This window comes from Streptomyces sp. NRRL F-2664 (genome assembly GCF_000719345.1).
In the GTDB taxonomy this organism is placed as follows: Bacteria; Actinomycetota; Actinomycetes; order Streptomycetales; family Streptomycetaceae; genus Streptomyces.
Genome location: NZ_JOFX01000005.1, coordinates 226865 through 327574 on the forward strand (window position 1 = coordinate 226865; position 100710 = coordinate 327574).

Here is a 100710-nt window from a genome sequence, read left to right on the forward strand (position 1 = left end):
CGGCTACGTCGAGCTCGCCAACCGCGGCGGCATGCCGGTCGACCTGATCGCGGACGTCACCGGCTACTTCTCCAAGACCGCCTCCAGCGGTTACACGCCCGTCACCCCGTCCCGCTTCGTCGACACCCGCGAGGGCGTCGGCACGGTGAGGGGCCAGCTCGGCGGCCGCAAGACCTTCTCCACCCAGATCAGCGGCCTGCGCGGGGTGCCGCAGGGCATCAGCGCCGTCGCGCTGAACGTGACGGTCACCAACCCCCGGGAGGCCGGACACCTGTCGGTCTTCCCGGGCGGCGGCGCCACCCCGACCGCGTCGAACCTGAACTTCACCGCGGGCCAGACCATCGCCAACTCGGTGATCGTCCCCGTCGGCCAGGACGGAAAGATCAGCGTCTTCAACGGCGCCTGGGCGGGCACCGACGTCGTCGTCGACGTCGTCGGCTACTACAGCACCGCCAGCACGAGCGCCTTCCTGCCGCTCTCGCCGGAGCGCCTGGTCGACACCCGGGACCCGAAGGACCCGGTCTACGGCAAGCTGCCCGGCCGCAGCTACATCTACATGCCGATGTCCTTCGACGACCCGAGCATCACGGGCTTCGTGCTGAACTCCACGGTCACCAACCCCGAGGGCGACGGGTTCCTGACGGTCACCCCGGACCCGAACACGATGGACGACTACATCAACGAAGTCGCCCTGTGGCCGACGCCGCCGAACTCCTCCAACCTGAACTGGACCAAGGGCGCCACCGTCCCGAACCTCGTCCAGGCGAGCACCGGCAGCAACGGCATCATCGACCTCTGGAACCAGGGCTGGGACGACATCGACCTGATCGTCGACCTGTTCGGCCTGTACCAGCAGGGCTGAGCCACCGGCAGGTGAACCCCCACGGCGCCCCGGGCGCGGCCGCACGGCCGCCCCGGGGCGCCGTCGTCGTGGCGGGCGCGGTGCGCGCCCACTTCCTCGACCGCCCCGGCCACCTGCCCGCGCGGCCGGCCGGCTGCCGCGCTAGCCTCGGCCACCGACACCCACCCGGAGGAGCGCTCATGAACGCAGGGGTCCCGCAGGACCGACCGGAACGTGACTACGACGTCGTCCTCTTCGGCGCCACCGGGTTCGTGGGGGCGCTGACCGCCGCGTACCTCGCCGAGCACGCGCCCGCCGGCTGCCGGTGGGCCCTCGCCGGCCGGGACCCGGCGAAGCTGGAGCGGCTGCGCGAGCGGCTGGCCGCGATCGACCCCGCCTGCGCGACCCTGCCGCTGCTGCGGGCCGATGCCCAGGACCCCGCCGCCGTACGCGAACTGGCCGCCTCCACCCGGGTACTGGCGACGACCGTCGGACCGTACGTCTGGTACGGGGCGGAGCTCGTGGCGGCCTGCGCCGGGGCGGGCACGGACTACGTGGACCTCACCGGCGAACCCGAGTTCGTGGACCGGATGTACGTGGAGCACGACGCCCGGGCCCGCGAGAGCGGAGCCAGGATCGTGCACGCCTGCGGCTTCGACTCGATCCCGGCGGACCTCGGCGCGTACTTCACGGTCCGCCGCCTCCCGGAGGGCGTCCCCCTGCGGGTCGACGGGTTCATGCGGTCCAACGCGCTGTTCTCGGGCGGGACGCTGGCCTCCGCGCTCACCGCGCTGGGACGCGGCCCCCAGACCCTCGCGGCCGCGCGCGCCCGCCGGCTGCACGAGCCCCGCCTGCTCGGGCGCCGGGCGCACGGGCCGCTGGGCGCGCCGCGGTTCAGCCGCGAGACGGGCACGTGGGCGCTGCCGCTGCCCTCGCTGGACCCGCGGATCGTGACGCGGTCGGCGGCCGCCCTGGAGCGGTACGGCCCGGACTTCCGCTACCGGCACTACGCCTCCGTCAAGCACCTGCCCGTCGCGGTGGGCGGTGCGGCCGCGGTCGGCGCGGCGGCGGCCCTGGCCCAGGTGCCGCCGGCCCGCCGCTGGCTGATGGACCGGTGGGAGCCGGGCCGGGGTCCGGACGCGGAGCGCCGGGCGCGCAGCTGGTTCACGGTGCGCTTCGTGGGCGAGGGCGGCGGCCGGCGCGTGCTCGCCGAGGTGTCGGGCGGCGACCCCGGCTACGGCGAGACCGCGAAGATGCTGGCGGAGTCGGCGCTGTGCCTGGCCCACGACGCCCTGCCGGAGTCCGCCGGCCAGGTCACGACGGCCGTGGCGATGGGCGACGCCCTGACCCAGCGGCTGCAGAAGGCGGGGATCGCCTTCCGGGTGGCCGACGTCCGCTGACGGACCGGGCCGGCTCAGGAGGCCTCGCGCAGCGCCCGGCGGCACAGGGAGTCGGCGTGGCGGGTGGTCTCCGGGATCCGGAAGCGGGGGCTGAGGGCGAGGGCGTGCGCGCAGGCGTTGTCGAGTGAGACCCGGTGCCCGACGGAGACGTACACCGGCTTGATGCCGCTCTGCGTGCGCAGGGCCCGGCCGACCTCGGCCCCGTCGGCGGCGAGCAGCGCGGCGGACTCGCCCCGGCCGGTGCCCGGTTCCTCGTGGGTGAAGGTGAAGGGGTTCTTCGCCACGCCGACGGAGGGCAGGCCGGTGACCACCCCGAGGTGGCAGGCGAGCCCGAAGCCGCGGGGGTGGGCGAGGCCGTAGCCGTCGCAGACCACCAGGTCGGGCCGGGCGGTCAGGGCGTCGAGGGCGGCCAGGACGGTCGGCAGCTCGCGGAAGGCCAGCAGCCCCGGCACGTAGGGGAAGCTGACGTGCCCGACGGCCGTGGCCTGCTCGACGACCTCCAGCGTGGCGGCGTCGAGCACCACGGCCGCGGCGGCGACCAGGTCGCGGGTGTCGTCGTAGGCCACGTCCACTCCGGCGACCAGCCCGCGGCCGGGCGGGGGGCCGGGCTCGGTGAGCACGACGTGGTGGCGCAGTTCGTCCTGTATCGCGCGGGCCTCGGCCTCGTCCGCGGGGGTCTTCACACTCGTCATGGGCAGCGAGAGTAGCCTGGCGATCATGTTCGTCATGGAGCTCACCTACACCGCGCCCATCGAAGCCGTCGAAGACGTGATGGACGCCCACATCGCCTGGCTGGACGGCTACTACGCCTCCGGTGTCTTCCTCGCGTCGGGACGCAAGGTCCCGCGCGACGGGGGCCTCGTCCTGGCCGCAGGGGTCACCCGGGCCGAGATCGAGAGGATCGCGGCCGAGGACCCCTTCGCGGTGGCGGGGGTGTGCAGCTACCGCATCACCGAGTTCATGGCCACGAGGACGTCGGCGGACCTGGCCCCGCTCCGGGAGAACCCGGTCGCATAGGGGCGGTCCTGCGGGCCGTCCGGATCAGGGGCGTTCCAGCCGGGCCACCCGGCCCTTCTCCCCCGCCGCCCAGCATCCGGTGTCGGCGGCGCAGTCGACCGTGTCGAAGGAACCGGTCTCCAGCGGCCGCCAGCTGCGGCCCCCGTCGGTGGTCACGTCCGTGCCCGTGGGCCCGACCGCGAGGGCCGTCCCCCTGCTGTACGGGTACCAGGCCGCTCCGGACCGGTAGGCGGATGGCGGCGTGGTGGCCGGGTGCCAGCTCCGGCCTCCGTCCGAGGACACCGCGGCGGCCTGCGGGGAGGGCTCGCCGGTGCGGTAGTCGCCGCCGACCGCGAGGCCCCGCGTGCGGTCCCGGAAGGCGAGGGCGAAGACGCCGCGCGCCGGATCGCCCGCCGGAAGGGTGGATTCGGCCACCCGCCAGGTCCGGCCCCGGTCCGCCGAGTGCAGGACCCGTGCGCTCGCTCCACCGCCGGTGGCCAGCCAGACGTCCCGCGGGCCGGCGCTGACCAGGCACTGGCCGCTCGCCGCGAAACCCGCCTCGCCCGGCAGTGCCTCCGGCATGCCCTCGGCGGGCAGCACCCGCCAGTGGCGGCCGCCGTCGTCCGTGGACAGGATGCGGAACTTCCCGTCCACCGGATCGCTCATGGCCAGGCCGTGCCGGGCGTCGAAGAAGGTGAGGCAGTCGTAGAAGGCACGGGGGTCGGGGTTGCGGAAGGTCTCGGTCCAGGTGGCGCCGCCGTCCTCGGTGCGCAGCACCCTGGAGGCCTCGCCCTCGCCGATGGACAGGGCCACCGCGCGGCGCGCGTCGAAGGCCTCGATGTCGCGCAGTTCGAGCCCTTCCGCGACCGCGCCGGGCGGCGAGACGTCCTGCCAGGTGCGGCCGCCGTCGAGGGTGCGCAGGACGGTCCCCCGGGAACCGGCGACCCAGGCCGTGCTCCGGCTGACGGCGGACAGACCCCGGAAGCGGGCGGTCTTCCCGGTCTCCTTGAGGGCCCAGGCGGCTCCCCGTAAGTCCTGCCCTCCGTCCTGCTCCCGGGTCCGCTCCCGCTCCGGGGCGGCGTGTGCGGGGGCCACCAGCACCCCGGCCGCCAGGATTGCCGCGGACATGGCCATTGCACCCACCAGACGTCTCATGGCGCCGGAAGCTAACGCACCCCCGGATCCGCCGTCCAGAGGGCGTCCGCACCGGCGTTGCGCCGGTGGAGTGAGCGACAACCGGCCCTTCTCCGGGCACCCCGCCCCCGCCCCGCACGCCGGACCTCCTTCGGGCGTCTCCGCCCGCCGGTCACTCTGTGCGATCACACAGTCGGGTTCCGGCCAGTCGGTGACACAGCTCACTCCCACGCCCATGCACGGATGTGCCGATTCCCGCGTCTATCGGGTTGCCGGGCCCCACCCCGCAGTCCGGCAGCAGATCCGCCGCAAGGGAGTGAGCCTTGATCACTGTCATCGAGCAGGCCGCGCAGGCCCGTCTGGTCGCCACCGCGCCGAAGGTCGAGAGCGTTCCCGTCACCCTCTGCTACGACCGGGCGGATCCCTTCGCCGTGCGCATGGCCTTCCCCGCCCCCGCCACCCTGGAGGGCGTCGAGGTCTCGTGGACCTTCTCCCGCGAGCTGCTGGAGTCCGGTCTGGACCGCCCGTCCGGCTGCGGGGACGTGCGCGTGCGGCCGTACGACGGGGACCGGACCACGATCGAGTTCCATGCGGTGGAGGGGGTCGCGATCGTGCTGATGCTGACGGCCGAGCTGCAGCGGTTCCTGGAGCGGGCCGCGACCGTCGTCCCGCCCGGGCTGGAGCACCTCTACCTCGACATGGACCACAGCCTCGCCGAGCTGATGCGCGACTCCTGCTGACCCCGGGCCGTAATTCGTTTGCGGGCGGCCGGCGCCGCCCGTAGCTTCGTTGACGCCCCACTGCCGTCGAACGGAGCAGGACGTTGCTCTTCTGAGGTCCGAGACACCGACCGCCGCGAAGCCGCGACCACCGCGAAGCCGCGAGCGCGCCACCGCGATTTGAAGACCGGCGGGACCGACGAGGCCGCCGTGGTCCACGACACCACGGACCCGGCTCCCGTGCCCGTACCGGTCCCCCGTCACGGTCGAAGCGTCGGCTGTCTCCCCGCGTTGCACGCACCACTCACGCAACCTGGAGGCCTCCATGAGCCACACCCCTGTATGCATCACCTGCTCCGCCCTGTCCTTCGACTGGCCCGACGGCACCCCCGTCTTCGACGGGTTCGACCTGGCCGTCGGCCCCGGCCGCACCGGCCTGATCGGACTCAACGGAAGTGGCAAGTCCACCCTGTTGAAGCTGATCGCCGGTGAACTGACCCCCTCCGAGGGCCAGTCGTCCGTCGCCGGCTCCGTCGGCCACCTCCCCCAGACCGTCACCCTCGACACCGCGCTGCGCGTGGACGAGGCACTGGGCATCCGGACCGTCCGCACCGCCCTCCACGCCATCGAGGCCGGTGAGGCCACCGAGGCCAACTTCGCCGCGGTGGGCGACGACTGGGACGTGGAGGAGCGGGCCCTGGCCACCCTGGACCAGCTCGGGCTCGCCCGGATCGGGTTGGACCGCACCGTCGGCGAGCTGTCGGGCGGCGAGTCCGTCCTGCTGCGCCTGGCCGGGCTGCTGCTGGCCCGCCCCGACGTCCTGCTGCTGGACGAGCCGACCAACAACCTGGACCTGCGCGCCCGGGGCCGCCTCTACGCGGCCGTCGAGTCCTGGTCCGGGGTGATGCTCCTGGTCAGCCACGACCGGGAGCTGCTGGAGCGGGTCGACCAGATCGCGGACCTGCGCGACGGCGAAGTCCGCTGGTACGGCGGGAACTTCAGCGACTACGAGGCCATGCTCGCCGCCGAACAGGACGCGGCCGAGCGGATGGTCCGGGTCGCGGAGGCCGACGTGCAGCGGCAGAAGCGCGAACTGGCCGACGCGCAGGTCAAACTGGCCCGCCGGAAGCGGTACGGACAGAAGATGTACGAGAACAAGCGCGAGCCGAAGATCGTCATGGGCGCACGCAAGCGCGCGGCGCAGGAATCGGCCGGCAAGCACCGGATCATGCACACCGAGAAGCTGGCCCAGGCGAAGGAACGGCTGGACCAGGCGGTGGAGGCGGTCCGCGACGACGCCGAGATCCGCATCGAACTGCCCGCCACCCTGGTCCCGCCCGGGCGGCGCGTGCTGACCCTCAGCGACCTGCGCCTGCCGCACGGGGCCGCCGTGCCGGGCGAGTGGGAGCTGCGGGGGCCGGAGCGGGTCGCCCTCGTGGGCCGCAACGGCTCGGGCAAGACCACACTGCTTCGTACCATCGCCGGGCAGCTCACGCCAGGGTCCGGGACCGCGCAGACCCATGTGACCACGCGGTTCCTGCCGCAGCGGCTGGACGTCCTCGACGACGACCGCACGGTCGTGAAGAACGTCGCGCGGTTCGCCCCGCACGCCACGAACAACCAGATCCGGGCCCGCCTCGCGCACTTCCTCTTCCGGGGCGGGCGCGCGGACCGGGCGGCCGGCACGCTGTCGGGCGGCGAGCGGTTCCGGGCGGCGCTGGCGGCGCTGCTGCTGGCCGAGCCCGCCCCGCAGCTCCTCATGCTGGACGAGCCGACGAACAACCTCGACCTGTCGAGCGTGCGGCAGCTCACCGACGCGCTGGAGTCGTACCGGGGGGCGCTCGTGGTGGCCAGCCACGACGTGCCGTTCCTGGAATCGATCGGCGTCACGCGCTGGCTGCTCCTGGACGGCGAGCTCCGGCCGACCACGGCCGAGGAGGTCCGGGAGGTGCTCGGACGCGGGTGACCCGCCGCAGCGGCGTCAAGGCGGAAGGGCCGGACCACCTACTGGCGTGATTCTGCCCTTCCGTCGCCCCTCCGGAGGGCCCCCAAACAGCGTAGATAACTGGACGTAACCGGACACAGGCACCCCTGGGGCTTGGCTGGCCTTGATGTCACGCTTAACCTACGACTCCGTAGGCTACGGAACCGTAGGTAATTCGCTTTGCACCCAGGAGTACCCGTGACGATCACCTCTCCCCACCTCGGCAGCTCGGAGGCGTGGACCGACGCCAAACTGCTGTACGCGCTGGAAGAGGTGGTCGAGCAGGAGCTCAACCGCCACCTGAAGGTCACCAAGGACTGGATGCCCCACGAGTACGTCCCGTGGAGCGACGGCCGGAACTTCCCCGGCTTCTTCGAGGACGGAGAGGCCTGGGACCCGGAGCAGTCCAAGGTCACCGACATCGGCAAGATCGCACTGGTGGTGAACCTGCTCACGGAGGACAACCTCCCCAGCTACCACCACGAGATCGCCACGCTCTTCGGCCGCAACGGCGCCTGGGGCACCTGGGTGCACCGCTGGACGGCCGAGGAGGGCCGCCACGGGATCGTGATGCGCGACTACCTGCTGGCCTCGCGCGCCGTGGACCCGGACAAGCTGGAAGCCTTCCGCATGCAGCACATGTCGGAAGGCTTCGAGTCCGACAACCGCCACTCCATGCTGCACTCGGTGGCGTACGTGGCCTTCCAGGAGCTCGCCACCCGCATCTCGCACCGCAACACCGGCCACCAGTCCGGCGACCCGGTCTGCGACCGCATGCTGGCGCGCATCGCGCAGGACGAGAACCTGCACATGATCTTCTACCGCAACCTGCTGGGCGCGGCCTTCGAGCTCGCCCCCGACCTGACCATGCAGGCGGTACGGGACGTCGTCGTCAACTTCCGGATGCCCGGCCACGGCATGCCCGGTTTCGAGCGCATGGCAGCGCAAATGGCCATCGGCGGGGTCTACAACCTGCGGATCCACCACGACGACGTGCTGGCGCCGGTGCTGCGCTTCCTCAAGGTCATGGACATCGCCGACCTCGGGCCGGAGGGCCAGAAGGCCCAGGACGAGCTCGGCCTGTTCATGAACGGCCTGGACACGGAGGCGAAGAAGTTCGACGAGCGCCTGGCCGCCCGCGCGGCCCGCCTGGCGGCCCGCAAGGGCTGACCTGACCGGTTTCCGCCCGCTCGGGCGGGTGACGCCGATTGCCCCGGCGGAGCCGCGCTCTGCCAGGGTTTCGCGTCATGACGTCACTCCAGGTGGACATCGACCAGCTGACCCGCTTGACCCGGGCCCTGGACTCCTCGCTGAGCTCCCTGCGGGAGGCGCGGCGGGCGCTGGACCACGTACGGGCGGACCAGCTGGGCACGGCGGACCTCGATGCGGCGTGCGACGGCTTCCAGGAGCGCTGGGCGCACGGCACTCGGGAGCTGACCAAGCGCGTCAAGGCGGTACGGGAGGGCGTGGACCGCAGCGCCGCACAGTACGCGGAGTTGGAGGAAGCCGTCCGCGCGGCCTTCCTGCGGGCGGCGGCCGGCCATGGCTGACCACGCGGCCCTGGGCTTCGACCCGGCCCCCGGAAACCCCGCCGCGGTCCTGGCGCTGACCAAGAAGCTCGGCGCCTCGGCGAAGTCCCTCGGCGAGGCGTCCCGGGTGGTGACGGACCTCGTCTCGCACAGCTCGTCCTGGCAGGGCGAGGCGGCGACCGCCTTCCGCGCCTCCCTCTCGCGCGACCTCCCCCGCTACCTGGCCTCGGCCCACCTCTCCCTGGCAGAGGCCGCCCGCCGGCTCACGGGGTGGCACGACACGCTGGTCGCCCACCGCGAGCTGGCCGCCCGGTACGAGGCGCAGGCCGCGGCGGCGAAGACGGAGGAGTCCCTCGCGGACGTCCGCCGCCTGGCCCGCGAATGCGGACATGAGTCAGCGGCGGCGGGGCCGCAGGGCGAGGCGCTCCGCTTCCGAGAGGCCGCCCCAGACGCCGAAGCGCTCATCGTTGGCCAGGGCGTACTCCAGGCAGGCCACCCGCCCCTCGCACGCCCCGCACAGCCGCTTCGCCTCGCGCAAAGAGGAGCCCGGCTCCGGGAAGAAGAAGCCCGGGCCGGTCTGGGCGCACAGGGCGAGTTCGTACCAGGCGGCGGTGTCGGTGGCTGCGGTGGAGGTGTTGGTAGACATGCCGTTGATCCTGGGCACGGCGGATGGACGTCCGCTATACGCCTGATCAACACGGCGCACGCTCCCGCTCCCCGAGCATCCCATCCCGCACTGACAAGCTACTCCTCGCGTCGGGCCCGGCTGGGCTGGACGCGCTTCGGTTCGCCCGGCATCTTCGGGTAGTCCGGGGGGTACGGCATGTCGCCCACGCCCTGGTCCTGCTCCTGGCGGGCCGCGAGGTCCAGTACGGCGTCCAGGGTGAAGGCGTGGTCGTCCATGTCGGCGTGGACGTCGCCCAGTTCGGCGAAGCGGGCCGGCATCGTCAGGATGTCGAAGTCCTTCGGTTCGGCGTCGTCGACCTCGTCCCAGCGCAGGGGCGCGGAGACCGGGGCGTGCGGGCGGGGGCGGACGGAGTAGGCGGAGGCGATCGTGCGGTCCCTGGCCGTCTGGTTGTAATCGACGAAGATCCGTTCGCCGCGCTCCTCCTTCCACCAGGCCGTCGTGACCTTGCCCGGCATGCGCCGTTCCAGCTCCCGGCCGAGGGCGATGGCGCAGCGGCGGACCTCGGTGAAGGTCCAGCGCGGCTCGATCGGCACGAAGACGTGCAGTCCGCGGCCGCCGGAGGTCTTGGGCCAGCCGACCAGGCCCAGCTCGTCCAGCAGGGCGCGCAGCTGGTGGGCGGCGGCCACCGCGTGGTGGTAGTCGGTACCCGGCTGCGGGTCCAGGTCGATGCGCAGTTCGTCGGGCCGGTCGGTGTCCTCGCGGCGGACCGGCCAGGGGTGGAAGGTGAGGCAGCCCAGATTGGCCGCCCACAGGACGGCGGCCGGTTCGGTCGGGCAGATCTCGTCGGCCGTGCGGCCGCTCGGGAAGGCGATGTGGGCGGTCGGGATCCAGTCGGGGAGGTTCTTCGGAGCCCGCTTCTGGAAGAAGGACTCGCCCTCCACCCCGTCGGGGTACCGCTCCAGGGTCGTCGGCCGGTTCCGCAGGGCGCGGACGATGCCGTCCGCGACCGCCAGGTAGTACTCGGCGACGTGCCGCTTGGTGAGGCCCCGCTCCGGGAAGTAGACCTTGTCGGGATTGGACAGCCGGACCTTCCGCCCGGCGGCCTCCAGCTCGATCGCATTGCCAGCAGCACCCATGTGCGCCACCGTAGGCGGGCCCGCCCGCAGGCGCATACCGGGCGGGTCCGGACGTACCACCGCAGAATCGGAGGCATGGATCTGCCAGTGATGCCGCCGGTCAAACCGATGCTCGCCAAGTCCGTGGCGAAGATCCCGCCCGGCATGCAGTACGAGGCCAAGTGGGACGGCTTCCGGGCGATCGTGCACCGCGACGGTGACGAGGTCGAGATCGGCAGCCGCACCGGTAAGCCCCTGACCAGGTATTTTCCCGAGCTGGTGGAGGCACTGCGGGCGAATCTGCCCGGGCGTTGCGTCGTCGACGGCGAGATCGTCATCGTCCAGGGCGGACGTCTGGACTTCGACCGGCTCACCGAGCGGATCCACCCCGCGCAGTCCCGCGTCACCCTGCTGGCCGAGACCACCCCCGCCAGCTTCGTCGCCTTCGATCTGCTCGCCCTCGGCGACGAGGCCCTCCTCGACACACCGCTCACCGATCGCCGTACCGCCCTGGTCGCGTCCCTGTCCACCGCTCGTCCCCCCGTCCACCTCGCGCCCGCGACCACGGACCCCGCGCTCGCGCAGGAGTGGTTCGAGCGGTTCGAGGGCGCCGGGCTCGACGGGGTGATCGCGAAACCCCTCGCTCTCCCCTACCGGCCCGATGCCCGCCTCATGTACAAGATCAAGCACGAACGTACCGCCGATGTCGTCGTCGCCGGTTTCCGTTTCCACAAGAGCGGTCCGATTGTCGGATCGCTCCTGCTGGGCCTGCACGACGCGCACGGCACGCTCCAGCACGTGGGCGTCTGCGCCGCCTTCCCCATGAAGCGCCGTGCCGAGCTGGTGGAGGAGCTCGAACCGCTGCGGATGACGGACCCGACCGGCCACCCGTGGGCCGCCTGGGCCGAGGAGTCCGCCCACGAGAGCGCCCGGCTGCCGGGCGCGCAGAGCCGCTGGACCGGCAAGAAGGACCTCTCCTGGGTGCCGTTGCGCCCGGAGCGCGTCATCGAGGTGGCCTACGACCACATGGAGGGGGACCGGTTCCGGCACACTGCCCAGTTCCGCCGCTGGCGGCCCGACCGGGCGCCCGAGAGCTGCACCTACGCCCAGTTGGAGGAGGTCGTGGGCTACGACCTCGCCGAGGTCCTGGGCCCGCCGCCCGCCTGAGTCCGGCCCCCGCCGGATCCCGGCCCCGCCCGAGCCCTGCCCCTCACCCCGCCGTCAGCTTCTCCCACTCCTCCCGGTCGGGCCCCACGGCGTTCGGCGCGTACTCCGGCCGCGCCGCCAGCCACCGCGCCACCCGGGCCCTGATCTCCGGGTCCGCATACGCCTGCTCCGGCGGCTGCGCCAGGTGCCGGACCCGCGCCCTGGCCCGCATCACCTCGGGGTCCTCCAGCGCGCAGTCGAACAGCGCGGCCACCTCACGCGCCGTTCCCGTGCGCCCCGCCCGCGTCGCGAACCGCTCCCCGATGGCCGCATCGGCGACGACCTGGAAGTCGAACCACGGCTTCAGGGTCCGCACCGCCCACGTATGGTGCTCCACGGCGTACCGCTCCGACGCGGGGTCCCGGTGCGCGGTACGGGCCACCCTGCGCGCCGCCCACAGGGCGAGCGAGGTGCCCTGCCCCAGGGTCGGATTGGTGTGCGTGATCGAGTCGCCCACCGGCACCAGCCCGCTCACCACCGGCCCCCGCTCGTCCACGAGCGCGCTCCAGCGGTTGTCCAGGCTCGCCGTGGCCAGTACACCCGACAGCGGCTCGGCTCCGAGCGCCAGCCAGGCCTCGCCGGGCGGGAAGGAACGAGCCGCCCGCTCGAAGACCGCGGGGTCGCGCAACGCCGACCGCGTGGTGTCCGCGGTGTGCACGAACAGCGTCACGGCGAAGACCCGGTTGTCGGCCGGGAAGACCGCGCACCCGGCGAAGGCGCCGCCGGTCACCGCCCAGGGCCGCCGCGGGCCCTCGTCCGTGCCGGCGGGCAGCCGGTACCAGCGGCAGAAGTACGCGAGCCCCGTGCGGTGCCGTTCCACGACGGGCGGCCGGCAGCCCACCGCGCCGAGCCGGCGCTCGATACCGCCGCGGCGGCCGCCCGCGTCGACGACGAGGTCCCCCTCGTAGCGGCCCGCCCCGGTGGTCACTCCCGTCACCCGGATCCCGGCGACCGGATCGTCCCCGGCGGGATCGCCCTCTGCGGGGTCGACTGCGGCCGGTCCGCCGCCGGCCCGGGACGCCGTGGTGAGTCCCGTGACGGGCTCCCCGTGACGGACGACAGCTCCGGCCTCCGCGCGCAGCGCCGTGGCCAGCGCGCTCTCCAGCACGATGCGCCGCGCCTGCAGCATGACGAGGTCCTCGTCACCCGGCCGCGCGGGCGGACGCACCTCGAACCAGTCGAGTTCGTGCCGCTCGCGTGCGCCGAGCCGGAGCATCTCCTGATGGACGTCGGGCAGCTCGTCCCGCAGGAGGTTGCGGGCCGCCCCCAGCAGTGCGTGCGGCTGGGACGCCTGCGGTACGGTCGGCCGCCGCCAGCCGAAGAAGTCGCGGTCGAGGGCGGTGCCGGGGGCGCGCGTGTCGCGCTCGAACAGCTCCGCCGTGTGTCCTCGCCGCGTCGCGAGCAGAGCGGTGGCGAGTCCGCCGATACCGCCCCCGATGACCAGCAGATGTGCCATGTAGCGTCCCCCCGAACCCGTTGGGCCCCGCCAGAACCCTGTTGGACCGTACGACGATCACACCGCTCAGAAGCCTGCGCGTACGGGGCACGGCCGAAACCCGCACACGTGTCCGGCAGGCGGCGCCCCGGCCGCGGCCGTCGACCGCCGGCCGGCCGGTCCGCGGGACTGCCGGTCAGCCGGACCGCCGGTCAGCGGGGCTGCCCGTCACCCGCTCAGCCGCGGACCGTGTCCGCCGCCGCGCCCGCGCGGCGGGCCGCCACCGCCCGCCGGGTCTCCGCCCCGATCAGGTCGGCGTTGAGCGCGGCAGCGGCCCGGACGCCCTGGGCGGCCGCCCCCGCGACCTTCTCCAGCGGGGCCGTGACGTTGCCCGCCACCCATACCCCGGGCAGCGCGGTGGCCCCGGTCTCGGGGTCGGAGGCGACGCAACGCCCGATCACGTGGCCGTCCCGCACCATGTCCGTCATCGGCAGGCCCAGGCCGGTCAGGACCCCCGACCGGGCCGTGAACCGCGGGGCCACCACCAGCGCCCTGCACTCCACCACGGCTCCGCCGGCCATGCCGACCCCGGTCAGCCGGTCGTCCTCGACGACCAGACCGGTGACCTCCCCCTCGACCACCCGGATCCCGAGGGCCGCCGCCACCTCCCGGTCCTCCTCGGTGAGCGGCCAGGTGTGCGCGAGCAGCGTGGTCCGTGCACTCCAGTGCCGCCACATCTGCGCCTGGTGCACGGCGAGCGGCCCGTCGGCCAGCACCGCGACCGGCTGGTCCCCCACCTCCCAGCCGTGGCAGTACGGGCAGTGCAGCACGTCCCTGCCCCAGCGGGCCCCGAGCCCGGGGACCGGCGGCAGCTCGTCCACCAGACCGGTCGCGACCAGCAGCCGCCCCGCCCGCACGGTCGAACCGTCCCCGCAGCGGACGAGGAACCCGCCCCCGGGCAGCAGGTCCGCGGCGACGACCGTGCCGGACCGGATCCGCCCGCCGTAGCCCTCGACCTCAAGGCGGCCCCGGGCGAGCAGCGCGGCCGGGCTCTCGCCGTCGAGTCCGAGGTAGCCGTGCATGTGCGCGGCCGGGGCGTTGCGCGGGCTGCCGGAGTCGATCACCAGGACCGAACGGCGGGCCCTGACCAGGGTGAGGGCCCCGGCCAGTCCAGCAGCGCCGCCACCGACGACCACCACGTCGTACGAGTCTTCCCTTGCGTCGTCCATGTCTGCGAGGGTCTGCCCGCCGGGGAGATTTGACAAATGTTCTTGCCGAAGCGGCAAATGGAGGCATGGCCCCCGAGAAGCAGGACGAGGAACTCGCCGACGTGCTCACCGCCGTGGGCCCGCGGCTGCGCGCCCTGCGCCGCCGGCGCGGCACCACACTGGCCCAGCTCAGCGAAACCACGGGGATCTCGCTGTCCACGCTCTCCCGGCTGGAATCGGGGCAGCGCAGGCCGACGCTGGAGCTGCTGCTCCCGCTGGCCAAGGCGCACCGAGTGGCGCTCGACGAGCTGGTCGGAGCGCCGGAGACGGGGGATCCGCGGATCCGCCCGCGCCCCTTCGTCCGGCACGGTCACACCTACATCCCGCTCACCCGCAACTTCGGCGGCGTACACGCCTTCAAGCAGATCCTGCCGCCCGTCGAGGATCCACCGCCCGTACCGGAACTGAAGGTGCACGAGGGCTACGAGTGGCTGTACGTGCTGTCCGGGCGGGTCCGGCTGCTGCTCGGGGAGCACGACCTCGTCCTCGGCCCCGGGGAGGCCGCCGAGTTCGACACGCGGACGCCGCACGCGTTCTGCAACGCCGGTGCGCACCCGGCGGAGTTCCTCAGCCTCTTCGGGCCCCAGGGCGAACGGATCCACGTCCGTGCCCGGCCCACCACCTCTGCGGAAGGACGTCCATGACCACCTCAGGCGATCGCTCCGAGCACTCCGAGCAGGAGCGCCCCGAACGGGCCGTTCCGCAACCGCACGCCGTCGTGGGCGTCGGCCTCGTCGTCCTGGACGGGGACGGCCGGGTGCTGCTCGGCCAGTCGCACGACGGCCGGTGGGAGCTGCCGGGCGGCAAGGTCGACCCCGGAGAGGGCTTCGAGGAGGCCGCCGCGCGGGAACTCGCCGAGGAGACGGCCCTCCGGGTGACGCCCGAGGGAGTCCGCGTCCTGTCCGTGCAGATCGAGGCGCAGTCCGACCTGACCCGGCTGACGGCGGCCGCGGTCACCACCGGCGCGGAGGGCGTGCCCGTCGTCACCGAGCCGCACAAGATCGCCCGCTGGGAGTGGTTCGAACCCGCCGGGATTCCCTCGTCGCTGTACGCCCCGTCGGCGGCGGTGCTGCGCGCATGGCGCCCCGACCTGTCGGACCTGCCCGACGTCCCTTCGTACGACTACCCCACGACGGGCCGGGCCGCGAACGCCTGAGAGGGGCTCGTGCCGCACGCCGGCCCGGGCCGAAACCCGTGGCGGAGGTGCGCGGGGCGCCCGTAGGGTCGGGCTCCGAGGCGGCCGCCACCTGGGCAGCCCGCCGCCCATCCGCCGCGACGAGAGAGCGAACCCATGCCCGCCCCGCGTACGACGACGACCCTCTGGCGCCCCACCGGCCCGGCGGAGCTCGACCTGGTCCGCGGGCTGGACTGGCGTGCCTGGCCGCCCCGCCTGCCGGAGCAGCCGATCTTCTACCCGGTCCTCAACGAGGAGTACGCGGTGCGGATCGCCCGGGACTGGAACGTGAAGCACGACGGCGCCGGTTTCGTCACCCGCTTCGAGGTGGACTCGGAGTTCCTCGGCCGCTATCCGGTGCGGCAGGCGGGAGGGCGGACGATCCTGGAGCTGTGGGTACCGGCCGAGGACCTCGCCGCGTTCAACTCCCACAGCGTCGGCCGGATCCAGGTGACCCAGGAGTTCCACCGAACGTCCCCGACCGCCTGACCGACCGGGCTGATGATCCGGCCTCCAGCGTCGAGCACGAAAGCTGTGGCGCCGGCACCCGCCGACCGCACCCGGAGCCGGAGCGACGCCCGTCAGGACACCGCGGCCGCCGTGGCCACCGTCGCCGTCACCACGGCCGCATGCATGTCGCGGATGGCCCTGCGGACGCCCTCGGCCGCCCACTGGCCGTCGGCTATCTCCGCCATCCTGGGGCGCACCGTGCGGGGGCGGTGGTCGGGGAAGGCCAGGCGGTGCAGTTTCGCGGCGTGGAGCAGGGCGATGACCCCGGCCGTGCGCTCGTCCGGCTCGGCCCCCTGCAGGACGGCCGCCGCGAGCCGCTCCCGCAGGGCACGCTCGGCCCTGCCGTCGGCCTCCGGATAGCGACGCAGCGGGAACATCCCCAGCACCTTGCGCTCCTGCGGCAGGACCAGTCCGCGCTCGCCGAGGCGTGCCAGCACGGCGGGGACCGCCTTCGCGGCGTCCTTCGTCAGCCACTGCGAGACGGGGCGCCGCGCACGGCCGCGCAACCAGGCCTCGATCAGCCGGTAGCGGTCGTCGAGGAGGGGCTCCCCCATGGGTTCGGCGCTGACGAGCTGCAGCCGCTTGTCCGCGACGACCACCCGCTCCGCCATGACCAGTTCGAGCAGGATCGCCCCCGCCACGGCCGGGCCGACCGCCTGGCGCTGCCGCACCGCCCCGGACCCGTCGTCCAGGGAGAGCAGCGTGATCTCCTCGGCCAGCGTGATCGTGGTCCCCATCTGCCTTGCCCCCAGTCATGGTTCGTCCCCTCGAAGGGGAAGACGCCCGGACGCCCCCGGGAGTTCCCGCCCGGCGCGCCCCGTCGGGCGTGCCGGGCTCGACGCCCGGCACACCTAGTGCCGTACGACCACCTTCGGGGCGAAGTTGCCCTCGCCCAGGTCCTCGGCCAGCAGTCGTTTCGCGATGGCGTCCGCGGCGACCCGCAGTTCGGCGCTGCGCGGCCGGCCGCGGTCCTTCTCCAGCTGGTCGCCGAGCCACCGGGCCCAGGCGGCAGAGATCACGTCCGCCTCGCGCTGACCGGCCGGTGTGAGGCTGAAGAAGGAGTCCTCGCGGGTGAGGAAGCCCTCCTCGACCATCCGGTCGAACACCGGGAGCAGCACTTCGGGCGGGAGTGAACGCCGGCCGGCGACCAGGCCGATGGTGGAGTAGCCGATGGTCCTGGTCATCAGCTCGACCTGCATCACCGTCCACGCGCCCGCGATGTCCAGCCGGGTGTCGGACTCCTCGACGATCCCCCGTGCCGTGTCCGCCCCCATGTTCCGTACGAGCTTGCCGACCGCCAGTTCCAGCAGCTTGGCCGAGTCGCCCGAGGCCGTGGCCGGGGAGCCGAAGCCGTCGCCCATGTCGGTGGACCCGGCCCGGGCGCTGTCGCGCAGCCGGACCTGCTTGAGGAACAGCGCCACGACGAAGCCGAACACCGCCACCGGCACGGTCCACAGGAAGACCGTCTGCAGGGCGTCCGCGTACGCCTCGACGATCGGTGCCGCGGCGGCCGGATCGAGCCGGTGCACGCCCTCCGGGGTCGAGGCGGCTTCGGCGAGGCGCGCCGGATCCTCCCCGGTGGCCCGGGCCGCTTCGCCGACCGCCGCCTCCAGCGACGGTCCCAGGTGGTTCGCGTAGATCGTCCCGAAGACCGCGGTCCCGAAGGCGCTGCCGAGCGTACGGAAGAAGGTGACCCCGGACGTGGCGGTGCCGAGGTCCGCGTAGTCGACGGTGTTCTGCACGGCGATCGTCAGCACCTGCATGGACAGGCCGATGCCGACGCCCAGCACGAACATGGAGAGGGACTCCCGCAGGCTGCTGGCCCCCGGGTGCATCCGCGACAGCAGGTACAGGCCGACGCCCATGACCGCGTTGCCGACGATCGGGAAGATCCGGTACTGGCCGGTCCTGCTGACGACGTTGCCGCTGAAGACGGAGGCGAGCAGCAGTCCGAAGACCATGGGCAGGGTCCGGACGCCCGAGATCGTCGCCGAGTCCCCGTCGACGTACTGGAGGTAGGTCGGCAGGAACGTCATGGCGCCGAGCATGGCGAAGCCGACGACGAAGCTCAGCACCGAGCACACGGCGAAGACCGGGTTGCGGAAGAGCCGCATCGGGATCGTGGGCTCCACCGCGCGCGTCTCGGCCAGGCAGAACAGCGCCAGCGCCACCGCACCGCCCGCGAACAGGCCGATGATCACCGGGGAGGTCCACGCGTACTCGTTGCCGCCCCAACTGGTGGCCAGGATCAGGGCGCTGGAGCCGATGGCCACCAGCGTGATGCCCAGATAGTCGATGACCGGCTTGCCCGAGGCGCGCACCGCCGGGATCGTCCTGGCGGCCGCGACGACGACCATGACGGCGATCGGGACGTTGACGTAGAAGCACCACCGCCAGGTCAGCTGGTCGGTGAAGAAGCCGCCGAGCAGCGGGCCGATCACGGTGGCGATGCCGAAGACGGCACCGATCATGCCCTGGTACTTGCCGCGCTCGCGCAGGGGCACGACGTCGGCGATCAGTGCCATGGCGGTGACCATCAGGCCGCCGGCCCCGATGCCCTGGACGCCGCGCCAGACGATGAGCAGCGTCATGTTGCCGGCCAGGCCGCAGAAGAAGGAGCCGCTGATGAAGACGACGGCGGAGATCTGAAAGATCAGTTTCCGGCCGAAGAGGTCTCCGAACTTGCCGACCAGGACCGTCGCCACGGTCTCCGCGAGCAGGTAGGAGGTCACCACCCACGACATGTGGTCCCCGCCGCCGAGGTCCCCCACGATCGTGGGGAGGGCCGTGCCGACGATCGTCTGGTCGAGGGCCGCCAGCAGCACGCCCAGCATGATCGTGCCGAAGACGACGTTGCGCCGCCGCCGGTCGAGCACGGGCGGCGCCGCGACTGCGGCGGGGGCAGTGGTCACATCTGGCACTCTCACAGGCCGCCCGCCCCGCCGCATGCGGCGGTGGTCCGTCGGAGGGACCCCTGCGCGCGGCCCGGCCCTCCCCCGCCCGCGGGTCAGCGCAAGTGGGCCAGGCCCGGATGGGCCTGCGCGTAGCCGTCGAGGAGCCGCCGGGCCACCGCCACCGAGTCCACCAGCGGGTGGAGGGCGAAGGCCTTCACGGCGTCGGCCCGCGCACCGCTCGCGGAGGCCGCCAGGACCTCGCGTTCCACCGCCTTCACGGCCGTCACCAGGCCCACCGCGTGCAGCGGCAGCTGCTCGACGCCCAGGGGGTGTGCACCGTTGCCGTCCACCAGGCACGGCACTTCGATGACCGCCGCCGCGTCCAGGACGGAGAGCGTCGAGCCGTTGCGGACGTTCAGGATCAGCGTGGCCCGCTCGTCCCGGGCGATGGCCCGCATCAGCGCCAGCGCCACCTTCTCGTAGCCGCCGGACTCCAGGTCGCTCTCGTCGCGCCCACCCACCCCGGCCGCCTCGCGGTTCTCGGCCATGTACGTGGCCTCGCGCTCGGCCCGGGTCCGGTCCCAGGCGGCCAGGGCCGCCCCGGCGGGCAGCCCGGGCCGGCCGGCCTCGGCGTAGAAGCCGCGCTGCTGGTCGCGCAGGAAGGCCCCGCGGGTCCGCTCCGCCTCCTGGTAGGCCCGTACGGTCTCCCGGTTGAAGTAGTAGTAGTGCAGGTACTCGTTGGGGATCGCGCCGAGCGAGCGCAGCCACGCGGCGCCGAAGAGGCGGCCTTCCTCGAAGGACTCCAGTGCCTGCGTGTCGGCCAGCAGCCGCGGCAGTTCGTCGCGGCCGGCGATGCGCAGCCCGCGCACCCAGCCCAGGTGGTTGAGGCCGACGTAGTCGATCCAGGCCTCCTGCGGCCGGGCCCCGAGCAGCCGGGCGATGCGCCGGCCGAGGCCCACGGGCGAGTCGCAGATGCCGATCACCCGGTCGCCCAGTTCCTCGGCCATCGCCTCGGTGACCAGGCCCGCCGGGTTGGTGAAGTTGATGACCCAGGCCTCGGGGGCCACGCGGGCGATCCTGCGGGCGATCGCCCGCACCACCGGGACGGTCCGCAGTCCGTACGCCACCCCGCCGGCGCCCACCGTCTCCTGGCCCAGCACACCCTCCGCGAGGGCGACGCGCTCGTCCGCGGCGCGCCCTTCGAGGCCGCCGACCCGGATGGCGGAGAAGACGAAGTCGGCGCCGCGCAGGGCCTCGTCGAGGTCCCGGGTAGCGGTGACGGCCGGGGCGTCGGGCACTGCGGCGGCCGCGGCCAGGTCCGCGAGGACGCGGGTCATGGCGGCGAGCCGCGCCGGATCCTCGTCGTAGAGCGTCACATGGGACACCCGCCCCTCGGCGTGGTCCCCGAGCAGGGCCCCGTAGACGAGCGGCACCCGGAAGCCGCCTCCGCCGAGGATCGTCAGCCGCACGCCCCTACCGCCTTTCGCCAGATGCCGGTGCGCAGGCCCGCACCGGTGCCGGACGCCGCACCGGCGCCGGTGGCCGCGACGCCACCGGTACCCGGTTCCCTGCCGGCCCGGTGCCACGATCGGCGACACGCTTCGTGCCGCCGCCGGTGGCGCGGAGAGCCGGCGGGCTTGCGCCCCGCACCAGTCTGCCCCGGCCGGTCAGTCCCCCAGCGACGGCACGGCGCGCAGCCGGGCACCCTGCTGCGGGTGGGTGACGGCCGCGCCGCCCCGCACGGGGCCCGTCGGCACGCCCTGCGGCCCGGACAGGATCAGCGTGATCCTGGTCAGTCCCATCTCGTCCAGCATCCGGCTGGTTTCGGCCACCATCCGGCAGCGGACCAGGCCCCACCGCGGGTCGGGGTGGCGCACCGTGCGCACCGCCCCGTCCTGCTCGGCGGCTTCGGGTCCGCGCTTGCTCAGCCAGTGGGGGACGCCGTAGCGGTAGGCCGCCTCCATGAACGGGTCACGGGCCACCTCCTGGCGGATGCTGCACAGCCCCTCGTCCTCCGGGGCTTCGGCGAGCGCCGCCGCGAACTGCGCGAGCAGGGGTACGCACCAGGCCGGTTCGTGGTCCTCCAGCACGGCCGCGGCGTCCGGGTGGAACAGCACGAAGCGCAGGAAGTTGTCGTCCGGCAGGGCCGTCGGGTGCGGCCGTACGGACTGGAAGAGCAGGTCGAAGGCGGAGTTGGTGAGGGCGACGTCCCAGCGGTGGTCCACCAGGAAGCTCGGGTAGGGCAGGGCTTCCATGAGCGCCGCGTAGTCGCACAGGTAGTCGCGCTGCGCCGGGTCCTCGGGGAGGCGGTTCTCGTCGGAGGCACGCCACGTGGGCGGCGGGTCGCGGTCGACCATGACGCGGAAGAGCCAGAAGCACTGCCGCTCGCTCATCTCCAGGGCCTCTGCCAGGGCGAGGAGCTTGCGGTCCGTCCACTCCTTGACCAGGCCGCGTTCCCAGTTTCCGTACGCGCGCACACTGATCCGCAGGCGGGCGGCGAGGTCCTCCTGGCTCAGGCCCAGCTCTTCGCGGCGCTGGCGCAAAATCTCCTTGCGTCGCTCCGACCGCACGGCGCCACGCGCGGACTCCTCGCCCGCCAGGCGTTCCCCACCGGCTCGGGCGAGGCCATCGGACGGGCCCACCGCTGCGAGATGTGGCACTGAGAGCTCCCCCTCCTCCGGTCTGGATCTTCATTTCCGTGTGGCGATCCTGCTACCGACTTCATTCGAGTGTCAACTATTGTGGCAATTCCAGCCTCTTGACAGCTCATTCCCGCCACAGCTGTGGCACGTTCTAGCCCTTACGGGCCGGAGCGGCTAGATTCCAGAAGCCGACCATGTGCCGTACCGACTTCGCGCGATCTAGGAGAACCACTGGTGACAGACGGCTTCCCGGCTCCCGTCGCGGTGGCCGACGCACCCCTGGCCGCGACCATCGCCCGCGTCGCCGAACTCGCGGGCAAGATGGGCCGCGACCTGAACCAGGTCTTCGACCTGCGGCGCCTCTCGGAGGCCTCGGGCGTGCCCACGGATGTGGTGAAGACCCTGCTGGAAGGCAGGCCGGCCGGTGAACCCGACCTCCAGGCCCGCTTCCTGCAGCGGCTCGACCTGCTCCGGCGCACCCGCGTCAAGGCGAACGGGCGCCGCTACACGCAGCAGGAGATCGCCGACGGCGCCGGCATGTCGAGGCAGCAGGCGGGAGCGCTGATCAACGGCGATCGCCGCCCCACCATGGAGCACTGCGACGCCATCCAGCGCTTCTTCGGGGTGCACGCCGGCTTCCTCACGGCCCACGACGCCGACGCCCTGACGGACGCACTCCAGCGGACCGAGCAACAGCTGCTCCAGGACTACGCGGGGCGGGCGCGGGAAACCGTACCGGCCGCGGCCGCATCGTCGGGCGATCCGCTGGCAAGACTCCTGCAGAACCACGGCGTGCGGGGCATCGCCTGGCGCGCCGCCCAACTGCCCAGCGACAAGCACCGGGACAAGGTGACCGAATGGCTGGACATGCTCCTCGAAAGCGTCAAACCGAATGAATCCTGACCCAGTCGAAAGTCTGGGTCTGATCCTTGAGTCCTGATCCGGATCCGCGCCGACGGGGAGAACGGTGAGCATAGGCAGAGAGCAGCGGCGGTTGTGCGGGGAGCTGGTGGCCGGCATCCGGCTGACCGCCCCCGTGGAGCCCGTGGAACTCTACGCTGCCCTCTGTGAGGGCATGAGCAGACACCGCGGCCGCCGGGTCGACTTCCGCATGGCTTCGTTCCCGCCCCGCACGGCCAGCGGTCTGTGGCTCGACATGGCGGACCGGGACCTCGTCGTCATCGAGGAGCGCACCGCCCCCGACCACCAACTGGTCATCCTGGGCCACGAGCTGTGGCACATGAAGGCGGGCCACTGCAGCCACCACGTCGACGGCGCCGCCGTCGCCGCGCGGCTGCTGTCCGACGAGGCCGACATCGGCGAGACGGTGCGCCGCGTCGCCGCACGCACGCGCGCCGACGTCCAGGAGGAGACCGAGGCCGAGACCTTCGGCTTACTGCTGAGCAGCCGCTGCCGGAACTGGCTGGCCGGGTCGGCGGGCCACCGGGCCCCCGTCCAGCGCAATGACCTGGCGGGGCGGATCGAGGCCTCCCTCGGCTACCGGGGACTGAGGAACGACCGTTGACCGGTGAGGACTACTACATACCGGCAGCGGCGATGGCGATCTCACTCGCCTTCAAGCTGCCGGCGCTGCGGCACAACTGGCGGGACCCGCTCCTGCGCTCGGTCGTGGCCCTGCTGGCGCTGGCCGGGGCGGTGTTCGCCTTCGCCGCCCCGCCCACCATCGCGGCCGTCAACCGCTGGACCGGGGTCGCCAACTTCTCGGCCCCGCTGGTGTACTGCCTGATCACCGCGTTCAGCGCCTCCTGCCTGGTTCTGATGGTCAACTGGCGGGGCGGGCCGCCCGAACAGACCCGGCGCGTCTCCCGCCGCTGGATCCTCGGCTACAGCATCGTGATCGTGGCCCTGGTCGCGCTCTTCGCCCTCGGGGAGACCCCGGAGGAGCGCCTGCGGGACTTCGACACCTTCTACGCGAACACGCCCTACGTCGGCCAGATGATCGCCCTCTACCTGCTGGCGCACCACGTGGCGGCGGTGGTGATGGTGGTCCTGTGCTGGCGCTGGTCCCTCCAGGTACGCGGCTGGCTCCGGATCGGCCTGATGATCATCGTCGCCGGCTACCTCTTCAACCTCGGCTACGACGCCACGAAGATGACCGCCGTCGTCGCCCGCTGGCTCGGTCACGACCTCGACGGCCTGAGCACCTACGTGGCGCCGCCGCTCGCCTCCCTCGGGGCGCTGATCAGCGCCATGGGCTTCGTGGTGCCGCTCGTCTGCCAGCGGCTCTCGGACCAGTGGCAGACCTGGGCGACGTACCGCCGGCTCGGCGCGCTGTGGCAGGAGGTGCAGATCTCCGCCCCCGTCGGCACGCCCTCCGTGCAGATGGCCTGGTGGACGGCCGGCGAACTGCGGGTCATCCAGCGGGAGTCCGACATCCACGACGGGTTCCTGCACCTCGGCCCCTACTTCGACAAGGGCCTGCGCGACGATGCCCACGCCACCGCCGTCGCCCAGGGCGCCGACGAGGAGACGGCCCGCGCCGTCGCCGACGCCGCCATGGTCGCGGCCGCCGTACGGGCCCGGTCCGCGGACCCCGAGGGCGGGATCGTCGGCGAGGACGAGGAGACCCTGATGGACGCCTGCGACGGGCCCCGGGACCTCCTGCGGATCTCGGACGCCCTGCGGCGTTCGCCGGTGGTGCAGGCCGTCCGGCGGCAGGCGACGACGGTCTAGGGGGTGTTGCGAAAGTCCCGCACGGCGCCCACGGCGCCCGGCACGCACTCTCGCCGCACCGGCCGAAGCCCCGAGTACGCCCAGTACGAGGGCCTAGACGATCAGCGCGCTGAAGAGCCCCGCCAGGAGCAGCTCCCGCCCCGACCGCCGGATCTGCAGCGTGAAGATCAGCCCGACGGTGACCACCCCGCCGACGAGCAGCCCGAACCACACCACGCTCGGCAGCGTCGACTCGGAGCTCTGGGTCCGCGAGTGGCGGGCCTCGTCGGCGGCGGCGATGTGGTCCAGCAGCGGCTGGTAGGCCTGCGCCTGGAGTTCGGTCGTGGGGCTCTGGTGGGTGACGGAGGTGCGGAGCTTGCCGAGCAGCTCGCCGCCCTCGGCCGAGGCGCTCTCGCCGGAGGTCAGCAGCGGCCAGTCCACGGCGACGGTGTGCGAGACGTACGCGTCCACCTCGCCCCGGATCCGGTCGCGGACGGCAGCCGGGTAGACGTCGGCGCGCTGGGTGACCTCGTACAGCGCCTGGGCCTCCCGGCGCACGCTGTCCTCGGCGGCACCGCGCGCCTCCCATACGCCCGCGATGGCCAGGCCCAGCACGATCGCGTAGACCACGCCCACCATCATCGTCATGTACTCGATGACGTCGGGGGTTTCGCTCGTGTCCTCGTCGGCGGCGGCCCGGCGGTGCCGGATCGCCGCGAGGGCGAGGACGAGGGCGCAGACGAGCGCCATGGCAATGGCCAGGACCAGCCATTCGGACACGTGGATTCTCCCGGTGGTGTGGATCGGTGGGCGGACGGCGGTACGGACGGGCAGGGTCAGCGCCGGCTCGTGCCACGCGGGCGCAGCGCGGCGGCGGCGAGCACGGCGGGCGTGGTGACGACGACCATGAGCATGACGGTGGACATCCCGCCCGGGTCGCGCCGCTGCAGGGCGACAGAGCGGTACGGACGCACGTGGAAGGCGCTCATGGGCGCGGCGGCGGCCCTGGGCCGGGGCGGGGCGGACGCTACGGCAGGAGCCGCTGCGGAAGCCGCCTGCGGCTCCGGCGCGGGCGTCGGCGGCTCCGCCGGCGCGGCCACCGCCTTCGCGGAGGGCCCGGCCGGCGCCACGGCGGCGGACGGCTGCTCCGGCCCGGGCGTGCCCGGCACCGCGGGGCGCGCCCCGGCGGCGGGCCCGGGGCTCCGCCCGGGATGGCGCACCGTCGGCCCGCCTGTTCCGGGCACGGTGACGCGGACCGGGGGCCCGCCCACCGGCGGCACGTGCGGGCGCTGCGGGCGGCCGGCCGGGACGCACAGGTCGACGCGGGCCCCCCGGCCGTGGCCGTCGCCCGCGACCGCCACGTGGCCGTGGAGCGGACAGAGCGCCGCCACCAGCCCCGCCCCGGCGAAGTACTGCCATGCGGCCACCGCGCGTCCTCCCGATCTCCGCAAGCGACAAGGGTTACGCCTGAAGAAACGATCAAGGCCCGGCTTCGACACGCGGCGGGCCCGGGGAATCCGTGCACCTGCCGCGCCGGCCGCGAGCGGCAGGGCGCCCGAGAACGCCGAAGGGGCGCGGCCATCGGCCGCGCCCCTTCGGTCCGGACGGGTGTCAGCCGGCCTCGGAACCACCGAAACGCTCGCGGTAGGACTCCAGGTCCTCCTCGGTGACGCGGGCGAAGAGCACCGGCGGGACGGTGAACGGGGTACCGGCCGGGACCGCGTCCAGGGCCTTGGCCTGCTCGGGGGCGACCCACGACGCCGTGTCGTCGGCGAGCGCGAACGCCGAGCGCATGGCGCGTGCCGAGGCCGGGATGAACGGCTCGGAGACCACCGAGTAGAGGTGGATGAGGTTCATCGCGGTGCGCAGGGTGAGCGCGGCGCCGTCGAGGTCGGTCTTGACCTCCAGCCAGGGGGCCTTCTCGTCCAGGTAGGCGTTGCCGGCGGACCACAGGGCGCGCAGCGCGGCCGCGGCCTTGCGGTACTGGAGGGTGTCCATGTGGCCCTCGTACTCGGCGAGCAGCTCGGCGATCTGCTCGCCGAGCTTGGCCTCGGCCTCGCCGGCGGGGCTGCCGGCCGGGACCTCGTCGCCGAACTTCTTGCGGGAGAAGGTCAGGACGCGGTTCACGAAGTTGCCGAGGGTGCCGCCGAGGTCCTTGTTGACCGTGGCGGCGAAGTGCTCCCACGTGAAGGACGAGTCGTCGGACTCGGGGGCGTTGGCGATCAGGAAGTAGCGCCAGAAGTCGGCGGGAAGGATCTCCAGCGCCTGGTCGGTGAAGACGCCGCGCTTCTGCGAGGTGGAGAACTTGCCGCCGTAGTACGTCAGCCAGTTGAAGGCCTTGACGTAGTCGACCTTCTTCCACGGCTCGCGGGTGCCCAGCTCGGTGGCGGGGAACATCACCGTGTGGAACGGGACGTTGTCCTTGGCCATGAACTGGGTGTAGCGGACGTCCTCGGCCTCGTACCACCAGGCCTTGTAGTCGCGGTTCGCCGGATCGGCGTCCGCCCACTCCTTGGTGGAGGCGATGTACTCGATCGGGGCGTCGAACCAGACGTAGAAGACCTTGCCCTCGGCGGCCAGGTCGGGCCAGGTGTCGGCCGGCACCGGGACGCCCCAGTCGAGGTCACGGGTGATGGCGCGGTCGTGCAGGCCCTCGGTCAGCCACTTGCGGGCGATCGAGGAGGCCAGCTGCGGCCACTCCTCCTCGTGCTCGGCGACCCAGGCCTCGACCTCGTGCTGGAGCTTGGACTGCAGGAGGAAGAGGTGCTTGGTCTCCCGGACTTCCAGCTCCGTGGAGCCGGAGATGGCCGAGCGCGGCTCGATCAGGTCCGTGGGGTCCAGGACGCGGGTGCAGTTCTCGCACTGGTCGCCGCGGGCCTTGTCGTAGCCGCAGTGCGGGCAGGTGCCCTCGACGTAGCGGTCCGGCAGGAAGCGGCCGTCGGCCGGCGAGTAGACCTGCCGGATCGCCCGCTCCTCGATGAAGCCGTTCTCCTGGAGCCGGCGGGCGAAGTGCTGGGTGATCTCGACGTTCTGCGGCGAGGAGCTGCGGCCGAAGTAGTCGAAGGACAGCTCGAAGCCGTCGTAGACCGCCTTCTGGGCGTCGTGGGCCTGCGCGCAGAAGTCGGCGACCGAGATCCCGGCCTCCTTGGCGGCGAGTTCGGCGGGGGTGCCGTGCTCGTCGGTGGCGCAGATGTAGAGGACGTCGTGGCCGCGCTGGCGGAGGTACCGGGAGTACACATCCGCCGGAAGCATCGACCCGACCATGTTGCCCAGGTGCTTGATCCCGTTGATGTAGGGAAGCGCGCTGGTGATCAGGTGTCGAGCCATCCTCGGATGCTCCATTTCCTCTGTGCGGTGCGTCGTGACGTCACGGACTGTGAGTGCGGTTCATCGTATCGAACCGCCGAACGGCCACGCGCCGCAATTGTTCTCCGGTGGACACAAAGCAAAAGCGAGGGCAGTGACCTCTCCGTCACGGCCCTCGCGATCGCGCCCATGGTACAGCGGGACCGCGCAGCGCCCGACCGGCGGGACGGCGGCACCGGTCGCGGGCATATGCATACGTGCTGGCTGGAGACCTGTGCGATCGAGAACGATCACGGTTCGATCATCGGCGACGCATTGCTTCCCAGGTTTCTTCTCTGCGCCCCCCAAGTGCGCCCGCGCTGCTTTTCTGTCCTGCACACCAGGGGATGAGGTGGAGCGGTGAGCGATGGCGGACCGGAGGAGTCCGGTGGGGCCGTGGGACTGCCGAGCCGGCGTCGGCGGCCGACTCCCATGAGCCAGTGGGACCCGGCGGCACGCCTGTCGTACTGGGCCTTCCATGCCAACCGGCGCCCCGTGTACATGCGCTTCGCGTATCTGCAGCTGGGGTCGGACACGGATGCCGAGGAGGCCGTGGACGCCACCTTCGACTCCATCATGGGCGACTGGCTGCGCATGCTCCACATGGACCGCCTGGACGCGTACGCGTGGACCGTCCTCAAGCACTGCCTGGTCGACCGCCGGCAGCGGCGCCACCCCTGGCAGCAGGAACCGGAGCCCATGGACATCAGCGCCTTCGAGGCGGCGCTCAAGGAAGCGCACGCCGACCAGTACGAGGTGCTGACCGACACGATCCGCTTCTACTCGGCCGTGTCCCGGCTCGCAGAGCGCCAGCGCGACACCGTGCTCCTGCGGTACGGGCTGCAGTGCACACCCGGCGAGGCGGCCTCCGTGATGGGCGTCGACGAACCCACCGTCCGCTCCTACCTGGGCCAGGCCCACCGACGCCTCGCCCGGCTGCTCGACACGTGCGCCGATCCGGCGGACGCGTCGGAGCCGGCCGAACCAGCCGGATCATGAGGCGCCGTGATCGGCTGGAGCGGGCGGACGGCGACCCGGCGCCCCGCTCGCTGGCCGAGTTCCTCGCCCGGGTAGGCGTCCGCGACCGCTACCGCCACTACGACCTCGGCGCCGCCGAGGCCCGGTTGCTGCGCGCCACACCGCACCCGCACGTCCCGCACCGGGCCCGGCGCCCGGCCGCCCACGGCTGGAGCGACCCGGTCCACGACCGCCCGCTCGACGCCGAGCGGGCCCGGCGCGACCTCAAGGCGGTCTGCCTGGCCCTGGTGTGCGAACCCGATGCGCCCGCCCACCTGAACTCCTTCACCGCGCTGCGCACCGACCTGTCCGGCGCCGTCGTCTTCGGCTGCCTCCTCCACCTCGCCGGGATGCGCGAAGGCGCCCGCTTCTGGTGGCAGTTCGCCGCCGCGTCCGGGAGCGCGAAGGCCGCCGCGGCCGCCTACTGCCTCTTCCTCGACCACTCCCGGCGCGGCGAGCACCACGACGCCCGGCACTGGGCGCGCGAGCTGGGCCGCCGCGGCTTCCGGCCGACGGGCCGGCGCGACCTGCGGGAGATCCGGCTGTGCGCGCAGGCTGCAGTGCTGCGCTACGTGGACCAGTGCGACGACCCCGACCTCGGCCCGGTGCCGCTGCCGCGGCCGGGGCTGTCGGGCGCGCTGAGCGCGTTCCAGCCGCCTCCCGTCACGGTCGTCGCGCCGGTGGCGGCGGCCCGGCCGGCCACCGGGCCGCTGCGCCACCCGGCGCTGACGGCCGCGGCGCGCCGGACCGTCGTACAGGGCGGCACGGGCGAGGCCCTGGCCGAGGCCCGCCGGGCCCTGGCGGTCGTACGCGTCCTGGAGCAGCACCCGCTCGGCGTCCGGGCCGCCCAGCTCGCACGTGAGTCGGGGCTCGCGGAGGCGGAGCTGCGGCCGCTGCTGGCGATGCTGTGCGAGGAGGAGTACGCGGACCGGCCGGGGGCCGGCGTGTACGGGCGTGGCCCGGCCCTGGACCGGCTCGCGGCCGCCGGCGGCCAGGGGCTGGCCGGCCAGCTGCACCGCACGCTCTCCCTGGCCCGGGACAGCGCGGGCGCCGCCGTGTACCTCAGCCGGTATGCGGGGGGCGAGGTCCACATCACGCAGATGGCGGCCGGGCCGGCGACCCCGCCGGTCCAGGAGTGGGTCGACTTCCGGGACGCCGCGCACGCCAGCGCGGTGGGCAAGTGCCTGCTGACCCAGCTCGACCACGACCGCCGCGCCGACCACGTGGCCCGGCACCGGCCCGCCCGGCTCACGCCGCAGACCATCACCGACAGCCGGGCCCTGTTCACGGCACTGGACGCGGTCGCTCCGGGGGCGCCCGTCTTCGACCTGCTCGAATACTCCCCCGGGGTCGTCTGCTCGGCGGTTCCCCTGGCCACGGGGGGCGTCGCGGGCAGCCTCGCGCTGTCGCTGCCGGCGACCCACGCGCACCGACTGCGCTCGGCCACCGAGACCCTGCGGCGCAAGGCCGTACCGGTCCTGCTGGCCCTGCTGCTGACCGGCGCGATCCCGCCTGACGCCCCGCCCGCGCCCGCCGCCGGACCGGACTGCGCATCGGAGCGGCGCGGAACCCGCCCCGCCGACCGGCCGGAGCCGCTGCGGGCTCCGGTGACGCCGGAGACCCTGCGCCACCTCCGGCGGCTCTTCCGCACCCCGCTCGCCGAGGCCGCGGCCGCGGCCGCGGCGCAGGGTCCGCACCTGGTCAGCGACACCACGGCCGGGGCGGCGTACCTCTTCGACGCGGCCCCTGCGGGGGACGACGCCCCCCGACTGTCCCTGCCCCATACCTTCACGTCGGTGACCCCGGGCAGCCTGATCCGCCCCACGGGCCTGGTGGTCCTGGGCACGTGAGGGAAGGGAGCAGTGTCGCAGCAACACGAAGAGGAGCCCCACACTGTGCGTGGGGCTCCTGCTGGTTGTGTCCGACCGACGGTTTCCGCCGGCCTGCAGCTTTGCGGCGCCCCGCATCCCAAGTTCCCGCGTCATGCAAGATCGCTTCGAACGTTGCTGTCAGGCCAGGCGGTGGCCTCGGACGTCCCGGCGGCGGCTCGGTTTCGCGCATGCGGACAGCGGTCATTACCGCTCGGTAGCACGCATACCATTACATGAACGGTGTCCAGACCAGGCTTTCACACCGCCCACCAACGGAGATGCCGCCAGGTCGTCTGGTTCCGCGAGGACGCGGAGCCGTCGGGTGCTGGGGAGGTACCGAGAAACGGGGGGTGCGGCATGCATCGGCGGGTCCTACTGGGGCGCGAGACGGAGCGTCGCACGCTGACCGCTCTGGTAGAGCAGGGGGCCGCCGGTTCGGGCGGCGCTACGGTGATCACCGGGGCGCCGGGGATCGGCAAGTCGGCACTGGTCGCGGAGGCCGCGGGCGCGGCAGCACGCGGCGGGACCCGTGTGATCACCGCTGTGGGGGTCCAGTCGGAGGAAGACCTGCCCTGTGCAGGCCTGCACCAGTTGGTTCACCAACTGAGAGACGGAATCGACGACTTGCCGGGACGTCAGCGCACCGCGCTGCTCGCGGCCGTCGGGCTCGTCGACGAGGCCGTACCCGATCTGTACCTCGTCGGCTTGGCCGCGCTGACCCTGCTGACGGACGCGGCGTCGAAGGCGCCGCTGCTGGTGGTCGTCGAGGACGCCCACTGGATGGACCGTGCCAGCATCGATGTGCTCGGGTTCGTGGCGCGGCGGATCGAATCCGACCCCCTCGTTCTGATCGCCGTCACCCGGCGCCTCGACGACCGCCTCAGCAGTGCCGGCCTGCCTGTGCTGCACCTGGGCCCGCTGACGGACGAGGTGTCCGGGGAGGTACTGGACGCAGTGGCCCCCGGACTGGGACAGCAGGTCAGACGGCGGCTGTTGGAGGAGGCCGCCGGGAACCCCCTGGCGCTGACCGAGTTGCCGGTCGCGCTGCAGTCGGTCGGCGGGGCGTACGCGCTCCATCCGGGCCCGCTGCCGCTGACCGCGCGGCTGGAGCGGACGTTCACGGCACGGGTCTCCCGCCTGCCGGCCGACACCCGCGCGGTCCTGCTTCTCTCGGCCCTCAATGGTGACGGGACGATGGAGGAATGCCTCGACGCGGCGGCCCGGATGCTCGGGACGGCGGTCGACGTCGGTGTTTTCGAGGCGGCGATCGCTGCGGGCCTGGTGGAGGCCCAGGGGCTGGCCTTCAGACACCCCCTCGTCCGCTCGGCGATGCACCACGCCGCCACCGCCGTGGAGCGCCAGGCCGCGCACGCCGCGCTGGCCGCCGCGCTCCAGGGGCAGCCCGATCGGCAGGCATGGCACCATGCCGCCGCCACCGCCGGTCTCGACGAGAGAGTGGCACGGGATCTGGACTCCACTGCCGGCAGAGCCCTGCGGCGAGGCGGTGTCGCCGCAGCTCTCGCCGCGCTGAGGCGGGCGGCGGAGCTGACGAAGGACCCCTCCGCACGGGCGGACCGGCTGCTCCGGGCGGCGGAGCTCGCACTGGAGTCGGGCCAAGGAGATGTCGCGACGCATCTGCTGTCCCAGGCGCGCTCCCTGGACCTTTCGGCCCGGGACCACGGCCGCGCGGCCTGGGTCAGCATCGCTCTGGCCGAGGGGACGCGGGGCGAGGGCGCCGCGACCGCCGAGCTGGCCGAGCTGGCGGTCGAGATCGCCGCCGACGGCGAGCCGGCACTGGGGCTGCGCATGCTGTGGAGCGCGGTCCTGCAGTGCTTCTGGGGAGAGCCGGGCCCGGCCGCCCGCGAGCGGGTCGCCGCCGCTGCCGACCGGATGCCTGTGCCTGCCGACAACGCCGACCTGGTCGCTCTGCGGGCGTACTCGGCGCCGGTCGAGCGTGGGGAAGGGGCTGTGGAGGGCCTGGCGAGTCAGCTGGAGCGCTCATCGGAGAACGCGGAGGGGGACCAGCTCCTGGGCGCCGCCGCCGTGACCGTGGGCGCTCCCGCCCTGGCGAGCCGGTTGACGGCGAGGTCGCTGGACGCCCTGCGAGCGCAAGGCAGGCTGTCGATGCTGGCCCGCGCCCTCTGCGTCCAGGCAGGGAGCGCCGCACGGCTGGGTGACGTGCGCGCTGCTTCCCTCGCCGCGGAGGAGGCCGCGTCGCTCGCCCGCGAGACCGGTCAGCCTCTTGTGCACGCGATGGTGAATGCCATCCGCGCGCAGCTGGCCGCCATCAGCGGCGACCCCGCGGCAGAGGAATGGGCGGCGGAAGCCGAACGCGAGGCCCTTCCCAGCGGAGGGCGCCCGGTGCTGGCCATCATGCAGATGGCGCGCGGGCAGGCGGCCCTCTGCCAGGGCCGCTACGGCGACGCGTTCGGCCACCTGCACCGCGTCTTCGACCCGGCCGACCCCGCCTTCCACTCCTGGCTGCGCTTCTACGCGGTCGCGGAGCTGGTCGAGGCGGCGGTGCGCAGCGAATCCGCGGAGGTGGCACGCGACATCATGCGGGAGCTGACCCCGCTCGGGGAATCGACGTCTTCGCCCGCCCTCCTCTGCGGGTTGCGACTGGGCCGGGCCCTGTTGAGCCCGCAGGATGCCGCCGAGCCGCTGTACAGGGCGGCCCTCGACGCCGTCCCCACGGACTGGCCGTTCGAGGGGGCGCGGGCACGCCTTGCCCTGGGCGAGTGGCTGCGGCGTCACCGGCGGCCCGCGGAGTCCCGCGTCGCCCTGCAGGCCGCACGCGAGATCTTCGACGCCCTCGGCGCGTCGGCATGGGCGGAGCGGGCACGGCAGGAGCTGCGCGCCGCGGGCGCCTCGTCCCCGCGCCAGGATCCGGCCGCGGTCGATCGGCTGACCTCGACCGAGCTGCATGTCGCCCAGCTCGCCGCGCAGGGTCTGACGAACCGGGAGATCGGCGAGCGGTTGTACGTCTCGCCCCGGACGGTGAGCACCCATCTCCAGCGGATGTTCCCCAAACTGGGGGTCACGTCCCGCGGCGAACTCGCCGCGGTGCTCGGCGGCACGACGACGTACCCCGAAAGCGCAGCGTCATGACGTACGCGCAAGACGCAGCACCCTGACGTACGTCGAAGCCGTAGTCCGACGGACGCGGCCCGACCCGCTCGATTCCTAGGTTGGTGCCATGCCCGATACGCACACGGCGGACGGGCGGGAAGGCACACCATGGGAACCATCACCGTCGGCACCGAGGGCTCGACCGGCATCGACCTCTACTACGAGGACCACGGGTCGGGGCAGCCGGTCGTCCTGATCCACGGTTACCCGCTGGACGGGCAGTCGTGGGAGAAGCAGACCGATGCGCTGGTCAAGGCCGGCTACCGCGTCATCACCTACGACCGCCGCGGCTTCGGCCGGTCGAGCAAGACCATGACGGGCTACGACTACGACACCTTCGCCGCCGACCTGGACACCGTACTGACGCAGCTGGACCTGCATGACGTGGTTCTCGTCGGATTCTCGATGGGCTCGGGCGAGGTCGCCCGCTACCTCGGCGTCCACGGCTCGGAGCGAGTAGCGAAGGCGGCGTTCCTCGGTTCGCTCCAGCCGTTCCTGTTGCAGACGCCGGACAACCCCACCGGTGTGCCGCAGAGCGTCTTCGACGGCATCGCGGAGCAGGCGGAGGCCGACCGCTACGCCTGGTACGAGAGCTTCTTCGTCGACTTCTTCAACACCGACGAGACGCTCGGGTCGCGGCTCAGCGAGGCCGCGCTGCGGGCGAACTGGGCCACCGCCATCGATTCGGCGCCCATGGCGGCCTACGCATGCGTCCCGGCGTGGCTGACGGACTTCCGGGCCGACGTGGAGCGCATCGACGTGCCGTCGCTGATCCTGCACGGGACCGCCGACCGCATCCTGCCGATCGACGCCACGGCCCGTGAGTTCCGCCGCCGCCTGCCCGAAGCGCGGTACGTCGAGATCGACGGCGCTCCGCACGGGCTGCTGCTCACCCACGCGGCCGAGGTCAACGCCGCCCTGCTCGACTTCCTCGCCGCCTGAGAGCCGGCGCCTGTCACGAAAGGACCGCACTCCTGTGCCGGTTGTGAACAACCCTCTGTCGCAGCGCGACCGCGAGACCGCGGGAGCGGTGCTGCAGGCGACCCTGGCCGACCTGCTCGGCCTGTCCCTGGTGGCCAAGCAGGCCCACTGGAATGTGTACGGCCCGCGCTTCCGCTCGGTCCACCTCCAGCTCGACGAGGCCGCCACCGTCGCCCGGAACCACGCCGACACGGTGGCCGAGCGCGCGGCCGCCCTGGGCGTCAGCCCGGACGGACGGGCCGGGACCATCGCGAAGGCCAGTGGCGTGCCCGCCTTTCCGCCGGGCTGGACCAAGGACGGCGACGCCGTCGATGCCTTGGTGCACGCGCTCTCCGCCGTGACCGAAAGGCTGCGTGAGCGCATCGTCGTGATGGGCCCGGTGGATGTCGTCACCGAGGACCTCCTCGTTGGGCTGACGGCTGATCTCGAGAAGCAGAGCTGGATGTTCCAGGCGGAGAACCGGGTCTGATGGGGGAGAAGAGCATGGGTGTCGAGGGCACGAGCACCGACCGGTTCGAGCCGGTACGGGCGGCGCTGGTGGCACACCTCGAAGCCGGCGAGGAGTTGGGGGCGTCGATCGCCGTCGATGTGGACGGGGTCATGGAAGTCGATCTCTGGGGTGGCCACGCGGACGCGGCGCGGACCGTTCCGTGGCACCGGGACACGTTGGTGAGCATGTGGTCGACCACGAAGACCCTCACCAATCTCGCGGCTCTCGTCCTCGTCGACCGGGGCGCGCTGGATCTGCACCGCCCGGTCGCGCACTACTGGCCCGAGTTCGCCGCCCAGGGAAAGGAGCACATCGAGGTGCGGCACGTTCTGGCCCACACCTCGGGACTCTCCGGCTGGGAGCAGCCCTTCTCCATGGAGGATCTCTATGACCGGCCCACTGCGAGTGCCCGGCTGGCCGCGCAGGCACCCTGGTGGGAGCCGGGCTCCGCATCCGGCTACCACGTCCAGACCCAGGGGCAGTTGGTGGGAGAGCTCGTCCGGCGGGTCAGCGGCCGCAGCCTGACAGAGTTCGTCGCCACCGAGATCGCCGAGCCGGCGCAGGCTGATGTCCAGATCGGCGCGCGACGGGCCGACTGGCCGCGTATCGCCGATCTGGTGGCCCCCTCGCAGCCAGGCGGTATACCCACGGGTCTTGATCCCGAGGGGATCTTCACCAGGACGCTGCTCGGAAGCCCCGCGCGCGACGAGCACGTCGACACCCCGCAGTGGCGCTCCGCCGAACTCGGAGCCGTCAACGGACACGGCAACGCACGTGGCCTGGCCCGAGCGCTCTCCGTCGTCTCGCGGCGCGGCCAGGTCAACGGCCACCGGCTTCTCTCCGAGAAGACGGTGGACAAGGTGTTCGACGTCCAAGCCGACGGAGTCGACCTGTTCCTGGGCGTCCCCGTCCGCTGGGGCATCGGCTACGCGCTCGCCGATCCGAGGACGATGCCGCACATGCCCACCGGGAGAATCTGCTTCTGGGTCGGCAGGGGCGGGTCGATCGTCATGATGGACCTCGACCGGCGCGTCACGTTCTCGTACACGATGAACCGGGTGGGCGACGGGCTCCTCGGTTCGGAGCGCACGCACAACTACCTCAGGCATGTCTACGAAGTCCTGGAGGGTACCGGCTGAGGTGTGGCCGTAGGCTCCCCGCGGGGGAGCCTCCGCCACACCGCCGAACGCGCCGGCAACCGCCTCAAGGCAGGAACGCGCGTGTGCGGCCGTCATCCGCCTGGAGGGGAGCTCGCTCCCTCATCCGGCTCACGCGGCGTAGTCGGACGCCCGTCAATCACGTACCGGCGAAACGACCCGGGCCCCGTTCCCCGACGCACCCAGCTGCCTCGCCTTTCGGGCCGTCGAGCACCATTCATCGAACAAGAGGGATTTCACCCATGCGCAAGACCCACCTCGTTCGTCCGGGCAGCAGATCCGTACTGCTCGGTGTCACCGCGGCCGTCGGACTGTCCGTCGCCGCCGTCACCCTGCCCGCTGCGGCAGACGCCACGCCCCACCGCCCCGAACGTCCGACGATCGTGCTGGAACACGGAGCGTTCGCCGATGCCGCGAGCTGGGACGGTGTCGTCGCCCGGCTGCAGCGCGCGGGCTACCCGGTGGTGTCCGCCGCCAACCCGCTGCGTGGTCCGGCGAGCGATGCCGCTTACCTGCGCAGCGTCCTCGACCACATCGACGGGCCCGTGGTCCTGGTCGGCCACTCCTACGGCGGCACCGTCATCAGCCAGGCCGCTGCGGGCCTCGAAGGCAAGGTGAAGGCACTGGTCTACATCGCGGCGTTCCTGCCGGACGAGGGCGAGAGCTCGATCGGACTGACGGACAAGTTCCCCGGCAGCACCCTCGGCCAAGCCGTCGAGTCCGTCCCCTACGTCCTGCCTGGCGGTGATCAGGGCGCGGACGTGTTCATCAAGCCGGAGAAGTTCCGCAGCCAGTTCGCCGCAGACGTGCCGAAGGACAAGGCCGGGCTCATGGCTGCGGGGCAACGTCCGATCGCTGCCGCCGCTCTGGAGGAGAAGTCCACCCAGGCCGCCTGGAAGACGATCCCCTCCTGGTCACTGGTGACCACGGAGGACCGCAACATCCCAGTGGCTGCCCAGCGCTTCATGTCGGCCCGCGCCCATGCCCGCACGACGACCATCGACGCGTCACACGCGGTATCCGTATCCCGCCCCGAGGCCGTCACCCGCATCGTCGAGCAGGCGGCCCGCACGGTCCGATGACCGAGGGCCCCGCCCTGTCGCTCATCGCACGTCCCCGCAGAGCGGGTCTGTGCGGGTTCGGGTGACGGGCTGGCCTGCCCCGCCTCCGCGGTTCCGGTTCTGGTGACCGAACCTCTTCCATCCTGTGCCGGAGGGCGAAAGGGGCTGGCCCCCCCCGGGGGGTACCTCCCCGACCCCACACCCGGCACTTGGCCCCTCCCACCTCTGCACCTCGCCTGAGCAGCGCAAACGAATCCGGCCCCCCGCCAACGGCGGGGGGCCGGATTACGTTCGCCATAAACAACAGAGCCGGTCAAAGCGACATCGTGTCGCTTTGACCGGCTCCATTTGGTCGGTTGACCCTGGTGTCCGAGGGGGGACTTGAACCCCCACGCCCGATAAAGGGCACTAGCACCTCAAGCTAGCGCGTCTGCCATTCCGCCACCCGGACCGGTGGTCGGCCCCGGTTTCCCGCGGCGACATGGACAACCATAGCAAAGGATCGGCGGGGCTCCGACCAATTGAACGGGCGACGGCAGTCCGCCACGCCGTGCTGACCTGCGGGCATACCCGAACGAGGTCGACGGGACGGTGCGTCTCGTCGAGGGCCGGGCGCTTTCGGTCCCACGGATGTCGGGATCCGGGTGGACAGCGGGGTGCCCGGAGCGGTCGGATGGCTGCGCACACGTCCGGGGGGAGCCGCGCATGGAAACCGAGCACCGCGTCAGCACGCTGGAGCTGTTCTTCGACCTCGTCTTCGTCTTCACCATCACGCAGTTGACGGTGCTGCTGGCGGACGACCTGACCCTGCGGGGCGCGGGGCAGGTCGTGCTCATCTTCACCGTGCTGTTCTGGATGTACGGGGGCTATGCGCACCTGACGAACCAGGTGCCGCCGGACCGGCCCGTCCGGCGCGTGCTGCTCATGCTGGCCATGGGCGCGTTCATGGTGTGCGCCCTGGCCGTGCCCACCGCGTTCGGGGCGGGCGGGGTCGCCTTCGGCCTGGGGTACCTGCTGGTCGTCCTGGTGCACGGCACGCTGTTCACGCAGGCGCACGGCCGCGGGGTGCTGTGGTTCGCACTGCCCAACGTGCTGTGCGCACTGGCGGTGACGGCCGCCGGTTTCTTCGACGGGCTGCCCGCCTGGGGTCTGTGGCTGCTGGCGCTGCTGCTGCAGTTCGTGACGCCGGTGGTCGTGCAGCGGGTCGCGGCGAGCGGGGCGCCGGCGGAGCCGGAGCGTGCGGAGCAGACCGTCGGCGACCAGCTCGGCGGGATGAACGCGGCCCACCTGGTCGAACGGCACGGCCTGCTGCTGATCATCGTCTTCGGCGAGTCCGTGATCGCGATCGGCATCGGGGTCGGTTCGCTGCCGCTGTCCGCCGGTATCGCGGGCGGTGCCTTCCTGGCGCTCGCGATCGCGTCCGCGATGTGGTGGATGTACTTCGTGCGCGACGAGGGCCGGGCCGAGGAGGTCTTCGCGCGGACGCCGCCGGACCGGCGTTTCAAGCTGGCGATGGCGGCGTACTACTACGCGTTCCTGCCCGTGCTGCTGGGCATCGCCGTCTTCGCGGCCGGCGTGAAGAAGACCATCGGGCATCTCGGGGAGCACCTGCACACCGGCCCGGCGGTCGCGCTGGCCGGCGGCGTCGCCCTCTACCTCGCCGGGAACCTGGTCTTCCGCGCGGTCCTGGGCCTCGGGGCGGCCCCCTACCGCGCGGCGGCCCTGGTGCTGGCGCTCGCCACCGTGCCCGTGGGGACCGGCTGGACGGGGGCCGGACAGTTGGTGGCCCTGGCCGTCGTCCTGGTCGGTGCGGTGGCGGCCGAGGGCGGCCGCTCTCCCGCCGCGGCGCGGGTGACGGCCGCGGAGGGCGTCACGGGCAGCTGATGACCTGGCCGGCGTAGGAGAGGTTCCCGCCGAAGCCGAAGAGGAGGACCGGGGCGCCGGAGGGGACCTCGCCCCGCTCGACCAGCTTCGACAGGGCCATGGGGATGCTCGCCGCGGAGGTGTTGCCGGAGTCGACGACGTCACGGGCGACGACGGCGTTGACCGCGCCGATCCTGGCGGCGAGCGGCTCGATGATGCGCAGGTTCGCCTGGTGCAGGACGACCGCGGCCAGCTCCTCCGGGGCGACGCCGGCCTTCTCGCACACCTTGCGGGCGAGCGGCGGCAGCCGGCTGGTCGTCCAGCGGTAGACGGACTGGCCCTCCTGGGCGAAGACGGGCGGCGAGCCCTCGATGCGGACCGCGTTGCCCATCTCCGGGACGGAGCCCCACAGCACGGGGCCGATGCCGGGCTCCTCGCAGGCCTCGACGACGGCCGCGCCCGCGCCGTCGCCGGTGAGCACGCAGGTGGTGCGGTCGGCCCAGTCGGTGATCTCGGTCATCTTGTCGGCCCCGATGACCAGTGCGCGGGTGGCGGAGCCGGCGCGGATGGCGTGGTCGGCCGTGGCCAGGGCGTGGGTGAAGCCCGAACAGACGACGTTGATGTCCATGACGGCGGGGCTGCCGCCCATGCCCAGCTTGGCGGCGACGCGCGCGGCCATGTTGGGCGAACGGTCGATCGCCGTGGAGGTGGCCACCAGGACGAGGTCGATGTCGTGCGGGGTCAGGCCGGCTCCGGCCAGCGCCTTTCCGGCCGCGTGGAAGGCCAGCTCGTCCACGGGCTCGTCCGGGCCGGCGACGTGGCGGGTGCGGATGCCGACGCGGGAGCGGATCCACTCGTCGGTGGTGTCGACCATGGCCGCGAGGTCCTCGTTGGTGAGCACTTTCGCGGGCTGGTAGTGCCCTAGCGCCACCACGCGTGAACCGGTCATGGGCGGGGTCCCCCCTCGTAGGCAAGTCAGGATCACCCAGCTTTGCCTGCTACTGGTGGGTACGTGTGCGTGTGACCCGACAGGATTGAGGGCCCTGATTTTGGAGCTTCCCGAGGAGCTCCCTGCCGGGGACCTGGTCGGATGCGGAACCGCGAGAATGAGTACGTCGGACGTGGGCGAGAAACAGAAGGGGTGGGCTGATCACCATGGGACGGGTCACCGAGCGCCGTCGCGTCGTCCGGATCCGGAACGGCGGGGCGGCGGTCCGCCCGGACACCCTGGTGGCCGAGGAGCCGCTGGAGATCCGGCTGAACGGCCGGCCGCTGGCCATCACCATGCGTACGCCGGGTGACGACTTCGCCCTGGCGGTGGGCTTCCTGGTGAGCGAGGGGGTACTCGGCTCGGCGTCGGAGGTCCGGGCCGTCACCTACTGCGAGGGGGCGACGGAGGACGGCACGAACACCTACAACGTCGTCAACGTGCAGCTGGCGGCCGGGGTGCCCGTGCCGGACATCACGCTGGAGCGGAACGTCTACACCACCTCGTCCTGCGGCCTGTGCGGGAAGGCCAGCCTGGACGCGGTCCGTACGGCGTCCCGCTTCCCCGGGGTCTCCGCCGACCCGGTACGGGTGCCCGCGGAGGTCCTGACCGGTCTGCCGGACCGGTTGCGGGCGGCCCAGAAGGTCTTCGACCGTACGGGCGGCCTGCACGCGGCGGGGCTGTTCACGGCCGACGGCGAACTGCTGGACCTGCGGGAGGACGTGGGCCGGCACAACGCGGTGGACAAGATCGTCGGCCGGGCGCTGCAGGCGGGACGGCTCCCGCTCAGGGGCGCGGTGCTGCTGGTGTCGGGCCGGGCGTCCTTCGAACTCGCCCAGAAGGCGGTGATGGCGGGCATACCGGTGCTGGCGGCGGTCTCCGCACCGTCCTCCCTGGCGGTGGACCTGGCGGTGGAGTCGGGCATGACCCTGATCGGTTTCCTGCGGGGCCCCGACATGAACATCTACGCGGGCGAGGAGCGGATCACCCTGTAGGGGCGCGCCGGAAGCGCTCCGCGCCGGCCGTGCGGCTGAGGAACGTGGCCCACACGTCGCTGCCGTCCTCTGCACTGTCCCCGCCGGTGCCGTGGAGCGAGAACCAGTCGGTGCACGTCTCGGGCGTCCCGGCCGGGCTGAATGAGACCCGGATCCCCGGGTCCTCGTCGGGAAGCCCGCCAAGGGTCCAGCCGCCGTCGCCGGTGAAAGCGCCGAGCTCCCCGCCCCGGACGCACACCCAGTCCCTGGCCCCCGAGAGGTGCACCCGGCCGTCGGCCATGACCTCCAGCCGGGCTCCGCGGTCGCCGTGCCAGGTACCGATGACGTCCTCCTCCGTCAGCAGAGGGGAGGACGCGCCGCCCAACCGGTGTAGGGCCAGGGCGGCGAGCAGGAGCACACCGAAGAGGACGCTGAGGGTGATGGTCACCGTGCGGGCGAGGTTGTACACGTCAGCGGGCCCGGCGGCCGCGGCGGCGGGGGTCGGCGGGCGGTTCGGGGGCCGGCGGGTCGATGCGGTGGAGGTCCAGGGTGGCCGGGAGGGGGGTCGCGCCGGGGCCGCCGGATTCGGCCCACGCGATGATCTCGTCGGTGGCGGTGTCGTCGAGGGCCCAGCCGAACCACACCGCGCGGGCGCCCCGGCGGCGGGCCTCGGTGGTGGGTTGGACCACGATGACGTTGGCCTGGGCGCACGGGCCGAGGCAGTCGCTCGTACGGACGGCCAGGCGGCCCCCGGACGCGGCCGCGGCCTCGCGCAGCCGGGCGAGCTGGCCGGCGTGGTCGGTGCCGGGGTTCTTGCGCGGGTCTCCGCAGCAGCAGCCGCGGCAGACCACCAGGGTGCAGGGGCGTTCGGCGCGGGCGCCGAGCGGGCGTATCCAGGTCACCACCGCACGTTACCGGGCGGGGGGATCTTGTCGGTCAGGCCGTGCGGGAGACCTCCGCCACACGGTCGGCGGGGAGTGGGGGCAGCGGGTCGGCGGCGCGGCGCCGGGCGATGACCGCGCAGACCATCAGCTGCATCTGGTGGAAGAGCATCAGCGGGAGCACCGCGAGGCCGGCCTGGGCCCCGAACAGGACGCTGGCCATGGGCAGCCCGGCGGCCAGGCTCTTCTTCGAGCCGGCGAACTGGACGGCGATGCGGTCCTCGCGGCCGAAGCCGAGGCGTGCCGCGCCGTACCAGGTGAGGAGCAGCATGGCCGCGAGGAGGACAGCCTCCATGAGCAGTAGCGCGCCCAGGCGCAGGGGGCTGACCTGCCGCCAGATGCCGGCGACCATGCCGGCGCTGAAGGCGGTGTAGACGACGAGCAGGATCGACCCGCGGTCGACGCGTCCCTGGACCCTCTTGTGTCGGGTGAGGAACCCGCCGACCCAGCGGCGCAGCGCCTGGCCCAGGAGGAAGGGCAGCAGGAGCTGGAGGGCGATCCGCAGGAGGGAGTCGGCGGAGAGGCCGCCGGTGCGGCCGCCGAGCAGGACGGCCGCGAGCAGGGGGGTGAGGACGATGCCGGCCAGGCTGGAGAAGGAGCCGGCACAGATCGCGGCGGGGACGTTGCCGCGGGCGATCGAGGTGAAGGCGATGGAGGACTGGACGGTGGAGGGGACCAGGCAGAGGAAGACCAGGCCGCTGTGGAGCGCGGGCGGCAGGAGCCCGGGGGCGAGGGCGCGCAGGGTCAGCCCGAGGCTCGGGAAGAGCACGAAGGTGCAGGTGAGCACGGTGAGGTGGAGCCGCCAGTGGCGCAGGCCGTCGAGGGCCTCGCGGGTGGAGAGCCGGGCACCGTAGAGGAAGAAGAGCAGGGCGACGGCCGCGGTGGAGGCGGCGCCGGCGGCCGTGGCGGCGGCGCCGCGGGCGGGGACGAGGGCGGCGAGGCCCACCGTGGCGAGCAGGGCGAGGACGTACGGGTCCAGGGGGAGCCGGGCGGGGAGGTGCGGGCGGCGCATGTCCAGGGTGCTCACTTGCTGTCGGTACGGGCGGGCCCGGGGCCCGAGCGGGCCGGAGGCTCTTCGTCCCTTCATGGTCGGTGGCCGCCGGTGATCGGGAAAGCCGTACACGAAACTCACTGTCATCACGCATCGTGATGGCCGCGCGTAGGGTGGGGGGATGTACGACCCGGTTCAGTTGCGGACGTTCCTCACCGTGGCCCAGACGCTGAGCTTCACGCAGGCCGCGGGGCGTCTCGGCGTACGGCAGTCCACGGTCAGCCAGCACGTGCGGCGGCTGGAGGAGGCGACGGGGCGGCCGCTGTTCCTGCGGGACACCCACAGCGTGGAGCTGACGGAGGACGGCGAGGCCATGCTCGGCTTCGCGCGGACGATCCTGGAGGCGCACGAGCGGGCGGCTGCCTTCTTCACGGGGACGCGGCTGCGGGGGCGGCTGCGGTTCGGGGCCTCGGAGGACTTCGTGCTGTCGCGGCTCCCGGAGATCCTGGAGGGCTTCCGGCACGAGCACCCGGAGGTGGACCTGGAGCTGTCGGTGGAACTGTCCGGCACGCTGCACGAGCGGCTGGACGCGGGGCGGCTGGACCTGGTGCTGGCGAAGCGGCGCGGCCCCGGGGACGAGCGGGGCCGCCTGGTGTGGCGGGACCGGATGGTGTGGATCGGAGCCGAGGGGCTGCGGGTGGATCCCGAGCGGCCGGTTCCGCTGATCGTCTTCCCGCCGCCGGGCATCACCCGGGCCCGGGCCCTGGAGGTGCTCGAACGGGACGGCCGGGCGTGGCGGATCGTGTGCACGAGCGGCAGCCTGAGCGGTCTGGTCGCGGCGGCCCGGGCCGGGCTGGGCGTGATGGCGCACACCCGGGGACTGGTCCCGCCGGGGCTGGTGCGGGTCGGCGGGCTGCCCGACCTGGGGCCGGTGGAGTTCGCCCTGGTGCGCGGGCCGCGCGCGTCGCCGGCGGCGGAGGCCCTCGCGGCGGCGGTCCTCTCGGGCGCGGACCGGCTCACCCGTACCGGCTGACCGGCACGTACCGGTACGCGGGGACGCCGCCGGCACCGGTGCGAGGGGGGCGGGGCCCGCGGATGGGCGTACCACCGGCGCACGGAGGTGGCACCGGGGCGCACGACGGGCGGTCCGCGCCGTCCGACCCGCACGTCAGCGGCGTGAACGGCGTGATCACTGGGGAGGTCTTGTGGAGGTGTCCGAACGCCGATCAACACCCCTTGACGCTGAGGTACGTTCACCGCGGCGCGCGGAGAGGAGCGGGGCCTTGCGCGAGATCACCGTCCCACCGATCGTCACGGGGCCGCCCGTCGGCGGACTGGCGGACATCGTCTTCCAGCACGCCCGGGAGGACCCGGAGCGCGTGGTCCTGGGCCGGAAGGCCGACGGCGTGTGGCGGGACGTGACGTCGGGCGAGCTGGCGGCGGAGGTGCTGGCGCTCGCCAAGGGGCTGCTCGCCCAGGGGGTGGGCTTCGGGGACCGGGTGGCCGTCATGTCGCGCACCCGGTACGAGTTCACGCTCTTCGACTTCGCGCTGTGGGCCATCGGCGCCCAGCCCGTCCCCGTCTACCCGACGTCCTCCACCGAGCAGGTGCACTGGATCCTCCACGACACGGAGTGCACGGCCTGCGTCGTGGAGAACGAGGACCAGGCCATGACGGTGGGCTCGGTCATCGACCGGCTCCCCCACCTGCGACGGCTGTGGCAGCTGGACGCGGGGGCCGTGGAGGGGCTGGTCGAGGACGGGCGCTCGGTCGCCGAGGACGTCGTGCACCGCCACCGCGGCGCCGTGACGCCCGACGCGACGGCCACGGTGATCTACACGTCGGGGACCACCGGCCGCCCCAAGGGGTGCGTGCTGACGCACGCCAACTTCATGTACGAGGCCGACACCCTGGTGGCCCGCTGGGAGTCGGTGTTCCAGGGCAGGCAGGGCGACCGGCCGTCGACCCTGCTGTTCCTGCCGCTGGCCCATGTGTTCGGGCGGATGGTGGAGGTGGCGGCCGTGCGGGCGCGGGTCAAGCTGGGGCACCAGCCGGCCCTGGCTGCGGCCGAGTTGATGCCGGACCTCGCGGCGTTCCGGCCGACCTTCGTGCTGGGCGTCCCGTACGTCTTCGAGAAGGTCTTCGCCGCCGCCCGCCGCAAGGCCGAGTCCGAGGGGCGCACCGCCGCCTTCGACCGGGCCGTGGAGACGGCCGTGCGGTATGCGGAGGCACGCGAACGGAAGGCCTTCGGCACCGGGCCGGGCCCTTCGGCGGCGCTGCGGATGGAGCACCAGCTCTTCGAGAAGCTGGTCTACGGGAAGGTCCGCGAGGCGATGGGCGGCCGGGTCCGGTACGCCATGTCGGGCGGGTCGGCGCTGTCGCGCCGCCTCGGGCTGTTCTTCGACGGCGCCGGGGTCACGGTGTTCGAGGGGTACGGGCTGACGGAGTCCTGCGCGGCGGCCACGGCGAACCCCCCGGAGGCCACGAAGTACGGCACGGTGGGCCGGCCGATCCCGGGCAGCACGGTGCACATCGCCGACGACGGGGAGGTCTGGCTGCACGGCGGCCACATCTTCTCCGGTTACCTGGGCGATCCGCGGTCCACCGACGCGGTGCTGCGGGGCGGCTGGCTGGCGACCGGGGACCTCGGGCGGCTGGACGAGGACGGGTACCTGGTCATCACCGGGCGCAAGAAGGACATCCTGGTGACGTCCAACGGCAAGAGCGTCGCCCCGGCGGCGCTGGAGGAGCGGGTCCGTTCGCATCCGCTGGTGGCGCAGTGCGTGCTGGTGGGCAACGACCGGCCGTACATCGCGGCGCTGCTCACCCTGGACATGGAGGGGATGGCGCACTGGCTGTCGATGCGCGGCAGGCCCCAGATGCCGGCCGCGGACCTGGTGAGCGACCCGGAGCTGACGGCGGAGGTGCGCCGGGCGGTGGTGGCGGCGAACACCCTGGTGTCCCAGGCGGAGGCGATCCGCACGTTCCGGGTGCTGGCCGAGCAGTTCACGGAGGAGCGGGGGCTGCTGACCCCCTCGCTGAAGCTGAAGCGCCGGGTGATCGAGAAGGTGTACGCGAAGGAGGTCGCTGCGCTCTACCGGACGTGAGGGGCGTGTCCGGAAGCGGCGACCACTACACCTGACGGTTCGTCACTTCAACCGGTCGCCGATATTGACGATCCGTCAGGTCGCCCACACAATGCGGAGATTCCGACCGGAGGGGATCCCCGACATGGTGCGACCGATCCGCGCCCTGGCCGCCGCAGCAGCGGCCGTGGCGCTCGTCTCCGCCTGCAACTCCGCCTCCACCGGCGGTACCCCGCCGGGCGGGCCCGGCGACGCGCGCGGGACCACGCGCGGTGTCACCGGTGATGCGATCAGGGTCGGCGGCATCGTGTCGATGACCACCTCCAGCGGCTACAGCAAGAAGGACACCGACCTCGGCGCCAGGGCCCGCTATCTCAGGGCCAACGCCGAAGGCGGAGTCCACGGCCGCACGATCGAGTACCTGGGTGCGCAGGACGACGGCCAGGACCCCGCGAAGAACATGGCGGCGGCCCGCAAGCTCGTCCAGCAGGACAAGGTCTTCGCGGTGGCCCCCATGAGCTCCGTGACGTTCTCCGGCGCCGACTTCCTCGTGCAGGAGAAGGTGCCCACCTTCGGCTGGGGCACCCTGCCCTCCTTCTGCGGACCGGCCTACATCTACGGCTTCAACGGCTGCCTGGTGCCCGCCCCCGGCGGCACCCTGAACCAGACCTGGCCCGAGGGCATCTGCCGGATCCTCGGCGGCGCCCGGGGCAGGTCGGTCGCGATCATCGCCAACGACAGCGACGCCGGGAAGTTCGGCATCCGGACCTTCCAGCAGGGTTTCGCCGGCGCCGGCTTCGAGGTGTCCTACGCCAAGGCCTCCGTACCCGGCACGGCCGTCCCCAGCGACTGGTCCGCGTACGTGAAGGAGATCCTCTCCAGCAACGGCGGCAAGGCCCCCGACGCCGTGGTCTCCGTGATGCAGACCCCCCACAACATCGGGCTCTTCACCGCACTCAAGCGGGGCGGGTACCAGGGGCTGCTGACCGACCCCACCGACTACGACCCCGCCCTGCTCGCCCAGGACGCCACGCGGCAGGCCCTCGACGGGGTCCACGTGCTCCTGCAGTTCCAGCCGTTCGAGTCGGACGATCCGAAGATGACGCAGTTCAAGGCCGACATCAAGGCGGCCGCCGGCGGCAGGGACGTACCGCTCAACATGCACATGCTGACCGGGTACATGTCGGCCGACCTGTTCGTCTCCATCGCGCAGAAGGCGGGCAGGGACCTGACCGTCGAGTCGTTCCAGGCGGCCGCGCAGGGCTTCTCCGACACCGGCACGCTGGTCGGCGACCGTGCGCTGCCCAAGGGGCAGAAGGACAGCTTCGGCTGCGGAGCCCTCGTACAGCTGAAGAACGGCGCGTACGAGGTCTCCGTCCCGTTCAAGTGCCACGAGCCCATCCCCTTCACGTAGGGCCGCGGCATGGGGGATCTGCTCGTCCTCGTCCTGAGCGGTCTGGTCTCCGGCGCCCTGTACGCGCTGCTCGCCACCGGGCTGGTGCTCTCGTACTCGGCGTCCGGGCTGTTCAACTTCGCGCACGGCGCCACCGCCTACCTGTGCGCGCTCACCTTCTACGAACTGCACTCCGGGCTGGGCTGGCCGGCGGTCCCGGCCGCGCTCCTGGTGGTGTGCGTCCTCGCCCCCGGTCTGGGCTGGGGGCTGGACCGGCTGATGTTCCGGCGGCTCGCGCAGGTCGGCGAGACGGCGCAGGTCGTGGCGACCATCGGCCTGCTGGTGGCGCTGCCCGCCGCCGGCCTGTGGGCCGTCGAACTGCTGGCGGACGCCGGTGCGCCCGTGAAGCCGGCGGAGAACCGGTTCGGACTGCCCGGCGTGGGGCCGAGCCCGGCAAAGTCCTGGCAGCTGACCGACCGCGTCGGCATCGACTCCGACCAGCTGATCACCTGGGTGGTGACCGCACTCGTGGCGGGGGCCCTGTGGGGGCTGCTGCGGCACACCCGGATCGGGCTGCACCTGCGGGCGGCCGTCGACAACCGGTCGCTGACCGAGCTGCGCGGGATCAGCGCCGACCGGCTGTCGTCGGTGGCCTGGATGATCGCTTCGGGGCTGGCCGGGCTGGCCGGTGTGCTGGCGACGCCGCTGCTGGGGCTGTCCGCCCACGACTTCACGCTGTTCCTGTTCGTGTCGGCCACGGCTGCGGTCATCGGACGCTTCGCGTCCGTGCCGCTCGCCTTCGCGGGCGGGCTGGGGCTGGGGGTCCTGCAGAACCTGGTGGCGGGGTACGCGTCCTTCGCCGAGTCCGTCACCGGCTTCCGGACGGCGGTACCCTTCCTGATCCTGTTCGGCGGCCTGCTCGTCCTGACCCGGCGGGCACGGGCCGCGGGGGTCGCGGCCGTGGACGCCCCGCCGCCGGACCACCTGGCCGGGGCCTCCTGGGGGAGGCGGTGGGGGGTGTGGGCGGTGGGCGGCGCGCTGCTGTGCGCTGCGTTCTACACCGTCACGACCCCCTTCTGGAGCGGGCTGCTGGCACAAGGGCTGGCCGTGTCCCTGGTGTTCATGTCCTTCACCGTGGTGACCGGACTCGGGGCCATGGTGTCCCTGGCCCAGGGCACCTTCGTGACGGGGGCCGCCCTCGTGGCCGGGCTGCTGATGAGCCGGGGCTGGCCGTTCGCGGCGGCGCTGGCGGTGGGCACGTGCGCGGCGGCGCTGCTGGGGGCGGTCGTGGCGCTGCCGGCGCTCCGGCTCGGGGGCAGGTCGCTGGCGCTGGCCACACTGGCCCTGGCGTTCCTCGCCGACCAGGTGCTGTTCCAGCTCCGGTGGCTGCGCAACGGCGACACGGGCTGGTCCGTTCCGCGGCCGGTGGTCGGGCCGCTGGACCTCTCCGACGACCGGGCCCTCGGGGTGGCCCTGGTGGTGCTGGTCGCTCTGGTCGCCGCCGCGCTCACGGCGCTGCGCGACTCCCCTTCGGGCCGGGCGATGCTCGCGGTCCGGTCGGCCCCGGCGGCGGCCGCCGCCTCGGGGGTGTCCGTCCTCGGCACGAAGCTGCTGCTGTTCACGTTGTCGGCCGGACTCGCCGGCTTCGGGGGCGTGCTGTACGCCTCGTACAACACCCGGATCACGGCGACGGACTTCACGGCGATGACGGGGCTCGTGTGGCTGGCGGTCGTGGTGGCGGCGGGCGTGCGGCGGCCGCAGTACGCCGTGGTCGCGGGCCTGGTGTACGCGGTGGCCCCCCGGCTGCTGTCGGACTGCGTGACGGAGTCCGCGCACCTGCCGGTGATCCTGTTCGGCCTGGCCGGGCTGGCCCTCGCCAACGACCCCGACGGCTACTGCGCGGCCGTCCCGGTCCGGCGGGCCCGGCGGCGCGCCGCCGCCCGGGTGCCTGCCGGGCCTCCCCCCGCCCCGCCCCGTGCCGAACCGGTGCCGCGCCCCGTACCCGGCTCCTCGGACGCCCCCGGGACGCGGGGGCCCGCGCTCGAACTGCGGGGCGTGACGGCCGGATACGACGGGGGGCTGGTCCTGCACGGGGTCGACCTCGTCGTGCGGCGCGGGGAGATCCTCGCCGTGCTCGGGCCCAACGGGGCCGGGAAGAGCACCGCGTGCCGGGTGGCGGCAGGGCTGCTGCCGGCCTGCGCCGGCGCGGTGTACGTGGCCGGCCGGGACGTCACGCGCGAGGGAGCCGTGCGCCGTGCGCGGGCCGGGGTGCTGCTCGCCCCGGAAGGACGGGGCATCTTCCCGTCGCTGAGCATCGAGGAGAACCTGGCCCTGTACCTCGACGAACCCGATGCCCGCGCCGCCGTCTACGACCGCTTCCCCCGGCTCGCCGAGCGCCGCGCGGTGAGCGCCGGATCCCTTTCCGGCGGGGAGCAGCAGATGCTGGCACTGGCCCCGCTGCTGCAGCGGCCGCCTGCGGTGCTGATCGCCGACGAGCCCTCGCTCGGGCTGGCCCCGAGGGTGGCGCAGGAGGTGTACGCACTGCTCACGGAGCTCCGCGACGCGGGCAGCGCGCTGCTGCTGGTGGAGGAGAAGGCCGTCGGGATCCTGGGCGTCGCCGACACCGTGGCCTACCTCTCGCAGGGCCGGGTCTCCTGGTGCGGCCCCCGGGACGCGGTGGAGGCCGACCGGCTCACCGAGGCCTATCTGGGGACGGGGAGGAGGGGGACGTGAGCGGTTACGTACTCCACGCGGTCGGTGTCGGCGTCCGCTTCGGCGGTGTCCGGGCGCTCACGGGCGTGGACCTCGGGGTTCGGGCGGGCGAGGTGTGCGGGCTGATCGGCCCCAACGGAGCCGGCAAGACCACGCTGTTCGACGTCCTGTCGGGGATCCGCCGGCCCGACCGGGGCCGGATCCTGCTGGACGGGGCGGACATCACCCGCCGCTCCCCCGTCTGGCGGGCCCGGCACGGGGTGCGCCGGACCTTCCAGCGGCAGCAGCTGTTCGGCCGGCTCAGCGTGGCCGACAACGTGCTGGTGGCGCAGGAGTGGCGGGGCGGCGGGGGCGGACCTGCGGCCGACCTGCTGGCCCTCCCGGCCCGGCGCGCCCGGGAGCGGGCCCGCCGGGTGCGCACAGAACAGGTCCTGGCCGACTGCGGGATCGCCGCGCTGGGGACCTCGTACGCGGGCGGGCTGCCGGTCGGGCAGGCCCGGATGGTCGAGGTGGCGCGCGCGGTGGCCGATCCGCCGCGGGTGCTGCTGCTGGACGAGCCGGCGTCCGGGATGTCGGCACCGGAGCGCGAGCAGCTCGCGGCGGTGGTGCGGCGGCTGGCGGCACAGGACGGCTGTGCGGTGCTGCTGGTCGAGCACGACGTGGCCTTCGTGATGGACCTGTGCACGCGCGTCGTCGTCCTGGACCTCGGGAGCGTGCTGGCGGAGGGGGACCCGGCCGGGGTGCGCGCGGACCCGCTGGTACGGGAGGCGTACCTGGGCAGCGCGTGACGGACCCGCGGTGGCGGGAATACGTCGCGGGAGGGGCCGGTTGTGGCCCCTCGTACGACGCTGTCCACCGCGCAGCAACGCGCCGACGTGAGGGAACGACCCGACGTGAACCAGGTCCCGGCCATCAAGCTCAACAACGGCACGCTCATGCCCCAGCTCGGATTCGGTGTCTGGCAGGTGCCGGACGCGGAGGCGGAGCGCGCGGTGGGGACCGCCCTGGAGGCGGGCTACCGCAGCATCGACACGGCCGCGATCTACGGCAACGAGCGGGGCACGGGCAAGGCCGTCGCCGCCTCGGGGCTGCCGCGCGAGGAACTGTTCGTCACCACCAAGCTGTGGAACGGCCCGAAGCAGGCGTGGCACCGCGACGCGGTGCTGCGCGCCTTCGACGACTCCCTCGCCAAGCTGGGTCTCGACCACGTCGATCTCTACCTGATCCACTGGCCGCGCCCGATGCGCGACGACTTCGTGGCCATCTGGAAGACCTTCGAGGAGATCGCCGCGAGCGGCCGCGCCAAGGCGGTCGGCGTGTCGAACTTCCGCCCCGCGGACCTGGACCGGATCGCCGCCGGGAGCAGCCTGGTGCCGGCCGTCAACCAGGTCGAGCTGCACCCGCTGCACCCCCAGCCCGAACTGCGCGCAGAGCACGCCGCGCGCGGGATCGTGACCGAGGCGTGGTCGCCGCTGGGCCAGGGCAAGGAGCTGCTCACGCTGCCGGCCGTCACCGCGGTCGCCGCCGCGCACGGCCGCAGCGCCGCGCAGGTGGTGCTGCGCTGGCACCTCCAGCACGGCAACGTCGTCATCCCGAAGTCCGTGACGCCCGCCCGCATCCGGGAGAACCTGGACGTCTTCGGTTTCGAGCTGGACGCCGCCGAGATGGCCGCGCTGGACGCCCTCGGCGCGAACGGAGCGGGCCGCCGGATCGGCCCGGACCCGGCCGAGTTCGACGTCTGAGGGCGAGCGGGTGAAGCATGCCGAAGGGCGTTACCGGATCCGCAACGTGGACAGCGGCCTGGTGCTCCAGCTGGAAGGCGCCTCCCGGGTGCGGGTCGGTCCGGACGGGCCGCCCGCACCGGTGGCCGCCCGCCGGTGGCTGATCGCGCCCGTCCACAGCGGCGGCGGGGTCTACCACGTGGTGAGCGAGGACAACGAGCGGCGTCTGGACGTGGCGAACGCATCGACGGACAGCGGCGCCCGGGTGCAGGTGTGGCGGGCCAACGCCTTCGGCGCACAGGAGTGGATCGTCGAGGAGCACCTCGACGCCCCCGGGGTGGTGTCCCTGATCGCCTGCATCAGCGGCCTGCCGCTGGAGGCCGACGCGGAGGGCCGGGTCCGGCAGGGTGAGGACACCGACTCCCCGTCGCAGTGGTGGCGGCTGGAACCGGCATAGGAGGCGGCCCGGGGGTTCGGGGGCCGGCGGCACGGCCGGCTGACCCCGGGGCCGTCACATCCGTACGAAGCTGCGCAGGCGGTACGTCGGCTCCGCGCGCGGGGTGTCCTGGTCGGGCAGCAGCTCCAGCCGGTCCGCCAGTTCGCGCAGGGTGATGCCGCGCGGGACGATGCGGGAGGCGTACCGCCCCGCGAGCAGCGCCTCGGCGGAGCACCGGGGGGTGCGGCCCTGGCCGTGGCCGGTGAAGCGGGCCTCCCCGCCGGGCCGCAGGCCCGCCCGTGACGCGTGGGCCTCGACCTCCCCGGAGGCGTCCGAGGGGGTCGGGGTGAGGTGCGCGGCGAACACGGCGTCGATGTCACTGCCGACGTCGTGCGAGGAGTCCTTGTCCACGGTGGTGACGAAGACCCCGCCGGGCCTCAGCACCCTGGCCACCTCGGTGATCACCGCGGGCACCAGACCGGGCTCCCGCAGCAGGTGCAGGAGCCACACCGCGCTCACGGCGTCCAGCGAGCCCGGGCGCACGGGCAGCCGGGCGGCGTCGGCGAGGGCCACGGGAACGCCGCGGCGCAGTGCCGCGGCGGCCATGCCGTGGGAGGCGTCGGCGCCCAGGACGCGCAGTCCGGGGCGCTCCAGCCGGGCGGTGACGATGCCGGTGCCGCAGCCGAGATCGAGAAGGGTGCCCGCGTCGGCCGGCACCAGGCGGAGGACGGCCGCCGCGGCGGCCTCGGCGCGCGGGGCGCCGCCGCGGGAGGCGTCGTAGACCTCGGCCTCGGCGTCGTAGTCGAGAACGGGTTTCGCGGTCGTCGGCAGGGGCAGGGCCATCAGCTCGCGCCGTGCGCGGGGGCGAGGGACTCCACGCGCTCGGCGAGGGCGAAGTCGGTCTCCGTCACCACGCCTCCGGCGTCGTGGCTGTGCACGGCGAGCCGCACGGTGTTGTAACCGAGCGTCAGGTCCGAGTGGTGGTTCAACTCCTCCTGCACGGAGGCGATGTGGGCGACCAGGGCACTCGCCGCGACATGTGTGCCCAGGCGGTAGGTACGGACGATCCGGTCGTTCTCGAAGGCCCAGCCGGGGAGTTCCCGCAACCGGTCCTCGATCTCCTTCTGCGACAGCGGTTCACTCGGCATGCACCGGCTCCTTTTCCCCGTGACGTGTGGTCAAGGTTCCCACAGTGCGCGCCGGAGCGAACCTTTCGCGCCATAGTGCGCTCGGGTACTCCTGCACCTTCCGCCCCCGGCGGCCGCCCCCTAGGCTCCTGCGCCGGACGGACTGTTACCAGCGGTAACGAGGGGGCATGCGGCATGGCCGGCACCGGGAGTTCCAGGCGTACGTTCATCGCGGGCACGGGCGCCGCGGCCCTGTCGGCCCAGGCGCTGACGGGCCTCACCGCGCAGCCGGCGGCCGCTGCGCCCGCCGCCGCGCCGGCCGCGCCGAACGGCCGGCGCGTCGCCGTCCTCGGCGGCGGGGTGGCGGGTCTGACCGCCGCGCACGAACTCGCCGAGCGGGGCTACGCCGTCACCGTGTACGAGCGGCGGGCCCTCGGCGGCAAGGCCCGCAGTATGGACGTGCCCGGCAGCGCCCGCGGCGGCCGCAGGCCGCTGCCGGCGGAACACGGCTTCCGCTTCATCCCCGGCATCTACCACAACCTGCCCGACACCATGCGGCGCATCCCCTTCGCCGGGAACGCGAACGGCGTGTGGGACAACCTGGTGGCGCCGCCCGAGATGATGTTCGCCCGCGCCGGGGGGCGCGAGGACCTGCGCGGCCCCATCCCCTGGCCCGGCCACTCCTCCGCCGATCTGACGCCCGACGAGGTGCGGCGGGCCCTCTCGGGTTTCCTCCAGACCCTCCTGCGCCTGCCCCCGCACGAGACGGCGTACTTCGTGAACCGCGTGCTGGTCTTCCTCACCAGCTGCGACGAGCGGCGGACCGAGGTGTGGGAGCACACGCCCTGGTGGGAGTTCACCCGGGCCGCGCGGATGTCGTACGAGTACCAGCGCATCCTGGCGGTCGGCGTGACCCGCAACATCGTGGCGACCAAGGCGGAGGAAGCCTCCACCCGCACCGTCGGCACCCTCGGCGAGGCCTTCGTCTTCAACCTGCTCGGCCGCGGGGCGGACGGACCGCCGGACCGGATCCTCGACCTGCCGACCAACGAGGCGTGGATCGACCCCTGGGAGGCCCACCTGCGCTCCCTGGGCGTGGAGTTCAGGATCGGCTGGACGGTGCGGGAGGTGCGGTACGGCGGCGGCAGGGTCAGCGGCGTCGCAGTGGAGGACCCCGGCGGTGTGCGGCAGACCGTGACCGCCGACCACTACGTCAGCGCCCTGCCCGTCGAGCACGCCCGCCGCACCTGGAGCGCCCCACTGCGGGCGGCCGACCCGATGCTCGGACGCTGCGACCGGCTCCGGACCGACTGGATGACCGGAATCCAGTTCTATCTGACCGAGCGGGCCCCGCTGGTCCACGGCCACCTCAACTGCGTCGACTCGCCGTGGTCGCTGACCGCGATCCAGCAGGCGGAGCACTGGCCGGCGCGGGACTTCCCCGCCGACTACGGCGACGGGACGGCCGTCGACTGCCTCTCGGTGGACATCTCCGAGTGGGACAGGCCGGGGGTCCTGTACGGGAAAACGGCCAAGCAGTGCACCCGCGACGAGGTGGCGCGCGAAGTGTGGGCCCAGCTGAAGGCCTCCCTCAACGACACCGGGCGGACCCTGCTGTCGGACGCCAAGCTGCACTCCTGGTTCCTCGATCCGGGCGTGGACGGGCTCGGCACTCCGAACCCCACCAACCAGGACGAACTGCTGATCCATCCGGTGGGCACCCTCGCCAACCGGCCGAGCGCCGACACGCGCATCCCGAACTTCTTCCTCAGCGGGGACTACGTCGCCGTCGACATCGACCTCGCGACGATGGAGGGGGCCAACGCCTCCGCCCGCGCGGCGGTCAACAGCCTCTTGGACCGCGACGGTTCGGCCGCCCCCCGCTGCACCGTGCGGACGCTGTACCGGGCGCCGGAGCTGGAGTCGGCCAAGCGGCACGACCTGTGGCGCCACCGGCTCGGCCTGCGCAACGTCTTCGATGTCGGCTGAACACGGCCGGCGGCGCGGGTGCTGCGGGCTCGGCTACCGTCACGGCCATGACCACCTCGACACCCACCGTCGGCGCCCTGCTGCGCACCTGGCGGCAGCGGCGCGGGATCAGCCAGCTGGAGCTGGCGGGCCGCGCCGACTCCTCCTCCCGGCACATCAGCTTCATCGAGACCGGGCGGTCCCGGCCGAGCGAAGAGATGGTGCTGAGGCTCGCCGACCGCCTCGACGTCCCCGTGCGCGAGCGCAACGCCCTGCTGCTGGCGGCCGGTTACGCCCCGCACTACGCGCAGACCGCACTGGACGACCCGTCGATGGAGACCCTGCGCGAGGGCATCCAGCGCCTGCTGGCCGGGTACGAGCCCTACCCCGCGCTGGTGGTGGACGCCACCTACGACGTCGTCGCCGCCAACCGGGGCATCCTGATGCTGTTGGACGGCCTGCCGGAGCACCTGCTGACGCCGCCGCTGAACGCCATGCGGATCACCCTGCACCCGGAGGGCCTGGCCCCGCGGATCCGCAACCTGCGGGAGTGGCGCGGGCACCTGTTGGCCCAGATGGAGCGCCAGATCGCACTGGCCCGCTCCGAGCCGCTGCGCGCCCTGTACGAGGAGGTCTCCTGCTATCCGGTGGCGCAACGCCCCGGCGACGGCGCACCGCGGGAGCCCGTGCCTCACCTCGCGCTCCCGCTGGTCATCGAGCACGACGGCCACCTGCTGTCCTTCGTGTCGTCCATCGCGACCTTCAACACGCCGATGGACGTGACCGTCGCCGAGCTGGCCATCGAGACGATGCTCCCGGCCGACCCGGCGACGGTGAAGTACCTTCGCTCACTCGGCGACTGAACGCAGCGCGAGCTGCTGGAGCACGGCGAACCCGGCGACCGTGAGGGCCTGCACCGGGATCCACACGGCCCCCGTCGCGGTCGGCGACAACCACACGAGGAGGGCCAGCAGACTCAGGCCCGCCCAGGCGTAGTTGGTCTCCACCACGGCCTTCACGGCGAGCACCGGGGGCCGGTGGCGCGCGGCCAGCAGGCCGACGGCGGCCCCGTACAGGACCAGCAGCACGCCGAGGGCCAGGAGCAGCTCCTGCCCGACGCCGAGCAGCCGGCCCAGCGGCGCGGAGAGGGCGGCGTAGGCGAGGCCGTTGCCGGTGGTGACGACGGCGTCGAGGGCGAGGAATCGGCGCAGTGCGAGCAGCGGGACGGGGGTGCGGGCGAAACCGGCGAGCAGGGTCGCGGACATGGGGAGATCAGCCTCCGTCGAGGTCGAACGGCCAGGTGGGGACCGGGTTGCGGAGCCGAGTGCGCGGCTTTCGCAACCCGGTGCCGCCACTGTGCCGGGCACCCGAGGCGGGGGTCGATTACCTCCGGGGTCATGCCAACGGTTTTTGAGGTGGGCAGCAGGAAACATTGGGGTTCCCGTGGTTCGGCCGGGGGCGGCGGGCTAGGCTTCACGCAGCCCGTTCCACTCGAACGCCCTGTCGACAAATGGAGAATCAGCCGGTGCCAGCCGCCGCCCGACCCGATCTCGCCGCGATCTGGCGGCGCGTCGGGGCACTCGCGGAGCGGTGCGGCCAGGACCCGGCCGACGTGCTCGCGGTCGAGCGGCTGAGCCACCTGTCCGGCGTCGAACCCCTGCGCATCCCCCGGGTGGTGGCGGGCACGGCCGCCGAGGTACCGCTGGAGCGGCGGGTGCACGAGCGGTTCCGGCTGCTGCGCGCCACCCGCCGCGACAAACACGGCCGGGAATGGCCGCTCGCCGCCATCGCGCACGACTTCGACGCCCCCGGTGCCTCCCTCGGCCCGCTCAACGCGGGCACCGGGCTCCCCCGGCTCGGCCACGCGGCCGGTGTGCAGCGGTTCTTCGGCGTCTACGCCGGCTTCCTGCTGGCCGATTGCAAGAGCGCGGTGGAACGCGCCCTCGCCCTGTCCGTCACCACCGTCTCGGACGGGCGGGACGACCTGGAACACCTCTCCTACCTGACGGGCATCACGCCCCGAGCCATCCGGCAGACCCTCGACGGCAGGCCGCCCCGGCTCCCGCTGAAGGAGCAGGTGCGCCAGCGGTTCGAACACCTGCGGCGCACCCGGCCGCGGGCGGACGGCCAGGCCCACTCTCTGACGGCCATCGCCAGGTCCTTCGACGCGTCGGGGCAGTCCCTGACCCGTCTCGCCCAGGGCGAAGGCATGCCGAACCTGGCCGCGGCCGCCGGCATCCAACGCTTCTACGGCGTCGACGGCGGCTTCCTGCTCGCCGAGGACGCCGAGGCGCTCGCCACGGCCCTGGCACTCATCGAGGGCGAACTGGAGTGCGTGCAACGGGACCGGGAGAACCCGATGCTGGCCGTGCTGCGCGCCCATGACGTACGGAGCATCGTCACGCGGGCCGGCCGGCTGTCGCCCCAGGGCTGGAAGTCCCTGGCCGACCACTTGGACGACCTCCTCGCACGGGAGGGGCAGCTCGGACCTCCGGGCACGAAGGGCGGGGAGCCGACCGAGGGCGCCGCCGCCGAGGGGGAGACACCATGAGGACCACACGGGCCCTGCGCGAGCCGGCCTCCGAACCGCCGGCGCGCGCCCGCCCGAGGCCGCCGTCCGATGCCGGACGCGGGACCGGGGCCGCGCCCCGGCCGGCTCCCGCGCCCCTGCCCTCCTGCGCCCCGGGAGCAGCAGTTCCCCGGGGCGACCGCACGTACCACCTCCTCACTCGGCTGGGGAAGCCCGGTGCCACGCCGTGACCCGTACGAGCCGGTCGCCGCATCCTCACGCCGATGCCCCCAGCACGGCCCCGACAGAGAGCACGCCACGATGAACCAGTCCTCCCCGCCCCGCCACGCCGTCGTCATAGGCGGCAGTCTGGCCGGTCTCCTGGCGGCCGCTGTCCTCGCCGAGCACGCCACGGTCACCGTCATCGACGCCGACCCCCTGTCCGAGGGGCCGGCCCCGCGCCGCGGCCTCCCGCAGGCCCGGCACACCCACCTGCTGTGGTCGGGCGGCGCCCGGGCCATCGAGCGGATCCTGCCCGGCATCACCGAGGACTGGACCAAGGCCGGCGCCATCCGCCGCAGCCTGCCCACCGACCTGGTCACCAAGACCGCACAGGGCTGGATCCCGCGCTGCGGGGAGAAGCAGTTCAACATCTCCTGCAGCCGCGACCTGCTGGACTCGGTCGTCCGCGCCCGCGTCACCGCCCTCCCCGGGGTCTCGACCCTCCGGCGCAGCCGCGTCCGCGGCCTGGAGGGCACGGCGGGCCGGGTCACCGGCGTCCGGGTCGACACCCCCGAGGAGCAGGACCGGCTGGTCACGGCCGATCTCGTGGTCGACGCCAGCGGCCGCGGATCGCGCGCCCGGACGTGGCTGCAGGCGCTCGGCGTGAACGGCATCCGGCAGGCCCAGGTCGACTCCGGCCTGGTCTACGCCACCCGGATCTTCGAGGCGCCGGCCGGCGCGCACGAGATGGGCTTCCCCATCGTCAACGTGCAGTCCGACCCCCGGGTGCCGGTGCCCGGGCAGACGGCCACGATCGTGCCCATCGAGAACGGCCAGTGGCAGGCGACCCTGTCCGGCACCCGCGGCGGCCAGCCGACCGGAGACCCGGAGGCGTTCATCCCGTTCGCCAAGTCCGTCCGGGACCCGATCGTGGGCGAGCTCCTGGAGCACCGCAAGCCCCTCACCGACGTCGCCGTCACCCAGGGCACCGCCAACCGCCGGGTCTACTTCGAGAAGGCCGAGCTGCCCGACGGCTTCTTCGCCGTCGGCGACTCGGTCGCCACCTTCAACCCGCTGTACGGGCAGGGCATGACCGTGGCCGCCCAGGGCCTGCTGGCCGTGCGCGACCTGCTGCGGGCCAAGGGCCTCGCCCATCCGGGGATCGGCCGCGAGGCGCAGCGCGCCATAGCGCCCCAGGTCGCCACCGCCTGGGAGCTCGCCACCTCGCAGGACATCCTGTACCCGGGCGCCACCGGGATGAAGCCGCGCGCCGGCACCGGCCTGCTCAACGGCTACGTGAACCGGCTGATGACGGGGGCCACCACCGACGAGGCGCTCACCGCGGCCCTGTTCAACGTCCTCACCATGAGCATCGAGCCCACCCACTGGCTGCGCCCGTCGGTGGTCTGGCACGTGGCGCGCGCCTCCGACCGGGGCGCGCTGAAGGCCCCGCCGCTCACGGCCGCGGAGCGGGCCGTCGCCGGACTCGACCCGGCGCCGGGGACGAGAACCGGCGCAGGCACCGGCACCCCCGCCGGCCCGGCCGGCGGTGCACCCGGCGGTGAGGCCCGCGGTCCGGTCGGCCCGGCCGACCCCGTCGGGCAGGCCCGGTGAGCCGCGCGGCACCGCGGCCGGGGGACCGTCCGCGGCTGTCCGCGGGTCCCGCCGGCTGACCGCGGCCGTCCTCGGCCCGGCGGCCGCCGCGGCGGTCCGTGGCCGTCGACCCGCGGGGGAAGGCCTCGGGGAGGTCGGCACACGCGAACGCCCCGGCCCGGGTCCGGGGCGTCGCGCCGTGGTGGCGCGCCGGTCGGCGAGCGGGGCGGGTCAGAGGTCCGCGAGGTCCAGCCCGGCCTGCGCGGCCGCCGCCTGCACCGTCTGCTCCAGCAGGACGGCGATCGTCATGGGGCCGACCCCGCCCGGAACCGGCGTGATGAGGGAGGCCCGGGCCGCCGCCGACTCGAAGTGGACGTCGCCGACATTGCCCTCGTTGTATCCGGCGTCCAGGACCACCGCGCCGGGCTTGATGTCCTCGCCCCGGATGAATTCGGCCTTGCCGACGGCGGCGACCAGCACGTCCGCCTGGCGCACGATCGAGGAGAGGTCCCGGGTGCGGGAGTGGCAGTAGGTGACGGTGGCGTTCTGCTCCAGCAGCAGCATTCCGGCCGGCTTGCCCAGGATGGCGCTGCGGCCGACGACCACGGCGTGCTTGCCGGTCAGGTCCACATCGTACTCGGCGAGCAGGCGCATGATGCCGCCCGGCGTGCAGGAGACGAAGCCCGGCAGGCCGAAGCCCATGGCCGCGAAGGAGTGCATGGTGACGCCGTCGACGTCCTTGCCGGGGGCGATGGCCTCGAAGGCGGCGCGCTCGTCGATGTGGTGCGGTACGGGGTGCTGGAGCAGGATGCCGCTGATCCCGGGGTCCTCGGAGAGCGCCGTGATCGTCGCGACCAGTTCCTCGGTGGTGGTCGAGGCCGGCAGCTCCACGTGCCGGGAGGTGATCCCGGCCTTCGCGCAGCGGTTCTGCTTCATGCGGACGTAGGTGACGGAGGCGGGGTCCTCGCCGACCAGCACGGTCGCCAGACAGGGCGCGGTACCGGTGCGCTCGGTGATCCTCGCCGCGCGGGCGGCGGTCTGCTCCGAGATGCGGCGGGCGAGGGCGGTGCCGTCCATCAGGCGGGCGGTACCGGCGGCGGGAGCAGTCTGGGCAGTCGTCACGGGGTCTCCTGAACGTCGCTGCGGATCGCGGTCGCGGTTCGCGGTTCGCCCAGGCGCGCGGCAGTCGGCGTGCGGGAGGTCCCGGCACGCCGGGCCGCTCCCCGGTGGTCATCCACCCGAACGCCAGTCACGGCCCGCCGACCACTGTAGTCGACCAAACCGGTGGTCGCCCGGCGCCCGACCTGCGACGATCAGTACATGACGCGTACTTTCGACCATCTTGTCGCCGAGGCCGAGTCGGTCTCCGTGGACGGCTGGGACTTCTCCTGGCTCGACGGCCGCGCCACCGAGCAGCGTCCCTCCTGGGGCTACCAGCGCCTGATGGCCGAGCGCCTGGCGCAAGTCGGGTCGGCCCTGGACATCCAGACCGGCGGCGGGGAGGTCCTCGCCGGATCCGGCCCCCTCCCCCGCCTGATGGCGGCCACGGAATCCTGGCCGCCCAACATCGAGCGGGCGACCAGACTGCTGCACCCGCTGGGCGCGGTGGTGGTCGCGGATGCCGACGAACCGCCCCTGCCCTTCGGCGACGAGGCCTTCGAGCTCGTGACCAGCCGGCACCCGGTGACCATCTGGTGGGACGAGATCGCCCGCGTGCTCGCCCCGGGCGGCACGTACCTCTCGCAGCAGGTCGGCCCGGCGAGCGTCTTCGAACTCGTCGAGTACTTCCTCGGGCCGCAGCCCGAGGACGTCCGGCGCAGCCGGCACCCCGACGACGCGGTCGCGGACGCCACGCAAGCGGGTCTGGAGGTGGTCGACCTGCGCTCCGAGCGGCTGCGCACCGAGTTCCACGACATCGGAGCCGTGATCTACTTCCTGCGGAAGGTGATCTGGATGGTGCCCGGCTTCACGGTCGGGCAGTACCGGGACCGCCTGCGCGAGCTGCACGAACGGATCGAGCGCGAGGGCCCGTTCGTCGCGCACACCGCCCGCTTCCTGATCGAAGCCCGCAAGAAGGCCTGACGCGCGGGGGCGGACGGATCCACGCCGGATCCGGTTGCCCGGTCGCAGCGTGGCGCAGGTCACTCAATTCAGCGCGTAACGAATCTACTCGGGCATGCGATGAACCGACAGGTGTCCTCGCGCGGCCCGGAATACAGACCCTCCTCGGGTCTGTTTCCCGAGTTCGCGCGATGATGTCCCGCCGACCCCCTATCTGCTCGCAACGAGAGGCTCCTTGTGTCGCTCAGCCCGTCCCGTACGTTCCCTCCGGAGATCGCCGAATCCGAGGCCCTCGTCGCGCTCGTCGAGCGCGGCCGCGAGCAGGGTCACATCAACGGTGACGACGTGCGCCAGGCCTTCGAGGCCGGCCGCATCCCGGTGGACCAGTGGAAGCGGGTCCTGCGCAGCCTGAACCAGGTCCTCGACGAGGAGGGTGTCGCCCTTCACGTCAGCGCGGCCCCCGCCACCAAGGCCGCCGCCAAGAAGCCCCGCAAGGCTGCCGCCGCCCCCGCCCGTACCGTGGCCAAGAAGGCCGCCGCCGCGCCCCGCCCCATCGGTGCCCGCAAGACCGCCGCCCCGGCCGCGGCCACCGCGGTCACGTCCACGGCCTCGGCGATATCCGCTCCGTCGGCCGCCGCGGCTGCGGAGGCGGCGGTGCCGGCCGAGACCGCCGCCGAGCCGAAGAAGCGCACGGTCAAGAAGACCGCAGCCAAGAAGACCGCCGTGAAGAAGACCGCGGCGGCGAAGAAGACCAGCGCCAAGGACGCCGACGAGGGCGAGACCCCGGCCGTCGAGGGCGAGGACTGGGCGGCCGAGGACCTCGTCGACGAGGCCGAGGAGGAGGCCCCCAAGGCCGGCGCGCAGGGCTTCGTGCTCTCCGACGAGGACGAGGACGACGCCCCGGCGCAGACGGTCATGGTGGCCGGTGCCACTGCGGACCCGGTCAAGGACTACCTCAAGCTCATCGGCAAGGTGCCTCTCCTCAACGCCGAGCAGGAGGTCGAGCTCGCCAAGCGCATCGAGGCCGGCCTCTTCTCCGAGTACAAGCTCGAAGAGGAGGAGGACCACAAGCCCGCCTTCAAGCGTGAGCTGGAGATCCTCGTCGAGGACGGCCGCCGCGCCAAGAACCACCTGCTGGAGGCCAACCTCCGCCTCGTGGTCTCCCTCGCCAAGCGCTACACCGGCCGCGGCATGCTCTTCCTGCCACGTGGTGGATCCGGCAGGCGATCACGCGCGCCATGGCCGACCAGTCGCGCACCATCCGCATCCCCGTCCACATGGTCGAGATCATCAACAAGCTCGCCCGTGTGCAGCGCCAGATGCTCCAGGACCTGGGCCGCGAGCCCACGCCGGAGGAGCTGGGCAAGGAACTCGACATGACCCCCGAGAAGGTCATCGAGGTCCAGAAGTACGGCCGCGAGCCGATCTCGCTGCACACTCCGCTGGGTGAGGAGGGCGACAGCGAGTTCGGTGACCTCATCGAGGACTCCGAGGCGGTCGTCCCGGCCGACGCCGTCAGCTTCACCTTCCTCCAGGAGCAGCTCCAGTCCATCCTGGGCACCCTCTCGGAGCGCGAGGCGGGCGTGGTCTCCATGCGCTACGGCCTCAACGACGGCCAGCCCAAGACCCTCGACGAGATCGGCCGCGTGTACGGGGTGACCCGCGAGCGCATCCGCCAGATCGAGTCGAAGACCATGTCGAAGCTGCGCCACCCGTCACGTTCGCAGGTCCTGCGCGACTACCTCGACTGAGCCGACCCCGTCCGCAACGCCCCCGCCCCGCGATCCCGCGGGCCGGGGGCGTCGTGCGTGGTTCTTCCTCGCCCTGCAGCGGCTGCCGGCGGGCGTGATGGCGGTCAGGTGAGGCGGAAGACCGGGCCTCTCGGGGTGAAGGGGAGGGAGGCGCCCTGGGGGATCAGGTAGGCGTGTTCGCGGCGGATGCGCAGGGTGTCGCACCAGCCGTCCGTGATCACCAGCAGGGGTGCCGCGGGCGGGAAGTCCTCGGCCCGCTGCAACAGGTCGACGCCCGGCTGGAGCATCGTGCCGCCGCGGCCGCGGACCCGGACCCGGCCCGCGATCTCGGTCGGCGGGACGTAGCCGGCGTCGTACGGGGCCGCGTCGCAGAACACCACGCGCGCCGCCGGGACGTCGCGGGCCTCGGCGTACGAGGCGATCGCGCCGAGCGCCTTGCCGAGCAGGGCGGCGTTCATCGATCCGGAGGTGTCGAGCACCACGCCGAAGGTGCAGCGGGCGACCTCCTCGGGCGGGAAGTGGCGGCCCGCCCGCGGGATGTCCGGGGTGGAGGCCTGGCGGCGCGCCGGGCGGGCGTAGGACCGTACGGCCTGCGGCCTCGGCACGTACTCGTCGAACCAGCGGGCGAGCCGGGCGTCCCACGGCACCGGGGGGTGGGCCAGGGCCCGGATCTCCTGGACCAGCCCGGCGGGCAGCAGGCCGCGCCCGCCGCGGACGTGCAGGTCGAAGCCCTGCACGAGGCCGCGGCGGTAGAACTCGTCGAGGTCGGTGTACGGGCGCCCCGCGCCGTGCGCGAGCGGCTCGCCCAGGATGTCCCCGGCCCCCTTGCCGCGCAGGGTGGCCAGGCGGCGCATCCGGCGCAGGTCGGTGGCGATCCGGTCGTACACCTCCTCGACGGACAGGCCGCGCAGCGCCGGGTCGTGCAGCAACCCCTCGGGCATGCTGCCGATCCGCATCTCCAGCAGCCAGTCGTTGACCACGTAGTCGGCGGCGACGTTGTGCAGGTACGGGTCGCGGGGGCCGCGGCGCTCGCCGTGGCGGAGCGCGGCGTGCAGCATCTCGTGGGCCAGGATGAACCGCCACTCCTCGTCCTCGAAGGTGCGCAGCGGGTTGATGTAGATCTCCCCGGCGGTGGCGCTGACGGCGGCGATGGAGATGCCCTGGGCGCGGGCCAGCTCGGCGTCGGCGACGACGGTCAGGCCGGCGGCGAGCCCGCCGAGCAGCGGGTACGAGGACACGAACCAGTTCAGGGCCCGGTCCCAGGGGCGCTGGGCGATGCGCTCCCCGGTGGTCCGGTCGCGCCGGCCGCCGGCCACGTCCATGGCGGCGGAGACGCTGCGCGTGAGGGCGGCGGCGAAGACGGCCTGCCAGTCGGGTACGGCGGAGTTCCAGGTCCGCCAGGGGACGAGGACCTGGTCGGGGTGGTCGCCGGCGGTGCCGCAGTGCTCGTAGGCGGCCGGGATGCCGTCGCGGCGCCAGCGGGCGGCGAGCTCGTCCTCGTCGCCGCCGGGGTACTGGGCGGGCAGGTGGTCCGGGGCACGGCCGACGGGGAAGGTCAGCAGGAAGCGGTTGACGACCGCGCAGCGGGCGGCGAGGTCGAAGCGGTCCGGCTGGTCCCGGTCCTCCTCCTCGGCCGCCGGCACATGGCCGAAGCCCAGGTGGAGCAGGGCGTGGGCGAGCGCCCACGCCCACTCGCGCGGGTCGGCGCGCCGGGTGGGGTGGGCGTGGACGACGCCGTTGGACGTGACGGCCGCCAGTCCGCCGGCCGGGGACTGCCGGCATCCGTTCTCCCGGCAGACCGTGGCGTCCAGGGCCCCGAGGGCCGGGTTCTGCCTGACCTTGGCCAGTCCTTCGGCGAAGGCCCGGGTGGCGGGGTCCGGGTCGGCGGCGGCCTTCGTCCGGGCCTTGCCGCTGCGGCTCACCGGCGGGCCTCGACCAGGCGGGGCATGTCGCGGGCGGCCTCGATGAGGAACCAGCCCGGCAGTACGGGCCGGCCGTCGGGGTCGTCGGCGATGACGGTCTGGGCGACCTCGACGGAGATCTCGGCGAGCTGGACGAGGAGCGACTTGAAGCGGTGGGTGTGCTGGCGCAGGGCGGGCGAGACGTGCTCCTTGCGTGCCGGGAGCTCCTTCAGCAGACGGCCCCGGAAGGCCTCCGCGAGGTAGTAGAGCAGGTCGCGGTCCTGGAGCCGGGCGGGCCAGGAGGCGTCGCCCTTCAGGATGGCCTCGATGCCGAAGGTGTGCCGGACGATCTTGGCGTAGCCGCAGAAGGAGACGGCGTGCGCGGGGGTGAGGGTGCCGTGCGCGACCACCTTGAGGGTCTGCTCGTCCAGGTCCGCGCCGAAGGAGTGCAGGGCGTCGGAGAGCATGTGCCAGGAGCGGGGGGTGGAGAAGGGCTCCTCGGTCTTCGGCGGCTGCGACCAGAGGTGGTCGGGGCGGTCGGTGAGGTAGTCGGTCACCCACGGGTGGATGCCGTGCTCTCCCGCCCACACCAGCCAGTCCTGTGCGGACGCCTGGAGGTGGACGTGGGTGAGGCGGTTGACCAGGGCGGAGGCGATGGGACGGGCCAGCGCGTTGTCCGTGGCGCGGTTGCCCGCGCCGATGACGATGGAGCCGGGGGGCAGCTCGTAGGAGCCGATCCTGCGGTCGAGGATCAGCGAGTAGAAGGCCTTCTGGACGTCCGGGCCCGCGGCGTTGAGTTCGTCGAGGAAGAGACAGTACGGCTCGTCACGGGCGATGGCCTCGGGCGGGCAGAAGACGGAACGGCCGTCGCGGATCTGCGGTACGCCGATCAGGTCCTCGGGGGCGAGCTGCGTGCCGAGGAGGCTGACGCACTCCAGGCCGAGGGAGTCGGCGAACTTCCGTACGAGCGACGACTTTCCGATGCCGGGCGCCCCCCAGAGGAACACGGGCCGGACAGTGGCGAGGCCGAGCAGCAGTTCGGGGAGCCGGGCGGGGGTGACGGTGACGGCGGCCTGCACGGGTGCGGAAGTCCTTCGGGGTGGGACGGTGGCGGGTGGTGCGGTCAGTCTGGCCGCACCACCCGCCGTCCGGCATCCGGTTTTCTCCCCGGTCGGGCGGCGTCCGCCTGTCACCCGGCCGGGCGGGCGCCCCTTCTCCGGTCAGGCGGGCGTCCGCTGCCTGCGCGCGGCCATGACGGCGTAGACGGCGACGCCCCCGAAGAGGAACAGCACGCCCTGGTAGACGGCCGCGTAGCCGGAGCCGGCCACCAGCCACATCGAGAAGCCGAACGCCAGGGCGGCGAGGGCGCCGTCGCGGGCCAGGCGTCCGCGGTGGACCCGCTCTCCCCGGCCGGAGAGCAGGAAGTAGAGCTGCGCGGCGGTCGACAGGAGGTAGGGGACGGTCGCGGTGAAAGTGGTGACGAGGACCAGGATCTCGAAGACTCCGTCGGAGCCGGCCGTGTAGTTGTAGACGGTCAGGGCGGAGGCCAGGGAGGTCGTGACGACGACGCCGACCACGGGGACGCCGCGCCGCTTGGTCTCGAAGGCACGCGGGAAGAGCCCGTCCTTGGCGGCGGCGTACGGGGTCTGGGCGCTGAGCAGGGTCCAGCCGTTGAGGGCGCCCGCCATGGAGATGACGGCGGCGCAGGCGACGAGGGTGCCGCCCCAGGTGCCGCCGAACATGGCGTTCACGGCGTCGGTGAACGGGGCTTCGGAGGTGACGAGCTTCTCGTGCGCGACGAGTCCGAAGACGGACAGGGTGCCGAGCAGGTAGACGACGGCCGCGCCGGCGGTGCCGAGGATGGTGGCCCGGCCGACGTTGCGGGCGGGGTCGCGGACCTCCCCGGCGCTGACGGCGGCCGACTCCACGCCGAGGTAGCTGAAGAGGAGGATCGCCGCGGAGGCGGAGAGGGCGCCGGCCGGGCTCTGGCCGGTGGCCTGGAAGGGGCCGAGGTTGGCGGGGTCGAAGAAGAACAGGCCGCCGACGGCGACGAGCATCAGCGGGGCGAACTTCAGGACGGTGGCGATGAGTTGGACGGCGCCGACGTAGCGGGTGCCGGCGAGGTTGGCGAGCGCGGGCAGCCACTGCATGGCCAGGGCGGCCAGGCACATGGACCACTTGTGCGCGCCGATGGCCGGGAAGAGGACGCAGAGGTAGCCGACGGACGCCACGGCGAGGGCCGCGTTCGACACCCAGGAGGTGATCCAGTAGCTCCAGGCGGCGAGGAAGCCGGCGAAGTCGCCGAAGGCGGCGCGGGCGTAGACGTACGGGCCGCCGGTCTGCGGGTGCCGGTGGGCGAGGCGGCCGAAGACGAGCGCGAGGGCGATGGCGCCGAGGGTGAGCACGGCGAAGGCGAGAAGGCTGATGGTGCCGAAGGGGGCGACCGAGGCCGGGAGGAGGAAGATTCCGCCGCCGATGATGTTGCCCATGACCAGACAGGTCGCAATGGGGAGGCCAAAGCGCCGCGCGTGCGGGTCGCGGCCCCGCTCGGGGGGTGCGGTGGCCTCGGCGGGCAGGGCTGCGGTGCTGGTCATCGGTGGTGCGCCTCGGGTCGTCTCACATGGTGGGCGGGGTCGACACATGGTCGGCCACCGTGCGGGGTGCACCAAATCAGCGGGTTTCGTCCCGTGCGGGCAGGCTTTCGGAAGGAAGGATTCCGCTGATGCGGCCGTCCGGCGGGGAATTCTCCGGCACCCCCGGCGCGGGCGCCTCGCCGGCAACCGCCCCGGCCCGGACCGCCTCCGCCGGGCCGGCCGCCACCTCCGACGGGCCGCCGGCCGCCACCTCCGCGAGGCCCCGGTCCGCCACCTCCGCGAGCCTGCCCGTCGCCGCGGCCACCGGTACCTGCGGGCCGTCCGCCTCCCGCAGCCAGCGCCGCAGCACGCGGTGCACCGCCTCCGCGCCGACCAGTTCGCCCCCCGGGTCCGACAGCTCCGCGGGCCACATCAGGAACGGCCGCCCCTGCTCCCCTCCGAGGCCTCCGTGCGAGCCGATCTGCTCCTCGAAGGCGTGCACCGCGCCCGTCTCCGGGTCGTACGCCGAGTTCACCATGATGTCGGCCACGTGCGGGAAGGCGTCGGTCCGCCGCACGGCCGCGGCCGCGCCGGGACCGAAGGCTGCGAGCAGCTCCTCCGCCTCGCCGGGCGCGTCCAGCCGGGCCTGCGCCCCGCCGGGGCCCAGCACCACCCCGTCCACCAGCAGGAAGCCGACGCCGGGATGGTTCGCCAAGGTCGCCAGGAGCGCCGGGTGCATGCGCTCGATGCGGTCCCGGGAGGCCCGGCCGGGGACGTCGGGGAAGGAGATCAGGGCGAGGTTGCCCGACGCCAGCACCACCGGGTCGGAGCCCGGCCCCGGCCGCGCCTCCTCGTCCTCCTCCACCGGCCGGTGCAGGGCGGCCAGCACCGCGGCGCGGGCCTCGGCCCCGCTGCGGGTACGACCGGCCCGACGGGAGACGGGCAGTCCGCAGCCCGCCCGCACCAGGTCCTTCAGAGTCAGTCCGTACCGTGCCAGGAAGGTCTCCCCCGGGCTCTGGCCGTGGTCGGACAGCAGCACGATCCGGTAGGGGCGCGGTGCGTGCTCGGCGACCCGGGCGAGCAGCGCGAGGCTGCGGTCGAGGCGTTCCAGGACCTGGTCGGCGTCCCGGCCGCGCGGGCCCGAGTGGTGCGCGACCTCGTCGTAGGCGACGAGGTCGGCGTAGACCGCGGAGCGCCCGGCGAGCATGTCGCCGATCACGGCCGCGACCACCACGTCCCGTTCGACCACGGTCGCGAAGGCCCGGATGAGCGGGTAGAGGCCGCCGCGCGACACCCGGGGCCGGTCCCCTCGGATCCGCGACCGCAGGGACTGGCAGATCTCCCGTGCCGCGTCGGCGACGAAGGACAGCGCGGTGCGGACGGCGTTGGCCGGATCGGAGAAGTACGCGAAGTAGCCGGCGCGGGAGCGGTTGGCCCGGCCCCGCCGCGCCGAGACCGACAGGACGAGCGCCAGCTGGTCCGCCCCGCCGCTGAAGAGGTTGCCGCGGCTGGCACCGTCGAGGGTGAGCAGTCCGCCGTCCCCGGTGCGTTCGACGGCCCGTCGCTGGAGTTCCGCGGCGCTGGTGGGCCGGTTGCAGACCATCACCTCGCGGGTGTCCTTCTCGTACCAGCGGAAGGCCGGCACGTCGAAGGTCGAGCCGTGCAGGATGCCGAGCTGGCTGGCGCCGGTCTGGCTGGACCAGTCCGTGGACCAGGGCGTGACGCGGTGGCCGCGCTCCAGCCAGCCCGCGACGGTGGGCATCAGTGCACGGTTGCACGCCTCGCGCAGCACGTCGTGGCCGACTCCGTCGAGCTGGAGGACCAGCAGTCCGGGGGCGGGCGGCCCGGTCCGGGGCGCGGCGCCGGAGTTCTGCCGCCGGCGCCGCCGGTCGGCGAGCCGGTAGAGCCGGCGCCGGTAGGCCCCGTCGTCGCGCACGGCGAGCGCGGTGGACGTCGCCGAGGCCACCGCGGACATCACGGCCGCCACGACGACCGCGGTCTCGGGGGCGGCCTCGCCCCGCCCCTCGGGGATCAGTCGGAGGGCGAGCAGCAGGAACGAGCCGTTCAGGAAGAAGACGAGCAGCCCGAGCACGAGGGCCGGCACGAGCAGCAGGGCCCGCACGAGCACGGGCCACACCAGGGCGCTCAGCAGGCCGAAGGCGCCTGCGCCCCAGGCTGCGGTGAGGCCGATGCGCGTGATGCTGTCGCCGTTGCCGGACTGGAGCCGGAAGTCCGGCAGGATCCCGGCCAGGGCCAGCATCGTGAGGGTGGACACCGCCCAGACGAGGAGCACCCGGACCAGGGCACGGCCCGTGGTCCGCCACCGTCGTCGCCGCACCGTGCCACCCCCTGGGTCGTCTCCGGCCTCCAGGCTCGCACAGCGGCGCTCGCCCGGCCGGGTGACCGGGAGGGGATCGCGGCCGGGATCGGGGGTCGGGAAGGGATCGGGGCGGTGCGGGTCAGGTGCCGTCGTAGCCTGCGGTCGGCATGGACAGCCGCCGGTGCACCTCGGCCTTCATCCCGGAGGTGTACCGGGGCTCTTCGTGGCCGGCGGTCTCCAGGCGGATGCCGCGCCGCTCGCACTCGGCGGTGAACTCCTCCACGCAGCGCAGCGCCCGGGCCAGGACCCGCTGGTTGGCGGCGACGAAGAGGTCGACCCGCGCGGCGTCGATGTCGGACCAGAACCCGCAGTGGTCCGCACGCAGTCCGTACACGAGCAGTTGCTTGATCACGACGTGGCCCCGCTCGGCCGCCCAGCGGGCGCACACCGCGTACTGGCCGCGGGTGTCCACGGCGAAGGGGTCGGCATCCAGGTCTTCGAGCGGGGCCAGGCTCGCGATCGCGGCCACGCGCAACTCTTCCATGCCGCCGGACCCTACTCCGATCCGCCGCCCGAGAGGAGGGGGTGCCGGGTTCCCGTTCCGAAGCGGTGGCGACGGCGTCCGGCCCGGCATGATGGGGAGGGGGTCCGGCGGGCGACGAGGGAGGGCGGGGCGGTGGCGGTGGAGATCACCTGGTGGGGTCATGCGACGTGCACCGTCGAGGATTCCGGGGTGCGGCTGCTGACGGACCCGCTGTTCGCGCGGCGGCTCGCGCACCTGCGGCGGCGGCGCGGGGCGCTCCCGCCGCCCGGGGCGGCGGTGGCGGACGTGGTGCTGGTGTCGCACCTGCACGCCGATCACCTGCACCTGCCGTCGCTGGGACGGCTGGCGCCGGGAACTCGGTTGCTGGTGCCGCGCGGTGCGCGGCGGGCGGTCCCGGCACTGGCACGGCTCGCCGCGCTGCGCGGGCTGGTGGTGACGGAGACGGCGCCGGGCGAGGAGGTCCGCGTCGGGGACGGGGTACGGGTCCGGGCCGTCAGTGCCCGGCACGACGGACGGCGGCTGCCGTTCGGCCCGCATCGCGCGCCGGCCCTCGGGTATGTCGTGCAGGGCGCGGCACGGACGTACTTCGCCGGGGACACCGGGCCGTTCGACACGATGGCCGAGGAGGTGGGCCCGGTGGACGTGGCCCTGCTGCCGGTGGGCGGCTGGGGTCCGTACCTGGGGTCCGGGCACCTGGACGCCGGGCGGGCGGCGCGTGCGCTGGCGCAGCTGGCACCGGCGGCCGCGGTGCCGGTGCACTACGGGACGTACTGGCCCGTCGGGATGGACGCGGTGCGGCCGCACGAGTTCCACGCGCCGGGCGGGGAGTTCGAGCGGCTGGCCCGGCAGTTCGCGCCGAAGGTGGCCGTGCGGGTGCCGGACCACGGGGAGCGGGTGCGGCTGCCGTGACGCTGCGCGACCTCACGGCGGTGGCGGCGGCGGGAGCCGGACAGGTGCCGCCGGAGACCACCCAGCAGGCGGTGGGCTACCCGGCGCTGTTCGTGCTGGTGGCGCTGGGAGCGCTGGTGCCGGTCATCCCGACCGGGGCACTGGTGAGTTCGGCGGCGGTGGTGGCCTTCCACCACCAGTCGCCGTACGGGGTGTTGCTCGTCTTCGCGGTGTCGGCTCTGGCGGCCTTCACCGGCGACCTCTCGCTGTACTGGCTCGGGCAGCGCGGAGTGCGCTCACGGGGCGGCTCCCGGTGGCTGGAGGCGTTGCGCGGCCGCGCCGCACCCGAACGCCTGGAGCAGGCGCAGACCGGGCTCGACGAGCACGGGGTCACGGTGCTGGTGCTCTCCCGGCTGGTGCCGGCGGGCCGGATCCCGGTGATGCTGGCCTGCCTGCTGGCGGAGCTGCCGCTGCGCCGGTTCGCCCGCGGGGACGGCCCCGCGTGCCTGGCCTGGGCGGCCACGTACGGGCTGATCGGGATCCTGGGCGGCTCGCTGTTCTCCGAGCCGTGGAAGGGCGTCGCCCTGGCGGTCGGCCTGGCCGTGCTGATCAGCGCGGGCCCCGCGGCCTGGCGCCGCCTGCGTCCGGGGCCGGCTGACACACCCTGAGGGCCTTTCACGAAGCGTGTCCGGCCGGCCGGAGCATCACCGGTTCCACCGGCGCACCTGCACGGCTCAGGCCGGTACGGGCGTGCGGGTCAGGGCCGGAGGAGGCGCCGGCCACTCCCGTGCCCGCAGCCGGGCCGCGGCGGGGGCCGGACCGCACGGACGGGCGGGTTCCCGAGGGTGTCGCGCAGGTCAGGCCGGACCGGGTCCGGTGGGCGGCTCCGGGGCCGCGGCGGCCTCCGCGTCCGGGGCGGGACCGGGGTCGGGCTCCGGGTCCGGGAGGGTGCGTGAGGCGCCGACCGGGAGGTCCCACAGATCCTCGCGGGGCAGTCCGGCGCGCGACCAGGCGGCCCGGGTGCGGTGCAGGGGTTCCATGACCGGTTCGGCGGAGAGCACGAAGGCCGCCCAGTGCATGGGGGCCATCCGCCGGGCCCCGAGGTCGAGACAGGCCTGGACGGCTTCTTCCGGGTCGGCGTGCACGTCGCCGAGCCACCAGCGGGGCGCGTAGGCACCGACGGGCAGCAGCGCGAGGTCGATGCCGGGGTGGCGGCGGCCGATCTCGCGGAACCACCGGCCGTAGCCGGTGTCGCCCGCGAAGTAGACCTTCCTCGGGGCCGGGCTGCGGGTGTCGGTGAGGATCCACCCGCCCCACAGGGACCGGCAGGTGTCGGTCAGGGACCGCTTCGACCAGTGGTGGGCGGGCACGAACTCGAAACGCACGCCGTCCAGTTCGGCCGCCTCCCACCAGTCGAGGTCGGTGACCCGGGTGAAGCCGCGGCGGCGGAACCAGCCCGCGAGGCCCGCCGGGACGAAGACGGCCGTGTCCCGGGGCAGCCGCCTGAGCGTGGGCGCATCGAGGTGGTCGTAGTGGTTGTGGCTGATCACGACCGCGTCCACGGCCGGGAGGTCCTCCCACGGGACCCCTACGGGCGTCATCCGGGCCGGGGTGCCGAGGATGCGCCGGGACCAGACCGGGTCGGTCAGCACGGTCAGCCCGCCGGTCCGTACGACCCAGCTGGCGTGTCCGACCCAGGTGACGGACACCTGGCCGGGGGCCGTGGGGGGCAGCGGGCCCGGCGCGTACGGCAGGTCCGGGATGCCGCGCAGGCCCTCCGGGCCGGGGCGGAAGGCGCCCTCGCGGGCGAGCCGGGCGAAAGCGCGGACGCCGGGGAGCGGGGTGGTCAGCCGGTCCGCGAACGAGCGGGGCCAGCGGCGGTGCGCACCGAGCGGGCGCGGTGCGGACGGCGGCGGGGCCGATCGGGCGCCTGCGGCCGGACGCCCGGGCCCCGGGGCGGATGCGGCCGCGGACGGCGTGGCCGGGGCGGGTGCGGGGGCGGCGTCCGTCCGGTCCCTCATCGAGCGTCTCCGTTCACCTGGGTCGCGGGGTCGGGTGGGGGGCGGGGGCGGCCCGCCGGGGTCAGGCCAGCCCCGTGAGGACCGAGCCGAGGTGGTCCAGACAATCGCGTACGTGGGGCAGTTCCAGGGGATCGCGGGCGGTGAGCGCGGCCAGCCGCTCCTCGGGAGTGCTGCCCAGCAGCGGCCCCGTGGACAGCCTCACGCGCAGTGCGGCCAGGTCGTCCGCGAACCGCTGTCCGCCGGGGGTGGCCGCGCCGAGCCGGCCGCCGAGCCAGTCCTCCAGCTCCATGGCATCGCCGACCCCGTGCCGGGCGAGTCCGGCGCGCAGCGGGGTGAGGTCGGCGTAGAGGTGGCGACCGGCCTGCGGCGGCAGGGCCAGTGCGCCCGCCGCACGGACCTCGCGGTGCGCGGCGGTGGCGACCAGGCCGTGCAGGCGGGCGGCGGCGGACGCGCGTACGGCGACGGCACCGGGTTCGTCGAGGGCGTGGGCGGCGGCGTAGGCGACGGGCCCTGCGACCGTCGCGCCGGTGGCGGTGAGGACGTCCAGGGTGTGGGCGCGCAGCCGGGCACCGTGCGCGTTGGCGGGAAAGCGGGCCACGGCGGCGGGCCAGCCTGCGGGCAGGAGGGCGCCGGCGAGGTCGACGAGGACGGCGGTCCCCTCGGGCAGCATCTCGGCGGGACTGAGGACGAGGTCGTCGTGGGGGCGGTGGACGGTGTCGCGCCAGCTCTCGTCGCTGACGACGAACAGTCCGGCGGACTCGGCGGCCTCGCAGGCCTCCCGCACCAGCTCGGGCGGCGGCACGGTCGCCGTGGGGTCGTCGGCGACGGACAGCAGCAGCACCCGTGGGTCGCCGCCCTCGGCGCGCACCCGCCGTACGGTCTCCAGCAGGGCGTAGGGGTCCGGTACGCCACCGCACTCGGCGGGGGTCGGCACGTGGTAGGCCCGCCTCCCGAGCAGGCGGACCTGCGGGGTCCACCACGCGGGGCAGGGCCGCGGCAGCATCACGTCGCCCCCGCAGGCCCCGAGGAGGGCCAGGAGCAGCGCCGGAGCGCCGGGTCCCGCCGCCACGTCTCCCGGGGAGGTGGCCAGCCCCCGCCGGCCCCAGTGGCGGCACGCCGCCTCGCGCAGCGACGCACCGCCGCCCGGGGGCTGGGGCGCGGAGCGTCCGGCGGCCGCGCCGAGGACGGTCACCAGCTCGGGGAGCACGGGCAGGCCGGGCGGCGGCGCGGGCGGACCGTAGCGGACGGGGCCGCGGCCCTCCGCCGTCGTGCGCTGCATCCCCTCCACCGCTGTCCGCCTTCCGCGTTGACCGCGCCGCACTCCGCCGACCCTGACCTTTATACGATTATTTGGGGGCTTGTGCCTGTTGCCGGACACTTCCCTCCGGGTCCGACCCGCACACCCCCGGGGGACGGTGTCCCCGGCGGGACGACCACCTGCGTCCCGCCCCGCCCCGGGCCCGGCCTGACCTCCTGGCACACAGGCCTCCTGTCCATATACCAATACGCTCATCTCATATGACGAGTTGATCGCCTACGGTGGTGCCGACGCTTCGACGAAGAGGGGTTCGGCCATGGACACCAAGCACGCCGCCGCCACCGGCGCCGCCCGGGAGACCGCCGTCTACACACACGGCCACCACGAGTCGGTCCTGCGCTCGCACCGCTGGCGCACCGCGGAGAACTCCGCTGCGTACCTGCTCGGCGAGCTGCGCCCCGGGGCGGCGGTCCTGGACGTGGGCTGCGGCCCGGGCACCATCACGGCGGACCTGGCGGAGCGGGTCGCACCGGGCGGCAGGGTCACCGGGGTCGACGCGGCCGAGGACGTCCTGGCCCAGGCCCGGGCCCATGCGCAGCAGCGCGGCCTGGGCGGGGCCGTGTCGTTCGCCGTCGCGGACGTGCACGCCCTGGACTTTCCGTACGACTCCTTCGACGTGGTCCACGCGCACCAGGTGCTGCAGCACGTCGGGGACCCGGTACGGGCGCTGCGCGAGATGCGGCGGGTGTGCCGGCCGGGCGGGGTCGTCGCCGCGCGCGACGCCGACTACGCGGCGATGACCTGGTACCCGGCGACGCCCGGCCTGGACACGTGGCTGGACCTGTACCGGCGGGTCGCCCGCGCCAACGGCGGCGAGCCCGACGCGGGCCGCCACCTGCGGGCGTGGGCCCGGCAGGCCGGTTTCACGGACGTGACCTCCTCGGCCACCGCCTGGTGCTTCGCCGCCCCGGAGGAGACGGCCTGGTGGTCGTCCCTGTGGGCCGACCGGACGCAGTCCTCGTCGTACGCGGACACCGCCGTGCGCGGCGGCCACGCGACGCCCGCCGACCTGGCGGCCGCCGCCGAGGCCTGGCACACCTGGGGCACCGCGCCGGACGCCTGGTTCGCGGTCCTGAACGCCGAGATCCTCTGCCGCGCCTGACCCGCGAGCGGCCCGGGTGCTGACACCCGCCCGGGCGCGTGATCAGACCGACGGCCGCATGCGGAAGTCGTAGGGGGACGGAAGGGGGCAGTCGGTGAGGGTGGACCAGAGCTCGGGCAGGGATTCCTCGCCCTCCCGCAGGTCGGGCAGTTCCAGACCGTCCTCGAAGATCCGGCGGGCCGCCCGGACGTGTCCCTCCGCGGCCAGCAGCCGGGCCGCCAGAAGCCGGAAGCGGCCCTGCTCGCGCAGGGCCGGCCGCAGCCGGTCCCAGACCGACCGGGCCTGCGCCGGACGCCCGGCCGCCAGGAGCGCGGCCATCGCCTCCCGGCCGAGCGCCGACTCCGCCGCCGTCCACGGCTCGCCCCCGCGGCTCTCCGCGGCCAGGTCCTCGAAGGCCGCCGCGAACCCGTCCGCGGCCCGCTGCACATCGCCCGCCAGCGCGTCCGCCACCGCCAGACACCGCAGCAGGGGCCACTGCGAGGGGGCGAGCGCCAGCCCGCGCTGCCAGCTGCGCACCGCCTGGGCAGTGTCCCCCGCATGCCACTGGGCCACGCCCAGGTGGTACTCCGTCAGCGGGTCCGCGGGGGCCGTCTCCAGCATGTCCCGCCAGTGCGGTGCGACGAGACTCGGACCCGGCGGGACCACCCGGCGCCGGGCCGGCAGGACGCCTGTGCGCCACAGCTCCAGCCACGGCTCCTGCTCCTCACCCAGCGTCGACTCCTCGAAGGGCGTTCCCGGCAGCCGGTGGCCCGCGCACAGCACCTCCAGTGCTCCCCAGCCCGAGCCCGTCGCCAGCCGCTCCCCCGGCTCGGTGTCGGCCCGGCCGCGCCACGCCTCGTACGCCGCGTCCACCGCTTCCCGCGGCAGTGCGGCCTCCAGTGCGTCCGCGGCCGCGCCGCGGGCCGCCGCCCAATCCGCGCCGTGCACCGCCGCCGGATCCGCCGACAGCGGCCCGTACGCCTCCAGCCAGCCGAACTCCGCCCCGCCCTCCAGCCGTACGTGCTCCAGCTGGGTCCGGGCCAGCCCGGCCTGGATCTCCGCGTAGCCGCCCGTGCCGGGCTCGGTCAGCCATTCCTGCCAGCGCCGGCCGCCACCGCCCGCGCCCCACACGAACAGCTTGCGCCCCCGCAGCCGCCGCGTGGAGGTCTGCACGAGGCCGTGCCCAGCGGCGTCGAGGGAGGCGATCCAGGGCCGGGCGCCGTCCGGGACCTCGTAGAAGAAGTCCGCCGGGTACTCGCTGCGCAGCGGGTACGTGCGGTCCGCCCCCTCCCACTCCGGCACGGGGATCCGGCGCAGCGAGCGCTCGTGGCCGAAGTGCCAGGCCTCGTCGGCGGGGGCCAGGACACGGGTGCCCGGGTCCTCGGGGACGGCGGTGTTGGACCACCAGTACACGGGAGCGGGCCGCTCGTGCGGGTTGCGGACCCGGACGCCGACGTACAGGAACGGCGAGTCCTGCGGCAGCCACAGGTCCACCTGGAACGGCAGGTCGCGCAACCGCTCCCACTCCCACAGCCGCACCATGGCCCCGCCGTCCGGGGCGGGGACCACCGCGGCGTGCAGGGGTGCGCAGGAGAGGGTGGTGTGGCCGGTCGCGCCGGTGTTCCACTCGATGCCCCCGGAGAACCAGGCGCCGTTCAGCGCGAAGTTGGCAGGCTGGAACACCGGGTTGCGGTAGAGCAGTTCACGGCCGGTGGGCAGGTGCACGAGTGAGTGGACGCGCCCGCCCAGACCCGGGAGGACGGTGGCCCGCAGGTGCTCGTTCTCGATGACGACGGCCTCGAACTCCTGCTCCGCGCGCTCCCGCCGGTACCCGTCACGGATCTGTACGGGCAGCAGCGAGCGCAGCGGTTCGTACCCGATCTGCCGGGCCATGTCGCGCGGCAGACCCTCGCGGGACCGCTCGTCCAGCTCGTGCACGCCGTCGGGCGCGCGCAGGGCGGGCAGCGGGTTGTCGAAGCCCAACGGGGCTGCGGGGAGGGTCAGTACGGCGCGTCGGACGGTGGTGGCCATAGGGAAAGGGAACACTCCCCGGCGGCCCCTGCACAGGGGTTCCGCGGATCACCACCGGTCAGGATGACGCAAAGGCCCCCGCCACCAGATCCGCGAGCAGCGCGCCGGCGCGGCCGTCCGGGTCCAGGTCGGGGTCGTAGACCGTGACGTTCAGCCCCACGCACCGCGGTGACCCCACCAGCACGGCCAGCAGCTCGGCGACCTCCTGCGGCGACAGGCCGCCGGGGTCGGGGCTGTCCACGGCGGGCATCACCTCCGGGTCGAGCACATCGGCGTCCAGGTGGACCCAGAACCCGTCGGTGACGGGCGGGTGCAGGCCCTCCAGGGCCGACCGCGCCACGGCCGCGGCGCCCCGCCGGCGGATCTCCGCGACGGTGGTCGCGAAGATCCCGGCCTCGGCCAGCTCCACGAGGTCCGCATCGCCGTCGCGCAGCCCGAAAAGTCGTACGTCCTCGTCCCGCAGGTACGGCGCGAGCCCTTCCAGGTCGCTCAGCCCGGCCTGCCCGCGGCCGGTGGCCAGGGCCAGTTCCTCGCCGGCCGCGGCGCCGACCGGCCCGTTGACGGCGGTGTTGCCCGGGTGGCGGAAGTCGGCGGAGCCGTCGATGGCGGCGAGACCGTAGCGGCCGGTCCGGCGCATGGCGAGCGAGGCACCGAGCTGGATGGAGCAGTCCCCGCCCAGGACGACCGGGAACTCGCCCGCCCGCAGGTGCCGTTCGATCCGGTCGGCGAGCGTGACGGTGTACGCGGCGAGCGCGTCGGCGTTGAAGACGCCGTCGCCCTCCTTCCAGTCGCCGCGGTCGTAGCGGGGCGGCACCACGACGCCGCCCTCCCGGGCCCCCAGCCTGCCCAGCAGGCCCTGCTCGCGCAGGGCTCCCGCGAGCTTGTAGACGCCGGGGACGGTCCCGGGCGCGGGCGGCCGCAGACCCAGGTTGGACGGGGCGTCGAGCAGTACGAGTGTGCGCATCCCCCCATCCTGCGCGATCCGGCACCGCGGCGGCAGGCCTCGCGGGCCTGCGCCCCGCCCGCGGCGGTCACTGGGCGGCGCGGGGCATCCCGGCGGTGAGGGCCCAGCGTTCGTGGTCGCGCCAGGCTCCGTCCACGTGCAGGAAGTCGGGGGAGAGCCCCTCCAGCCGGAAGCCCGCGCCGCGCACCAGGGCGATCGAGGCGGCGTTGCCGGGCTGGACGTTGGCCTCCAACCGGTGCAGGCCGAGCCCCTCCCCGGCGGGCGCGAAGGCGTGGTCGAGCACGAGGCCGAGGGCTTCGCGCAGGAATCCTCGGCCGGCGGCGTGCGCGAACGCGCCGTAGCCGAGGGCACCGCACTGGAAGGCGCCCCGCACGATGTTGTTGACGTTGACGAAGCCGGCCACAGCGCCGGTGCCGAGCTCGCCCACCAAGAACCCCGTGCGGCTGTCGCTCCCGGTCAGCCGGGCCGCGTACCGCTCGTACTCCTCGACGGTGGCGGGCGGGAACAGCCAGGGGCGGTGGAGGTCCCGGCTCTCGCGCACCCGCGCGGTGAACTCGGGCCCGTCGGCGGGCCGGTAGGGCCGCAGGCCCACACGAGCACCCTCGCGGACGTAGATCGAAGCGTTCATCGCCCAAGGCTGGGGCGTGCCTTTCGGATCAGGCCGTCCGTGAGCGGTACGACGGGTGTGCCGGGGCGGCCGGTGTGGCACGATCGGACCGTGATCACGGACGGGACGCGGGCGGCGCTGAGCCGTCGGGCAGCGCTGAACAACGCCGGGTGGTGCGATGCGGTCTGCCGCGCGCACGGCCTGTCGCCGCAGTACGACGGCGAGCACCTCTGGACGAGCGCGGTGCGGACCCCGCCGCTGTATCCGGACGCCGTGACCCTGGACGCCGGCGTGGCGGCGCCGAGCGTGCTCCGGTCGCTCGACACCGGCTCCCCCGGCTGCTCGGTGAAGGACAGCTTCGCGGCTCTGGACCTGGCCGGAGCCGGTTTCGAGGTGCTGTTCGAGGCTCAGTGGATCCACCGCCCGGCCGGCGCCACGGTCCCGGCGGCGGACCCTTCGGCGCCGCAGTGGTCCGAGGTCCGCGACGCCCCCGAGCTCGCGGCCTGGGAGGCCGCCTGGAGCGGCGGGGAGAGCACCGGGCTGTTCCCGCCCTCCCTGCTCGGAGGTGGCACCGACTTCCTCGCGGGCCGGGCCGGGGGGCGGATCGTCGCCGGAGCCGTCGCGCACACCGCCGCCGGCGTGGTGGGCGTCTCCAACCTGTTCGCCCGCAGCGGGTCGGACCCCGACGCGGCCTGGGCGGGCGCCCTGTCCGCGATCGCCGCCCGCCGCCCCGGCCTGCCCGTGGTCGGCTACGAGCACGGGCCGGACCTGGACGCCGCCCTGCGGCACGGCTTCACCGCCACCGGACCGCTGCGCGTGTGGCTGCGGACCGCCGGCGGGTGACCGCCGGCCGGCTCCCGTGCGCAGTCCGGCTCACGGGGTCGTCCCCAGCGCGAGCCGCGGCACGTCGGTCCGTTCGATCCCGAAGACCTGTGCGTACAGCGACAGTTCCGCCTCCAGCGCTCTGATCATCGTGTCGGCGCGGCGGAAGCCGTGGCCCTCGCCTTCGAAGGCCAGGTAGGCGTGCGGGACCGGCCGGCCCCGCATGGCGGCCAGCAGCCGCTCCGCCTGCGCCGGCGGGCAGACCGGATCATCCAGCCCCTGGAGCAGGAGGAACGGCGCCGTGATCCGGTCGGCCCGGGCCACCGGGGAACGCTCGCGGCACAGGACGGCGAGGGTCTGCGGCGGCCCCGCCAGGCCGTCGATGTAGCGCGACTCCAGGTCGTGGGTCTCCTCCGCGAAACCCCGCAGGTCGAGTACCGGGTAGATGATCGCCGCGCACGCGTACACGTCGGTCGCGGCCAACGAGGCCGCCGCCGTCCAGCCGCCGGCGCTGCCGCCGCGGATGGCGAGCCGGGCGCCGTCGGCGGTACCCTCGGCCGCCAGCGCGCGGGCCACCGCGGCGCAGTCCTCCACGTCCACCACGCCCCACTGCTCGCGCAGCCGCTCCCGGTAGGCGCGGCCGTAGCCGGTGGAGCCGCCGTAGTTCACCTCGACCACGCCGATCCCCCGCGAGGTGAAGTAGGCGATGTGCAGGTCGAGCACGGGTGGCACGTGGTCGGTGGGCCCGCCGTGCGCCCACACCACGTACGGGGGCAGTTCGTCGGCGGGTGCCCGGCAGGCCGGGTGGTGGGGCGGGTAGACGTGCGCGTGGATCTGCCGGTCGTCCGGGCCGAGGAAGGTGCGGCTCTGCGGCTCCGGGTAGTAGGCCGGGTCCACCGGGTCCGCACCCTGCGCGCCGACGACCCTGGCGTGTCCGCCGGCGGTGTCCAGCTCCACCACCTCGTAGGCACTGCGCGGGCTGGCGGCGACGCCGTAGACCCGGCTGCCGTGCACGGCGAGGGTCGGCTGCCATGCCGTCCACGGCCCCGCCGCGTCCACCAGGTCGCCGCTCTCGGGGTCCAGCACGCCGAGCACCGAGGAGCCCTGGCCGTGCAGGACGGCGACGAGCCCGTCGGGGAGCGGGGCGATCCAGCGCAGTCCGGGCTTCCACAGCGCTCCCCCGAACTCCTCCTCCCGCAGGCACAGGTTGACCGCCCACCCGGTGTCCGGGTCCACCCGGTACGGGTTCCACCAGCCGCCGCGGTCACTGACCGCGAGGAGGGTTCCGTCGGGAGTCCATTCCACCTGGGCGACGGACTCCTCGGGGCCGCCGAAGACGGTCCGCGCCCCGGCCAGCTCCCCGCCGGCGGTGACCTCGGCCACCTGCAGCTCGGTGCCGTCCCACGGCATCCGGGGGTGGTCCCAGACCAGCCAGGCCGCCCGCCCGCCGTCCGGGGCGAGCCTCGGGCCGGTGGTGAAGCGGTGCCGGCCGTCCGTCAGCTCCCGTACGGCCGACCGGTCCGCGGCGGCGGACCCGTCCAGCGGTACGGCGGCCAGGACCCGGCGGACATCGGTCGGCGCGGGCCCGGTGAACTCCTCCAGCACGCACCACACCTCACCGCCGCGCAGCACCGGATCGGCCCAGCGCAGCCCGCCCCCGGTCGCGGAGACGGGCGTGAGGGGCCGCGGGGCGGGGGCTCCCGGCGCGTCCGGCTCGTACGCGTACAGCCGCTGGTCGGTGAAGTGGACGAAGACCAGCAGGGGTCCGCCGCTCGCCCGCTCGGTGCCCGTCCACGGCAGGCCGCCGTACTCGGTGAGCCGGCTGCGTACGTTCCACGGCGCGGGCAGCTCACTGACCTCGCTGCCGGTGCCGGCGGGGCGGCGGCGCACGAGGGTGCGCCGGCCCTCCTCCTGCGGCCGGGGCTCGGTCCACCACACCTCCGCGCCGACGGTGCCGACGTACTCGGGCCGCCCGTCGTGCGCGGCCGCGAGGCCGGCGTCGATGGGCGAGGGCCAGCTCCCGTACGGACAGGACTGCGTCGCGGACATCACCGGGCCCCGCTCACAGGGACCGCAGGGCGCGGTCGAGGACGCGGACGCCGAAGTGGAGGGCTTCGACGGGGACCCGCTCGTCCACGCCGTGGAAGAGCGACCAGTAGTCGAAGCCGGGTGGCAGCTTCAGCGGGGAGTAGCCGTAGCCGGTGATGCCGAGCCGGGAGAACTGCTTGGCGTCGGTGCCGCCGGCCATGCAGAAGGGCACCACGTGCCCGTCCGGGTCGAAGCGCTCGACGGACTCGCGCAGGACGGCGTACGTGCGCCCGTCGACGGGCGCTTCGAGGGCGACCTCCCGGTGGTGGAACTCCCAGGTGACGTCGGGGCCGGTGAGCGCGTCGAGGGTGGCGACGAACTCGGCCTCGCCGCCGGGCAGCATGCGGCCGTCGACGAACGCGGTGGCCTGGCCGGGGACCACGTTCAGCTTGTAACCGGCGCTGAGCATGGTCGGGTTGGCGCTGTTGCGGACGGTCGCCTCGACGAGTGCGGCCGCCGGTCCCAGCTTGCCGAGGAGCGAGTCGACGTCGAAGCCTGGCCGCCGCGGGTCGACCGACAGGCCCTGGAGGGCGGCGAGTTCGGTGAGGCAGGCGGTGACGGTGTCGGTGAGCCGCACCGGCCACTCGTACGCCCCGATCCGGGCGACCGCGGCGGCGAGCCGGCTGACGGCGTTGGCCCTGTTGGGCTTCGAACCGTGGCCGGTGGTGCCGCGGGCGGTCAACTTCAGCCAGGCGGTGCCGCGTTCCCCGGCGGCGATCGGGTAGAGGGTCCGGCCGGGGCCGGTGTGGACGGTGAAGGCGCCCGACTCGCCGATGCCCTCCGTGCAGCCCTCGAAGAGTTCCGGGTGGTGGTCGGCGAGGAAACCGGAGCCGTCGACGGCGCTGTCCTCCTCGTCGGCGGTGTACGCGATCACGATGTCGCGGCGCGGGCGCACGCCCGCACGCGCCCAGGCCCGTACGACGGCCAGCACCATCGCGTCCATGTTCTTCATGTCGACGGCGCCACGGCCCCAGACCACACCGTCGCGGACCTCGCCGGAGAAGGGGTCCACGCTCCAGTCGGCGGCTTCGGCGGGCACCACGTCGAGGTGGCCGTGGACGAGGAGGGCGTCGGCGGACGGGTCGGCGCCCGCGATCCGGGCGACCACGTTGGTGCGGCCCGGGGTGCGCTCCAGCAGGAGCGGCTCCAGCCCGGCGGCGGCGAGCCGTTCGGCGACGTACTCGGCGGCGGGCCGCTCGCGGCAGTCGCCGCCGCCCCGGTTGGTGGTGTCGATCCGGATGAGGTCCGAGGTGAAGCCGACGGCCTCGTCGAGGGCCACCGCGTCGACCGCGTCCACACGGTCCATGGTGTCGCCGGCCCCGACGGGAGCCCCGGTGTCGATTGCGCGCATGTCAGCCATACTGCTCCTCCACGGCCGCCGAGACGACCGTCGTGACCGCCTTGAAGGCGCGGATCCCCTCGTACATCGTCTCGCTGGTGTACGCGACCCTGCGCTCCCCGCTGCGCTGCACGCCCGGGACCACGGTGGCGGACAGGGCGAGGTGCTCGGCGTCGAACTCCAACTCCACGGTGTACGGGCCTGCGGGCACCGGTTCGCGCCGGACGGCGAGGGCGGTGGCCTCCTTGGCCGCGGCCCGGATGTCGGCGGCGGTGCGGGCGGGGGTGCGGCAGACGGCGGCGTAGCGCGAGACGTGGTCCTTGACGGCGACGGTCACCGCCTGCGGGGCGTAGCCGGCGGCGTCCACGCAGGTCAGGTCGTCGCCCGTGACCAGGATGACGGGGACTCCGTACTCGGCGACGACGTGGGCGTTGAGCAGCCCCTCGCTCGCGCGGATTCCGTTGAGCCATACCCCGGTGATGGAGTTGGCGAGGTAGGTGTGGGCGAGCACGCCTTCGGAGCCGGCGCCGGTGTGGTAGCCGACGAAGGCGATGCCGTCGACGTCGCCGCGCTGGACGCCCTCGACCATGGAGAGGGACTTGTGGCGGCCGGTGAGCATCTCCGCGCGGGCGTCGAGCCGCTCCAGCAGCAGGTTGCGCATGGTCCAGTGGGCCTCGTTGATGACGACCCGGTCGGCGCCGCCGTCGTAGAAGCCGAGGACGGCGGCGTTGACGTCGGAGGTGAACATCGCCCGGCAGCGTTCCCACTGGGGCGTGCCGGGCAGCACGTCGGCCGGCCAGGTGACGCCGGTGGCGCCTTCCATGTCGGCGGAGATGAGGATCTTCATCGGGCCCCCGGGCGGTCGGTTGCGACGCGGTCGCGCGCGACGCGGGCGGCACGCACTGCGCCCACCCTAAGGGCTGCCGCCCCGTCGGAGGCGGATCAGCGCGCGGCGGGGCCGGGGCGGAAAATCCACCCGAACCGGTGAGACGGCCGAAGCCCGCCCGGGCCCGCCGGGGCCCGGGCAACGGCCTTGCTCAGGAGGTGCCTTCGACCTCGGCGGCCAGGTTGGCGAGCAGGGTGTCGTAGATCCGGCCGAGGCCCTTGGGCGCGAAGGTGCGCTCGAAGAAGCCGCCGATGCCGCCGGCGCCGTCCCAGACGGTGGTGACGACGGCCTTCGACCTGCCCTCGCCGGCCGGGGTGACCGTCCAGGTGGTCACCATGGAGGAGTTGCGGTCCTTCTCCACGAGCTGCCCGTCGGTGGGCTCGGTGACGTCGAGCAGGCAGTCGCGCACGCGCTTGCTGGTGGCCTGCAGCTTCCAGTGCACCAGGGTGCCCTCGCCGTCGCCGCCCTCGCGCACCTCGTACTCGCTGAAGTGCTCGGGCAGCAGCTTGCCCCGGGTCCCGCTGTAGTCCGCCAGCGTGTCGAAGACCGTCTCCGCGTCGGCCCCGATGATGCGCTCCGTGGTGGCCTCGACCTGCGCCATGGCTGTTCCTCCAGCAGTTGTGTCCGCTCGTCACGGCGAAGCCAACCACCTCCGGCGCGGTGGCCCAAATCCGGGTCCGGCCGGCGGATCGGCGGGCCCGGCGCGCAGCGTCCCGCGGCGTCGGGCCGGGGGCGGCCGGAGGCCCGAGCGGGCGTCCGCCTCGCGCCGTGCCACGCACGCTCCTCCGCCGCCCACCCCTCTGACCAGGAGGTTCACGGCTCCGCACGATCATGGGAACGTTTGTTCTATTCTTTCGGCAGGGCTATCGAAGGAGGCACACCATGCGCTGGGAGAACCTGACCGAGGGCCCCACCGGACCGGCCGCGCTCTTCGGGGCCGACGCGGTCGTGACCCGTACGATCGACACCCCCGAGTTCCGGGGGATCACCTTCCACGAGGTCCGGGCCCGGTCGATCGTCAACCGGGTGCCCGGCGCCTCGCGCATGCCGTTCGAGTGGACCGTCAACCCCTACCGCGGCTGCAGCCACGCCTGCGTGTACTGCTTCGCCCGCAAGACGCACAGCTACCTCGACCTCGACACCGGCCTCGGCTTCGACTCCCAGATCGTCGTCAAGACCAACGCGCCCGAACTGCTGCGCCGCGAGCTCGCCGCACCCCGCTGGACCGGTGCACACATCGCGATGGGCACCAATGTGGACTGCTACCAGCGGGCCGAGGGCCGCTACCGCCTGATGCCGGGGATCATCGGGGCACTGCGCGACCGCGCCAATCCCTTCTCGATCCTCACCAAGGGCACGCTGATCCTGCGCGACCTCCCCCTCCTGCGCGAGGCCGCCGAGGTCACCGAGGTCGGGATCTCCGTCTCCGTCGGCTTCACCGACGCGGCCCTGTGGCGGACCGTGGAGCCGGGGACGCCCTCCCCCGCCGCCCGGCTGAACGCCGTACGCACGCTGACCGACGCCGGGATCGAGTGCGCGGTGCTGATGGCCCCGGTGATCCCCTTCCTCGGCGACTCCCCCGAGCAGCTGCGGGACACCGTCCGGGCCGTCGCCGAGTCCGGCGCCACCTCCGTGACACCCCTGGTACTCCATCTGCGACCCGGAGCCCGCGAGTGGTTCACCGCCTGGCTGGGCGAGCACCACCCGCACCTCGTGGAACGGTACGAGCGGATGTACGGGGGCGGCGCGTACGCGCCCACCTGGTACCAGCGGATGATCACCCGCCAAGTCCACGAACTCGCGGCCGAATTCGGGATCGGCCCCGCCCGGCGGGGCGCGTCCCGGAAGATCGCCGACCGGGAACGCCCGGCGGCGCCCGCGCCCGCCGCGGTGACGCAGCTGACCCTCCTCTGACGTCCACCACGCCCTGAACGGTCATCACATCGGGCCAAAAGCCCCTCCAATCCCGCCTTCCAGACGATGTTTCCGGGACGATTCCGCCCAGAACACTCGGCTGGGAGGCCCCATGCTCCACCCCCTGAAGAAGCGCGCCGCCGTCCTGCTGGCGATCTCCACGGTCGCCGCCGCCCTCGCGAGCCCCGTGACGGCCGCCCCGGCCGCGACCGCGCCGGCCGGGCAGGCCGCACAGGCCGCCGTGCGCTGGACCGGCTGCGCGACCCCCCGCTACCCGACGCTCCAGTGCGCGTCCCTCCGGGTGCCCCTCGACCACGACCGCCCCGCCGGCCGGACCATCACCCTCGCGCTGACCCGGGTCCCCCACACCGCCAAGACCTCCCAGGGCCCCCTGCTCGTCAACCCCGGCGGGCCGGGCGGCAGCGGGCGCGTCCTCGCCGGGTTCGTGGCCTCCGCCCTCCCCAAGGACGTCGCCGCGCAGTACGACGTGATCGGCTTCGACCCGCGGGGCGTCGGCAAGAGCGAACCCGCCCTGGACTGCGGACCCGGCCACTTCAAGCCCGTCCGGCCGGACTCCGTGCCGCTGGACGGGGCCACCGAGCGGGCCAACCTGGAGCGGGTGCGGGCCTTCGCCGAGTCCTGCGGCTCCCGCCACGCGGACGTCCTGCCCCACATCGGCACCGTCGCGGCCGCCCGGGACATCGAGGTGCTGCGCACCGCCCTGGACGCGGAGCGGATCAGCTACTTCGGCTACTCCTACGGGACCTACCTCGGCGCGGTGTACGCCAAGCTGCACCCGGGCCGGGTGCACCGGCTCGTCCTCGACTCCGTCGTCGACCCGACCGGCGTCTGGTACCGGGACAACCTCGCGCAGGACCTCGCCTTCGACGCCCGGCACAAGGCGTTCCTGGCCTGGGTCGCGCACCACGACGCCACCTACCGGCTCGGCACCGACCCGGCGGCGGTCGAGAGGCGCTGGTACGCCATGCGCCAGGCCCTGCGGCGGACCCCGGCCGGCGGCAAGGTGGGCCCCTCGGAGCTGGAGGACACCTACATGCCGGGCGGCTACTACAACGGCTACTGGCCCCACCTGGCCGACGCGTTCGCCGCGTACGCGGTGAAGAAGGACCCCGAGCCGCTGGTGGCGGCGTACGAGCGGTTCGGCGCGGTCGAGCCCTCGGCGGGCAACAGCTACAGCGTCTACACCGCGGTACAGTGCCGGGACTCGGCCTGGCCGCGGAACTGGAACGCGTGGCGCGCGGACATGTGGCGCACGCACGCCAAGGCTCCGTTCATGACCTGGAACAACGCCTGGTACAACGCGCCGTGCGCGTTCTGGCCGGTGGAGCCGCTGCGCGCGCCGGACGTCACGAACGCGGACCTGCCCCCCGCCCTCCTGCTCCAGGCGACGGACGATGCCGCGACCCCCTTCGACGGGGCGGTCAGCATGCGGGAGAAGCTCGCGGGGTCGGCCCTGGTGGTCGAGGAGGGCGGCGGCAACCACGGCATCGCCCTCAGCGGGAACACGTGCCTGGACGAGAAGGTGGCGGCCTATCTGCGGAGCGGGCAGGCCGCGGACGCCACCTGCCCGGCGCAGGCCGCCCCGCGGCCCACGACGGCCACCCGGGCCGTGCCCCCGTCGGCGGGCGGCGCCGCCCTGCACGGCCTGCTGGGCTTCCGCGGCTGACCCGACCGGCCGGCGGGCCGGCGGCGCCCGACCCGCCGGCCTCCGGCTCGGGCCGTTCGCGGGCGGCAGCACCGCGGAGGCCTCCGCCGCACCGGGAGGTCAGTCGGCGGGGAGCCCCCGCAGGGCGGTCGTCGCCGCCACCGCGAGGCGGGGTTGGGACTGGGCCCGGGTGAGCACTTCGCGGGCGCGCGGGTCGGCCAGCGCGCCCAGGCCCTCGACGCAGGCCAGGGCCACCCGCCAGTAGGGGTCGTGGGGGGACAGCAGCCGGGCCAGGGTCGTGATCAGGGCCGGCACGGACTCGGGGGCGCGCAGGGCGGTGAGCAGCCGGACGGGCTGGAGGGCGTAGGCCGTGCGCAGGCCGTTGGTGGCGAGGGCCGCGGCGGCGCGGGCGGTGCGCGGGTCGTCCAGCACGGCCAGGGCCTCGGCGGCGGCCGCGCAGCGGGGCGGGTCGCGGTGGTTGAGGAGCAGGACGAGGGGCTCGAAGGCCCGCCGGTCGCGGGCGAGCCCGAGCCGGTAGGCGGCGAGCTCGCGTGCCCACAGCGGCAGCCCCGCCGAGGCCAGGGAGGACGCCAGGGCATCGGGCCCGGCCGCGAGCAGCACCTCGTACGCGGGCGATCCGCCCGCCTCCGCCCGCAGGCGCTCCAGCACGTCGTTCACCGGGCCCACCCTAGGGCGGTGGAGGCGTCGCCACGTGGGGTTCGCGCAGATGACCAAGCCCTTCTGATCGATGATCGATGATCGGTACATTTCGGCGGTACAGGTCACATCTCCGTGGTCTGGCGCACGAGTTACCGCCGAGTTACTGTCGTTGCAACAACGTACGAGGGCGGCCTGGTGACGCAGCCGCCTCGTGTCGGTCGGTTCGTTTCGTTATGCACGGCAGGCCCCGGGACAGGGTCGTGCCGCTTCCGCCCGGAGCTCCACGCCGCCGGGTCACCGTCCGGGCCGCTCACGCCCCGGTCTCCTCACCGCACGGCACTCCGTACGGCATCCGCGCGCGCTGTGCGCCGCGCGCTTCCTCGAGTCGTCACCCTCTTCCACTGGAGTCCCTCGATGGACCGTCAGTCCAGTCAGCCCACCCTCCACACCATCGCCGTCGTCGGCCTCGGCACGATGGGCACCGGCATCGCCGAGGTCCTCGCCCGGGCCGGCCGCGAGGTCATCGGCATCGACATCAGCGAGAGCGCCGCCCGCCGGGCCTCGGCCTCCCTCGCCGCGGCGACGGCGCGTTCCGTCACCCGGGAGCGCCTCACCGAGCAGGAGCGGGCGGACGTCCTGGCCCGCTTCCGCACGTTCACCGACCTGGCCGCGGCGGCCGAGGCCGACCTCGTCATCGAGGTCGTGCCGGAGTCGTACGAGGCCAAGCAGCAGGTCTTCCGCGAGCTCGACGCGGTCGTGCGGCCCGACACGATCCTCGCCACGGGCACCAACGCCCTGTCGGTGACCCGGCTCGCCGCCGAGTCCCAGCGGCCCGAGCGCGTGCTGGGCCTGCACTTCTTCACTCCCGTTCCGGCGATGAAGCTGGTCGAGGTCGTCTCGTCCGTGCTGACCGCCCCGACGGCAGTGGAGGCCGTCACCGAGCTCGCCCGCGAGCTCGGCAAGGAGCCCGTGGCCGTCGGCGACCGGCCCGGGTTCGTCGCGGACGGCCTGCTCTTCGGCTACCTGAACCAGGCCGCCGCCATGTACGAGGCGAAGTACGCCTCCCGCGAGGACATCGACGCGGCGATGCGGCTGGGCTGCGGACTGCCCATGGGCCCGCTGGCGCTGCTCGACCTGATCGGCGTGGACACGGCCCGCACGGTCCTGGAGGCCATGTACGCCGCCTCGGGCGACCGGCTGCACGCCCCGGCCCCGATCCTGGGCCAGCTGGCCGAGGCGGGCCTGGCCGGGCAGAAGTCCGGGCGCGGCTTCTACACCTACGAGGCGCCCGGCAGCTCGGTGATCGTCCGCGACCTGCAGACCCCGCTGGACGGGTCGCTGCTGGGCACCGGCCGGCCGGTGCACTCCGTCGGCGTGGCCGGCTCGGGCACCATGGCGAGCGGTATCGCGCAGGTCTTCGCCCAGTCCGGTTTCGACGTGGTCCTGGCGGCGCGCAGCCACGAGAAGGCGGAGGCCGCCAAGGCCGCCATCGGCAAGTCCTTGGGCCGTGCGGTGTCCAAGGGCCGGCTGACGCAGGAGGCGGCGGACGCGACCCTGGGCCGGATCACCCCGGCCGGTTCGCTGGACGCCTTCGCCGAGGTGGACCTGGCGGTGGAGGCGGTCGCCGAGGACCTGGCGGTCAAGCAGGAGCTGTTCGCCGGGCTGGACAAGGTCTGCAAGCCGGGCGCGGTGCTGGCCACCACCACCTCCTCGCTGCCGGTGATCGCGGTGGCCCGGGTGACCTCGCGGCCGCAGGACGTGATCGGCATGCACTTCTTCAACCCGGCCCCGGCGATGAAGCTGGTCGAGGTGGTCCGGACCGTCCTGACGGCCGACGACGTGCACGCCACGGTCCGCGAGGTCTGCGTGAAGGTGCGCAAGCACCCGGTGGACTGCGGCGACCGGGCCGGCTTCATCGTGAACGCACTGCTGTTCCCGTACCTCAACAACGCGATCAAGATGGTCGAGGAGCACTACGCGAGCCTCGACGAGATCGACGCGGCGATGAAGCTGGGCGGCGGCTACCCGATGGGTCCGTTCGAGCTGCTCGACGTGGTCGGCCTGGACGTCTCGCTGGCCATCGAGAAGGTCCTCCACAAGGAGTTCCGCGACCCGGGCCTCGCGCCGTCCCCGCTGCTGGAACACCTGGTGGCGGCGGGCTGCCTGGGTCGGAAGACCGGCCGCGGATTCCGTGAGTACGCCCGGCGCTGACCGAGCGGGCCACGAGCCGGATGCGTGGGGAGGGCTGCTCGGGTCCGCCGGACCCTCACGGCGGACTGACCCTCCCGAGCCCAGTGCGGGCTCTCCCCCGCATCCACCCCTCTCCCACCCCCCTCAGGCGCGCTCCCCTGCGCGAATGAAGTACTTTCGCTCTATGTCCCAGCCCGCCAAGACCTCGCCCCGCGCCTCCTCGGCCCCCGACGCCCCGGAGACCACGGCCGGCACCCGGGCTGCCGCCCAGCGGCTCAAGATGCGCCGCGAGCTCGCGACAGCAGCCATGGAGCTGTTCGCCACCAAGGGGTACGAGGCGACGACGGTCGACGAGATCGCCGCCACCGCCGGGGTCGCGCGGCGGACGTTCTTCCGGCACTTCCGGTCGAAGGAAGAGGCGATCTTCCCCGACCACGACGACACCCTGATCCGCGCCGAGGCCGTGCTGGACGTCGCCCCGGCGCACGAGCACCCGCTCGACACGGTGTGCCGCGGGATCAAGGAGGTCATGAAGATGTACGCCGCCTCCCCCGCGGTGTCGGTGGAGCGCTATCGGCTGACCCGCGAGGTGCCGGCGCTGCGGGAGCGGGAGATCGCCTCCGTGGCCCGCTACGAGCGGCTGTTCACGCGCTACCTGCTGGCGCACTTCGACGAGACCGACCACCACGACGACAACGACGACCCGCTGCTGGCCGAGGTGGCCGCCTCGGCCGTGGTCACCGCCCACAACCACGTGCTGCGGCGCTGGCTGCGGGCCGGCGGGCAGGGCGACGTGGAGGCGCAGCTGGACCATGCCTTCTCGATCGTCCGCAAGACCTTCGGCACGGGGATCGGCGCGGGCCGCACGCTGAGCCCGGCGCCGTCCGCCCCGGCGGCCGTCCGCACCGAGGGCGAGGTGCTGGTGGCGGTGGCCCGCACCGACGCGCCCCTGGACGAGGTCATGCGGACCATCGAAGAGGCGCTGCGCCCGAGGTAGCACCACAGGAGCGATGCTCGTCACAGCGGCCGTCCCCGAACCGGGGACGGCCGCTTTCGTATGTCCGGCTTGCCCCTACTCGCCGGTAACTCTGATCGATCATCGCTCATCTGCGCAGGTCAATAGGCAAATGAGAGAAATTTTTGGCACGCGGTGCCTTGCCGGGTGACACGGGGTGCCATACGTTGAAGTCGTCCGGATGTCCCCGCGACCCACGCCCAACCGGCACGGAACGCGCCCCGGACGCCTGCGTCACCAGGCACCCGCACGCCCCACCACGGGCGGCGCCCAGCACCACAGCACAGCCGGACCGACGGCACACCGCACCCGCTCCACGCACCCGTTCACCTCAGCGCACCCTCACCAGCGCTAGCCGGAGGCTCACCGTGAAGGACATCCTGGACGCGATTCAGTCGCAGTCCGCCACCGCCGCAGACTTCGCGAACCTGCCCCTCCCCGACTCCTACCGCGCGATCACCGTGCACAAGGACGAGGCGGAGATGTTCGCCGGGCTCACCACGCGCGAGAAGGACCCGCGCAAGTCCCTGCACCTGGACCACGTCCCGCTCCCCGAGCTGGGTCCGGGCGAGGCCCTGGTGGCCGTCATGGCCTCCTCGGTCAACTACAACTCCGTGTGGACCTCGATCTTCGAGCCCGTCTCCACCTTCAGCTTCCTGGAGCGCTACGGACGCCTCTCGGAGCTCACCAAGCGCCACGACCTCCCGTACCACGTCATCGGCTCCGACCTCGCGGGCGTCGTCCTGCGCACCGGCCCCGGCGTCAACGCCTGGAACCCGGGCGACGAGGTCGTCGCGCACTGCCTCTCCGTCGAGCTGGAGTCCTCCGACGGCCACAACGACACGATGCTCGACCCCGAGCAGCGCATCTGGGGCTTCGAGACCAACTTCGGCGGCCTGGCCGAGATCGCACTCGTCAAGTCCAACCAGCTGATGCCCAAGCCCGACCACCTCAGCTGGGAGGAGGCCGCCTCCCCCGGCCTGGTGAACTCCACCGCCTACCGCCAGCTGGTCTCCCAGAACGGCGCAGGCATGAAGCAGGGCGACAACGTCCTGATCTGGGGCGCCAGCGGCGGCCTCGGCAGCTACGCCACCCAGTTCGCACTGGCCGGCGGCGCCAACCCGATCTGCGTCGTCTCCTCCCCCGAGAAGGCCGACATCTGCCGCTCCATGGGGGCCACCGCGGTCATCGACCGCAATGCCGAGGGCTACAAGTTCTGGAAGGACGAGAACACCCAGGACCCGCGCGAGTGGAAGCGCTTCGGCTCCAAGATCCGCGAGCTGACCGGCGGCGAGGACATCGACATCGTCTTCGAGCACCCGGGCCGCGAGACCTTCGGCGCCTCGGTCTACGTCACCCGCAAGGGCGGCACCATCACCACCTGCGCCTCCACCTCCGGCTACATGCATCAGTACGACAACCGCTACCTGTGGATGTCGCTCAAGCGCATCGTCGGCTCGCACTTCGCCAACTACCGCGAGGCGTGGGAGGCCAACCGCCTGATCGCCAAGGGCAAGATCCACCCCACCCTGTCGAAGGTCTACTCCCTGGAGGAGACCGGCCAGGCCGCCTACGACGTGCACCGCAACCTCCACCAGGGCAAGGTCGGCGTCCTCGCGCTGGCCCCCGAGGAGGGCCTGGGCGTCCGCAACCACGAGATGCGCGCCCAGCACCTCGACGCCATCAACCGCTTCCGCAACGTCTGAGTCCGTTCAAAGGCCTAAGGGACAGCCTGAGATGACAGAGCGCCAGAAGGACCGTCCGTGGCTCATGCGGACGTACGCCGGCCACTCCACGGCCGAGGCGTCCAACGAGCTGTACCGCCGCAACCTCGCCAAGGGCCAGACCGGCCTGTCGGTCGCGTTCGACCTGCCGACGCAGACCGGCTACGACCCCGACCACATCCTCGCCCGCGGCGAAGTGGGCCGGGTCGGCGTCCCGGTCTCCCATCTGGGCGACATGAGGCGGCTGTTCCAGGACATACCCCTGGAGCAGATGAACACCTCGATGACGATCAACGCCACCGCCATGTGGCTGCTGGCGCTCTACCAGGTGGCCGCCGAGGAGCAGGGCGCGGACATCTCCCAGCTCCAGGGCACCACCCAGAACGACATCGTCAAGGAGTACCTCTCGCGCGGGACGCACGTCTTCCCGCCGGGGCCATCCCTGCGGCTGACGACGGACATGATCGCGTACACGGTCAACCACATCCCCAAGTGGAACCCGATCAACATCTGCAGCTACCACCTGCAGGAGGCCGGGGCCACCCCGGTCCAGGAGATCTCGTACGCCATGTCCACGGCGATCGCCGTCCTCGACTCGGTGCGCGACTCGGGGCAGGTCCCCGAGGAGCGCTTCGGCGAGGTGGTCGCCCGCATCTCCTTCTTCGTCAACGCGGGCGTCCGCTTCATCGAGGAGATGTGCAAGATGCGCGCCTTCGGCCGCATCTGGGACAAGGTCACCAAGGAGCGCTACGGCATCGAGAACGCGAAGCAGCGCCGCTTCCGTTACGGCGTCCAGGTCAACTCCCTGGGACTCACCGAGGCGCAGCCGGAGAACAACGTCCAGCGCATCGTGCTGGAGATGCTCGCGGTCACCCTCTCCAAGGACGCCCGCGCCCGCGCGGTGCAGCTGCCCGCCTGGAACGAGGCGCTGGGCCTGCCCCGGCCCTGGGACCAGCAGTGGTCACTGCGCATCCAGCAGGTCCTCGCCCACGAGAGCGACCTGCTGGAGTACGACGACATCTTCGCCGGATCCCACGTCATCGAGGCCAAAGTCGACTCCCTGGTCGCCGACTGCCTGGCCGAGATCGACCGGATCCAGGAGATGGGCGGCGCGATGGCCGCCGTCGAGTCCGGCTACCTCAAGGCCCAGCTGGTCTCCTCGCACGCCGAACGGCGGGCGCGGATCGAGGCCGGCGAGGACAAGATCGTCGGCGTGAACTGCTTCGAGCAGACCGAGCCCAACCCGCTGACCGCCGACCTCGACGGCGCCATCATGACGGTCGACGCGGCCACCGAGGCCGTCACCGTCGAGCGGATCGGCCGCTGGCGCGCCGAGCGCCAGGAGTCCTCGGACCGCCAGGGGAACGGCGACCCGTTCGTCTTCCCCACCACCCAGCAGGCACTGGAGCGCCTCAAGGAGGCGGCGGCGGGCACCGAGAACCTGATGGAGGCCACCCTGGAGTGCGCCCGCGCAGGTGTCACCACCGGCGAGTGGGCTGGTGCGCTGCGCGAGGTGTTCGGCGAGTTCCGCGCCCCGACCGGGGTCTCCTCGGCGCCGGTCGCCGTGGCCGCCGAGCCGGGCACGCCGATGCACGAGGTCCGCGAGAAGGTGTCCCGCACGGCCGACGAGCTCGGCTCGGGCCGGCTGCGCCTGCTGGTCGGCAAGCCCGGCCTGGACGGGCACTCCAACGGAGCGGAGCAGATCGCCGTCCGCGCCCGCGACGCCGGCTTCGAGGTGGTCTACCAGGGCATCAGGCTGACGCCCGAGGAGATCTCCTCCGCGGCGCTGGCCGAGGACGTGCACTGCGTGGGACTGTCCATCCTCTCCGGATCGCACAGCGCCCTCGTGCCCGACGTCCTGGAGCGGCTGCGCACGGCGGGGGCGGGTGACATCCCCGTCATCGTCGGAGGCATCATTCCGAACGCCGACGCCGTCGCGCTCAAGGCCGCGGGGGTCGCCGCGGTCTTCACACCGAAGGACTTCGGCATCACGGAGATCATCGGCCGTATCGTCGACGAGATCCGCAAGGCCAACAAGCTCGACCCGCTCGACAACGCCGCACTCATTGCAAGCACGGAGGTCCCCGCATGACCACGCCAGTCCACCCGGTGAACCGCCTTCGCCCGCGCCGCTCCTGCCTCGCGGTGCCCGGCTCGAACCCGCGGTTCCTGGAGAAGGCCCAGGGCCTGCCGGCCGACCAGGTCTTCCTGGACCTGGAGGACGCCTGCGCCCCGCTCGCCAAGGAAGGCGCCCGCCACACCATCGTGGACGCGCTGAACAACGGCGACTGGACCGGCAAGACCCTCGTCGTGCGCGTCAACGACTGGACCACCCACTGGACCTACCGCGACGTCGTCACGGTCGTCGAGGGCGCCGGCCAGAACCTCGACTGCATCATGCTGCCGAAGGTCCAGGACGCCCAGCAGGTCGTCGCCCTCGACCTCCTGCTGACCCAGATCGAGAAGACCATGGGCTTCGAGGTCGGCAAGATCGGCATCGAGGCGCAGATCGAGAACGCCAAGGGCCTGGTGAACGTCGACGAGATCGCCGCCGCCTCGCCCCGGCTGGAGACCATCATCTTCGGCCCCGCCGACTTCATGGCCTCGATCAACATGAAGTCCCTGGTCGTGGGCATGCAGCCGCCCGGCTACCCGGCGGACGCCTACCACTACATCCTGATGCGGATCCTGATGGCGGCCCGCACCCACAACCTCCAGGCCATCGACGGCCCCTTCCTCCAGATCCGCGACGTGGACGCCTACCGCGAGGTGGCGGGCCGGGCGGCGGCGCTGGGCTTCGACGGCAAGTGGGTGCTCCACCCCGGCCAGGTCGACGCCGCCAACGAGGTCTTCTCCCCCTCCCAGGAGGACTACGAGCACGCCGAGCTGATCCTCGACGCGTACGACTGGTGCACCTCGGAGGCCGGCGGCAAGAAGGGCTCCGCGATGCTCGGCGACGAGATGATCGACGAGGCCAGCCGCAAGATGGCCCTGGTCATCGCGGGCAAGGGCCGGGCCGCCGGCATGCAGCGCACCACCAAGTTCGAGATCCCGGAGGCGTAGGGCCATGCAGTTCGGACGCACGTACGAGGAGTTCGAGGTCGGTGCGGTCTACAAGCACTGGCCCGGGAAGACGGTCACGGAGTACGACGACCACCTCTTCTGCCTCCTGACCATGAACCACCACCCGCTCCACATGGACAGCAACTACGCCGAGAACACCACCGACTTCGGCAAGAACGTGGTCGTGGGCAACTACATCTACTCGCTACTGCTCGGCATGTCCGTGCCGGACGTCTCCGGGAAGGCCATCGCCAACCTGGAGATCGAGTCCCTGCGGCACGTGGCGCCGACCTTCCACGGCGACACGATCTACGGCGAGACCACGGTCCTCGACAAGACCCCGTCGAAGTCGAAGAACGACCGCGGCATCGTCCACGTCGAGACCAAGGGCTACAAGCAGGACGGCACCCTCGTCTGCGTCTTCCGGCGCAAGGTGATGGTCCCGACCGAGACGTACATCAAGGAGCGCGGCGGCGAGCAGCCCGGCCGCCCCCAGCTGAAGACCCAGGAGAAGTAGCCATGGCCCGACTCGCCCAGACCGCCGGGCTCACCGACGTCCAGCGGGAGATCCTCAAGACCGTCCGCGAGTTCGTCGACAAGGAGATCATCCCGGTCGCCACCGAGCTGGAGCACCGCGACGAGTACCCGCAGCAGATCGTCGACGGCCTCAAGGAGCTCGGCCTCTTCGGGCTGATGATCCCGGAGGAGTACGGCGGCCTGGGTGAGTCGCTCCTCACCTACGCCCTGTGCGTCGAGGAGATCGCACGGGGCTGGATGTCGGTCTCCGGCATCATCAACACGCACTTCATCGTGGCGTACATGCTCAAGCAGCACGGCACGCAGGAGCAGAAGGACCACTTCCTCCCGCGGATGGCCCTCGGCGAGGTGCGCGGCGCGTTCTCGATGTCCGAGCCGGCGCTCGGCTCCGACGTGTCGGCCATCTCGTCCAAGGCGGTCAAGGACGGGGACGAGTACGTCCTGAACGGCCAGAAGATGTGGCTGACCAACGGCGGCAGCTCCACCCTGGTGGCCGTCCTCGTCCGGAGTGACGAAGGACACCCCGAGGGCACCGCGCCCCACAAGTCGATGACGACCTTCCTCGTCGAGAAGGAGCCCGGCTTCGGTGAGGTCCGCCCCGGCCTGACCATCCCCGGCAAGATCGACAAGATGGGCTACAAGGGGGTCGACACGACCGAGCTCATCATGGACGGACTGCGCATTCCGGCCAATCGGGTCCTTGGCGGCCGGACCGGCCGAGGGTTTTACCAAATGATGGACGGCGTCGAGGTCGGCCGCGTCAACGTGGCGGCGCGTGGCTGCGGCGTCGCTCAGCGTGCTTTCGAGCTCGGTGTCTCGTACGCCCAGCAACGTCACACTTTCGGCAAGGCGATCGCCGACCACCAGGCCATCCAGTTCAAGCTGGCCGAGATGGCTACCAAGGTCGAAGCCGCTCATGCGATGATGGTGAACGCAGCACGCAAAAAGGACTCCGGGGAACGAAACGACCTCGAAGCAGGGATGGCGAAGTACCTCGCCTCCGAGTACTGCAAGGAGGTGGTGGAGGACGCCTTCCGCATCCACGGTGGATACGGATTCTCGAAGGAGTACGAGATCGAGCGCCTCTACCGCGAGGCTCCGATGCTGCTCATCGGTGAAGGTACCGCCGAGATCCAGAAAATGATCATCGGGCGACGCCTGCTCGAGGAGTACCGACTCCAGGGCTGAAAGTCCCTTTTGCGACGGATCCTCCCAGGGTCCGTCGCAGCGGGGTCACTACCAGTCACTGGCCGACGGCCATCGACTCGGCTTCTGGCTTGCCCAGTTGTTGCGCGCAACCGATAGCATTCCAGTAAAGCCGCCGTCCCGTCCCCCTGTTTGCGGCGCGGCAATCACCCGCTACGAAGGTCATCCATGCCCCACAGCCAAACCTCTGCACCCCGCGACAGCCGATCCGGCGTACGTCTCGCCCGCGGAGCATCGCCGTGGCTTCTGCCGACCGTCGCCACCGCGGCGCTCAGCCTCACCCGGGCCCGCAAGTCCGGGCGCTGGGCCGCTGTGGCCGTGCCCGCAACCGCGCTCGCCGCGGGCATGCTGTGGTTCTTCCGCGACCCCGAGCGTGAGATCGCTCAGGGCCGTGTCATCTCGCCCGCCGACGGTGTGGTGCAGAGCATCATGCCGTGGAAGGACGGGCGGACCCGGGTCGCGATCTTCATGAGCCCGCTCAACGTCCACGTCAACCGCGCCCCCCTCGCGGGCACGGTGACGTCCGTGGAGCACATCCCCGGCGGATTCGTCCCGGCCTTCAACAAGGAGAGCGAGAACAACGAGCGCGTTGTCTGGCACTTCGACACCGAGCTCGGTGACATCGAGATGGTGCAGATCGCCGGCGCCGTCGCCCGGCGCATCGTCCCGTACCTGCCGGCCGGCACCAAGGTGGAGCAGGGCGAACGCATCGGTCTGATCCGCTTCGGCTCCCGCGTCGACATCTACCTCCCGGAGGGCGTCGAGGTCGCGGTCGAGGTCGGTCAGGCCACCACCGCGGGGGTGACACGAATTGACCGTGACTGACCCTGAGACTCCGGCCGCCGGCTGGGTGCCCGAGTCCGCCGAGGAGGAGTCCGCCGAGGACGACATGCCGCTCTCGCTGCGGCTGTCGATAGCGGACACCCTCACCCTCGGCAACGCGACGTGCGGATTCATGGCGGTGTACTTCACCACCACCGGAATCCTCATTCCGCACCTCACCGGGAGCGGCGAGACGGGCATGGCCCGTAACAGCGCCGCCACCGCGGTGATACTGATGCTGCTCGCCGCGGTCTTCGACCTCTTCGACGGCATCGTGGCCCGCAAGCTGCGCAGCTCTCCCATGGGCGCCGAGCTGGACAACCTGTCCGACCTGATCAGCTTCGGCCTCGCTCCGGCCTACTTCGTCCTCGTCTACGGCATGGTCGCCGTGGACGCGGACCAGAAGATGTCGGCGCTGGCCGCGATCGTGGTGCTGCTCGCCGTGGTGCTCCGGCTCGCGAGATTCAGCTGCGTGACCATGAAGGACGGGATGTTCCAGGGCATGCCGAGCCCCTTCGGCGCGCTGACGGTCGTCTCGATCGTGCTGCTGGAGCTGCCGTTCATCCCGACGCTGCTGGCGATCATCGGAGTGGCGTGGCTGATGGTGAGCCGGGTCGAGTACCCCAAGCCGCGGGGTGTCCTCGCGGTGGCGATGCTCTGCTGGATCATCAGCGCGATGGGGCTGCTGGCGGCCTGGGCGTTCGACGCGCCGGGCGGTCAGCTGCTGCTCCAGACCGGCTGCGCCCTGCAGATCGCCATGGCGGCGACCATTCCGTTGTTCGCGACGACGCGGAGGGCCAACACGTTCCGGCACAACCGGCGTGAAGCCCGAGCGACGTCGCTGCGCTAGCCCGGCAGGTTCGAGGAGGCCCCGGATGCCACGGCATCCGGGGCCTCCTGCGTGTCCGGGGGCGGGCGGTGGTGGTGGCCACACATCACGTTTGACACCCCGGACCCTCCCCGCCCCACCGCCGCCCCCGGCCCCGCCCCCACAC

General features: G+C 73.2%; 85 protein-coding genes, 1 tRNA gene, 2 pseudogenes and 1 riboswitch (1 of these 89 running past the window's edge). Of the genes and pseudogenes, 51 read left to right on the top strand and 37 right to left on the bottom strand.

The window, feature by feature from the left end; translation table 11 throughout:
* On the top strand, positions 1-862 hold the 3' portion of the coding sequence (locus tag IF89_RS41455; RefSeq protein ID WP_063831260.1) for a PKD domain-containing protein. It extends 773 nt beyond the left edge of the window; only the last 862 of its 1635 coding nucleotides appear in the window; its start codon lies beyond the left edge, outside the window; it ends in the stop codon at positions 860-862.
* A 179-nt stretch (positions 863-1041) separates the two neighbouring features.
* Positions 1042-2241 carry a saccharopine dehydrogenase family protein gene (locus tag IF89_RS0108335; RefSeq protein WP_030763449.1) on the top strand — a complete coding sequence of 400 codons (1200 nt, stop codon included), beginning with the start codon at positions 1042-1044 and terminating at the stop codon, positions 2239-2241.
* 14 nt (positions 2242-2255) lie between these two features.
* Here the strand turns inward: IF89_RS0108335 and IF89_RS0108340 are convergent, their stop codons facing one another.
* Positions 2256-2933, bottom strand: a complete 678-nt coding sequence (locus tag IF89_RS0108340; protein WP_030763452.1) for an endonuclease V — start codon at positions 2931-2933, stop codon at positions 2256-2258.
* A gap of 25 nt (positions 2934-2958) precedes the next feature.
* On the opposite strand from IF89_RS0108340, the gene IF89_RS0108345 reads away from it, so the two are divergent.
* The gene (locus IF89_RS0108345; protein WP_030763455.1) at positions 2959-3258 is read left to right on the top strand and encodes a YciI family protein; all 300 of its coding nucleotides are present in this window, start codon (positions 2959-2961) and stop codon (positions 3256-3258) included.
* A 24-nt stretch (positions 3259-3282) separates the two neighbouring features.
* On the opposite strand, the gene IF89_RS0108350 is transcribed toward IF89_RS0108345, so the two are convergent.
* Positions 3283-4365, bottom strand: coding sequence for a WD40/YVTN/BNR-like repeat-containing protein (locus IF89_RS0108350; RefSeq protein ID WP_234327698.1), 1083 nt, complete (start codon positions 4363-4365; stop codon positions 3283-3285).
* 329 nt (positions 4366-4694) lie between these two features.
* Here IF89_RS0108350 and IF89_RS0108355 point away from each other — a divergent pair, with 329 nt between their 5' ends.
* The 4 genes from IF89_RS0108355 (at position 4695) to IF89_RS0108370 (ending at position 8624) form a co-directional block, all read left to right on the top strand.
* A complete protein-coding gene (locus IF89_RS0108355; RefSeq protein WP_030763464.1) occupies positions 4695-5111 on the top strand; it encodes an SsgA family sporulation/cell division regulator in 417 nt (138 codons plus the stop codon).
* 304 nt (positions 5112-5415) lie between these two features.
* Positions 5416-7056 (top strand): ABC-F family ATP-binding cassette domain-containing protein, encoded by a 1641-nt coding sequence (locus IF89_RS0108360; protein ID WP_030763466.1) that lies wholly within the window; start codon positions 5416-5418, stop codon positions 7054-7056.
* Between the two features lie 216 nt (positions 7057-7272).
* Positions 7273-8244 carry an acyl-ACP desaturase gene (locus IF89_RS0108365; protein WP_030763469.1) on the top strand — a complete coding sequence of 324 codons (972 nt, stop codon included), beginning with the start codon at positions 7273-7275 and terminating at the stop codon, positions 8242-8244.
* Positions 8245-8321: 77 nt separating this feature from the next.
* Positions 8322-8624, top strand: a complete 303-nt coding sequence (locus IF89_RS0108370; protein ID WP_030763472.1) for a hypothetical protein — start codon at positions 8322-8324, stop codon at positions 8622-8624.
* A 373-nt stretch (positions 8625-8997) separates the two neighbouring features.
* On the opposite strand, the gene IF89_RS0108375 is transcribed toward IF89_RS0108370, so the two are convergent.
* Together IF89_RS0108375 and ligD are read right to left on the bottom strand one after the other, a co-directional pair.
* Positions 8998-9249 carry a WhiB family transcriptional regulator gene (locus IF89_RS0108375; protein ID WP_030763474.1) on the bottom strand — a complete coding sequence of 84 codons (252 nt, stop codon included), beginning with the start codon at positions 9247-9249 and terminating at the stop codon, positions 8998-9000.
* A 98-nt stretch (positions 9250-9347) separates the two neighbouring features.
* On the bottom strand, positions 9348-10367 hold the full coding sequence (gene ligD / locus IF89_RS0108380; protein ID WP_030763476.1) for a non-homologous end-joining DNA ligase: 1020 nt from the start codon (positions 10365-10367) through the stop codon (positions 9348-9350).
* Positions 10368-10442: 75 nt separating this feature from the next.
* On the opposite strand from ligD, the gene IF89_RS0108385 reads away from it, so the two are divergent.
* Positions 10443-11513 carry an ATP-dependent DNA ligase gene (locus tag IF89_RS0108385; protein WP_030763479.1) on the top strand — a complete coding sequence of 357 codons (1071 nt, stop codon included), beginning with the start codon at positions 10443-10445 and terminating at the stop codon, positions 11511-11513.
* A gap of 43 nt (positions 11514-11556) precedes the next feature.
* Here IF89_RS0108385 and IF89_RS0108390 read toward each other — a convergent pair whose 3' ends face one another.
* The gene (locus tag IF89_RS0108390; RefSeq protein WP_030763481.1) at positions 11557-13008 is read right to left on the bottom strand and encodes an NAD(P)-binding protein; all 1452 of its coding nucleotides are present in this window, start codon (positions 13006-13008) and stop codon (positions 11557-11559) included.
* A gap of 215 nt (positions 13009-13223) precedes the next feature.
* Positions 13224-14216 (bottom strand): NAD(P)/FAD-dependent oxidoreductase, encoded by a 993-nt coding sequence (locus tag IF89_RS0108395; RefSeq protein WP_030763484.1) that lies wholly within the window; start codon positions 14214-14216, stop codon positions 13224-13226.
* Positions 14217-14281: 65 nt separating this feature from the next.
* Here IF89_RS0108395 and IF89_RS0108400 point away from each other — a divergent pair, with 65 nt between their 5' ends.
* From IF89_RS0108400 to IF89_RS0108410, 3 genes are all read left to right on the top strand, one after another.
* Positions 14282-14899, top strand: a complete 618-nt coding sequence (locus IF89_RS0108400; RefSeq protein ID WP_030763487.1) for a helix-turn-helix domain-containing protein — start codon at positions 14282-14284, stop codon at positions 14897-14899.
* A complete protein-coding gene (locus tag IF89_RS0108405) occupies positions 14896-15411 on the top strand; it encodes an NUDIX domain-containing protein (RefSeq protein ID WP_030763490.1) in 516 nt (171 codons plus the stop codon). Before IF89_RS0108400 ends, IF89_RS0108405 begins: the two co-directional genes overlap by 4 nt.
* 135 nt (positions 15412-15546) lie before the next feature.
* Positions 15547-15918 carry a hypothetical protein gene (locus tag IF89_RS0108410; RefSeq protein ID WP_030763493.1) on the top strand — a complete coding sequence of 124 codons (372 nt, stop codon included), beginning with the start codon at positions 15547-15549 and terminating at the stop codon, positions 15916-15918.
* Between the two features lie 92 nt (positions 15919-16010).
* Here the strand turns inward: IF89_RS0108410 and IF89_RS0108415 are convergent, their stop codons facing one another.
* From IF89_RS0108415 to IF89_RS0108430, 4 genes are all read right to left on the bottom strand, one after another.
* Positions 16011-16676, bottom strand: a complete 666-nt coding sequence (locus IF89_RS0108415; protein WP_030763496.1) for a GOLPH3/VPS74 family protein — start codon at positions 16674-16676, stop codon at positions 16011-16013.
* A gap of 114 nt (positions 16677-16790) precedes the next feature.
* Positions 16791-18887, bottom strand: a complete 2097-nt coding sequence (locus tag IF89_RS0108420) for an MDR family MFS transporter (RefSeq protein WP_043193324.1) — start codon at positions 18885-18887, stop codon at positions 16791-16793.
* A gap of 59 nt (positions 18888-18946) precedes the next feature.
* Complete coding sequence (locus IF89_RS0108425) at positions 18947-20302, bottom strand: 6-phospho-beta-glucosidase (protein WP_030763500.1); 1356 nt, start codon at positions 20300-20302, stop codon at positions 18947-18949.
* A 198-nt stretch (positions 20303-20500) separates the two neighbouring features.
* Positions 20501-21376: a helix-turn-helix domain-containing protein gene (locus IF89_RS0108430; protein ID WP_030763503.1), complete on the bottom strand. Its 876-nt coding sequence runs from the start codon at positions 21374-21376 to the stop codon at positions 20501-20503.
* Between the two features lie 333 nt (positions 21377-21709).
* Between IF89_RS0108430 and IF89_RS0108435 the strand changes: the two genes are divergently transcribed.
* The 3 genes from IF89_RS0108435 (at position 21710) to IF89_RS0108445 (ending at position 24169) form a co-directional block, all read left to right on the top strand.
* On the top strand, positions 21710-22378 hold the full coding sequence (locus IF89_RS0108435) for a helix-turn-helix domain-containing protein (RefSeq protein ID WP_030763506.1): 669 nt from the start codon (positions 21710-21712) through the stop codon (positions 22376-22378).
* A 64-nt stretch (positions 22379-22442) separates the two neighbouring features.
* Complete coding sequence (locus IF89_RS0108440; RefSeq protein WP_030763510.1) at positions 22443-23000, top strand: hypothetical protein; 558 nt, start codon at positions 22443-22445, stop codon at positions 22998-23000.
* Positions 22997-24169: an MAB_1171c family putative transporter gene (locus IF89_RS0108445; RefSeq protein WP_030763513.1), complete on the top strand. Its 1173-nt coding sequence runs from the start codon at positions 22997-22999 to the stop codon at positions 24167-24169. Before IF89_RS0108440 ends, IF89_RS0108445 begins: the two co-directional genes overlap by 4 nt.
* Positions 24170-24262: 93 nt before the next feature.
* Here IF89_RS0108445 and IF89_RS0108450 read toward each other — a convergent pair whose 3' ends face one another.
* The 3 genes from IF89_RS0108450 to metG all read right to left on the bottom strand — a co-directional run bounded on the left by IF89_RS0108450 (position 24263) and on the right by metG (position 27475).
* Positions 24263-24928: a DUF4239 domain-containing protein gene (locus tag IF89_RS0108450; RefSeq protein ID WP_030763516.1), complete on the bottom strand. Its 666-nt coding sequence runs from the start codon at positions 24926-24928 to the stop codon at positions 24263-24265.
* 56 nt (positions 24929-24984) lie between these two features.
* Complete coding sequence (locus IF89_RS44500) at positions 24985-25575, bottom strand: hypothetical protein (protein ID WP_030763521.1); 591 nt, start codon at positions 25573-25575, stop codon at positions 24985-24987.
* 184 nt (positions 25576-25759) lie between these two features.
* Entirely contained in the window at positions 25760-27475 is a 1716-nt protein-coding gene (gene metG / locus IF89_RS0108460) for a methionine--tRNA ligase (protein ID WP_030763524.1), read from the bottom strand.
* A 378-nt stretch (positions 27476-27853) separates the two neighbouring features.
* Here metG and IF89_RS0108465 point away from each other — a divergent pair, with 378 nt between their 5' ends.
* The 7 genes and pseudogenes from IF89_RS0108465 to IF89_RS0108495 all read left to right on the top strand — a co-directional run bounded on the left by IF89_RS0108465 (position 27854) and on the right by IF89_RS0108495 (position 37220).
* Positions 27854-28492, top strand: coding sequence for an RNA polymerase sigma factor (locus IF89_RS0108465; RefSeq protein WP_234327699.1), 639 nt, complete (start codon positions 27854-27856; stop codon positions 28490-28492).
* A 794-nt stretch (positions 28493-29286) separates the two neighbouring features.
* Positions 29287-30006: pseudogene (locus IF89_RS47545) on the top strand (IclR family transcriptional regulator domain-containing protein); the annotation flags it as partial.
* A gap of 732 nt (positions 30007-30738) precedes the next feature.
* Positions 30739-33489: an ATP-binding protein gene (locus tag IF89_RS0108475; protein ID WP_030763533.1), complete on the top strand. Its 2751-nt coding sequence runs from the start codon at positions 30739-30741 to the stop codon at positions 33487-33489.
* A gap of 129 nt (positions 33490-33618) precedes the next feature.
* Positions 33619-34452 carry an alpha/beta fold hydrolase gene (locus IF89_RS0108480; protein ID WP_030763536.1) on the top strand — a complete coding sequence of 278 codons (834 nt, stop codon included), beginning with the start codon at positions 33619-33621 and terminating at the stop codon, positions 34450-34452.
* Positions 34453-34486: 34 nt separating this feature from the next.
* Complete coding sequence (locus IF89_RS0108485; protein WP_030763539.1) at positions 34487-34960, top strand: Dps family protein; 474 nt, start codon at positions 34487-34489, stop codon at positions 34958-34960.
* A complete protein-coding gene (locus tag IF89_RS0108490) occupies positions 34960-36120 on the top strand; it encodes a serine hydrolase domain-containing protein (RefSeq protein WP_234327700.1) in 1161 nt (386 codons plus the stop codon). The genes IF89_RS0108485 and IF89_RS0108490 overlap by 1 nt, the downstream gene beginning before the upstream one ends.
* A gap of 260 nt (positions 36121-36380) precedes the next feature.
* Positions 36381-37220 (top strand): alpha/beta fold hydrolase, encoded by an 840-nt coding sequence (locus tag IF89_RS0108495; RefSeq protein WP_030763544.1) that lies wholly within the window; start codon positions 36381-36383, stop codon positions 37218-37220.
* A gap of 342 nt (positions 37221-37562) precedes the next feature.
* Here the strand turns inward: IF89_RS0108495 and IF89_RS0108500 are convergent.
* Positions 37563-37650, bottom strand: a tRNA-Leu gene (locus tag IF89_RS0108500).
* Positions 37651-37904: 254 nt separating this feature from the next.
* Between IF89_RS0108500 and IF89_RS0108505 the strand changes: the two genes are divergently transcribed.
* Positions 37905-39083 (top strand): low temperature requirement protein A, encoded by a 1179-nt coding sequence (locus tag IF89_RS0108505; protein ID WP_051806890.1) that lies wholly within the window; start codon positions 37905-37907, stop codon positions 39081-39083.
* On the opposite strand, the gene IF89_RS0108510 is transcribed toward IF89_RS0108505, so the two are convergent.
* Positions 39070-40011, bottom strand: a complete 942-nt coding sequence (locus IF89_RS0108510) for a beta-ketoacyl-ACP synthase III (RefSeq protein WP_030763549.1) — start codon at positions 40009-40011, stop codon at positions 39070-39072. The two genes, IF89_RS0108505 and IF89_RS0108510, sit on opposite strands and share 14 nt — an antisense overlap.
* Positions 40012-40217: 206 nt before the next feature.
* Here IF89_RS0108510 and fdhD point away from each other — a divergent pair, with 206 nt between their 5' ends.
* Entirely contained in the window at positions 40218-41045 is an 828-nt protein-coding gene (fdhD, locus tag IF89_RS0108515) for a formate dehydrogenase accessory sulfurtransferase FdhD (RefSeq protein ID WP_030763551.1), read from the top strand.
* On the opposite strand, the gene IF89_RS0108520 is transcribed toward fdhD, so the two are convergent.
* From IF89_RS0108520 to IF89_RS0108530, 3 genes are read right to left on the bottom strand one after another with little or no spacing between them, the layout of a single operon-like run.
* Positions 41035-41472, bottom strand: coding sequence for a hypothetical protein (locus IF89_RS0108520; RefSeq protein ID WP_158717828.1), 438 nt, complete (start codon positions 41470-41472; stop codon positions 41035-41037). The two genes, fdhD and IF89_RS0108520, sit on opposite strands and share 11 nt — an antisense overlap.
* Before the next feature lie 22 nt (positions 41473-41494).
* Positions 41495-41926 (bottom strand): hypothetical protein, encoded by a 432-nt coding sequence (locus IF89_RS0108525; RefSeq protein WP_030763557.1) that lies wholly within the window; start codon positions 41924-41926, stop codon positions 41495-41497.
* Positions 41927-41960: 34 nt separating this feature from the next.
* Positions 41961-42977, bottom strand: coding sequence for a bile acid:sodium symporter family protein (locus tag IF89_RS0108530; RefSeq protein WP_030763560.1), 1017 nt, complete (start codon positions 42975-42977; stop codon positions 41961-41963).
* A 160-nt stretch (positions 42978-43137) separates the two neighbouring features.
* On the opposite strand from IF89_RS0108530, the gene IF89_RS0108535 reads away from it, so the two are divergent.
* From IF89_RS0108535 to IF89_RS0108565, 7 genes are all read left to right on the top strand, one after another.
* A complete protein-coding gene (locus tag IF89_RS0108535) occupies positions 43138-43989 on the top strand; it encodes a LysR family transcriptional regulator (protein ID WP_030763563.1) in 852 nt (283 codons plus the stop codon).
* Between the two features lie 250 nt (positions 43990-44239).
* Complete coding sequence (locus tag IF89_RS0108540) at positions 44240-46063, top strand: AMP-dependent synthetase/ligase (RefSeq protein ID WP_030763565.1); 1824 nt, start codon at positions 44240-44242, stop codon at positions 46061-46063.
* Positions 46064-46187: 124 nt separating this feature from the next.
* Entirely contained in the window at positions 46188-47456 is a 1269-nt protein-coding gene (locus IF89_RS0108545; RefSeq protein WP_030763567.1) for an ABC transporter substrate-binding protein, read from the top strand.
* 9 nt (positions 47457-47465) lie between these two features.
* A complete protein-coding gene (locus IF89_RS0108550; protein WP_030763570.1) occupies positions 47466-50168 on the top strand; it encodes an ABC transporter permease subunit in 2703 nt (900 codons plus the stop codon).
* Positions 50165-50935, top strand: coding sequence for an ABC transporter ATP-binding protein (locus IF89_RS0108555; protein WP_030763573.1), 771 nt, complete (start codon positions 50165-50167; stop codon positions 50933-50935). Before IF89_RS0108550 ends, IF89_RS0108555 begins: the two co-directional genes overlap by 4 nt.
* 105 nt (positions 50936-51040) lie before the next feature.
* Positions 51041-51889, top strand: coding sequence for an aldo/keto reductase (locus tag IF89_RS0108560; RefSeq protein WP_030763577.1), 849 nt, complete (start codon positions 51041-51043; stop codon positions 51887-51889).
* Between the two features lie 10 nt (positions 51890-51899).
* Positions 51900-52325, top strand: coding sequence for an RICIN domain-containing protein (locus tag IF89_RS0108565; protein WP_030763580.1), 426 nt, complete (start codon positions 51900-51902; stop codon positions 52323-52325).
* Positions 52326-52379: 54 nt separating this feature from the next.
* On the opposite strand, the gene IF89_RS0108570 is transcribed toward IF89_RS0108565, so the two are convergent.
* Positions 52380-53147, bottom strand: a complete 768-nt coding sequence (locus tag IF89_RS0108570; RefSeq protein WP_030763583.1) for a class I SAM-dependent methyltransferase — start codon at positions 53145-53147, stop codon at positions 52380-52382.
* On the bottom strand, positions 53147-53452 hold the full coding sequence (locus tag IF89_RS0108575; RefSeq protein WP_030763585.1) for a 4a-hydroxytetrahydrobiopterin dehydratase: 306 nt from the start codon (positions 53450-53452) through the stop codon (positions 53147-53149). Before IF89_RS0108575 ends, IF89_RS0108570 begins: the two co-directional genes overlap by 1 nt.
* A 174-nt stretch (positions 53453-53626) precedes the next feature.
* Here IF89_RS0108575 and IF89_RS0108580 point away from each other — a divergent pair, with 174 nt between their 5' ends.
* Both IF89_RS0108580 and IF89_RS0108585 read left to right on the top strand, forming a co-directional pair.
* Positions 53627-55420: a hydroxysqualene dehydroxylase gene (locus tag IF89_RS0108580; RefSeq protein WP_030763587.1), complete on the top strand. Its 1794-nt coding sequence runs from the start codon at positions 53627-53629 to the stop codon at positions 55418-55420.
* 47 nt (positions 55421-55467) lie between these two features.
* Entirely contained in the window at positions 55468-56262 is a 795-nt protein-coding gene (locus tag IF89_RS0108585) for a helix-turn-helix domain-containing protein (RefSeq protein ID WP_030763590.1), read from the top strand.
* Here IF89_RS0108585 and IF89_RS0108590 read toward each other — a convergent pair.
* Positions 56248-56664, bottom strand: coding sequence for a hypothetical protein (locus tag IF89_RS0108590; protein ID WP_030763593.1), 417 nt, complete (start codon positions 56662-56664; stop codon positions 56248-56250). The genes IF89_RS0108585 and IF89_RS0108590 overlap by 15 nt on opposite strands.
* Positions 56665-56924: 260 nt before the next feature.
* Between IF89_RS0108590 and IF89_RS0108595 the strand changes: the two genes are divergently transcribed.
* Positions 56925-57950 (top strand): hypothetical protein, encoded by a 1026-nt coding sequence (locus IF89_RS0108595; protein WP_030763594.1) that lies wholly within the window; start codon positions 56925-56927, stop codon positions 57948-57950.
* Between the two features lie 279 nt (positions 57951-58229).
* The gene (locus IF89_RS0108600) at positions 58230-59744 is read left to right on the top strand and encodes an NAD(P)/FAD-dependent oxidoreductase (protein ID WP_107047223.1); all 1515 of its coding nucleotides are present in this window, start codon (positions 58230-58232) and stop codon (positions 59742-59744) included.
* A gap of 210 nt (positions 59745-59954) precedes the next feature.
* On the opposite strand, the gene IF89_RS0108605 is transcribed toward IF89_RS0108600, so the two are convergent.
* Positions 59955-60800, bottom strand: coding sequence for a bifunctional 5,10-methylenetetrahydrofolate dehydrogenase/5,10-methenyltetrahydrofolate cyclohydrolase (locus tag IF89_RS0108605; RefSeq protein ID WP_030763600.1), 846 nt, complete (start codon positions 60798-60800; stop codon positions 59955-59957).
* 85 nt (positions 60801-60885) lie between these two features.
* Positions 60886-60986, bottom strand: a riboswitch (ZMP/ZTP riboswitch).
* Positions 60987-61043: 57 nt separating this feature from the next.
* On the opposite strand from IF89_RS0108605, the gene IF89_RS0108610 reads away from it, so the two are divergent.
* Positions 61044-61805, top strand: coding sequence for a methyltransferase domain-containing protein (locus tag IF89_RS0108610; RefSeq protein WP_030763603.1), 762 nt, complete (start codon positions 61044-61046; stop codon positions 61803-61805).
* A gap of 216 nt (positions 61806-62021) precedes the next feature.
* Positions 62022-63535: pseudogene (locus IF89_RS37835) on the top strand (RNA polymerase sigma factor).
* A 104-nt stretch (positions 63536-63639) separates the two neighbouring features.
* Here the strand turns inward: IF89_RS37835 and IF89_RS0108620 are convergent.
* The 5 genes from IF89_RS0108620 to IF89_RS0108640 form a co-directional block, all read right to left on the bottom strand.
* The gene (locus IF89_RS0108620; RefSeq protein ID WP_030763606.1) at positions 63640-65457 is read right to left on the bottom strand and encodes a DUF2201 family putative metallopeptidase; all 1818 of its coding nucleotides are present in this window, start codon (positions 65455-65457) and stop codon (positions 63640-63642) included.
* Positions 65454-66515 carry an ATP-binding protein gene (locus tag IF89_RS0108625; RefSeq protein ID WP_030763609.1) on the bottom strand — a complete coding sequence of 354 codons (1062 nt, stop codon included), beginning with the start codon at positions 66513-66515 and terminating at the stop codon, positions 65454-65456. The genes IF89_RS0108620 and IF89_RS0108625 overlap by 4 nt, the downstream gene beginning before the upstream one ends.
* Positions 66516-66656: 141 nt before the next feature.
* Complete coding sequence (locus IF89_RS0108630; RefSeq protein WP_043193330.1) at positions 66657-68030, bottom strand: amino acid permease; 1374 nt, start codon at positions 68028-68030, stop codon at positions 66657-66659.
* 76 nt (positions 68031-68106) lie between these two features.
* Positions 68107-70269, bottom strand: coding sequence for an alkaline phosphatase family protein (locus IF89_RS0108635; protein WP_420706894.1), 2163 nt, complete (start codon positions 70267-70269; stop codon positions 68107-68109).
* Positions 70270-70468: 199 nt separating this feature from the next.
* Complete coding sequence (locus IF89_RS0108640) at positions 70469-70873, bottom strand: hypothetical protein (RefSeq protein WP_030763617.1); 405 nt, start codon at positions 70871-70873, stop codon at positions 70469-70471.
* Positions 70874-71005: 132 nt separating this feature from the next.
* Between IF89_RS0108640 and IF89_RS0108645 the strand changes: the two genes are divergently transcribed.
* Both IF89_RS0108645 and IF89_RS0108650 read left to right on the top strand, forming a co-directional pair.
* On the top strand, positions 71006-71782 hold the full coding sequence (locus IF89_RS0108645) for an MBL fold metallo-hydrolase (protein WP_030763620.1): 777 nt from the start codon (positions 71006-71008) through the stop codon (positions 71780-71782).
* A complete protein-coding gene (locus IF89_RS0108650) occupies positions 71779-72429 on the top strand; it encodes a DedA family protein (protein ID WP_043193333.1) in 651 nt (216 codons plus the stop codon). Before IF89_RS0108645 ends, IF89_RS0108650 begins: the two co-directional genes overlap by 4 nt.
* Positions 72430-72618: 189 nt before the next feature.
* Here the strand turns inward: IF89_RS0108650 and IF89_RS0108655 are convergent, their stop codons facing one another.
* A complete protein-coding gene (locus tag IF89_RS0108655; protein WP_078628171.1) occupies positions 72619-73782 on the bottom strand; it encodes an MBL fold metallo-hydrolase in 1164 nt (387 codons plus the stop codon).
* Between the two features lie 61 nt (positions 73783-73843).
* Positions 73844-75061, bottom strand: a complete 1218-nt coding sequence (locus IF89_RS0108660) for an aminotransferase class I/II-fold pyridoxal phosphate-dependent enzyme (protein WP_030763629.1) — start codon at positions 75059-75061, stop codon at positions 73844-73846.
* Positions 75062-75356: 295 nt separating this feature from the next.
* Between IF89_RS0108660 and IF89_RS0108665 the strand changes: the two genes are divergently transcribed.
* Positions 75357-76202 carry a methyltransferase domain-containing protein gene (locus tag IF89_RS0108665; RefSeq protein ID WP_030763631.1) on the top strand — a complete coding sequence of 282 codons (846 nt, stop codon included), beginning with the start codon at positions 75357-75359 and terminating at the stop codon, positions 76200-76202.
* Between the two features lie 42 nt (positions 76203-76244).
* Here IF89_RS0108665 and IF89_RS0108670 read toward each other — a convergent pair whose 3' ends face one another.
* From IF89_RS0108670 to IF89_RS0108680, 3 genes are all read right to left on the bottom strand, one after another.
* Positions 76245-78212 carry a DUF5107 domain-containing protein gene (locus IF89_RS0108670; protein WP_030763634.1) on the bottom strand — a complete coding sequence of 656 codons (1968 nt, stop codon included), beginning with the start codon at positions 78210-78212 and terminating at the stop codon, positions 76245-76247.
* A 58-nt stretch (positions 78213-78270) separates the two neighbouring features.
* On the bottom strand, positions 78271-79176 hold the full coding sequence (locus IF89_RS0108675; protein WP_030763638.1) for an arginase family protein: 906 nt from the start codon (positions 79174-79176) through the stop codon (positions 78271-78273).
* A gap of 67 nt (positions 79177-79243) precedes the next feature.
* Positions 79244-79804, bottom strand: a complete 561-nt coding sequence (locus IF89_RS0108680; protein ID WP_030763640.1) for a GNAT family N-acetyltransferase — start codon at positions 79802-79804, stop codon at positions 79244-79246.
* 90 nt (positions 79805-79894) lie between these two features.
* Between IF89_RS0108680 and IF89_RS0108685 the strand changes: the two genes are divergently transcribed.
* A complete protein-coding gene (locus tag IF89_RS0108685; protein ID WP_234327701.1) occupies positions 79895-80626 on the top strand; it encodes a hypothetical protein in 732 nt (243 codons plus the stop codon).
* Between the two features lie 30 nt (positions 80627-80656).
* Here the strand turns inward: IF89_RS0108685 and IF89_RS0108690 are convergent, their stop codons facing one another.
* The 4 genes from IF89_RS0108690 to IF89_RS0108705 all read right to left on the bottom strand — a co-directional run bounded on the left by IF89_RS0108690 (position 80657) and on the right by IF89_RS0108705 (position 85519).
* Entirely contained in the window at positions 80657-82654 is a 1998-nt protein-coding gene (locus tag IF89_RS0108690) for a prolyl oligopeptidase family serine peptidase (RefSeq protein ID WP_030763646.1), read from the bottom strand.
* Positions 82655-82667: 13 nt separating this feature from the next.
* A complete protein-coding gene (locus tag IF89_RS0108695; protein ID WP_030763649.1) occupies positions 82668-83999 on the bottom strand; it encodes a M20/M25/M40 family metallo-hydrolase in 1332 nt (443 codons plus the stop codon).
* A gap of 46 nt (positions 84000-84045) precedes the next feature.
* Positions 84046-84879: a M55 family metallopeptidase gene (locus IF89_RS0108700; protein ID WP_030763652.1), complete on the bottom strand. Its 834-nt coding sequence runs from the start codon at positions 84877-84879 to the stop codon at positions 84046-84048.
* A gap of 190 nt (positions 84880-85069) precedes the next feature.
* Positions 85070-85519, bottom strand: a complete 450-nt coding sequence (locus IF89_RS0108705; protein ID WP_030763655.1) for an SRPBCC family protein — start codon at positions 85517-85519, stop codon at positions 85070-85072.
* Positions 85520-85800: 281 nt separating this feature from the next.
* On the opposite strand from IF89_RS0108705, the gene IF89_RS0108710 reads away from it, so the two are divergent.
* Together IF89_RS0108710 and IF89_RS0108715 are read left to right on the top strand one after the other, a co-directional pair.
* Positions 85801-86832, top strand: a complete 1032-nt coding sequence (locus IF89_RS0108710; RefSeq protein ID WP_030763657.1) for an Rv2578c family radical SAM protein — start codon at positions 85801-85803, stop codon at positions 86830-86832.
* Between the two features lie 112 nt (positions 86833-86944).
* Complete coding sequence (locus IF89_RS0108715) at positions 86945-88519, top strand: alpha/beta hydrolase (RefSeq protein WP_199820480.1); 1575 nt, start codon at positions 86945-86947, stop codon at positions 88517-88519.
* Between the two features lie 99 nt (positions 88520-88618).
* Here IF89_RS0108715 and IF89_RS0108720 read toward each other — a convergent pair whose 3' ends face one another.
* Positions 88619-89176: an adenylosuccinate lyase gene (locus tag IF89_RS0108720; protein WP_030763663.1), complete on the bottom strand. Its 558-nt coding sequence runs from the start codon at positions 89174-89176 to the stop codon at positions 88619-88621.
* Positions 89177-89572: 396 nt separating this feature from the next.
* On the opposite strand from IF89_RS0108720, the gene IF89_RS0108725 reads away from it, so the two are divergent.
* The 9 genes from IF89_RS0108725 (at position 89573) to pssA (ending at position 100565) form a co-directional block, all read left to right on the top strand.
* Entirely contained in the window at positions 89573-91369 is a 1797-nt protein-coding gene (locus IF89_RS0108725; protein WP_030763666.1) for a 3-hydroxyacyl-CoA dehydrogenase family protein, read from the top strand.
* A gap of 163 nt (positions 91370-91532) precedes the next feature.
* Positions 91533-92345 (top strand): TetR family transcriptional regulator, encoded by an 813-nt coding sequence (locus IF89_RS0108730; protein ID WP_030763669.1) that lies wholly within the window; start codon positions 91533-91535, stop codon positions 92343-92345.
* 386 nt (positions 92346-92731) lie between these two features.
* On the top strand, positions 92732-94069 hold the full coding sequence (ccrA, locus tag IF89_RS0108735) for a crotonyl-CoA carboxylase/reductase (RefSeq protein ID WP_030763672.1): 1338 nt from the start codon (positions 92732-92734) through the stop codon (positions 94067-94069).
* Between the two features lie 31 nt (positions 94070-94100).
* Positions 94101-96179 (top strand): protein meaA, encoded by a 2079-nt coding sequence (locus tag IF89_RS0108740; RefSeq protein ID WP_030763675.1) that lies wholly within the window; start codon positions 94101-94103, stop codon positions 96177-96179.
* Positions 96176-97150: an HpcH/HpaI aldolase/citrate lyase family protein gene (locus tag IF89_RS0108745; RefSeq protein ID WP_030763677.1), complete on the top strand. Its 975-nt coding sequence runs from the start codon at positions 96176-96178 to the stop codon at positions 97148-97150. The genes IF89_RS0108740 and IF89_RS0108745 overlap by 4 nt, the downstream gene beginning before the upstream one ends.
* A 4-nt stretch (positions 97151-97154) precedes the next feature.
* On the top strand, positions 97155-97667 hold the full coding sequence (locus IF89_RS0108750; protein WP_030763680.1) for a MaoC family dehydratase: 513 nt from the start codon (positions 97155-97157) through the stop codon (positions 97665-97667).
* A 2-nt stretch (positions 97668-97669) separates the two neighbouring features.
* Positions 97670-98875 carry an acyl-CoA dehydrogenase family protein gene (locus IF89_RS0108755; RefSeq protein ID WP_030763683.1) on the top strand — a complete coding sequence of 402 codons (1206 nt, stop codon included), beginning with the start codon at positions 97670-97672 and terminating at the stop codon, positions 98873-98875.
* 186 nt (positions 98876-99061) lie between these two features.
* Positions 99062-99718, top strand: coding sequence for a phosphatidylserine decarboxylase (locus IF89_RS0108760; RefSeq protein ID WP_030763687.1), 657 nt, complete (start codon positions 99062-99064; stop codon positions 99716-99718).
* A 64-nt stretch (positions 99719-99782) separates the two neighbouring features.
* Positions 99783-100565 (top strand): CDP-diacylglycerol--serine O-phosphatidyltransferase, encoded by a 783-nt coding sequence (gene pssA / locus IF89_RS0108765; protein WP_220818446.1) that lies wholly within the window; start codon positions 99783-99785, stop codon positions 100563-100565.
* Positions 100566-100710 lie beyond the last annotated feature (145 nt).

Coding starts and splice junctions, on each gene's coding strand:
- IF89_RS0108580 (WP_030763587.1), top strand. CDS start 53,627: ATGGCCGGCACCGGGAGTTCCAGGCGTACGTTCATCGCGGGCACGGGC.
- IF89_RS0108630 (WP_043193330.1), bottom strand. CDS start 68,030: ATGACCAGCACCGCAGCCCTGCCCGCCGAGGCCACCGCACCCCCCGAG.
- IF89_RS0108395 (WP_030763484.1), bottom strand. CDS start 14,216: ATGGACGACGCAAGGGAAGACTCGTACGACGTGGTGGTCGTCGGTGGC.
- IF89_RS0108530 (WP_030763560.1), bottom strand. CDS start 42,977: ATGCGCCGCCCGCACCTCCCCGCCCGGCTCCCCCTGGACCCGTACGTC.
- IF89_RS0108665 (WP_030763631.1), top strand. CDS start 75,357: ATGGACACCAAGCACGCCGCCGCCACCGGCGCCGCCCGGGAGACCGCC.
- IF89_RS0108340 (WP_030763452.1), bottom strand. CDS start 2,933: ATGACGAGTGTGAAGACCCCCGCGGACGAGGCCGAGGCCCGCGCGATA.
- fdhD (WP_030763551.1), top strand. CDS start 40,218: ATGGGACGGGTCACCGAGCGCCGTCGCGTCGTCCGGATCCGGAACGGC.
- IF89_RS0108375 (WP_030763474.1), bottom strand. CDS start 9,249: ATGTCTACCAACACCTCCACCGCAGCCACCGACACCGCCGCCTGGTAC.
- IF89_RS0108750 (WP_030763680.1), top strand. CDS start 97,155: ATGCAGTTCGGACGCACGTACGAGGAGTTCGAGGTCGGTGCGGTCTAC.
- IF89_RS0108675 (WP_030763638.1), bottom strand. CDS start 79,176: ATGCGCACACTCGTACTGCTCGACGCCCCGTCCAACCTGGGTCTGCGG.
- IF89_RS0108405 (WP_030763490.1), top strand. CDS start 14,896: ATGACCACCTCAGGCGATCGCTCCGAGCACTCCGAGCAGGAGCGCCCC.
- IF89_RS0108740 (WP_030763675.1), top strand. CDS start 94,101: ATGACAGAGCGCCAGAAGGACCGTCCGTGGCTCATGCGGACGTACGCC.
- IF89_RS0108760 (WP_030763687.1), top strand. CDS start 99,062: ATGCCCCACAGCCAAACCTCTGCACCCCGCGACAGCCGATCCGGCGTA.
- IF89_RS0108510 (WP_030763549.1), bottom strand. CDS start 40,011: ATGACCGGTTCACGCGTGGTGGCGCTAGGGCACTACCAGCCCGCGAAA.
- IF89_RS0108605 (WP_030763600.1), bottom strand. CDS start 60,800: ATGGACGGCACCGCCCTCGCCCGCCGCATCTCGGAGCAGACCGCCGCC.
- IF89_RS0108610 (WP_030763603.1), top strand. CDS start 61,044: ATGACGCGTACTTTCGACCATCTTGTCGCCGAGGCCGAGTCGGTCTCC.
- IF89_RS0108350 (WP_234327698.1), bottom strand. CDS start 4,365: ATGTCCGCGGCAATCCTGGCGGCCGGGGTGCTGGTGGCCCCCGCACAC.
- IF89_RS0108400 (WP_030763487.1), top strand. CDS start 14,282: ATGGCCCCCGAGAAGCAGGACGAGGAACTCGCCGACGTGCTCACCGCC.
- IF89_RS0108335 (WP_030763449.1), top strand. CDS start 1,042: ATGAACGCAGGGGTCCCGCAGGACCGACCGGAACGTGACTACGACGTC.
- IF89_RS0108535 (WP_030763563.1), top strand. CDS start 43,138: ATGTACGACCCGGTTCAGTTGCGGACGTTCCTCACCGTGGCCCAGACG.
- IF89_RS0108360 (WP_030763466.1), top strand. CDS start 5,416: ATGAGCCACACCCCTGTATGCATCACCTGCTCCGCCCTGTCCTTCGAC.
- IF89_RS0108420 (WP_043193324.1), bottom strand. CDS start 18,887: ATGCGGCGGGGCGGGCGGCCTGTGAGAGTGCCAGATGTGACCACTGCC.
- IF89_RS0108655 (WP_078628171.1), bottom strand. CDS start 73,782: ATGAGGGACCGGACGGACGCCGCCCCCGCACCCGCCCCGGCCACGCCG.
- IF89_RS0108390 (WP_030763481.1), bottom strand. CDS start 13,008: ATGGCACATCTGCTGGTCATCGGGGGCGGTATCGGCGGACTCGCCACC.
- IF89_RS0108590 (WP_030763593.1), bottom strand. CDS start 56,664: ATGTCCGCGACCCTGCTCGCCGGTTTCGCCCGCACCCCCGTCCCGCTG.
- IF89_RS0108600 (WP_107047223.1), top strand. CDS start 58,230: ATGAACCAGTCCTCCCCGCCCCGCCACGCCGTCGTCATAGGCGGCAGT.
- IF89_RS0108480 (WP_030763536.1), top strand. CDS start 33,619: ATGGGAACCATCACCGTCGGCACCGAGGGCTCGACCGGCATCGACCTC.
- IF89_RS0108690 (WP_030763646.1), bottom strand. CDS start 82,654: ATGTCCGCGACGCAGTCCTGTCCGTACGGGAGCTGGCCCTCGCCCATC.
- IF89_RS0108545 (WP_030763567.1), top strand. CDS start 46,188: ATGGTGCGACCGATCCGCGCCCTGGCCGCCGCAGCAGCGGCCGTGGCG.
- IF89_RS0108585 (WP_030763590.1), top strand. CDS start 55,468: ATGACCACCTCGACACCCACCGTCGGCGCCCTGCTGCGCACCTGGCGG.
- IF89_RS0108490 (WP_234327700.1), top strand. CDS start 34,960: ATGGGGGAGAAGAGCATGGGTGTCGAGGGCACGAGCACCGACCGGTTC.
- IF89_RS0108635 (WP_420706894.1), bottom strand. CDS start 70,269: ATGCTGGCCCTGGCCGGGATCCTGCCGGACTTCCGGCTCCAGTCCGGC.
- IF89_RS0108575 (WP_030763585.1), bottom strand. CDS start 53,452: ATGCCGAGTGAACCGCTGTCGCAGAAGGAGATCGAGGACCGGTTGCGG.
- IF89_RS0108710 (WP_030763657.1), top strand. CDS start 85,801: ATGCGCTGGGAGAACCTGACCGAGGGCCCCACCGGACCGGCCGCGCTC.
- metG (WP_030763524.1), bottom strand. CDS start 27,475: ATGGCTCGACACCTGATCACCAGCGCGCTTCCCTACATCAACGGGATC.
- IF89_RS0108345 (WP_030763455.1), top strand. CDS start 2,959: ATGTTCGTCATGGAGCTCACCTACACCGCGCCCATCGAAGCCGTCGAA.
- IF89_RS0108730 (WP_030763669.1), top strand. CDS start 91,533: ATGTCCCAGCCCGCCAAGACCTCGCCCCGCGCCTCCTCGGCCCCCGAC.
- IF89_RS0108725 (WP_030763666.1), top strand. CDS start 89,573: ATGGACCGTCAGTCCAGTCAGCCCACCCTCCACACCATCGCCGTCGTC.
- IF89_RS0108660 (WP_030763629.1), bottom strand. CDS start 75,061: ATGCAGCGCACGACGGCGGAGGGCCGCGGCCCCGTCCGCTACGGTCCG.
- IF89_RS0108385 (WP_030763479.1), top strand. CDS start 10,443: ATGGATCTGCCAGTGATGCCGCCGGTCAAACCGATGCTCGCCAAGTCC.
- IF89_RS0108700 (WP_030763652.1), bottom strand. CDS start 84,879: ATGAAGATCCTCATCTCCGCCGACATGGAAGGCGCCACCGGCGTCACC.
- IF89_RS0108640 (WP_030763617.1), bottom strand. CDS start 70,873: ATGGAAGAGTTGCGCGTGGCCGCGATCGCGAGCCTGGCCCCGCTCGAA.
- pssA (WP_220818446.1), top strand. CDS start 99,783: ATGCCGCTCTCGCTGCGGCTGTCGATAGCGGACACCCTCACCCTCGGC.
- IF89_RS0108370 (WP_030763472.1), top strand. CDS start 8,322: ATGACGTCACTCCAGGTGGACATCGACCAGCTGACCCGCTTGACCCGG.
- IF89_RS0108670 (WP_030763634.1), bottom strand. CDS start 78,212: ATGGCCACCACCGTCCGACGCGCCGTACTGACCCTCCCCGCAGCCCCG.
- IF89_RS0108475 (WP_030763533.1), top strand. CDS start 30,739: ATGCATCGGCGGGTCCTACTGGGGCGCGAGACGGAGCGTCGCACGCTG.
- IF89_RS0108495 (WP_030763544.1), top strand. CDS start 36,381: ATGCGCAAGACCCACCTCGTTCGTCCGGGCAGCAGATCCGTACTGCTC.
- IF89_RS0108705 (WP_030763655.1), bottom strand. CDS start 85,519: ATGGCGCAGGTCGAGGCCACCACGGAGCGCATCATCGGGGCCGACGCG.
- IF89_RS0108505 (WP_051806890.1), top strand. CDS start 37,905: ATGGAAACCGAGCACCGCGTCAGCACGCTGGAGCTGTTCTTCGACCTC.
- IF89_RS0108415 (WP_030763496.1), bottom strand. CDS start 16,676: ATGGGGACCACGATCACGCTGGCCGAGGAGATCACGCTGCTCTCCCTG.
- IF89_RS0108570 (WP_030763583.1), bottom strand. CDS start 53,147: ATGGCCCTGCCCCTGCCGACGACCGCGAAACCCGTTCTCGACTACGAC.
- IF89_RS0108695 (WP_030763649.1), bottom strand. CDS start 83,999: ATGGACCGTGTGGACGCGGTCGACGCGGTGGCCCTCGACGAGGCCGTC.
- IF89_RS0108550 (WP_030763570.1), top strand. CDS start 47,466: ATGGGGGATCTGCTCGTCCTCGTCCTGAGCGGTCTGGTCTCCGGCGCC.
- IF89_RS0108745 (WP_030763677.1), top strand. CDS start 96,176: ATGACCACGCCAGTCCACCCGGTGAACCGCCTTCGCCCGCGCCGCTCC.
- ligD (WP_030763476.1), bottom strand. CDS start 10,367: ATGGGTGCTGCTGGCAATGCGATCGAGCTGGAGGCCGCCGGGCGGAAG.
- IF89_RS0108680 (WP_030763640.1), bottom strand. CDS start 79,804: ATGAACGCTTCGATCTACGTCCGCGAGGGTGCTCGTGTGGGCCTGCGG.
- IF89_RS0108755 (WP_030763683.1), top strand. CDS start 97,670: ATGGCCCGACTCGCCCAGACCGCCGGGCTCACCGACGTCCAGCGGGAG.
- IF89_RS0108410 (WP_030763493.1), top strand. CDS start 15,547: ATGCCCGCCCCGCGTACGACGACGACCCTCTGGCGCCCCACCGGCCCG.
- IF89_RS0108715 (WP_199820480.1), top strand. CDS start 86,945: ATGCTCCACCCCCTGAAGAAGCGCGCCGCCGTCCTGCTGGCGATCTCC.